Here is a 115,343-nt window from a genome sequence, read left to right as displayed (position 1 = left end):
GCAACTGTATTATTATGCCGGCTTGGGCTACAATCAGCTCAAAAATTATAAAAAAGCCAAAGAGTTTTTAGAAATGGGCTTGGATTATTTGGTGGATGATCTGGCGCTGGAGGTCAATTTCAACATTCAATTGGGTGAAGCTGCCGCCGGTTTGGGTGATCTCAAGAAAAAGGAGAGTTATTTTCTCAAAGCTGAGAAATTATTAAAAGGGAAAAAATCATAATGCGTTGCTCTGTCAAAATATTGTTCGCGATGGCACTACTGCAGTTGGTCATGGTTTCGTGTAAATCAAAAGCAGCCGTCGTTAAAGAAGGTAAGGCTAAAGAAACGATGGGCGCCGATTCGATTATTGCCCAACACTATCTGAATAACAAAAATTTTAAGACACTTTACATCAAAGCCGATGCGCATTACCAAGATGAAAACCGGAGCCAAAATGTAAATGCCGAAATTAAAATCAAAAAAGACCAAACGATTCTAATTAGTATTCGAGTACTTGGTATTACTATGGCCAAAGCGCTCATTACTCCTGCAGAAGTAAAATACTATGAGAAAATCAACGGGCAGTATTTTGAAGGTGATTACTCGCTATTGAGCCGCTGGTTAGGCACTGATCTGGATTTTAGTAAAATGCAAAATCTACTCATTGGGCAAGCAATTGACGATCTTCGTCAGGGCAGTTTTACATCATCCATCGAAGAAACTTTGTACAAGCTCATTGACAATGCTTCCAACGGCACTTCGAAAACTTATTACTTTGAGTCGGGAAAATCCATGGTCAAAAAACAAATCATCTCTCAAGAAACACAAGGCCGTTCGGTACAGATTGTTTATCCGAACTACAGCCAATTCAACCCAATCGATTTGCCCACGGCGATTTTCATTGATGCGCAGCAACCCAAAGGAAAAGTGACAATTGAGGTCGATTACAAAGCGGTTTCGGTAGATGAAGATTTGTCGTTCCCTTATAGCGTTCCCGAAGGATATGAAAGAATATTTATTAATGAGCCTTAAAACCAAAACAATGACCCAACGCATTTTTAGTTTTTTATTGCTACTGATGAGCCTTGCCGTGTGGAGCCAACCCGCTAGCCAAAAGGAAAAACTCGAACAGCGCAAAGCTCAAATCCTGCGCGAGATTCAGGAAAAACAGAACCAACTCGAAAGCGTACAATCGAAAGAGAAAACCGTTGCCGGCGTGCTGAAAGTTCAAACCGAGAAAATACAGCTCAAGCAAAAACTCATCAACACGACCGAGAAACAGACCAAGTTGCTCAACAACGATATGTATATCAACCAGATCAACATCAACCGGCTCAAAAAAGAACTCGTAACCCTTAAGGAAGATTACGCCGAGATGATCTTGAAATCCTACAAAAGCCGTTCTGAACAAAGTCGGGCCATGTTTTTGCTTTCCTCACAAAACTTTCTACAAGCCTATAAACGTGCGCAATACATGAAGCAATACGCAAGTTACCGCAAGATACAAGGCGAAGAAATTCAGGCAAAATCTATTGAACTGGAAACTTACAACCAAAAAATCGGTGTCCAGAAAAAAGAAAAAGAAAAGCTTATTGAAGAAAACGAAAAAGAACGTCGCGAGCTTGAACGAGAAAAAATCGCACAACAAGAATTACAACGCGCCATTAAAAAAGACAAAAAGCAAATCGTTGCCGAGATCAAGAAAAAACAGCAAGAAACCCGCAACATCGACAATCAGATTCAAAAATTGCTACGGGCTGCAATTGCTGCCGCCAACAAAAAGACGGCCAGCGCTGTCGCCAAAGCCAATCCTAAAACCACCACGGCTGCCGAAACTAAAGCTACTGAAACCTCTACAAAAATCGTCTTGACTTCTGAAGGGCAACTTATCGCCAATAATTTCAGAGCCAACAAAGGAAAATTACCTTGGCCGGTCGAAAAAGGATTCGTGTCATTGCCCTACGGTGACCAACCCCATCCTATTTACAAAACCCTTATCGTGCACAACAGCGGCGTTGAAATCACTACAGACCAAGGCGCGAATGCCCGTGCAGTATTTGGCGGAGAAGTCATCAGTGTGATGGTGCTTTCCCCAGTCAATAAAGCGGTCATGATTCAACATGGAGATTATTTCACGGTCTATCAAAACCTGAGCAGCGTGAGCGTCAACAAAGGCGACAAGGTTTCGACCAAGCAGAATATCGGCCGCATCAGAACCAATGGCGACACCGGAAAAACGGTTTTAAAATTCACCCTATCCCAGAACACCACCTATAACAATCCGGCCAGTTGGCTATTTAATATGTAACCGATGAAAAAAACGACATTCCTGATTTGCTGTTTTTTGCAAAGTATTTTAGTCTTTTCCCAAACCCTTAACGGCCCAGAAAGCATCGAATGGGATCAAGATAATACCCGCTGGCTCATCGGAAACAAAGGCAATGGAACCGTACTGGCACGAAATGAAAATGGGGTTTTGAGTAATTTTGTTACTGGCATCGGCTCTGGACCATACGGTATTGAAATCTTGGGCGATGTGCTCTATACTTGCGAAGGCGGATTCATCCGAGGTTATTTGCTCACTACTGGAGCTACGGTTTTCACACTCAACCTCAACGCGACTTTTCTCAATGGGCTCACTTCAGACGGCAACAATTTTTTATATGCGACTGATTTTACCGCCAAGAAAATTTTCAAGATTGATGTGGCTTCGGTTTCCTTTACTACAATGGCTTCAGGACTGGCCAAAACGCCCAACGGAATTCTCTACGATGGAGAAAACAACCGCTGTGTATTCGTAACTTGGGGCAGTAACGCGCCTATAATGGCGATTGATTTAACTACCAATGCTGTTTCAACTGTTTTAGCCACTACACTGAGCAATTGCGACGGAATTACGCGAGATCGTTGCGGAAATTACTATGTTTCTTCATGGGGCAATAACCGTCTGAATCGATTTGACGCATCACTCACCGGAACTCATATAGTACTGCCTACGGCTTTGAGTAGCCCCGCCGATTTGGATACTCGCATGGATGTGACGGCTGACATCATCGGCAATACCAACGCCAACAACACCATTACACTGACCAATGTCGTACTCCCGACTGCGACCATCGTTTATGGAAATGTGACGCTAACCACTACCGAAGTTTTTGATACTTATCAGTGGTATCTCGATGGCGATCCAATTGTTGGTGCTACCCAGCAAACGTATGTACCAAGTGTTCAAGGTGATTATTACTGTGTGGTCACAAAAAACAATTGCGTAGCAGAATCAAATGTAATTACTGCGCCTTTTTTGAGTAACGATTCCTTTGATTTTAAGAATAACGCCCAAATCTATCCCAATCCGGCTAGTGATTTTATTGATGTTTCTTTTAATGGAAATTGGGATGGAAATTACAACATCATCAATACTTTAGGTCAAGTAGTATGGAGTGCAAAAGAAGATACCGCTGCTCGAAAATCAATCAGGTTATCAGTTTCAGATTTGAAAACAGGGCTTTACATTGTTGAGCTCAAAATAAACGGAGTCATTCAAAAGTTGAAATTTCTAAAAAAATAATCGTCTTGCTAGACTTTGCTTTTACTCAAACAAAGCTTTGAGTTCCGTTGCTTCGATAGGTTTCATTTTTCCGGCCAAGACCAAGCTGAGTTGTTTTCTGCGCAATGCGGCAACGAAACGCTCTTTTTCTAATTCTGTTTCAGGAACTACTGGCGGCACCTCTACTGGTCTTCCCATTTCATCCACGGCCACAAAGGTATAAATGGCTTCGTTGGCTTTGGTGCGCATACCCGATTCGCGGTCTTCCACCCAAACATCAATAAAAATTTCCATTGAACTTTTAAAACTACGCGACACTTTGGCCTCAACCGTTACAACACTTCCTAGTGGAATAGCTCGGTTAAAAGCTACGTGATTCACTGAGGCGGTTACGGTAATTCTACGACTGTGTCTTCTAGCGGCAATACTTGCAGCTCTGTCCATACGGGCGAGCAATTCACCTCCGAAAAGATTATTCAGTGGGTTGGTTTCGCTGGGCAAAACAAGATCGGTCATGACCGTTAAAGACTCTGAAGGGGTTTTTGGCTGCATCGTTTTTTTTGCAAAGATACTCAGCAAACACAAAAAATCCCGCTTCAAACGGGATTATATTTTTAAAGTGATTTGACTAGCAGCCAAGCTTCGGGATTGGTCTGGTGGATTTTGACCATCGCCTCCTGTGCTTGGGCAAGTGTAGCATAACTGCCATATAAAACGGGAAACAAACCATGCTTGTTGGGTTGAATGCGGCGGGCTTTGTAACCGGATTTGAGTAAATCTTTATAAACGTTTTGGGCGTTTTCTTCATTTCTGAACGCACCGGCTACAATATGATAGGATAATTTCTCGGCTTTCACGGTCAAAGTCACTGACGGCACCGGATTCTCAATCATAAAAGTAGCTTCTTGAATTTTATTTTGAACTTGCTTTTGTACGGCCGTTTCAACGATTAATGTTTCGCTTTCAACTTGGTTTTGGTAAAGTTGATAACCCACCATTCCTGTAACAGACAAAGCCAAAACCAAAATCGCTGCATATTTGAGGTAGGAACGGCTTTTTCTGGTTTCTGGTTGCAGTGCAATCGGTTCTTTTTCTGGCGTGATTATCGTTTGCTCGACTTCTTCTTTATAGAAATGTTCTGCTTCTTGTTTGAATTGCTCGCGTTTGATGATTGGCGAAACAAAAGAATTTAAACCAAACGATTCTTTGAGGTAGTTGATATTTTCCGACGGGGTGAAAACCAAATTCTTCTCTGCATTAAGGAACAATTCGCCAATATTTTTGAGGGTGAATTTCTCGTTGACTTGCAAGATGGAATTCCAGATGACTACTTCACTTTCTATTGAAGCTACTGCTTTTTCGTAAGTTGTTTTTTCAATTTGAGCAATATGATTGGCCAATAAACCGTCGTTGTTTTTGAGGTTGGCATTGAACGAAATCACTTTCTTAGGCGGATAAAACGAATTGGTATTCTCGTGTAAATGCGCAGATTGAATTTCAGTCAAGAAAGCACCGAAACCTGGCACAGTAACACACTGGTGACGATATAATAGTTGGGAGATATAATGCTCAATTTTCATAGTGGCAAAGTTATACAATGAGGAGTGCCGGCAAAATTTTATTCACAATTTTTATTAACAATCCCGATAAATTTCATACTTTCAATATTCAAACTATTTGTATGCGCCACGAAGATTTATTTTACGTATTAGCCTTGCTCAAAGTGGAAGGCGTAGGCGATGTAACCGCCAAAAAATTACTCCATCATTTCCCCGATGCGGCTTTGATTTTTAAGTCGAAAATTTCTGAACTTAGAGCCATTTCAGGTGTCGGAGATTATGTGCTAAGAAACCTCAAAGACAAAAGCACTTTCGCCAAAGCAGAAGCAGAATTGCGCTTCATTGAGCAACAAAACCTGAAAGTTGCTTATCATCTCGATGCAGATTATCCTGCGAATTTAAAACATTGTTCTGATGGTCCGGTTTTGTTATTCTCGTTAGGGAACATCGATTTGAACCACCGCAAAATTATCAGCATTGTCGGTACAAGGCAAATTACCGCTTACGGTCAAGATTTTTGTCGAAACCTCATTGCAGATTTGGCTCCTTTAGACCCAATAATTGTTAGCGGTTTTGCTTATGGTGTGGACATTGCCGCCCATCAAGCAGCAGTCGATAATGGCTTGCAAACCATCGGTATTTTAGCCCACGGACTAAATCAAATCTATCCCAAAGCCCATCAAAAGTATGTTCCGAGAATCCTGAAAAATGGTGGTTTAATGACCGAATTCTGGAGCACTTCCAGCCCCGAACGCGAGAATTTTATCCGACGCAACCGCATCGTCGCCGGAATTTCTGAGGCTACCATCGTCATTGAATCTGCCGATAAAGGCGGTTCGCTAATTACTGCTAATATGGCCAACGGTTACCATCGTGAAGTATTTGCAGTGCCTGGAAGAGCATCAGACAAATACAGTCAAGGTTGCAACAATCTAATCAAAACCCAAAAAGCACAGCTTATTACCGATGCTGCCGATTTAATCTATCATTTGAATTGGGACCTGAAGCCCAAAGCCATCCAACAACGGCTGTTCATCGACATGAATCATGAAGAACAAAAAATCTATGACTTCCTACTCAAAAATGGAAAAGAACTACTCGACTTGATTGCCATTGAATGTGAGCTGCCGATTTTCAAGGTTTCGGGGCTTTTACTCAACATGGAACTCAAAGGCTTAATTCGGCCTTTACCCGGAAAATATTTCGAAGCGATTTAACCGCGAAAGCCCAACTTTTCGCGAACACGGCTCAGTACGCCATTGGCTACGGTTTGTGCTTTGGCGGCACCTTTCATTAGCGCGGCTTCAATTTCAGGCAAGTTGCTCATATAATGATTATATGTTTCGCGCTCGGTTTTGAAGCGTTCCAAAATGAGTTCAAACAAAGCTTGTTTGGCGTGTCCGTAGCCGAAATCGCGATTAGCATTGGCGTAATTCGTTCGCATTGCAGCAATTTGTTCTTCAGAAGCCAACAACTTATAGATCGCAAAGATTTTACAAGTCTCGGTGTCTTTGGGCTCTTCGAGTGGCGTGCTATCGGTTTCTATCGACATGACTTGTTTGCGCAGCGCTTTGTCGTCTAGGAAAATATTGATAATGTTATTGGCCGATTTGCTCATTTTTCCGCCATTGGTGCCCGGCACATACATGGTTTGCTCATCGATTTTAGCTTCGGGCAAGACGAAAGTTTCACCCATTTGAAAGTTGAACCTCGAAGCCACATCGCGCGTAATTTCGATGTGTTGCAATTGGTCTTTGCCTACCGGAACAAATTCAGCGTCATACAATAAAATATCGGCAGCCATCAGCATCGGATAGGTAAAAAGCCCCGCGTTCACATCTTCGAGACGATCGGCTTTGTCTTTAAATGAATGCGCCAAAGTCAATCTCTGATACGGAAAAAAACAGCTCAAATACCAAGACAATTCAGCGGTTTGTGGCACATCAGACTGACGGTAGAAAATTACTTTATCGGTGTTCAAACCACAAGCCAGCCAAGCCGCCGCGGTACTATAATCATTTTGTCGGAGTTGATTGCCGTCTTTGATTTGAGTTACCGCATGCAAATCAGCGATAAACAAAAACGACTCGTTCTCCGGACGGTTAGAGAGTTCGATTGCCGGAATAATCGCCCCGAGCAAATTCCCTAAATGTGGCGTGCCTGTGCTTTGAATGCCTGTAAGTATTTTGGCCATGTGTGATAAATTTGCGCAAAGGTAACGGATTTGCTCAAAAAAGAAAGTTGGAAATGTTTACTTTTGAGCAGATGAAACTACTCAAATCGATTTTTTGGATTCTTTGGCGCGTTTGGTTTTACCTGATGATGGCCGTTCCCATCTTGTTGATGCTTCCGATGTTGTTGCTTTCTATCTTGAGGGAAAGTTGGTATCCGTACTTTTTTGTGATGGCCAGAATTTGGGCGAAATTCATTTTGTTTACTTGCGGATTCTACTATAAAATCGAGGCTGAAACTGAAATCAATCCGAGCCAAAGCTATATGTTCGTGGCCAACCATACTTCGATGACTGATATCATGTTGATGCTTGCAGTGGTTCGAAATCCGTTTGTTTTTGTGGGAAAAAAGGAACTGGCCAAAATTCCTTTGTTCGGATTTTTCTACAAACGCACTTGTATTTTAGTCGATAGAAGCAGCCCAAAAAGCCGAATGGAAGTATTCAACCGCGCCGAGAAAAGGTTGGGTCAAGGTTTGAGTATTTGTATTTTCCCCGAAGGTGGTGTGCCGGCCGATGAATCGATTTTACTCGACGAGTTCAAAGACGGCGCATTCCGATTGGCCATCGAACACCAAATCCCGATTTTGCCCATGACTTTCCCAGACAATAAAAAACGTTTTTCCTATACTTTTTTCAGCGGCAGCCCTGGATTGATGCGAGTTTTCATTCACCAATCGGTTTCAACTACCGGCCAAACCGCAGAGAATAAAAAAGACATCAAAGACCTCAAAGAAATGGTGCGAGAAGTCATTTTCAACCAACTTTCAAAAGCATAAAAAAACCCGAACGAATTCGGGCTTATATTAATGCAAATTTCAATAATTAAGAACGGTAAATAAGTGTCAATTAGTGACCCGAGGCTTTAGCCGAAACTGCCGAAGCAAAATTCGTGTTCTACTTATGCTTCATTTTCTTTGATCATCGCTTTGATTTTGGCCTCAATTTCATCAGCCAATTCCGGATTGTCTTTAATAAGTACTTTCACAGCATCACGGCCTTGTCCCAATTTGGTATCACCATAGCTGAACCAAGAACCTGACTTTTTGATGATTTCGAATTCAACCGCTAAGTCTAGAATTTCTCCGGTTTTAGAAACACCTTCACCGTACATGATATCAAACTCTGCAGTTTTGAATGGTGGCGCCACTTTGTTTTTGACGACTTTCACCTTGGTGCGGTTTCCGATTACGTTTTCTCCTTCTTTAATCTGAGAAGAACGGCGAATATCCAATCGCACTGACGCATAGAATTTGAGCGCATTTCCTCCGGTTGTGGTTTCCGGGTTTCCGAACATCACGCCTATTTTTTCGCGCAATTGGTTGATGAAAAACACCGTACAATTGGTTTTGCTGATCGTGGCGGTGAGTTTTCTCAAAGCTTGCGACATCAACCTCGCGTGCAATCCCATTTTCGAATCGCCCATTTCGCCCTCGATTTCACTTTTCGGGGTTAAGGCGGCCACAGAGTCAATTACGACAATATCAATCGCTCCGGAACGAATCAAGTTCTCGGCAATTTCCAGCGCTTGTTCTCCGTTGTCCGGTTGTGAGATAATCAGGTTTTCGATATCGACGTTGAGTTTCTCTGCGTAATTTCTGTCAAACGCATGTTCAGCGTCTATAAATGCGGCAATACCTCCTGCTTTTTGTGCTTCGGCGATTGCGTGTAGAGTTAATGTCGTTTTACCCGAAGATTCCGGTCCGTAAATCTCTATGATTCGTCCCTTTGGATATCCGTTGACGCCCAAAGCCAAATCTAGACCGAGCGAGCCTGAGGAAATAGTTTCTACTTCTTCAACGGCTTTATCGCCCATTTTCATTACGGTGCCTTTACCGTAGGTTTTGTCTAATTTATCAAGTGTAAGTTGTAGCGCTTTTAATTTTGCCTCTTTTTCTGAACTCATCTTTGCGTGGTTTTTCTATTTATGTTGTGCGTAAAAATAATTCTTTTTTTCCCATCAACGATGGCGCTTTTAAAAATGTTATGAGCAATTTTTGACGGCAGCATCTCTTAATTTTTATACCACAAACGCCTTCTTTTGAATTCCCTTTCTGAGCAATTTTGGGGCAAAACAACCCAATGGATAAAGGCTTGGAAAAAATCGGAGTGGAGGAAAAATTGGGTTGTTTGTAGCTTGCCCTAAAATGTAATACTCAAAACTGTTTGGCGTTAATGTATAGTCAAACTTATCGTCTTTACTTGACAATCTGTTGCGGTTTTTCTGCCCGATATGTTAAAATTACACCGGCGATTAGTCGCTTGACCTGCTTAGTTGGGCCGCACAGCGTTGGTTCAGCCAATTAAATTATTTTATTACTTTTGCCCTCCGAAGGCAGCGACCTGTTTTGAAACAATTGTAATTATGGAAAAAATTCTCTCCTATCCGATATCGGCCATCGCTGTGGTGCTGTTTTTTCTGGCGTTGATTGTCTTTCATCCGATACAATGGATTTGTCTGAATGTTTTCGGATACCAAGCCCATAAAAAAAGTGTCGACTACCTGAACTTCATTTTGCTCAGAATAGGCCATGTTGTGGGAACCACTTACAAAGTAGAAAACCGCGAACTGATTCCCGAGAATAAGCCGCTGATTGTGGTAGCCAACCACCAAAGCCTTTTTGATATCATCGGGATTATCTGGTTTTTGAGAAGATTCCATCCTAAGTTCGTCAGCAAAATAGAACTCGCTAAAGGCATTCCCAGTGTTTCTTACAACCTGCGTCACGGCGGATCGGTGGTCATCGACCGAAAAGACCCCAAACAAGCCTTGCCGGTCATTAAGCAACTCGGGGAATATATCGAAAAACACCAACGCTCAGCGGTAATTTTCCCTGAAGGCACCCGAAGTAAAACCGGAAAACCAAAAGAATTTGCACAAAGCGGTCTGAAAATTTTATGTAAATATGCACCGTCGGCTTATATCGTCCCGATTACCATCAATAATTCGTGGAAATTGGTGAAATTCGGATTTTTTCCCTTAGGTTTGGGCAATCGGCTAACGTTCACTATTCACGAACCTTTCGCGGTCAAGGATGTTGACTTTGAGACGCTCTTTAAAAAGACAGAACAAGCCGTGACGCAATCTATTCTAATTTAAAAAAAGTAAAAATGTCTATAAAAAATATCCGTCTGGAAGTGATGCAATTTCTGGAAAACAAAGTCGAAGGCTTCATGGACCAATACCTGATTCCGGTAGAAAAAATTTGGCAGCCTTCAGATTTTTTGCCCCAATCTGGCAGTGACACTTTCTTGGAAGAAGTCAAAGAATTGCGGGAACTTGCCAAAGATTTGCCTTATGATTTTTGGGTAGCGATGGTCGGCGATACAGTTACCGAAGAAGCGCTGCCTACCTATGAATCTTGGCTTATGGATGTAGAAGGCATCGACAACGTAGAGCGCAACGCTTGGTCAAAATGGGTGCGTCAATGGACCGGTGAGGAAAACCGTCACGGCGACGTACTAAACAAATACCTTTATTTATCTGGCCGAATCAACATGCGTGAAGTAGAAATTACTACTCAGTATTTGCTCTCCGATGGTTTTGATATTGGCACCGATCGCGATCCGTATAAAAATTTCGTCTATACTTCGTTTCAGGAGTTGGCCACTTATATCTCACACAACCGCGTTTCGCAACTGGCCAAAAGTTACGGCGACAACAAACTCTCGAAAATGTGCAAGATGATTGCCGGAGACGAGATGCGCCACCACCACGCTTATAGCCATTTCGTGCAAGAGATTTTCAATGTTGATCCTAACGGAATGATGCTCGCTTTCCACGATATGATGAAGCGAAAAATCACGATGCCTGCGGTTTTCCTTAGAGAATCCGGTCAGGAAGTAGGCTCGGCGTTTGAACAATTCTCCAATTCTGCTCAAAGAATCGGGGTTTACACGGCAACAGATTATGTAGAAATCATGCAGAAACTGATTGAAAAATGGGAAATCGAGAAAATCACCGGCTTGGCTGATGAAGCAGAAAAAGCACGAGATTACGTGATGCGACTTCCAGCGCGTATGGCCAAAGTTGCCGAACGGTTTGTTATTCCGCCGGATGCCTTTACTTTTAAATGGGTGGAGCCGGCCACCATTAAATAATATTTCAACTTAATATAAATGTTGGATTTTGAAGTAGCGATGCTTTGAGGTTCAACATTTTTTTATCCAAAACTATGAGCGACCTACATTTGATTCCGAAAACTATTGCTTTTGTTCAACAACAACTCGCGGGCGCCGAAGGAGGTCACGACTGGTTCCATATTGAGCGCGTTTACAAAAATGCGCTACTGATTGCACAAAGCGAAAACTGTGATGAAAGGGTGGTAAAATTAGGCGCGTTGCTGCATGACATTGCCGATAGTAAATTCCATGGTGGTGACGAAACCATTGGGCCCAGAACCGCCAAACTATTCCTTGAAAGCGAAAATGTTGCGCAAGCCACGATTGAACACGTAATCAACATCATTGAAAACATCTCTTTCAAAGGCGGTAATTTCCAGAAAACGTTTCATTCCAAAGAACTCGATATTGTTCAGGATGCCGACCGTTTGGATGCCATTGGCGCCATTGGCATTGCGCGTTGTTTCAATTACGGCGGATTCAAGAACCGCGTTTTATACGATCCGGAGATTGCGCCGAATCTTCAGATGAGCAAAGAAGAATACAAGGCCAGCAGTTCGCCGACAATCAATCATTTCTATGAAAAACTGCTGCTGCTCAAGGACCAAATGAACACCGAAACAGGCAAACGCATTGCGGAAGAAAGGCATCTTTTCATGGAAAATTTCTTAGGACAGTTTTACTCCGAATGGAATGGGGAGAAATAAAAAAGAGAGCCCGAAGGCTCTCTGATTGGCTATAGCGTCAATTTTAAGATTTGCTTTTTCTTTCCCTTTTGACCTAAGAAGAAGACCGAATCACCACTGAGTTCGCCATTGGCTACCATAAATGGTACTTCGTTGTCTTTGTCATCGAGTACTTCGCGATAATCAAAATCACCATTCTCATTGATCCTGATAATATTGAGATTCGACCGCTTCGCACTGGCTTCTTTAAACTCGATGCGGTCGCGGCGTATTTTCCTGACCTTTTCTCCGGTATTGATAAAGAAATAGGCATCAGACCCTTTTGCGGCTGAAGTGAAGGAAAAATAAGGGTTTAGCGTCGGATAATCTTGGCGTTTATTGATGTTTCTGGCCCAAATGATATCTCCAGAAGCGCCAATTTTTGCGCTGATAATGTCGTCATAATGATATATTGTATAAGTACGTGTACCGCCTTGAGGCGAATAAGTTGTAGTTGTAGTGATATAAAATTCTTCAGCATTTAAAATGATTTCGTTTTGAGTGTTGATGATCATTTTTTTGAAACTGACATTCTTCAACTCCTTGTCTTTGTTTTTACCGTACTTGTCAATCATGAATTGCTCTGTAAACGGATTGTATTTTGATTTTTTTATGGCCAGGGTTGTAGGGTCTAGTTCAAAATAACTGATTCCTTTGAAACGATTGTCATTGCGATCAGAATAAAAACCAACACAAGTTAACCGGTCTTGAAAAATGATGGTTTTTAACGAGGCCGCATAATGATCTTCGGTATCGAATACTTGGGTTTTGGAATCCGTACTGGTAATTCGGGTAAGTTCATATTGGTAACGACCGCCGTCCTTTTTCTTTTTAGCTTCTTCGGTTTTGGCCTTGCCTAAAAGGTATAAGATATTACCGTCTTTGGAAACATCAATATTCTCATAAACAAATTTGCGGTCCTTGATATCTCTTTTGAATGTATGATCTAATTTTTGGTTCAGCGCCTTGTCGAACAAGTATATTTTATGGGTTTCAGCAGCTTTGTCTTGAATGTCGATAGTGATGGCAAACGCCGATCGGTCTTCATTGATTATCATTTGTGCACCCCGGTCGCTGTCATAGTTGGCAGCCCCGCCACCTATTCCAAAAAAGCTGACTTTTGAACCTCTCTTTTCGACCTGCTCATAGCTGATACGGAATAGTTCTTTGGTGGTAAAGTTAAAATCGTTGATATCGGAAGTCAGCGCATTACAGATGTAGGCTTTCTCCGTCTTATCGTACAGGTACTCAATCATGCTGATCTGGTTTCCATTGGAAATGGTCCCTAAGATAACACCGTATGTTTTTCTGTCGCCCTTGGTCTGTTTAGACTGGTATTCATACTCTTTCAAAAGTTTCAGGTTGCTATCGTAATGTTCGAAATAATAACCTAGTCCTGACGAAAAAATACCGCCGGCATAGGAACGCACGATTAAGACACCGCCGCTACCATCATCTTCTACCAACTCAATATTGGAATTTTTGTATTCATCTTTGAAAAGTTCGCTTTTGGTCACTTTCACGGGGATTTCCTGCGCAAAAGAGTGCCAGGAAAGCATAGCAAAAGCTAGGCAGTTAAGTAGTTTCTTCATTTTAAATAGGTTGAATGTCTGGCCGAATATAAGAATTTATTTTGCAAATGCCCTATTTCCCGCTAAATTCCGCTTTTCTTTTTTCCAGGAATGCAGTAGTTCCCTCTTTGAAGTCTTCGGTGCCGAAACATTTTCCGAAACATTTGATTTCAGTTTCATAACCATTAACACCATCTTTAAAACCGGCATTCACCGCCTTGATTGCTTGGGAAATAGCCGTTGGGGAATTTTTGATGATTTTCTGTGCGATGCCTTTGCAGTAATCAATCAGTTCGGCTTGTGGTACCACGTGGTTCGCCAATCCTAAACGATAAGCATCCTCTGCCGACATCATCCCGGCGGTCATGATCATTTCCATGGCACGGCCTTTACCGATAAGCTGTGGCAATCTTTGTGTTCCGCCATAACCTGGAATTACTCCTAAAGAAACTTCCGGCAATCCCATTTTGGCATTGTCTGAGGCGACTCTGAAATGACAAGCCATCGCGAGTTCCAAACCGCCGCCTAATGCAAAACCGTTAACTGCAGCAATTACTGGCGTTTTGAGTTTCTCCACAAAATCGAACAACAACTCTTGTCCGCTCGATGCCAAGTGCGCGCCTTCTTCTACAGAAAAATGAGCAAACTCAGCAATATCGGCTCCAGCAACAAAAGCTTTTTCGCCACTTCCGGTTAAAATAATCGCGCGGATTTCAGGGTTAAGTTCGAGCGTATTGAAAGCGTGATGCAATTCCTGAATGGTGGCCACATTAAGCGCATTGAGTTTGCTCGGACGGTTGATAGTAACTTCAGCAATTGCGCCTTCAGCGGTTACCAAAATATTTTCGTAATTCATAGTTTAAGAAGGGATTAAAGGAAGCGCGACCATAAAAGTGGTGCCTTTTCCGTATTCGGTTTCAAATGTAATTGTTCCTTTATAATTTTCGATAATATTTTTGATAATTCCCAAACCGAGGCCCATACCGCTGTTTTTGGTGGTGAACTTGGGCTCGAATATTTTGTCCAGGTACTGTGATTGAATACCGGTTCCGTTGTCGCGCACCAGAATAATGACTTCGCTCGGATGCCTTCTGACCGATACCAGAACCGATTTGTAATCCTGATGCTCCGGTATGGATTGAATGGCATTTTTGACTAAGTTGGTAATAATCCGAATGAGTTGGGTGCGGTCCATTTTGGAGATGATTTCTTTTTCTTCGGATTCAAACACGAGATAATCTTCATTGAAAATATCCAGCGCGAGTTCGACCACTTCCACTACATTCAAGGTTTCGTTTTGTTGGGCCGGCATCGAGGCAAAGTTTGAGAAAGCCGAAGCCACGGCACTCATCGTGTCGATTTGTTGAATGAGGGTTTCTGAATAGTCTTTGAGTTTTTGCTGCAGTTGCGGATCGTTCGGATCGAATTTTCTCTGGAAACTCTGCACGGTAAGTCGCATCGGTGTCAGCGGATTTTTAATCTCATGTGCGACTTGTTTGGCCATTTCACGCCAAGCTTCTTCCCGTTCACTTTGGGCCAGTTTCACGGCGCTTTTCTCGAGTTCGTCGACCATGCCGTTGTAGGCTTTGATCAGCAAATTGATTTCCTTGCTGTTGGCTTCGAGCACAATTTTCTTGTTCTTCTGGTTCAGGCTCGTCACGCTCAAACGGTCGGAAATGGTCTTGAGCGATTGCGTGATATAAGTCGATAAGAAATAAGCCAAAGCAAAAGCAATCACGAGCATGAACGCATAAACCTGACCGAGTCGAATTAGGAAATTCTGGAGTTCTTTTTCGTAAAATCCGTCGTCTTCTACATAGGGTAAATTCAGAATGCCCAGCGGTTTGAACTTTGCGTCTTTGATTTGGCTGTAGGAGGAACGATTGCGTACACCGTCGATGTTTTTAATATCTACGTAACGTTTTTCTATTGAAGATTGTACGAGTTTAAGCACATATTTCGGAATCGGCGGCGAAAGTGTATCGACCGAAAATGACGCTTTTGAAGATTTAAGCAATTTGCCGTCAAGGCTGTAAATATTGATTTCGAGCCCATGAATTTGAGCCAGTTCGTGGATTTTGTCCTTAAAAATCAAACCCAAATTTCTAGAATTCAGCGGATAAGTCGTCGTAGAAAGCACGTATTGAATGTGTTCCTTAATCGCGGTTTCTTTGCGTTCCAATCGTTCCTGATGGTAATCTTTTGCCTCGTTCTTGAACTGGATAATCGAAATCGACGCCATCAGAATCGACGCAATCAAAATCAATACAATCATCGACAGGAAAATCCTGATTCGCAGTGAAAGCATCGACATCTTGAATTTGGCCGCCATTTAGGATGGGTTTTGTTCGCGTATTTTTTTGTAGAACCTAAAGCCCAGCATGATTAGCATCGAAAATAAAATAATTCCAACGACACCGTAAATCCAGTTCACGGCATTTTTGAGGATGACCAGAAACACCACGGCGAATAAAATAATCGTGGCGCCTTCGTTCCATAAACGCATGAAATTAGAAGTATGCCGAACCTCATCGCGCTGCAACTGTTGGTATATCTGATGGCATTTCAAATGATACAGATACAGCAGCAATACAAATCCGAGTTTGACGTACATCCAGGGCATTTGCAACCAAGCATTTCCCAAATCAGTGAAGAACAGCATCCAAAACGCAAAGAAACTAGCCAAAACAGCCGAAGGCCAAGTAATGATATACCACAACCGATAGGTCATGATTTTGTACTGCTTTTGCAAAATTTCCTTTTCGGGCGAAGGTTTTTCAGCGGCTTCAATCTGATAAACAAACAACCGAACAATATAAAACAAGCCTGCAAACCAAGTCACGACGAAAATCAGATGCAGCGATTTGAGGTAATTGTAAAGTTCCATCATTTTTGTTTCTAACACTAATTTCACGAATTAACACGGATTAATTTGTGCAAATCCGTGTTAATCCTTTTAATTTTTTTTGTTGGTTGCCCAATCAGTGATCCAGTCTGCTACCGTCTGGCACCATGGATCTTCATCGTTCAGGCAAGGTACCGCAAAGAATTCTTTTCCGCCATTTTCGATAAATTCCTCGTTGGCGCGCATGGCGATTTCTTCTAACGTTTCCAAGCAATCTGATACAAAAGCAGGTGTTACGACGGCCAATTTCTTAATGCCTTGCGCTGGCATTTTATTGATTTCCACATCGGTGTATGGGGTAAGCCATTTGTCTCCGGCCAAACGCGACTGGAACGTCTGGCTGTATTTCCCTTCCGGAATACCTAAAATTTCCACCACTTGGCGCGTGGTTTCGTAACATTGGTGACGATAACAGAATTCGTGCGCCGGCGATGGCGTAGCGCAACATTTGTCGTCAATGGTGCAGTGCGATTTAGTGACATCAGTTTTGCGGATGTGGCGCTTGGGAATGCCGTGGTAAGAAAACAACAAATGGTCATATTCAAATCCTTCAAGGTGTTTTTTGATTGACATCGCCAAGGTTTGTATGAAATCCGGTTTGTTATAGAATGCCGGCACTTTCGTTATTTTCATCGTGGGGAAATGGGCTTTTTGCAACTCATCGGCCAACGCCCAGATCGTCGTAGTCGAAGCCATAGCATATTGCGGATACAAAGCCAGCAGCATCACTTCGGTTACACCTTTATCCTGAAGTTCTTGCAATCCTTTTTGAATGGTCATCGAACCATAACGCATGGCTAAAGCCACTGGAACGTCGACTAGTTTAGAAACTTTTTGGTGCATCTTTTTAGAAATCACCACCAGCGGAGAACCTTCTGAGGTCCAGATTTTCTCGTAGGCTTCGGCAGATTTTTTAGGGCGGGTTTGCAAAATAATGCCCCGAACGAGCAAGGCGCGTAATAAGAAAGGTACGTCGATCACGTACTTGTCCATCAGGAACTCGTCGAGATAAGGCTTAACATCTTTTGGGGTTGGGCTTTCGGGCGAACCCAGATTGACCAATAAAACTCCTTTCATAATTTTAATTTGAGGATTTGGAAATTTGAGGATTTGAAGATTAGTGCTGTGCCAAATTCATTTTCGGTTTTCCAAATCGGTTGAATTACTTTTAATATTAGGTTTCTTTCTGGAGGTAAAATTTCATCGAATACGGTTCCTCCATTTTCAAATTTTCAAATTATCGTATTCGAATGGATTGACATTAAATATTTTTTCGGCGTGGTGGCGAATTTCTTTTTGAAAGCCGCGATAAAATGGCTTCCGGTGCTATAACCGATTTTCAGTCCGACTTCGTTCACATTGTAGGAACCGCTGTCGAGCAACCGGCGCGCGTAATCCATTTTGTAATCGAACAAGAAGCCGTAAACCGTATCGCCATAAATTTGTTTGAAACCCATTTTGAGTTTTTTCAGATTCAAACCTACTTGATCCGCGAGTTCTTGCAAACCTGGCGGCTCGGCCATATTCGCGATAACGATGTCTTTGGCTTTACGGATTTTCATCACGTTTTCCTCATCGACCAAAAACGGACATTGTTCTGCATCTGGGTCTTCAGAGCGATTGAAATACAAACTCAACAATTCGTAGCCTTTACCTTTATAATATAAATTCTTGATTGACGGATGCAGGTTGTAATGGAACAATTGGCTCAAGACAATCGCCATCGAAGGACTGATATCGGTTTCGTTGTAGTACTTTTTGTCTTTGTTTTCTATGGCCAAAAACGGAATGTGACCGGCTTGATCTGAAAATAAAGCGTGAAATTTCTGAATAGAAACAATCACCGAAATTACCCACGAATTCGGAGCGACTTCCAAATGCAGCGGTAACTCTTTCTGCGGATTGTAGAGCAGCAAAGCCTTTTCTTCTCTGAGCTCTAGGGCGTAAGTTCCTTGATTGAACATGAACTTGGCCTTTCCTTTGATTCCGAAGTGAAACTGAATGAGCCCTTGCTTAATTTGTCGCTCGGCAGTGTACACCTTATCATCCTCATTCTGAAAACGGATTAGGGTAAAATCTTCTTCAATTGTTATTATCTCTTGAGAACCCATAGCGATATTTTTTGAATTGCATTTCAGAACCAAATCTTGTTTTTTATTTAGAATAAATCTACATAAGAAATTTGAAAAGGCTTGATTCTACTGCAAATTTATAAGAAATAACGAATAAAGGAACTTTTCGGTAGGAAATATCCCTGAGCGTTCTAAAAAGCACTTTGAGCGTTATTTTTATAGAAGTCATAGTAATACTTTTGTTTGACCTTTTGAAGGAAAAGTGATTTATGAAAAACCAAACGGCTCCAAAACCGCATTATTTTTACGCCGTCGGACTCAGCTATAAAAAAGCCGATGCCGAAATCAGAGGAGCATTCAGCCTCGATGCCAAAGCTAAAACCAAAGTCTTAGGACAAGCCAAGTCCGAAGGAATTGAAAGCTTAATTGTTACTTCTACCTGCAACCGTACCGAAATTTATGGTTTTGCCGAGCATCCGTTCCAACTGATTAAACTCATTTGTGAGAACTCAAACGGAACTGTAGAAGCTTTTCAAAAAGTGGGGTTTGTTTATAAAAGCCAAGAAGCCGTCGATCATATGTTCCGTGTCGGAACCGGTTTAGACAGCCAAATTTTAGGTGATTTCGAAATCATCAGCCAAATCAAAGCCAGTTTCAACGAATCCAAATCGTTTGGTCTGATTAATACCTTTCTAGATCGGCTCATCAATGCAGTGATTCAAGCCAGCAAAAAAATCAAGACCGATACCGAGATTTCATCGGGCGCGACTTCGGTTTCGTTTGCTTCGGTACAATATATCATCAAAAGCGTTCCAGATATCGGAAGCAAAAACATCTTGCTTTTCGGCACAGGAAAAATCGGTAGAAATACTTGCGAGAACTTGGTCAAACACACCAAAAACGAGCACATCACTTTAATTAACCGCACCAAAGACAAAGCAGAAAAACTGGCCGGAAAACTCAATTTAATCGTTAAGGATTATTCTGAATTGCACCTTGAATTGCAAAAGGCCGACGTTGTGGTTGTGGCTACCGGCGCGCAAAACCCAACCATAGACAAAGCCATCTTGAATCTCAAAAAGCCGCTGCTGATTTTAGATTTGTCGATTCCGAAAAATGTTCACGAAAACGTCAAGGATTTGAAAGAAGTGACCTTAATCCATATGGACCATCTTTCACAAATGACCGACGAAACCCTCGAGAAAAGAAAATCGCATATTCCGGCAGCCGAAGCCATTATCGAAGAAATCAAAGAAGAATTCCTGAACTGGACCAAAGCCCGAAAATTTGCGCCGACCATCCACGCTTTGAAAGAAAAACTCAATTCGATTAAAGATGGCGAGCTGAATTTTCAACGCAAGAAAATCTCAAACTTTGATGAAGAGCAGGCCGAACTCATCTCGAACCGCATCATCCAGAAAATCACGAACCATTTTGCGAACCACCTCAAAGACGACAATACCACAGTGGAAGAAAGCATCGAATGGATTGAGAAAATATTCCAACTCGAAACTACCCTGAAATAATAACTCCAGGGCAGCACAATGACAGAGAAAACCATCAGAATCGGCACCCGAGACAGTGAACTAGCCCTTTGGCAAGCCCATACTGTAGCGCAACAACTCAAAGATTTAGGTTATAAAACCGAGATTGTGGCCGTGAAATCTCAAGGCGATATCATTCTCGACAAACCATTATACGAACTCGGCATCACCGGGATTTTCACCAAAACCTTAGACATCGCGATGATAAATGGTCAGGTGGATATTGCCGTACATTCGATGAAAGACGTGCCGACCGCTTTGCCACAAGGCATTGTTCAAAGTGCTGTTTTGCCTCGAGCGAACATTTTGGATATTTTGGTACACAAAGGCGACGTCGATTTCACCCAAGAAAATAGTATTGCCACAGGTAGTTTGCGCCGTCAAGCACAATGGCTCAACCGTTATCCGAACCACAACGTCGTGGATTTGCGCGGCAATGTGAACACGCGTTTACAAAAGCTCAAAGACAATCCCTGGAACGGAGCCGTATTTGCCGCCGCCGGCCTAGAACGCATCAACCTCAAGCCGGAGCATTCTATCGATTTGGATTGGATGATTCCAGCACCAGCACAAGGCGCAATGGTTGTGGTCGCGATGGGCAACGATAATTTTTGTCTTGACGCGGTTTCGCTGCTCAACGATATTGAAACCGAAGTTTGTACGCACATTGAACGTCAATTCTTGAAAACGCTCGAAGGTGGCTGTACCGCTCCAATTGGGGCAATCGCTCATCTCACCGAAGACGACGACATTGTTTTTAAAGGCGTTTTACTCTCGCTTGACGGAAAAGAAAAAGTACTGGTTGAAAAGTCCATCCCAATTCAAGAATGGAAAAAACTAGGTTATTTCTGCGCCCAAGAAGTATTGGAGAATGGCGGTAAACAGATCATGGAAACGCTCCGATCGCAAATGAAAACCAAAGGATAAATGGAAAATTCCCCGCGCATCCTATCGACCAAAAAGCTCTTGCCCAACCAGAAGCAGTATTTACTGAGCGCAGGTTTTTCGGTCATAGAAGCGGATTTCATTGGTATCCAACATTTGGAATTTAAGTTCGATAAGGTTGGCGAATTCCTGATTTTCACAAGCCAGAATGCTGTGGAAAGCGTCTTGAAAAACAAAAACCACAAGAGCATTTTGCATAAGAGATGCTTCTGTGTGGGCGAAAAAACCAAAGCCCTGCTTGAAGAAAACGGTTTTGTGGTTTTGATTTATGCCGATTACGCCTCAGAACTCGCTTCTACCATTTGCAACAAATACCAAAAACAGGCTTTTACTTTTTTCAGCGGCAACCTCAGAAGGGATATTTTGCCCGAAGCTTTGCAATTGGCCCAAATCGAATTTGAGGAAATCCCAGCTTACGAAACCATTTTCACGCCGATTGAGGTGACTTCCCCAACGGATGGGATTTTGTTTTTTAGCCCTTCAGCAGTCGATAGTTTTACAGAAGTCAATTCGCTAAAGAATCAAACTTGCTTTTGCATTGGGAAAACCACTGCGGAAGCCGTAGAAAAATACTCAGAAAACATTGTCATTGCCCACCAACCGTCGATTGAGAACGTGATTGTGCAATGCATCCAATATTATAAAAACAAACTACAATAGTAGCCCGATTATGATCAAGAACGATTTATTTTTAAAAGCCTTAAGAGGAGAAACCGTAGAACGTCCGCCGGTATGGATGATGCGTCAAGCCGGACGTTATTTACCCGAATTCATTGCCCTGCGTGACAAATACGATTTTTTCACCCGTTGCCAAACCCCGGAACTCGCCGCCGAAATCACTGTGCAGCCAATTCGCCGTATCGCTCCGGATGCCGCAATTCTGTTTTCAGATATTCTCGTCGTGCCGCAAGCCATGGGAATCGAAGTTTTGATGAAAGAAAGTGTAGGGCCATTTTTACCCAATCCGATTCGCACGCCGCAGGATGTTGAGAAAGTTATCGTTCCCAACATCGACGAGACTTTGGGTTATGTTATGGACGCGATCAAACTCACCAAGGAAATGCTCAACGATGAAGTGCCGCTGATCGGTTTTGCCGGTTCGCCTTGGACAATTTTTTGTTATGCGGTGGAAGGCAAAGGCTCTAAAAGTTTTGATACTGCCAAAGGGTTTTGCTTCACGCATCCCGAAGCTGCGCATGCTTTGTTGCAAAAAATCACCGATACGACGATTCTCTATTTAAAAGAAAAAGTCAAAGCCGGTGTCAACGCTGTACAGGTTTTCGATTCTTGGGGCGGCATGCTTTCTCCGGTGGATTATCAGGAATTTTCTTGGAAATATATCAATCAGATTGTTGAAGCTTTGGCCGATGAAACCCACGTGATTGTTTTCGGAAAAGGCTGCTGGTTCGCTTTGCAGGAAATGGGCAAAAGCCGTGCTTCAGCACTTGGTGTCGATTGGACTTGTACGCCTAGAAATGCCCGCTATTTGTCTGGCGGCAATATCACTTTGCAAGGTAATTTCGATCCGTCGAGATTGCTCTCACCGATTCCGACAATCAAGAAAATGGTACACCAGATGATCGACGAATTCGGCAAAGACAAATACATCGTGAACCTTGGTCACGGGATTCTGCCGAACATTCCGGTGGCTCATGCCCAGGCGTTTGTCGATGCGGTGAAAGAATATAAAAAGTAACTACTGGGCGTGTCGCGGCTCCCAAAAAGCTACTCGCATTTTGCTCGCCGCCACCGCGCTGTCCGCAGTACACGGTACTTTGCTGCCATCGCTCACGCAAACCTGACAAAACCAGACCATGTCGTTAACATTCAAAATCCACGACCAAGAGAACGAGCGCATCAACAATATCCTCAAGAGGTTGATTGGGCTGGATGGTTTGCCGCAGGTCAGGACTTTATTCTTAAAATCCACTCAAAAATCAACGCTGCTAAATTTGTGAAACCATGATCTATTGGAGCATCGAAGACAGCAAACATATTTATCCCGAGGAATTTTTCCACATGGTGCAAAAAAACCTCGACCACATCAGCGCTACTTTTCCTATTACGGTGAAAGCCTGCACCACTTTACCCAAAACACAGGAATTTCTCAATAAAAACCGCCGCAAGCAAAACGAAAACCAAGGCTATTATTTCTACCTTCGGAACACGAAAACACAGAAACTCATCGGTTACCTCTGCGTAAAAAACATCAACCGACATATCCGAAAATGCGAACTGGCTTACTTTATCGACAAGGATTTTCAAGGCCAAGGCATTACCTCTGAGGCTGTTGCTAAAACGGTGAACTTCTGTTTCGAAGTCATGAAAATGAACAAAGTTTACATTTGTACTTCGAAAGTCAATGCCGCTAGCCAACGTATCGCTACCAAGCTCGGTTTCAAACACGAAGGTTTGTTGCGCGAGGAATTCAAAAACGGTCAGGCGATACTCGAAGACATCAACTATTACGGATTGCTCCGATCAGAATACCAACCATGAAAGATACTTTTTACCATTACATCGTCGATTTGCAAAACCGCATCACCGCTGAACTGGAAGCCGTCGATACACAAGCGAAGTTCCGCGAAGACATTTGGCAACGACCTGAAGGCGGCGGCGGGAAAACACGCGTGATCGAAAACGGGAAAGTCTTCGAGAAAGGCGGCGTGAATATCTCGGCCGTACACGGAAAACTACCCGAAGCGATGCAGAAAATGTTCAACGTGAGCGAAGCAGATTTTTTTGCCTGCGGACTCAGCCTGGTCATTCATCCAAAAAACCCAATGGTGCCGACCGTTCATGCCAACTGGCGCTATTTCGAAATGTATGACGCCGATAGGAAAATCATCCAGCAATGGTTCGGTGGCGGGCAGGATTTAACACCTTACTATTTGTTCGAGGAAGACGCGATCCATTTCCATCAAACCTGCAAAACCGCTTGCGATAAGCACAACGCTGAATTCTATCCGAAGTACAAAAAGCAATGCGACGAGTATTTCTGGAACACGCACCGCCATGAAGCGCGTGGTGTCGGTGGTTTGTTCTTCGATTATTGCAGAGCGACCGAACAAATGTCGATGCAGGATTGGTTCAATTTCGTGACTGAAGTTGGCGATAGTTTCCTTCAAGCTTACGTTCCGATCGTTGAAAGAAGAAAAGAATTGCCCTATACCCAAGCGCAAAGAACTTGGCAGGAAATCCGACGCGGGCGCTATGTCGAGTTCAATCTCGTACACGACAAAGGCACGCTGTTCGGCCTGAAAACCAATGGCAGAATCGAAAGCATCCTGATGAGTTTACCGCCGCATGTGCAGTGGATTTATGATTATCATCCGGAGCGAGGAAGTGAGGAGGAAAAGTTGATACGTGTGTTGGAAAAACCTAAAAATTGGATAAATTAGCTGTCAGCTATCAGCCGTCAGATTTAATTTATGCGAGATTATAAGAAATTTTCAGTTTGGGAAAAATCACACCAATTGACCCTGGACATATATGTCTTAACGGCATTTTTCCCAAAAGACGAATTGTTTGGACTGACCAGTCAAATGAAAAGATCTTCAAGTTCAATCCCAACAAATATTGCAGAGGGTTGTGGTAGAAATTCTGACAAAGATTTTTGTCGCTTTTTGTACGTTGCATTTGGCTCTGCAAATGAATTAGAATATCAAATTATTTTAAGTATGGATTTAAAATTTATTGAACTAGAGAAAGGTCAAAAGTTACTATCTCAAGTAGAAGAAGTAAAGAAAATGCTAAACGGACTAATAACAAAGCTAACCTCTAAAAGCTAAAGGCTGACCGCTAATAGCTAACAGCTAAAAATCAAAAACATGTTCCCACTAAATCGAAATAGAAGACTAAGAACCACCGAAGCCATCCGCTCGCTGGTTCGCGAAACCATTATTTCCCCAAATGACTTTATCGTTCCGCTGTTTGTCGTGGAAGGTAAAAACATCCGCGAAGAAATCCCGTCGATGCCCAACTATTACCGCCTGAGCCTCGACAACCTAGAGAAAGAAGCCAAAGAACTCTGGAATCTCGGTTTAAAATCGGTTTTGCTTTTCGTGAAAGTGGATGATAAGCTCAAAGACAACAAAGGCACCGAAGCTTTGAACCCGAACGGCCTGATGCAACGCGCAATCAAAACCGTGAAAAACGCCACGCCTGGAATGCTCGTGATGACCGATGTGGCGCTCGATCCATTTTCTTCTTATGGCCACGACGGAATCATCGAAAATGGCCAGATCGCCAACGATATTACCTCAGCCGTTTTGGCCGAAATGAGCGTTTCGCACGCCGAGGCCGGAGCCGATTTTGTAGCCCCGAGCGACATGATGGACGGACGAATTCTCGAAATTCGCGACGCATTGGAAGATGCTGGTTTTATCAACACCGGAATTCTGGCTTACAGCGCTAAATATGCCTCTGCGCATTATGGACCGTTCCGCGATGCTTTAGACAGTGCGCCGGTCGATTTACAAGACATCCCGAAAGACAAGAAAACCTACCAAATGGATTACCACAACCGCATCGAAGCGATCCGCGAAACCTTGATGGATATCGAAGAAGGCGCAGACATCGTGATGGTCAAACCCGGAATTGCTTACCTAGATATTGTGCGCGAAGTTAAAAACGCCGTTGAAGTTCCAGTTGCCGTTTACCAAGTTTCGGGCGAATATGCCATGATTAAAGCGGCTTCTCAACGAGGCTGGCTTGACCACGACGCGGTGATGATGGAACAAGTCACCGCCATCAAACGCGCCGGTGCCGACATGATTGCAAGCTATTTTGCTAAGGATGTAGTGAAGATTTTGGGCTAAGTGACATTTGTCATTTTCAAACCATTTCTGCCATAGTACCTTTGGGTCACTTAAGTCATTTCCCATGAAAACAATCGCGATTTTAGCCGCTGCGGCAATCATTTTTAGCTGCAACAAAAAAGAAAATCAAGACTTCGGAAAACCTTCCGAGCCTGAGAAAACCACTGTCAATTCTGCCGAATTTCCGTTGGCTGAGAAAGGTGCTGAACTCTTCCAAGGCACCGGAAAATGCGCCACTTGCCACAAGACTGATGTAAAAGTAATCGGTCCGAGCCTTCAAGAAATCGCTCAAAAATACACAGAAAAAAAAGCCAGTATTGCCCATTTTCTCAATGGCGAGAGCGACCCGATTGTCGACCCAACCCAATTCGAAGTCATGAAAGCCAATTTCGTGATCACCAAAGCCATGAGCGCTGAAGACCGCCAAGCGTTGGAGCAATACATTTACAGTCAAGGGAAGTAGTTTTTTCAGGAGCCGGGAACCTGCTATCCGCTATATCTTTTGTTCTGAACCCCAGAACAAAAGGATGCCGCTGCCATCAGGGCTAGGACCAACCGGATTATAAGACGATAAGACCGTTAGATTAGGACGCGCTATCTTACAGTCTTAAAATCCTACCATCTTAAAATCCTTTTTAACTATCTTTCAGCCATGGAAACCGCTTACCTCAAAACGCCGCTCGGTGTCGCTAAAATCTGTGGAGACGAAAATGGAATTACCGAAATTTCAGTACTTGATAATGGCGAAGTTTCCAAGCAAATCCCCGCTGTTTTAAAAGAAGCGGCTTCTCAACTTCAGGATTACTTCAACGGCAAACGCACCACTTTCGATTTCAAACGCAACCCGCAAGGCACCCAGTTCCAGCAAAAAGTCTGGAATGCACTGCTCGAAATCCCATTTGGCAAAACCGTTTCCTACATGGACATCACCAAAAAACTCGGCGACGTGAAAGCCATCCGAGCGGTAGCTTCAGCCAATGGCAAAAACCCGTTATGGATTGTGGTTCCGTGCCATCGCGTCATCGGCACCGACGGTTCGCTCACGGGCTACGCCGGCGGATTGTGGCGCAAAAAATGGTTGTTGGAACACGAAAGTCCGAGCGCGCAGCAAAGTCTGTTTTAAAAGTCAAACACGAATTTCACCAATTGACACGAATTAATTGGCCGAAATTTGCTTATATTCGTTTAGATCAAATACGCGCACATGAAATTCCTTAAAAAGTTCCTGCTCTGGTTTACCGTTGTCTTCGCCACGATTATCGCTTTACTTTATATCTTCCAGGTCGATTACCTGATCAAAGCCGTGCGCACGATTTACTTCAACGGACACACCACGGCATTCTTAAAAGACTACACCGAATTCGACAACCGCACGATTCCGAAAAGTCATCATCCGCAACCTTGGGCCACTGCGAAAGATTATAATTCTGTTAAGCCGACCCAAGAACTTGAAAATTGGCACCAAAAAACCGGCACCGTAGCTTTCCTGATTATAAAAAATGACAGCGTTTGGAGCGAAAGTTATTACGAAGATTACGACCAAAACTCCAAATCGAACTCGTTCTCGATGGCCAAGAGTATTGTGTCGGCCTCGCTCGGCAAAGCCATTATACAGGGCAAAATCAAAAGCCTCGACCAGAAAGTTGCTGATTTTTTTCCAGAATTCAGCAAAGGCACTTCCGCGAGAATGACCGTCGGGGATTTGTCCTCGATGTCTTCCGGTTTGGATTGGGATGAATCGTATTACAGCCCGTTCTCGATTACCACTCGCGCTTATTTTGATGAAGATTTAAACAAAGTCATCCTCGGTTTGAAAGGTGTTGACCAGCCCGGAAAAGCCTACAAATATCTTAGCGGGAATACGCAATTGCTCGCCATGTGTATTGAAAAGGCCACCGGAAAAAGCCTCGCCGATTATGTCGCGGAAAACTTCTGGGAACCGATGGGCGCTGAAAATGAAGCACTCTGGCAAACCGACCACAAAGACGGCATCGTAAAAGCTTACTGCTGTTTTGCGAGCAATGCCCGAGATTTTGCTCGTTTTGGGAAACTCTACAAGCAACACGGAAAATGGAACGGACAGCAATTACTTGACAGCGCTTTTATCGCCAAATCCACCCAACCCAGATTTGCACAATCGCCCGAATATGGCTACGGCTGGTGGCTCAGCGATTATAAAGACAAGAACATCTTCTACATGCGCGGGCATTTAGGACAATACGTAATTGTAATCCCGCAAGATGATTTGATTATCGTAAGATTAGGAAACCACCATCAGCACCACGATAAAACCAATCCGCACAGCGAGGATTTTTTTGTATGGATTGACCAAAGCTATGCGATGCTGGCCCAAAGAAAATAATACACGCCGAAAATTTGTTTCACTTAATTTATATACGCCATGATTGAAAAACTCTACCTCGAAAACATTTTGTTCCTCGACATCGAAACTGTACCGGAACACGAAAACTTCGATGCACTCGACCCGGATATGCAAGTGCTCTGGGAAACCAAAACGCAATACCAACGCAAAGACGATTTCTCCGCAGAAGCCTTTTACGACCGCGCCGGAATTTGGGCTGAATTTGGAAAAATCATTTGCATTTCTGTAGGTTATTTTACCCTGAAAAGCGATGTTCGACATTTTCGGGTTACTTCTTTTTTCGGTGAGGAAGTCAAGATTTTAAAGGATTTCTCAGGTCTTTTAGAAAACCATTTCAACAAACCGCAACATCTTCTTTGTGGGCACAACGCCAAAGAATTCGACATTCCGTTCATCGCCAGAAGGATGATTATCAATGGTATCGCGCTGCCCTCCAAACTGAACCTGTTCGGCAAAAAACCTTGGGAAGTACCACATTTAGATACTTTGGAAATGTGGAAATTCGGCGACTACAAAAACTTCACTTCACTGAAATTGCTTACCAAAGTGCTCGGCATTCCTTCATCTAAAGGCGATATCGATGGCAGCCAAGTCGCACAAGTGTTTTACCAAGAAAAAGACATCGACCGAATCATTACTTATTGCGAAAAAGATGTGATTGCCGTGGCTCAGGTTTTTTTAAAATTCCGCCGTGAAGATTTGCTGGTAGATGACGAAATTCTCCATATTTAACCGATAGCACTTTGCAAAGTTGTAAGTTAATGCGTTGAAATCTTTCCCACGAAGCCTCTGTTGGGTCAAAGAGAATTCTATACATTTACGAAAAACTAAAATATGGTATTAAGTAGGTTCTGGCTCGCGATTTTTATTTCTTCGATTTTGTTTGTCGCTATCAGTTTGTTTACCGGCAACAGCTACACAATTGATTATGTACTCAACGGAAAGAAAGACGATCCGGTGCTAGTGGGTGAGAAATACAAAGAACAGCTTCCGGCTTTTATCCGCGACAGTATCGAGAAAGCACCCGAGCAAACGATGGTCATCAATCGCGACACGCTGAACGCCGACTCGACTTATGTGTTTAAGAACAAGACCGTGAAAATCTATAGCGGCGTGCAGAAATCAGACGGCTTGCTGCCGACTTGTAAAAATACCTTACTCGATTTGATTCTGCCGTTGATTGCTTATCTGGCTTTCTTCTGCGGGCTGATGGAACTATTAATCATTTCAGGGGCTTCGGGAAAACTAGCAAAAGTGCTAAGTCCGGTGTTCGTGAAAGTGTTTCCGAGTATTCCGAAAAACCATCCGTCGATTTCTTATATGACTTTGAATTTTGCCGCGAATTTCCTCGGGCTCGATTCTGCGGCGACACCATTCGGGCTTAAAGCGATGGAAAGCCTGCAGGAAATCAATCCGGAGAAAGACAAGGCGAGCGATGCTCAGATTATGTTCATGTGCCTCCACGCCTCGGGGCTTACCTTGATAGCGACCTCGATTATTGGTTATCGCGCGGCGGCTGGTTCGGCAAATCCGGCCGATGTAATGCTGCCTTGTATCATTACTTCTTTCATAGGAACCATTGCGGCTTTTCTAATTGTGGGCATCAGGCAGAAAATCAATTTCAAAAGCGCGTCTTTAGTGGTCGGTTTGATGGGATTGATTGGGGCAATCATTGGGTTGCTGATGTATGTAAACCATTTGGATTTGATTGGTAAAAACTACTTTACTTCGAATCTTTCCGCTTTGATATTGGTCGGGATTATTGCTTTTACTTTGATTTTTTCGTTTGTAAAGGAGAAGAAATTTGTCGAGGCGAAGACCACTGTTTTTGAAGCTTTTGTATCGGGAGCCAACAACGGTATTAAAACCGGCGTGACTATTTTCCCTTACGTATTGGGCATGCTGGTGGCCATTTCGTTATTTCGAAACAGTGGCTTGTTTGAAATCGTCAGCAATTGGATTGCCTTTGGTTTTTCAAATATGGGCGTGAGCAAAGACATTACCGACGCTTTACCGGTGGCATTACTGCGGCCTTTTAGTTCTGCCGGATCTAGAGGGTTTTTGATTGATTCGATGAATACCTTCGGTGCCGATTCGATGACCGGAAGATTGAGCAGCATTTTTCAGTGCAGTGCAGAAAGTACGTTTTACGTGATTGCCGTCTACTTTGGTTCGGTGAATATCAAAAATACGCGTTACGCTTTGGGCACGATGCTTTTGGTGGATGTGATTTGTGTGATTACTGCGATTTTTGTCGCGGGTTGGTTTTTTTAATTCACAACCAATTTAGCAGTTTTAATTAATTGATGGTTTTCGAATAGTTCTGCGAAGTATAAACCTTTTGCTAGATTTTCTATATTGATGCTGACTTGGGCACCACTAAAATACCTTTCACAAACCAACTGCCCTTGCATATTATATAATTTTACAATTGCTTCTTGCAGGGATAGGTCTGAATGAATGGTAAATGAGGTGCTAAACGGGTTGGGTGAAAACGTAATTTTTTCCGGTGTAAACATATTATCAACAGCGGAAAGTAGTCTCTCACAATTGTTGTTTCCGTATACATGCTCATTATTTTGATACACACAATTAGTGTAGACCATGTTGCCTCCGCTTCCTGACATGACAGCCTGATAATTGTGTTGTGGATAAAACGGATGCTTATTGCTTCCTACTCCTTCAATCCATACTTGATAGATAGACCGACCCAGATAACGCGAAGACAATTTTATTCTTTTGCGCAAACCTACATTGGTTTGGATTTCATCCACTAAAATAACGGTCCAAGTGTATGTAGTTAAATCAGAGCGGCTAAACCCAGGTTGTGTGATCGTGTCACCTACTTGAAAATTAAAATCATAAAGTAGCATTTCTACTCCGTTAAGCAATTTGTAAACTCTTTTATTGACAACGTCTTCTCGCAGATAAACTACCGGAACTAGATTGCGGTCGGAATCATATTGCGGAAAACGGTCTCTGTATGGCGTGTAAATATGTCCTTCAATAGTCACGTCTTGCTCGGGAGTATAAACTTTGGTTCTATGAGGAACACAACAGGCAACCGAATGGGTGACAATCCAAGTGGTCTGATTGAGTAACGGATGATAGTCTTGAGCCCATACGGTGGTTTCGAAAATAGCTGAAAACGCGAGCAAAAACAATAGTCTTTTCATTATCAAAGATTTAATTCATTCACAACCAATATTAAAAAATAACAATGGCGTGCTAGAATTTTTGCCGTAACCAACCTAGAAAAACGACAAAATGCACTTCGAACTAACTTTTTAAGATTACAATACCGAATACTTTTGAGATTATTCGCTATTTTTAAAATCCAAAAGCAATTCGTCATGATGAATAAAATCAATGCCTGCTACCAAGCTGCGACTTCTTATCCTGATTTAGCCCGAAGACTCCGAGAAATCGGAATGGAATCCTACACCGTTGATACCGCTACAGGCACCATTCTTTATCGTTTCGCCCAAGGAGAAAACGTGCTGCATTTGGGTAATGCAAACCGAGAAATTGCCATGTCATTCAGCGAAGATTTGACCATCCAAGCCGTGAGAAATAACCAACAAGGCAAAACAGATTATGCCGGTTTTATGGACGAAATCGCTCAAGCTGGAGTTCGGTTTTATGAAGCAACCCTGATAGGCCCCAGAAAAAGGGTCACTTATATCGGTTCAGGCGGATTTTATGAAGAACTGATTCCGCAAAAACTGATTTGATGATCCTGAGAGTCGCCCGACATACCGACAATCTGGAATTAGTGGTGAAATTCTACACCGAAGTGATTGGTTTGGATATTATTGGAGACTTCAAAAACCACGAGGGTTATGACGGCATTTTTCTCGGGAAGGAAAATTTAGATTGGCATCTAGAGTTTACGACCTCAGATGAAAAAGCGGTACACCAACCCGATGCTGATGATTTATTGGTTTTTTATCCCAAAACCAGCGAAGAATATGATCGCCTGACGGAGCGGATTACCGTCCACAATGTTCCTCGTGCTCAAGCCAAAAACCCTTACTGGAACGAAAACGGAATCCTAATTTTAGACCCTGATGGTTTTGGAATTGTGATTTCTGATTTGCGAATTAAACTACAAAAATAGCCCTGAGCATCCACGCTAAAAACTTTGAATATGACGGTTGATCGAAAAATATTGTCTTTTTTAAAACCTGATTTAGTTGAGAAAATAATTCAGGAATCAAGCGTTAAAGAACTCCCTAAAGGCACTGAAATTCTAAGAGAACAACAGTATGTTAAAGTGCTTCCGATTGTGATTAACGGGTTAGTAAAAGTGTACTCCAGATTCGACGAGAAAGAACTACTGCTGTACTACATAGAACCCGCGCAAAGTTGTGTGATGACTTTCTACGCCGCATTGAAAAACACACCGAGTAAAGTATTTGCCATCACTGAAGAAGACTCGAAACTGCTCTTGATTCCGGTGCAACTATTGCCCAATTGGCTTCGAGAATATCCTGATTTTAATGAGCTTTTTTACAATCAGTTCAATTTGCGATATTCAGAACTCCTAGATACTATAAGCCATTTGTTATTGGATCGTATGGACAAACGGCTTTACGATCATTTAAAAAAGAAACTGGAATTAACCGGCAGCGCCTCCATCATCATGAGTCATAACCAGCTTGCCAACGAATTAGGAACCGCGCGCGAAGTCATTACGCGTGTTTTGAAAAAGCTAGAAAACGAAGGCAAGATCGAACAAAATTCAGGTGAAATAAAAATCATCCGCCCGTGGTGACCACAGTCACTGCATGGCCAAAAAACACGACTTACTTTTGTTAGGCAATAATGCATTAACATTCAATTTTTGAGTCATGAAAAAAAATATGGGTTCAGCAGACCGGATAATCAGAGTAATCATTGCTGCTATCATCGGGTTTCTTTATTTTAGTGGAACAATCACCGGTACTGTAGGAGTAATTCTATTGGCACTTTCAGTAGTGTTTGTATTAACCAGCCTAGTCAGCTTTTGTCCGCTATACGCACCATTAGGAATCAGTACTTGCGCTGTTAAGGATAAAAAATAAAGTGGCAAGTTCAACCATTGCATAAAAAAAGAGGCTTTACTAATATAAGATGCCTCTTTTTTTTTTAATCTATTTGCATTTCAGGGATTTCTCCTTCGATAATCAACTCGGCTTCGGTGCTGGCGATAATATGTTCTACTGAAACGCCCGGCGCTCGCTCAAGTAATTTGAATCCTTTCGGGGTAATTTCCATCACGGCGAGTTCGGTCACTACTTTCTTCACACAACCGACGCCTGTTAACGGCAAAGTACATTTTTTCAGGATTTTAGATTCTCCTGCTTTGTTCACGTGCATCATGGCCACGATAATGTTTTCTGCCGAGGCGACTAAATCCATGGCACCGCCCATGCCTTTGACCATTTTCCCGGGAATTTTCCAGTTGGCAATGTCTCCGTTTTCGGCTACTTCCATGGCACCGAGTATGGTCAAGTCTACGTGTTGTCCGCGGATCATTCCGAAACTGAAACCCGAATCAAAGAAACTCGCTCCGGGCAAAGTAGTGATGGTTTGTTTTCCGGCATTAATTAAATCGGCATCTTCTTCTCCTTCATAGGGAAACGGGCCCATGCCCAAAACCCCATTCTCACTCTGGAATTCTACCGAAATATCGGTGCGGACATAATTGGCCACCAAGGTGGGTATTCCGATGCCTAAATTCACGTAATAACCGTCTTTGACTTCTTTGGCAATTCTTTTTGCAATGTCGTTTTTATCTAAGGCCATGATTAATCTCTTTTTCGGGTGGTACGTTGCTCGATGCGTTTTTCGAATTTTTCGCCTTTGAAAATCCGTTGGATTAGAATGCCCGGGATGTGCACTTGGTTCGGATCGAGGCTGCCGGCGGGCAAAAGTTCTTCGACTTCAGCGATAGTGATTTTAGCTGCGCCACACATGCAAGGGTTAAAGTTTCTCGCGGTGCCTTTGAAAATCAGGTTGCCGGCTTCGTCACCTTTCCAGGCTTTGACGATGGCGAAATCGGCTTTGAAGGCGTGTTCCATCACGTGCATTTTGCCATTGAATTCGCGGGCTTCTTTGCCTTCGGCGACTTCGGTTCCATAACCGGCTGGCGTGAAAAACGCGGGAATTCCGGCTTGTGCAGCACGGCATCGTTCGGCTAAAGTACCTTGCGGAATGAGTTCGACTTCGAGTTCGCCCGAGAGCATTTGACGTTCGAATTCAGCGTTTTCGCCCACGTAAGACGAAATCATTTTTTTGATCTGCTTCTTCTGGAGCAACAAGCCCAAACCGAAATCATCGACTCCGGCGTTATTTGAAATGCAAGTGAGGTTGTGGGTGCCTTTCTGGACCAGTTCGGCAATGGAATTCTCCGGAATCCCGCAAAGCCCGAAACCACCGAGCATGAGCGTCATTCCGTTTTCGATGCCTTGTAAGGCTTCTTGTACTGAGTTTACTTTTTTGTTGATCATATTTTTGCTTTACCGCGAAGTTCGCAAAGGTTTCGCAAAGTTCGCAAAGGTTGCTTTATTTTAGGCTCGCAAAGACGCTAAGGCGCAAAGCTGAGCAGTATGTTTATTATTTATCGGATTGCCCTAGCCCTGATCGGAGCGGCAGCCCACAGCGCAGCGAGGACTACAGCGGAGAGCAGGTTCCCGGCTCCTGAACTTAGAACCTTAGCCTCTTAGTGCCTTTCTTCTACAATTCAAATTCGTCGGTGTTCTGCTCGAAATCGGTCGTGTCTTTGACCGGTGCCCAGCAATCAACCTTAATGGAGAGATTGGCCGGTCGTTCGAAATCTTTCTTAGACACGTTGAGGGTTTCGTCGGTATAACACTGCTTCATGAACATCGCCCAAATCGGTAATGCCGCCGTAGCGCCTTGCCCGTAAGTGATGCCCTTGAAACGTGCCGACCGGTCTTCGCAACCGACCCAAACGCCCGTGGCCAGATTCGGTACCATGCCCACAAACCAGCCGTCGGATTGGTTTTGCGTGGTACCGGTTTTACCCGCAATCGGGTTGGTGAACATATACGGATAACCCGTTACTCGGTTGTAGCCATGGCCACCGCCTTGGGTTCGCAAACGCGCTCCGGAACCGCCTTCGGTCACACCTTCGAGCAGTTTGATGACCGCAAAAGCGATGTCTTTGTTCAGGACGTCATGCGAATCGGGTGTAGGTTCATATATCACTACGCCGTTTTTGTCTTCGATTCGGGTGATGAATTGTGGCTTCATATAAACGCCTTCGTTGGCAAAAGTGCTATAGGCCGCCACCATATCTTGCACAGTCACTTCTACGGCACCAAGCGCGATAGAAGGTTGCGCAGGAATATCTGATTTTACTCCGAGTTTGTGCGTGAGCTCAACCACTGCTTCTGGGCCGACTTTGTCAATGAGTTTGGCCGAGACCGTATTGATGGAATTCGCGAGCGCTTTTTTGAGGGTCACCATGCCGCGGTATTGGTTGTCGGAGTTCTTCGGTTCCCAGTCTTCGGTCACGTTGTGTTTGCCTTTGTGAATCATGAAAGGGCTGTCGATAATGGAATCACAAGGCGACATATTGAGTTGCTCGATGGCTGTGGCATACACAAAAGGTTTAAAAGTAGAACCTACTTGGCGCGCGCCTTGGCCCACGTGATCGTATTGGAAATACTTGTAATTGATGCCGCCAACCCAAACTTTGATGTGCCCGGTTTGCGGTTCCATGGCCATCATGCCGGCCTGTAAGAAACTCTTGTAATAGCGGATGGAATCTGTGGGCGTCATCACGGTGTCTTTCTCGCCTTTCCAAGTGAAGACTTTCATTTTGGTTTTCACCCCAAAGGATTTGATGATTTCTGCCTCAGATTTGCCTTGGTCTGCCATGCCTTTCCAACGGCTCGAATTCTTCATGGCCTTGCGCATGAGTTTTTCGGTTTCGGCTTCGGAAATATTTACAAAAGGCGCATTCTTGTTTTCTTTTTGTTGACTCGAAAGCTCTTCCTGTAAATTGGGCAAATGCTTGGTCACGGCTTCCTCGGCATAAGTCTGCATGCGGGAATCGATGGTAACGTAAATCTTGAGGCCGTCTTTGTAGATGTCGTATTCCGAACCGTCTGATTTCTTGTTTTCTTTGGCCCAAGTTTTCATGAAGTCGCGCAGGTATTCGCGGAAGTAAGTTCCAATACCATCAGTGTGACTCTCGGGTTGGAAATGCAACACAATCGGTTTTTGCTCGAGTTGCTTTTTGGTGGCCTCGTCTAAAAAACCGTTGCGCACCATTTGACCTAAAACAATGTTTCGTCTTTTCTGTACTTTCTCTGCGCGGCGCACCGGATTGTATAACGACGGATTGGTCAGCATACCGACGAGCATCGCGCTTTCATCGATAGTCAGGTCGCGAGGCTCTTTACCAAAATACACTTTGGCAGCCGAACGAATTCCGACCGCAGTATTCACAAAATCCGCCTTGTTGAAATACATCGCGATGATTTCGTTTTTGGTGTATTGCCTCTCGAGTTTAATGGCGATAATCCACTCCTTCGCTTTTTGGATAATCCTCAACGGAAGAAAACGCGAACCTTCACCATGGAAAAGCAACTTGGCCAATTGTTGGGTGAGCGTACTGGCACCACCATCAGAACCGAGTTTGATTGCGGCACCTAAGGTTCTTCTGCCGTCAATACCCGAATGCTCGTAGAACCTTTCATCTTCGGTCGCCACCAAAGCATTCACCAAATGTTTGGGCAAATCAGCGTATTTGATGGGCGTTCGGTTCTCGTTATAGAATTTACCGATAGTTACGCCGTCGGTAGAAATAATTTCAGTGGCCAGATTGGAATCTGGGTTTTCAAGGTCTTCAAACGAAGGCATCGAACCGAAAAGGCCCCAAGAAGCGAAGATGAAAAACAGAAAAATCCCGGCTAAAGTGTAGCCATAAATCTTCCAGAATTTCTTTTTGTAGTACTGGATGTCTTTGTTCGGTGTTGGGTTGGAAACTGCCATAATGCTTGTCTATTTTTCTATTCTGAAACCGACTTCGGTGATTCCGTCTAATTTTTTTACGCCTTCTACTTTCCCGGTTTGGCGCACGGCATGGCGAATATGCACTTTATAAGCGCCGGGTTTGAACTTCATGCGTTCTTTGTAAACGAGCTTGCTTTCTTTAACATCGGTAAAACCTTCGCCGAGCAAAGAGCCGTCTTCATTGGCCATTTGGTATTCGAGCGTGTCGACTAACGTAACTTTGTCGGGCTGTTCCAAGGCCACAATTAAAAACAAGTTGTTGTACGGATAATCATTGTTATCGCGGATGTTCACAAAGAGATTGTAATATTTTTTCGGATCGAGCTTGGGCAAATCGAAACTTACCACGGAATCTTTGTCCCAACTTTTGCCTACAGACACGTATTCATCGAATACCCGCTTTTTGTCGCAGGAAAACAACGAGCATACGACCAGAAAAAACAATACACTATTTCTTAGGTTCATTTCTATTGGATTTGTTCGGTCTTCTGTGGTGGCGGTTTTCTCTATTAGGGTTCTGTGCGTTTGTGTTAGGCTCGCCGGAGGCAACCGGTTTTGGCGCTCCTTGTTTCTCGCCCGATGGGCGCTTTTTCTTGTTCGGCCTTTTTTTGCCTTTGGGCTGATCGAAACGCGTGAGGCTTTCTTGACCCATGGCATTGTTGAAATCTTTTTCTGGAGCCGACGGTACTTCAAGAGCGTAATCTTCGAGTGAAGACACTTTATTTTTGGCTTTGTTCTCGGCGATAATTTCCTTGACTTGCTCGATTTTCAAAACATGCCACTGAATGGAATTTTCACGGTAAGCAAACCACATCAGGCCTTTGAAAATATCTTGTTTCTGGCAAATCGCCTCGCCTTTTTCGGTGTAGAGCTTGGTGTCGAAATCGGGAAACCCTTGCAATGCATCCATGTAAGTGTCGAGTTCGTAGTTCAGACAGCATTTGAGTTTTCCGCACTGCCCGGCCAATTTCTGAGGATTCAAAGACAATTGCTGGTAACGCGCTGCCGAAGTATTTACACTGCGGAAATCAGTGAGCCAAGTCGAACAACACAGTTCTCTTCCGCAAGAGCCGATACCGCCCAAACGCGAGGCTTCCTGACGAAAACCCACTTGTTTCATTTCGATACGAATGCTGAACTCCTTTGCAAAATCTTTGATAAGTAGCCTGAAGTCTACGCGATCATTGGCGGTATAATAAAAAGTTGCCTTGGAGCCATCGCCTTGAAATTCGATGTCGGAAATCTTCATTTCGAGTTGGTGCGCAATGGCCAATTCTCTAGCCCGTACTTTCATCGGCTCCTCTCGGTCGCGGGCTGCAGACCAGATGTCGATGTCTTTCTGTGAAGCTTTTCGATAAATTTTGGCCAAATCCAGAGCTGTTGGGTTGGCGCCTTTTTTCTTCATTTGAACCCGAACCAATTCACCGGTTAAGGTAACAATCCCGATGTCATGACCCGGAGAAGCCTCTGTAGCCACAATATCGCCTATGCTTAAGGTAATTTTTTCAGTATTTCGGTAGAATTCTTTGCGACCGTTTTTGAAGCGAACCTCTACGCAATCGAAAGGTTCCTGTCCGCCGGGAAGGGCCATATTGGAAAGCCAATCAAAAACGGTTAATTTGTTGCAGCTATCGGTGCCGCAAGTCCCATTATTTTTACACCCTTTTGGCGCGCCGCCATCAGCAGTGGAACAACTGTTACAAGCCATAAATCTGTATATATGATGATCGCCTCGAAAGACTACTTTACAAAACGTTTAGTGCGTAAAGATAGTATTTAAGTTTTAAAGTTTCAAAGCAAAGTTCGGGCTTGAAAATTCAGTAGCTGACGTTGAAAAAGTTAGCTCTAGATTCCGTAAAATCGAGCGGTGCTTTTAAGTTTCCTTGACCGAAATGATCTTTACCGGACAGGCCTTCGCGGCTAGTTCACAAAATTCAGCAATACTGTGATCGGCCGATTTGAGCGTAAAGAATCCTTTGGCGTCTTGTGCGTGTAGCAGTACCGTTTTGCCGTCTTTCTTCGACATCTGGAATTGCCCCGGTGCCATCTCTACACAGTAATTACAGCCAATGCATTTGGCGCGTTGCAAAGTCACCACTACCATCAGTTCTCTACAATTTTATAGAGTTTATCCGACATTCTCACGCGAAACGGAAGCTTTAACGTAAACGAATCTCCTTTAGTGGCTTTCTCGGCCGCTACGTCATTGACATACATCGAATCAATGGTAAGCTGCTGTGCGCCGGTGCTTGGACCGGTAATCAGAATGGTATCGCCGGCTTTGATATCGTAAGCTTCTATTTTGAACTGGGCAATATTGGCTTTCGGGAAATAATGAGTGCCTTTGCCTACGTAGACTTTTTTCTGCGTCGCCATCGAGCCAGAAACATCGCTCCATTCGCCTAATTCTTGACCGAGGTAATAGCCCGACCAAAATCCGCGGTTGTAAACGGTGTTGAGCTCGTCCATCCAAACAGCCACTTTTTCGTTGGTGAAAGTGCCTTCGTAGAAACTGTCAATCGCGTCTCGATAGGTTTTGATGACAGTAGCCACATATTCCGGAGCGCGGCCGCGGCCTTCGATTTTCAAGACTTGGATACCGGATTCGATGACTTGGTCCAGAAAATCGATGGTGCACAAATCTTTCGGAGACATCATATATTCATTGTCGAGTTCAATTTCAAAACCTGATTCCTGATCGATGACGGTATATTTCTTTCGGCAATTCTGTTTGCAAGCGCCACGGTTGGCTGAAGAATTATGCGAATGCAGGCTCAGATAACACTTGCCCGAAACCGCCATGCATAACGCGCCATGACCGAAAATCTCGATTTCGACCAAATTCCCGCTCGGACCTTTAATCTGTTCTTTCTGAATTTGTTCAGTGATTTTTTTGACTTGACGCAAACTGAGTTCTCGGCTCAAAACCATCGTGTCGGCAAACAAACTGTAGAATTTTATCGTTTCGATGTTGGTGATATTGAGCTGTGTGGAAATATGCACTTCAATACCCAAAGTTCTCGCCATCGCAATCACAGCTTGATCTGAAGCGATCACTGCGGTAAGGTTCGCGGCTTTGGCTTGGGTCAGTAAAGTTTTGACAACCGACAAATCGTGGTCGTAAATAATCGTGTTGAGTGTTAAGTAAGTCCGGACATTCTTTTGACGGCAACGACGCGCAATTTCCGGCAAATCACCAATGGTGAAATTCACCGAAGCCCGAGCGCGCATGTTAAGTTGTTCTACTCCAAAATAAACCGAATCGGCGCCATTGTCGAGTGCGGCCTGAAGCGACTCAAAGTTCCCTGCCGGAGCCATGAGTTCAATTTTTCCTGAAGTAGTCATTAGTCTAAAATTTTAAAAACTTTATCTGAAAGACGCACGCGGAAAGGTAAAGCAATCGTGACTTTATCGCCAAGAGAAGCAGCCTCGGCTTGGGTTCCGTTAACTTGCATTTCGGAAATGGTAATCGTTTCATTTCCTGTAGTCGGGCCTGAAATTAAAATCGTATCGCCGGAGTTTAGTTCGCCGTTATCCATCACAAACAAACCGACTTGCGCTTTTACATAAAAATGCGATACTTTGCCGAGCAGCATTTTCTTGACTTTGATTTTCTCGCGGATTGGTGTTTCTTTGATTGCAGTAGCCAACGGAATGTCAGACAATTCGCCCGAATGTTTGAACTTGAGCTTGTCGGATTTGCCTTTTCTGAAAATTTTATTGCCGTTCATAATGCCGCGGCGCAATTTAATCTGCTCGTCCATTGGCAAATGGATTGTCTGTTGGCATTCTTCAGAGCAACAATTTTCCATCGCGGCTTTACAGTCATCGCATTGGATGAACAACAAATGACAGCCTTCATTGGCGCAGTTGGTATGATTGTCACACGGTTTTCCGCATTGGTGACATTGGGCTACAATATCGTCGGTGATGCGCTCGCCGAGTCGGTGGTCGAACACGAAATTCTTCCCGATGAACTTGCTTTCGAGGCCTTCTTCTTTGACTTGTTTGGCGTAATTGATGATGCCGCCTTCGAGTTGGTAAACATTCTTGAAACCTTGGTGTTTGAAGTAAGCCGACGCTTTTTCGCAGCGAATTCCGCCTGTGCAATACATCACGAGATTTTTATCTTCTTTGAAATCCTTGAGCTGCTCGTTGATGATCGGCAAGCTCTCGCGGAAAGTTTCCACATCGGGTGTAATCGCGCCTTTAAAGTGCCCGATTTCGCTTTCGTAATGGTTGCGAAAATCTACTACAATCGTATCGGGGTTTTCTAAAATTTCGTTGAATTCCTTGGCTTTGAGGTGCACGCCGATATTGGTGACATCGAAGGTTTCGTCATTGAGTCCGTCGGCAACTATTTTATCGCGCACTTTGACGGTCAGTTTTAAAAACGAGTGGTTGTCTTGCTCGACAGCGACGTTGAGTCGGATGCCTTTCATGAAATCGTAAGCTTCCAGAGTTTCTCGAAACGCTTCCATGTTTTCAGCCGGAACGCTCATCTGCGCATTGATGCCTTCGTGGGCTACGTAAGTGCGGCCGAGCGCGTCGAGCTTGTTCCACTGCAGGAATAATTGGTCACGAAATGCTTTTGGGTCTGGAATTTTGGCATACGCATAGAAAGACAAAGTGAGCCTTTGTTTGCCGGCTTGGTCAATAAGTTCGGCCCTTTCTTCCGCGCTTAAAGTGTTGTACAGTTGCATGCTATAAACGTTTAAGTGAGAAATATATAAAATCCTAAATGGAAGGATTCGGGCGCAAAGATAGGAATTAGTAGTTAGTAGACAGTAGTTGGTAGTTAGGATTTTTGGAGTAGTTTTTCGAAGGCTTTTCTCGGAGCGCCGGATAGTATTACTTCACCACAGTAGGTGTAGCCCAATTTCTCCACGATTCGAAGCATGGGTAAATTGTCAAAATTCGTATCAACTTTAATACTGTAAATGTTTTGACCGATGGCGTATTTTTCGATTTCGAGAAACATTTGCTGCACCAAACCTTGACCTAAATAATCTTCGGAAATCGCGACCCGATGCACCACTACAAAATCTCCGTTGCTGAGCCATTGCCCGTCAATGTTAGCATAAGCCGGCTCGTCATTGATTAAAACCGCGCTGTAACCGATGACTTTTTGGCCATCCGCTAAAACAAAACCAACGCCTTTTGCCATATCGTTTCGGACGGCATCAGGATTCGGATAACCGTTTTGCCATTGTTGGCTGCCATCGGCTTTTCGTCGGGCAATCGCTTGTTGCAGAATGGTCCAGATTTGCGGGATTTCTGAAAGTTCGGCTTTTCGGAATTGATAGTTCATCGCGAAGATAAATGTGGATTTAAAAAACAAAACCCTACAAAATAGTTACTTCTTATAGGGTTTCTGGAATACGTTTTTGGAATTTTAGCAAAACTCCTGATAGGCGTCTTTGAGGTTTTCTGCAATCATTTCTGCTGGGCGACCTTCAATGTGGTGGCGCTCGAGCATGTGCACCAATTCACCATTTTTGAACAAAGCCATGCTCGGCGATGAAGGCGGGAACGGAAACATGTGCTGACGAGCCGCATCAACAGCTTCTTTGTCGACGCCGGCGAAAACCGTGATCAAATGGTCTGGTTTTTTAGCTCCATCCAAACTCATTTTCGCTCCCGGACGCGCATTTCTTGCGGCACAACCACAAACTGAGTTCACTACCACCAAAGTTGTTCCGTCTGCTTTTATCGCATTTTCGACGGCTTCGGCGCTATATAATTCCTGAAAACCGGCGTCAGTGAGTTCGGCGCGCATCGGTTTTACCATTTCTTCTGGATACATATTGTTTGATTTTAGATGAAATATTCGGCTTTGGATTTGAGAAAATCCGCTGCAAATATAAGCAGAAAACCCAATCGGAATGCTAAAGATTTGTTAGAATAACCTTCCTAATAATGCTCGGATGAATAGCTTTTTCGGACAACTCCAAATGATTTTCAAATCTTCGGCAAACGTGGTTTCTTCATCGAGGAATTTGAAGATGAGCGCCGGGCTGACATGACAGAACATACCTGAAAACACCGTGCTTCCCAAATCGTTTCTTCGGCTTAACACATCGATAAACAATAAATCATAAAACCAGAATTTGTTCTTTTGGTGGAATTTTCTAAAGTCATTCTCCGTAGCTAAAAATTGCACCAAGGCTTTAGATTTTTTGACCGTATTTTTAAAGGTATAACCCGTACTGGCTTTGGTCCAACCGCCTGCCGAACCGATATGGATAATATTTTTAGTGTTTTGCTTCCAAAACGGATAAACCGTCATTGGGATATTGCCGTGCTCTTTCTCGGTGATTTCAAAATCGATAGCGCCGATATTTTCAAGATATTTTGCAATAGCGGTTTCGTATTCTTCTCTCGGAAGCAACTCTTTAGAGAACAAAGTATATTCGACCAAAGCTTCAGTTTCGGAAAACGGCAGCACATACATAAAGCGTGTATTGTTGTTCTGCGCAACGGAAAAATCCATGAACGTAGCTTTAATCGGATTGAAAACTTGACTTTTAGTTTTTACGAACCAGCCGACAAAGTGTTGTTGCAAAAGTGGGTATTTCTTCTGGTTGCGAACCATTTCAGGATTGAAAATCGAATTGAAAACCTTATTGCAAGTGAAACTTTGCGTGTCGGTTTTGACGATGCAATGCTGGCCCAACTCATGAAAATCAAGGACTTTTTGTTGCAGAAAATGAACGCTGGTTTTTCCTTCGATTGTTCTTCGGAACCCATCATAAAAATCCTTGCCCTGAATCATCTTGTACTGGTAAGGCTTTAAATCAAGTACTTTCCTGAAGTCGGTATCGGCATAAACTGCCTGATTCCACGATTTGGAAACGATGCCATCAAAATCATCCTGCTCATCCCAAAAACACCAAGTGCGGTCATTGGTTTGTTTGTCATCTGCATCGATTATCAAAATGGATTGGCCTGAAAATTTCTCGTTTTTCACCATTTCATAAACCACCATCATAGCCGATAGTCCGCCTCCGGTAAATATGTAATGATAGTGTTGCATCCCGCGAAGATAATGGTTTTTGTGCAGCTTATCGCCTAATCGAAAAACCTAACGCCACATAATAATCCGGAGCGTTTTGAGTCAAGCCGAAACCCGAAGAAACATCGAGCATGAAATCATTATTGACCAAATAAGTCAAACCGCCATCGAAGCTATGATAAGCGGTATCTTCTTGCGGAGCGAAACCAAAACACTCAATATAAGCACCCCATTTTTCTGTGATGGAATAACCTGTGGTCAAAGTGTAAAGAAAAGTCGGCTCGGCAGAAAATCCGTCCCACTCACTACCAAGGTTGTAGCTCAAACTGAATTTTTCAGACAAAGTGTGCTGCATCACAAAACGGAATTCCGGCGCATAGAAATCGGCTTTGTAGTCTGTAGAAGCCAACTTAGGAATTGACATATGCCCAATAAACGACGTTTTCGGAATAAAGCCATTTTCCTCACAAACTTTAATCTTGCAACCCACCAAAACCGGAAGCAACCCGAAAGTGTTTTCTCTAGCATTTTCCCCGGCGAGTTCGGTAATCAAACGCAATTCGAAATTTTCGTTCACACCGTATTTCCATAAAGCTGCGGGCATGGCATAAGAATTAATTTGTGCATTTTCTTTCTGATAACTGAAACCGCTTTCGAGTTGAAACATGCCTTTAGGAACCAAGGCCGGGGTTTCGGTCTGATCAGGTCGGTCGGCTTGGATGGAAGCCGTTTGTGCTTGGATAAATATTCCGTTCAGTAGTAAACTCAGTAGCAGTATTTTTTTCATGTTGATAAATTTTAGACAAACCTAAAAATATATTTACCTAAATCAAATTTATTTTTATATTTGCTCAAAAAAATGTGATGAATACCTCTTTGGAAGAAGTCAATCAATCCGTCTCGACGCAAAACAAAACCTCAGTTTTCAGAAAAATCTTGGCTTTCTTTGGCCCGGCTTACCTCATCAGTGTCGGTTATATGGATCCGGGCAACTGGGCGACCGATATTGCCGGAGGAAGTCAATTTGGTTACGCGCTCATTTGGGTGTTGCTCATGAGTAACATCATGGCGCTGTTGCTGCAAAGTTTGAGTGCGCGTTTGGGTATTGTTACCCAGCGTGATCTCGCCCAAGCATCTAGGGAAACTTACTCGCGCTACGTGAACTATATTTTGTATTTCTTGGCCGAAATTGCTATTGCTGCCTGTGATTTGGCCGAAGTGCTCGGAATGGCCATCGGAATCAATCTTTTGTTCGGATTACCACTAATTCAAGGTGTGATGATTACGGTTTTAGACACTTTTTTGTTGCTCTTCCTAATCAATAAAGGCATTCGCAAAATGGAAGCCTTCATTATTACTTTGGTTTCCATCATTGGGCTTTCGTTTATCTGCGAGATGATTTTCGCCCAACCTGAACTTCCGAAAATCATTGGCGGATTAGTGCCTTCCTTACCCGACGAAACCGCTTTGTATATCGCCATCGGAATCATCGGTGCCACGGTCATGCCACACAATCTTTATCTGCATTCTTCATTGGTGCAAACGCGAAAATTCGACCGAAGCCCCAGCGGCATCAAACAAGCGTTGAAGTACAATTTTATCGACAGTACCATTGCACTGAACCTCGCCTTCTTCGTCAATGCTGCCATTCTGATCCTGGCCGCTGCTACATTCTATAAAAACGGCATGTTCGAAGTAGCCGAAATTCAAGATGCGCATCGTTTTCTGGAGCCAATCTTAGGTACAAAATGGGCTCCGATTTTATTTGCAGTCGCATTGATTGCCGCCGGACAAAGCTCGACCATTACCGGAACTTTAGCCGGGCAAATCGTCATGGAAGGTTACCTCAACCTGCGCATCCAACCTTGGGTTCGCCGCATCATCACGCGCCTCATTGCGATTGTTCCGGCCGTGATTGTCATTCTGGTTTATGGCGAAAGCGTGACCGGAAAGATGCTGATTTTCAGTCAAGTCATTCTGAGTTTACAGCTTGGTTTTGCGATTATTCCGCTGATCCATTTCGTGAGCGACGAATCGAAAATGAAAGGTTTTCACATTAGTACCGCGACTAGAATCGCCGCCTGGATTATTGCCTCGATTATCGTTTCGCTCAATGCTAAATTAGTGTTTGACGAAATCAAAGGCTGGCTCGAAACTTCCGAAAATCCGATTGTGCTTTGGCTTACAGTAGTTCCTTTGGCCTTTGGTTTTCTGGTGCTGTTGCTTTACATTGTCTTTCAACCGTTTTTGGTCAAGGCCCGACAGCGCATCGAGAACCATTCGCCGCACCATTTTGCACTGAGGCTGTCTTCGTTCGAGAATCTCACCACCAAAAAAATAGCAGTCACGGTTGACTTCTCGGCCGCAGATGAAAAAGCACTGCAACACGCCATTTCGCTTGGAGGCAAAGACGCGCATTACACCTTAATCCATATTGTAGAAACCGTAGGTGCGATGATGTATGGCAGCACTATAAAAGACCACGAAACCACTATCGACGAGCAACTCCTGCACGAATATTTCCAGATGCTCTCCGAGAAAGGCTATCAGGTCACGACCAAACTGGGCTTTGGCAAACCGGGCAAGGCCATTTCCGATTTCATCAACAGCCGCGATTTCGATATGCTTATCATGGGCACGCACGGCCACCATACGTTCAAGGATTTGTTGTTTGGTACCACCGTCGATAAAGTGCGTCATGAAATTAAGATTCCGCTGTTTTTGATTAAGTATTAGAAGCCGGGAACCTGCTGTCCGCTTTATCTTTACAATCCTTGCAGGCTTGAAAAGGATGCCGCTGTCATCAGGGCTAGGGCAATCGCATTCGAATTGAAATCGTATCTTTGGCTAGCAAAAAATCTGAGCCGATGACCTTATCCGAAGAAAATTACCTCAAAACGATTTATCACCTGACTGCGGCCAGCGGCAGTGAAGTGAGCACCAACGCCATTGCCGAAAAAATGGAAACCAAGGCGTCTTCGGTGACCGATATGCTCAAGAAATTGTCTGATAAAGATTGGGTGAACTACAAAAAATACCAAGGTGTTTCCCTGACTCAGAAAGGTTTGCTCGCCGCCAAAATGATTGTGCGCAAACACCGGCTTTGGGAAGTTTTTCTGGTAGACAAACTCCAATTCGCTTGGGATGAAGTACACGATGTGGCCGAGCAACTCGAACACATCAAATCAGAGCAACTCATCAACCGCCTCGACGACTTTTTGGGCAACCCGACCAAAGATCCGCACGGCGATCCTATTCCGGACCGCAGCGGTAAAGTGATTGCCATCGAGAAAGTATTGCTCAGCGAAGTATTGCCCGGACAAGATTGTCAATGTGTGGGTGTTAAAGATTCTTCAGCGGCTTTCTTAAAATACCTCGACAACAACAAAATCGCACTCGGAACCCAAATCAAAATGTTGTCTGAAGAAGAATTTGACTTATCTTTAAAAATCGAAATCGAACAGCGACAAATCGTGATTTCACACAAAATCGCGAGCAACCTTTACGTGAAACTGATATAAAATAAGGCCGCTTCGCCGTAAGAAATCCAAATCCACATTAAAGCTATGAAAAACAAATTGATCCTCATATTGCTAAGTTTGTGCTGTTTGTCGGTGTCGGCACAAAAAAAGAAAAGCAAAAAACCCAAACTGGCAGATTTTACGATTACCCAAACCAAAACGCTCAAAAAAACCGGAACCCAATTGTTCTTGAAAAAAGTCATATCCGATGCGCGTTGCCCTGAAGGTACCGATTGCATTTGGCCCGGAGAAGCCCAAGCCAACATTTCCGTATACAAAAAAGGCAAATGGAATGACGAGCAAATCCTGACTTTCTCGCCCAAAACCCAAGACGAAAACAAACAATGGATTGCCGAACAACTTTCGATTCCGATTGAAAAAATCAAAAGTGTGACTTTATTTCCTTATCCAAAAAATGAAGTGAAGATCAATCCTAAAAGTTACGTGATCAAAGTGGCAATCAACCCGTAATTAGTTACAGCCGCAATCATCCGGGCCACAGTTCTTTCCGGATTTTTTCTTTTTTAAAAAGAACTTCTGAGCCAAGAAAACGATGGCAAAACCAAGGATGATATAAGCTATGATTTGTTGTAGCATGTGGGATGAAACACGAATTTTATTTGAGTAGTTGGTATGCCGTCAATGCAATGATATAAGCCAATCCGCTCATTAAAACGAGTTGCACCGCAGGCCATTTCCAGGAATTGGTTTCTTTTTTTGTGATGGCTAATGTACTGGCGCACTGCATCGCAAAAGCATAAAACAAAAGCAGCGAAATTCCGGTGGCGAAGCTGAACACTTTCTCGCCGGTTTCATCATTGGTCTCGGCTTTCATTTTGTCTTTGATGGTGTCTTCACTGTCGGTATCGCCTACGCTGTAAATGGTGGCCAAAGTGCCTACAAAAACTTCGCGCGCAGCAAACGAACTGATCACAGCAATGCCTATTTTCCAATCGTAACCCAAAGGCGAAATCAGCGGTTCAATGGTTTTCCCCATCTGTCCGATATAGGAATTTTCTAACTTCTGCGAGGCGACCGCGTTGGAGAATTCTTCATTAGACAAAGGTTTCTCGCGGTGTTGTTCAAAAACAATTTTCTCGGCTTGGTTGAAATTCTCACCCGAGCCATTCGAAGCCAAAAACCACAAAATAATGGAAATCGACAAGATGATTTTTCCGGCACCGAAAACAAATGCCTTGGTTTTTTCTACGACATTGATAAATACGTTTTTGAACAGCGGTAATTTGTAGTTCGGCATTTCCACTACAAAATAAGTTTTGCTTTGGATCTTTAGTATTTTGTTGAGCACATAAGCTGCAAAAACCGCCATAGTAAACCCTACCAAATAGAGTAACATTAAGGTCAACCCTTGCAAATTCACAATGCCAAACACATATTGATCGGGAATCACCAACGCAATAATGATGGCATAAACAGGCAACCGCGCAGAACAAGTGGTGAATGGCGTGACCAAAATCGTAATGAGTCTTTCTTTCCAATTCTCGATATTTCGGGTCGCCATAATGGCCGGAATCGCACAAGCCGTTCCTGAAATCAGCGGAACAACGCTTTTGCCGGAGAGCCCAAATCGGCGCATAATCTTATCCATCAAAAAAACCACGCGGCTCATATAACCGCTTTCTTCGAGAATCGAAATGAACATAAACAGAAAGGCAATCTGCGGAATGAAAATTAAAATCCCGCCGATGCCCGGAATAATGCCTTGCGAAATCAAGTTGGTCAACACGCCTGGAGGCATATTTTGCGCAGCACTGTTGCTCAGGTTGGCAAAAGTGGTGTCGATAAAGTCCATCGGGATTTTAGACCAATTGAAAATTGATTGGAAAATCACGGCCAGTATCATGAAAAAAATCACGTAGCCCCAAAAACGATGCGTCAGCACTCTATCTAGACGGCTTCTGAAATCGGTGGCTTTCTCGCGGTCGATGGTTTGGCCTTGTTTTAAAACATCATTGATGAATTGGTAGCGCTTGATGGTTTCTTTCTGTTGTAACCGTTTCAAATCGGCATGCGAACGCGTATGCCTGCTGCGGATTTCGTTGCGCTCGAGGTTCAGGAAATTCACATCTTGCGTAATCACGAGCCAAAGTTTGTATAGCAACTGGTTCGGAAAGGTTTTGCGCAAACTATCGAAATACACCGGATCAATGCTCGAGGCGTTCAAGCAAGGCTCGGTCGAGAGTGATTTATAATTGACAATAAGCTCTTTCAAAGCCTCGATGCCATGGCCTTTGCGTGAACTTACCAGTGCAATTTTGGTTTTTAATTGATCTTCCAGAAACGCAATATCCAAACTAATGCCTTTAGATTTCATGCGGTCGGCCATATTGATGACCAGAATTGTCGGCAACTCTAAATCTTTAATTTGAGTGAACAGCAGCAAATTTCGCTTGAGATTCTCCACATCGGTCACCAACAAAACCACATCGGGATACAAATGGTCGTTTTTATTCAACAGCATTTCAATGACCACGTTTTCATCGATGGAACTTGCGTTCAGGCTATAAGTTCCGGGTAAATCTAAAATGTTTGCCTTGAAGTTGTAAGGCAATTTGCAGAAGCCCATTTTCTTCTCCACGGTAATCCCGGGATAATTGCCCACTTGTTGGTTCAAACCGGTAAGCTGATTAAATACCGAAGTTTTTCCGGTGTTCGGATTTCCGATGAGCGCTACGTTGAGAATTTGTTTGGCCGTCATGATTCAGGGTTTTGAATCCGGTCAATTTTTATCTTTTGCGCCGTTTCTACCCGAATCGACACATAAGCGCCGTTGATGTTCAAATACAGCGGATCGCCAAAGGGCGCAATCTGAATGAGTTCGACTGAATTACCCGGCAAGCAGCCCATTTCGAGTAATTTTAACGGAATTTCTTCCACCTCAAAATCATCGATGGTTGCTTTTTCGCCTTTGCGTAAATGGGCAATCGTTGGCAAGCTTATTTAGATTGAATTAAGATTGCAAAAGTAAAGATTAAATTGGATTATCGCCGCAAAACGACAACATTTAATCAAATTTTATTCTTCTTCTAAAAGCCAATGGATATCGTCAATTAGTCTTTGAACTTCTTCTTTTTTTGTGCCGTCGTAAAAACCTCGAACACGGCGTTTGGAGTCGACCAACACAAAGTTCTCGGTATGTACCATGTCGTAAAGTTCCGAAGGTTTGCCGAGTTTGACCGCCAGATAAGACTTGCGCGCCATGGCATAAATTTGCTTTTTATCGCCGGTAACCAAATTCCACTTTTTATCGTCAACGCCTTTTTCAGTAGCGTACTTCTTTAGAACCGGTACAGAATCCGTTTCCGGGAAAACCGTGTGCGACAAAATCATCACCCTTGGATCATTCAAAAAAGCCTTTTGTACATCCATCATGTTGGTAGTCATAATCGGGCAAATTGAACCGCAAGTAGTGAAGAAAAAATCGGCCACATACACTTTACCTTCATAATCTTTTTGGGTTATGGTTTTGCCATTTTGATTGGTGAAAGAAAAGTCGGCAATGGTATGGTACTTCTCTACATATTGCATGGTACTATCTACCAATTCAGGGTTGACATCGGCCGGGTTAAAAATCGGCAATGTCTTTTTGGGCTTCAGCGCCATGTAAAACAACCCGATGCAGAGCACCGAAAAAACACCCATAATTCCGAAGAAAATCCGGAATTTCTTCAAAAAATCTAGCATGATTCAAAATTTGTAACAAAAGTAGCAAATCAAGACCTATGGCCTTTTAAAAAATAGCATTAGTTTTACATCCAAATCCAAATAAATAAAATGAAAAAAATTGCTTATCCTTCTCTAATTGTTATCGCTTCCGCGCTTATACTAGGAACAGCGGTACAGGCCCAGAATAGCCCAAAAGCCGGAATCGACCTCAACGACATGGACCGCAAAGTAAAACCCGGAGATGATTTTTATCGTTTCGTCAACGGAAGTTGGCTAGATAAAACGCAAATCCCGAGCGACAAAACTTCTTGGGGAACCATGACCGAAATCTACGAGAACACCAATAAAGAGGTGGCTAAAATCTTGAAGGAAGCCACTGCCAGCGGAAAATATGCTTCCAACACTGACCAAGGAAAAGCCATCAATTTATATACTTCGGTAATGGACACCTTGACTCGCAACAAACAAGGAATTGACCCTATAAAACCATATCTAGCAAAGATTGACGCGGTAAAAAACCTTCAAGATCTTCAAACCCTAATTACCGAAATGGAGCCTCTGGGTGGCATCGGTTTTTTTGCCATGTACATTGGCGCCGATGACAAAGACAGTAATAAGAATTCGGTCAATATTGCTCCTGGAAAACTCGGTTTGCCCGATCGCGATTATTATATAGCAGACGATAAGGAATCCAAAGACAAAAGAGCTAAATATGTGTTGCACCTAACACGAATGCTGGGCTTTTTGAATCCAGATATGAAAGCCAACTCAGTTGCAGCAGAAAAGATTCTTGCATTGGAGACCGCCATGTCTCAGCCTAGATTGGATCGTGTAGAACGTCGCGACAGCCGTAAACAATACAACCCAATGACCGTTACTGAGTTACAAAAACTCACTCCAGCCATCAATTGGAATGCATACTTTACTGCTTTAGGAATTACCAATCTGAATTCGGTTATTGTAACCCAGCCCAGATATATGACTGCCTTGCACAATATCCTGACAGAAAACCAGCTCGATGCTTGGAAGGCTTACATGCGATGGGTTATACTCAACCGCACCGCCGGGCAACTTTCCGATGCAATAGCAGAAGCCAATTTTGACTTTTACGGAAAAACGCTCAATGGCATCCAAAAAAGACGACCCCTTGATGAACGAGCTTTACAAACCGTAAATAGTTCGATCGGGCAAGCTTTGGGTAAATTGTATGTAGAGAAAATGTTTCCTGCCGAAGCAAAAAATAAAGCAGAAAGCATGATTAAAAATATCATTACTGCATATAAAACCAGAATCGACAACCTATCTTGGATGTCGGCTGCTACAAAAGTAAAAGCACAGGAAAAAATTGACAAGATGATTATTAAAGTAGGCTATCCTGACAACTGGAAAGATTATTCCAAATTGCAAATTACAGCGGCTTCAGAAGGCGGTAGTTTCTTTGAAAACTCGAACAACCTCGCGCGTTGGAATTTCAACAACCAAATTGATAAGCTCAACAAACCCGTTGATAAAACCGAATGGTTCATGGCACCTCAAACCGTGAATGCTTATTACAATCCTTCCTACAACGAGATTGTTTTCCCAGCGGCAATACTTCAAGCACCTATGTATGATTACCGTGTAGATGAAGCGTTAAATTATGGAGCTATTGGCGCTGTGATTGGTCACGAAATTTCACATGGTTTTGACGATTCTGGTTCGCGTTACAATGCGCAAGGTAATTTATCAGATTGGTGGACCGAGGAAGATTTGAAAAAATTTACCGAACTCGGCGGTGCCCTAGCCGATCAGTACAGCGCACTAGAACCTTATCCTGGTGTTCATGTCGATGGCAAATTCACCTTGGGCGAAAATATTGGTGATTTGGGCGGAGTCAATGCTGCTTATGACGGTTTACAATTGTATCTGAAATCTTCCAAAAACCCCGGACTAATCGATGGTTACACTCCTGAGCAACGTTTCTTTATTTCTTGGACTAGAGCATGGCGAGCCAAAACCCGTGAAGAATCGATCAAAACGCAAGTAAAAACCGATCCGCATTCGCCTGACCAATACAGAGGTTATGTGCCTTTACAAAATATTGATGCGTTTTATAAAGCCTTTGATATCAAGAAAGGCGACAAGCTCTACCTCGAACCAAGTAAACGAGTAAAAATCTGGTAATTGAATTCAAATCCCGTCATATGTTTAGGCGGGATTTTTTATTATAACTTCTTTTTTCGCATCGCCTGATTGACCACATAGAGCCCGCAGAGCACCACTGCACCACCTACAATTATCAGTGGCGTTAAGGCTTCGTCAAAAAGTATCGCTCCTAAAATTACTGCTACAATCGGATTGATGTAAGCATAAATACTACTGATTTCTGCTGGAAGTTTTTGTAATGTGTAAATAAACGCCACAAAGGTGAGCACCGAACCAATCACAACCAAATAAGTAATCGACCACCAAGATACCGCCGGAATTTTACCCAACGGAATGGTCGTTCCTGATGCTCCGATAATAGCAAAGAGAAAAATACTCGAGAGCAACATCTGCAAACCCAAACTGAAATACGGATTAAAACTCGCCGCTTTTTCCTTGGTATACAATGTGCCGAAAGCCCAAGTAAGCGTGGCTGTCATAGACAGTAAAATACCGAATCGGAATTCTGGCAGCAGAAAATCGAGCAGGTGGTCATAAAAAACCAAACAGATCCCAACGAAGCAAACCAAAAACCCGACAATGGCTCCTTTGGAAATTTTTTCGCCTCTGAACAAGGAAATCACGACAATCCAAATCGGGAAAATCGCTCCTAAAATAGCGCCCAGTCCGCTGCTGATGTATTTCACGCCCCAAGTGCTCAAACCGTTGCTGAGCACAAAATTCAGCAGGCTTAAAATCAAGATGGTTTTCCATTGCGAAGGTTTGGGCCAAGGCGCTTTCTTTACAACAAAGTAAGCCACATATAAAATACCACCTAAAAATTGTCTGATAGCGACCAATTGCATTGCCGGCATGTGCTTGACACCTTCTTTAGAGGCAATCCATGTCGTGCCCCAGAAAAAACTCACCCAGCACAAAGCCAGAATCGGCAAGCCAATAGCTTGTGATTTCGAGACGATAATTTCTTTGATTTTGGTTTTCAATCAGAGCTGCTTTTTGGCAAAGGTATAGCCTAATGCTGAAGTTATTCCGTCGGCTGCGATTATTTTTCCTACCGAAGGCAAATCGTTATTAAACTGTGGCGATGCTATGTTAAGTTGTTCGGCTTTCGCGGTGTAATAGCTTTCGCGGTTGGGGTGAAAAGGCGCGGCTGCATTGAAGGTTTCGCCCCAAAGGTCGCGCTGAAGGATTTTGCTAATAATTCCGATACAGTCATGCAGATGTATCAGGTTGATTGGCGCTTGTGGGTTGGCGATGTTTTCCCTGCCTGAGAGATGAAATACGGGATGCCTTTGTTCTGAAATCAATCCGGCGAAACGCAAAATTGTCGTTTGCCAATGGAAATTATTCTGAAAAATTTGTTCGGCCTCAAACAATTGCATTCCACTATCGGTATCGGGTTGAGGCATGAAATCATCAGTGACGATTTGATTCTGATCAGGGAAAACAGAAGTCGAACTGACCCACAAAATTTTTTTAACTGCCGAATGCTCAAGCGCCTGTTTAATTTGTCTGGCCTTTTGCGAATAATCCTTGTTGCCATAGTTTCTGCGCGGCGGTATATTAACGATAAGAATTTCGGATGAATTTAAGAAAGACTGGATATCGCCTTTGATTTGATCAGCACCTACTTCGATTTGAAAAGGTTGGATGCCGCTGGTTTCAAGCTTGACCATTTTACTTTCTGAAGTAGTCGCTCCGTGAATCAAGTAACCTTCGCTGAGCAAGGCTTCTGCTAAAGGAAATCCGAGCCAACCGCAACCGAGTATGCTGATTTGTTTTTTCAACATTATTTGATTTTAACGGTGTCGATGACCGAAACAACGGTATCATTTTGTAACCGAATTGCAGGTACGGTTAAGATTTCTGTTTTAGGTTTTTGCGACGGCTTGATTTTTTGCTGCAAACAAACCGCATCGGTCAGTACAAAAGGTTTAGGCATCATCCATGAAGCCCGTTGGGTCATTTCGAAGACAGGGTTTTGCATCAAATCGAATGAACTTTCGATGAGATTCATCTCCAGAACAGCTTGCGAAGCGATGCTAAATTCGAGTTCCAAAGGTTCGTTATCTACCACATAATAACTCAAAACCCGCGAAGTTGTTCTTGGGTAAAGCGAGCCTTTTTGCCCGATGGCTTTTACCTGATTGGCACGCAGGTTATGAATGGCCATTTTCTCATCGGCTAAAATATCGTACCGGTTCACTTTTCGGTTGGGTGTGATTTTGATTTTAAGATAACGCCATGGCCCAACCACTGAATCTTTCAGAAAATCTATGGTAGGTTTTGCGATGGCTTTCATCGAAGCCTTTTTCATAAATGTAAACTGGGAATCGTATTTACTAAAAAGCGAATTCTTTTGTAAAGCTGTAGCCGGTGCTGGATTTTTCCCTAAATACTTTTGAGTAAAATCGTCTAGGTTTTCATCGTAAGTTGCCCAAAAAGCCTGATTCGAATCGGCGTTGAACCAATACACCAAACTATTGGGCTTGGCTTTTCCTGACTCATAATCAGACTTGAAATGTGCCAAAGTAAGGAATACAATCGAGAGCAATAAAAACAAGGTCGTCCAAATTCGTTTCGGCGCAAACAACCCAAAAACAGGAATTAACAAAGCGAAAACCAGTAGGGTCAATGCAGCACTAGCGGCAAGCATCTTTAGCCCTAGACCTATCGGAAACTGTGTGATAAACGGAACAAAAATCACCAAAGCAGGCACTGACAAGACTAAATTCACAGCCAAATTCGTACGCTGGGTTACTATAAAATACATCAGCATCAACAAACAGAAATATATCGGAATTACAAAAAATCCAGCTCCTGGCAAATAAAAAGCAATCCCAAAATTGATTAATATCCACACAAAAAGCGGAGCAATCATTCGATTAAAATTGACCGTTACTGATTTCGCGTTTCCATAAAAAATGAAACCAACTGCAAGGTTGACAAAGCCAAAAGCGGCCAAATAATAATGTCCGTTGTAGGTAAAACCCTGAAGAATGTCAGTGTATTGCGGATAAATTTTCAACAGTAATTGCCATCCAAAATAGTTACAAAGCCCAACGCTGAGAATCGCAGCGAAGAAGTATAAAAACCCTTTGCCAATTTCTTTGCCCAGCAACACTTTTTTTCCAAAACCAACCACCAATAATAACAAGAACAATACTAATGCACCAATGGCCATCGGCATAATCCAACCAAACGGATAGCTTATAAAATTAAGCGGTGTGTTGAAATAAACCCGGTCGTCTTTGGTGCTGAGCTCCTGTAAATTGGCATTAGAAAAATAACTCAACAACGGCATCAGATAAGAACCTTGGTGCGCAATAGTGGGCTGGTTCAAGTGCGCCATATCGTCTTGGGCCGTGTGGTAATTGAAGTGGTTGTCGATAAAGGCAAAATTAAAACCCTGAATCTGGCCTTGCTCTCTAAAAACAGTCAAATCGGTGTCGTTAGGAAGCATTTTATAGATGCTGTACATGAGCGAATTTGAAACCGGATATCGCGGATTGGCCTCGGAAAAACCTTTGACCATAGCAGCATTGCCTTGATTGACCTCCATGAGCATATAACTTGGGCCTGTACTTCCGCGTGCTTCGAAATTAATTGCCAAACCAACTTCTTTGGCCCATTGGTGTTGGGTTACAAATAGTGCAGCGCCATTGAGACCGAGTTCTTCGGCATCGGAAAATAAAATAATAATGTCGTTTTTGTGTGGTGCTTTTTGATGCAGAAATGCGCGCAGTCCTTCTAGAATTGTGGCTACTCCTGAAGCGTCATCACTAGCACCAAAGGAAAACGAATGCGGTGCGCTGTCATAATGCGAGAGTAGCAAAAGTGCCTTAGAAGAATTGGTTCCGTTAATTCGGGCGATAATGTTTTTGGATTTGACCAGATTGCCCCATTCGGTGAGTGTTGTGCCTTGCTGAATTTGCGGATTCAGTCCTAGATTTTTAAGTTCCTGAACCAAATAATTCGCCACAGTTTCATGATTAGCCGAACCCACATAATGCGGATGTTGGGTCATTTGTCGGATGTGTTGAAGTGATTTTTCTGTAGAAAATTCGTTTAAATCTGAGGGCTCAGACACCACACGCGGCATCATCGTGTAATAGATTAACCCCAAGATAGCCACTAAAAACAAAGTGGCCCATAGCGCGGGAAAGTTTTTTTTCATTTGGGTTAAGTTTCTGGGGTTATTGGTTTTTCTTGACCAGCATAAAGGTGTCGTTCTCTAATTGTAAATACCCTTGATTGTACACAAAATAGTAGGTATTACCTGCCTTGGTTTGCATCAGATTGGTAAAGAATCCGAATTCAAATCCTTTGTTGAGTAATCTTCCTCTAGTGGTTTTCCGCTTGCTTTTGGGGTTGAGCTCGGACAAAACCCGATAATTTTTGCGCAATTTGCTGTTGATGGCGCGCATTAAATTATTCTGGTCTTTATTGATTTTGTTGTTGTAGCTGTTCCGACATCCATCGCTACAAAATTTTTTGTCTTCACGACCGATGATTTTCTCATCACATTCTAAACAGGTTTTCATGGCTTCGAGTTTTAAAATAGTATTATGGCTTGAATATATAAATCGATTGGCTTTAGTTCATAACAGACCAAGTAAGGTTAAACCCTAATTGTATAACTTTTAAAGCCAACCAAATATAGGAATTAATTTGCATTTACAAATTCTTACAATCACTTACAAACGAAATTAAACGTTTAACTACCGGTTAATTAACTAATGTTTCTGCAACTTTGCAGCATGAGTTCAAAACTCACAACTTTTTTTACACCATTAATTTTTTTAAACGCCATGAATTCACTAAAAAACCAAGTACAACTTATTGGTCATGTAGGCCAAGATCCTGAAATCAAAACTTTTGAAGGAGAGAAAAAATTAGCACAATTGTCTATCGCCACTAACGATGTCTATAAGAATGACAAGGGTGACAAAGTAGAAGAAACCCAATGGCACCATGTATCTGCTTGGGGTAAAACCGCTGATTTAATTGAAAAATATGTGTCAAAAGGTAAAGAAATTGCCGTCCAAGGTAAACTCAGATACCGCAGCTACGAGGACAAAAACGGTGATAAGCGGTTTGTGACTGAAATTATTGTATCTGAATTGGTACTGCTCTAAACTGTTTTTGTCATGGGCATCAAAGTCTGCAATATCCGCTTAGATAAACAGCATTTGGAATCAGACCTCAAAAATCTGAATGCTTTTCTAGATACTGTTTCTGTTAAATTGACCTCTTCAAATTTTGTAAGCACCGCAACCAAAGATTACTGGTCAGTACTGATTTATTTCGAACCCAATGAGAGAAAAGTTCCTGTTGGAGAAGTTTTTTTGGATGAAAACGAAAAAGAAACTTATCAGGCTTTAAAAAACTGGAGAAGCCATAAAGCAACCGAGTTGAATTTAAAGCAATACCTGATTTGTAGTAATACCGAGTTGATGCACATTGCTTCAAGAAAACCTAAAAACATTGATGAACTCAGAACAATCAGAGGTTTTGGAGCAGTAAAAACAGAAAAATTCGGGGAAGAAATCCTATCACTATTTCATACCAAACCAAGAAAAAGAAATAAGAAAAAAATGATTGTTAGCAGCTAGAGCAACTTCAACACATCGGTAATTTTCTCAAGTGTCTGGAAGTTCTTATGTTCTACTTTGTGACTAACTTTTTCGTGTTCCCAAGTAGTGTGAAACGGAATATGTACCGCATAACCGCCAATGGCCAAAACGGGCAAAACATCTGATTTCAGCGAGTTTCCAATCATGAAAAATTCTTCGGGTTCAATCTCCAGACGCTTGAGTAATTTCTGATAGTTAATTTCTTGTTTGTCGGCCATCACTTCAATGTGGTGAAAGTAAGGCCCTAATCCGCTGCGGTGTAATTTACTCTGTTGGTCTTTCAAATCGCCTTTGGTAGCAACGACTAATTTGTATTTCCCTTGTAAGGCTTTGAGCGTGTCTTCAACTCCGTCAAGTAATTCAATCGGTTTTTGCAGCAGTTCTTTTCCAAGGGCAATAATTTTCTCGACGATTTCAATGGAGATTGTATTGTTTGAAATCTTTAAAGCCGCTTCAATCATCGATAGAATGTAGCCTTTGATTCCGTAACCGTATAGGTCTAGATTTGCAATCTCGGTTTTGAACAATTCCTGTGACAATCCTTGATGCGATAAATAATCACTCATCAAAGCGCAGAATTTATGTTCGGTTTCCTGAAAATAAGGTTCATTTACAAATAAGGTATCGTCGGCATCAAATGCGACAACCTTCAGTTTCATGTTTTTCATCGAGAACAATTTTTAACAGGAAGTCATTTTTTTGTATTTCTTGAGCAGATCGAACATCGGGCAGCGCTTGCAACGCTTTTTCTCGCTCTTTTTATATTTATCGCAACATTCTGACTTACAGTTATCGGCCATTTTGTGCAACTTAATTAATCGCTTTTCGTGCTTTTCTTTGGCTTTATGTTTTTCCTTACTGCTCAAAGTTTTTGACTTATTTATTAATACCAACCGAACTGGTTACAGTAATCTGCTGGATGTCACGATCAAAAAGGTATAAGCCGCCTTTGTCATCACCAATCAGATTGATTTTATCCAAAATGGTTTTGGCTTGGGCTTCTTCCTCGATTTGCTCCGCTACATACCATTGCAAAAAGTTGTGTGTGGCATAGTCTTTTTCATCGAAAGCCACATGCACTAACTCATTGATAGAGTTGGATACAAAAAGTTCATGTTGGTACAATTCAGTAAACATTTCCTTGAAAGTACCAAATACCGCTTTGGGAGCTTTAAGATCTGTGATACTTGCATGACCTCCACGTTCGTTGACATATTTGATTAGTTTGAGCATGTGCATTCGCTCTTCGTCAGATTGGCGGTACATGAATTGCGCCACGCCCTCAAGCCCCTGAACCTCAGCCCAACAAGCCATAGAAAGGTATACTTGTGAAGATTCTGCTTCAATTCGAATTTGCTTATTTAATGCGGTTTCAATATTTTTTGATAACATCTTTTCTTGTTTTTGATAAAATTACAAAAATTTGGTTTTGTCTCAAGGGGTTTCGTTAATTGATTGTTTCGCCATCAGGGACTTCTGCGTCCGGATTGACAAAAACCAATTTACCTTCGGCGTTAGTCGTCATTAAAATCATGCCTTGGCTTTCTATGCCTCGCAAAGTTCTGGGGGCAAGGTTGGCCAATACGGTAACTTTCTTTCCTATAATTTCTTCCGGAGTAAAACTTTCGGCTATCCCGGAAACTATAGTTCTCACGTCGATTCCCGTGTCTACTTTTAAGACTAAAAGTTTATTTGCTTTGGGCATTTTCTCGGCTTCGAGGATCGTTCCTACGCGCAAATCAATTTTGGCGAAATCTTCAAATTGTACCGGCTCTTTTTGTGGTTCCATTTTTTTGTTTTCAGATTGATTCAGTGCTTTAGTAGCTTGTAATTTGTCTATTTGTTTCTGAATTTGCTCGTCGTCAATTTGAACAAATAAAATCTCCGCTTGTCCGATTCGATGACCCGGTACAATCAAGGTTTCTCCCAACTGGACCGAACTCCAACTGTTGCCCTGCTGGTTCAATATCGAGTTGAGTTTCTTGGCGGTAAAAGGCAGGAACGGTTCGCTCAAAACGCGCAAGGCAGCCGCTACTTGAAGTGCTACAAACATTTGGGTTTGCACTCGGGCCGGATCAGTCTTAATCATTTTCCATGGTTCTTCATCAGCCAGATACTTGTTGCCCAAGCGGGCCACATTCATCAATTCGCCCTGAGCTTCCCGAAAACGATAGCGCTCTATGGAACTAGAAATCACAGCTGGATAAGCTTTGAGTTCTTCTAAAGTTTGCAAATCAACTTGAGAAAACATTCCGGGCTCCGGAACAATACCGTCATAATATTTGTTGGTCAAAACCACTACTCTATTGATGAAGTTTCCGAAAATGGCTGCCAATTCGTTATTGTTTCTGGCTTGAAAATCTCTCCAGGTAAAATCATTGTCTTTGGTTTCTGGAGCATTTGCTGTAAGCGCGTAACGCAGAACATCTTGTTGATTCGGAAAATCTTCAAGGTATTCGTGCAACCAAACTGCCCAATTTTTAGACGTTGATAGTTTGTTGCCCTCGAGATTCAAAAACTCGTTGGCCGGAACATTCTCAGGAAGAATATAACTTCCTTCTGCCTTAAGCATCGCTGGAAAAATAACGCAGTGAAAAACAATATTGTCTTTGCCAATGAAATGCACCAACTTGGTGTCTTGACTTTTCCAGTACGGCTCCCAATCTTTGCCCACTTTAGCAGCCCATTCCTTGGTAGAAGAAATATAACCAATCGGAGCGTCAAACCAAACGTAGAGTTTTTTACCTTCTGCCCCAGCAACCGGAACATCGATGCCCCAATCTAAGTCTCGAGTAACCGCGCGCGGCTCGAGTCCAGTATCAATCCATGATTTTACTTGTCCGTAAACGTTCGGCTTCCAGTCGTTCTTGTGTCCCACTAAAATCCATTCCTTGAGAAAATCCGAATATTGGTCTAAGGGTAAAAACCAATGCTTTGTTGACTTTAAGATCGGAGTTTCTCCTGTAATGGTCGACTTTGGGTTGATTAAATCCGTAGCATTTAAAGTAGAACCGCAACGTTCACACTGATCGCCATATGCTTCCTCGTTACCACATTTGGGGCAAGTTCCAGTTACAAAACGGTCTGCCAAGAACTGGTCTGCTTTGGCGTCGTAAAGTTGTTGGGTCACTTCTTCGGTGAATTTGCCCTCGTCGTATAATTTTTTAAAAAAAGCGGAGGCCGTTTGGTGATGAATCTCGGCCGAAGTGCGCGAATAATTGTCAAACGAAATTCCAAAATCCTCGAAAGATAGGCGAATGATGCCGTTGTATTTGTCGATGACTTCTTGCGGAGTAATGCCTTCTTTTTTGGCCTTCATTGAAATCGCTACGCCGTGTTCGTCGCTGCCGCAAACAAATGCAACATCTTTTCCTTGCAAACGCAAGTAGCGCGCATAAATGTCTGAAGGCACGTAAACGCCGGCCAAATGCCCAATATGAATTGGTCCGTTGGTGTAAGGCAATGCTGCAGTAATCGTATATCGTTTCGGGTTTTGTAACATAAAATGGTTTCGTTTATCCGCAAAGACGGCATAGATCTTATGAATCTTGTGGCTTTGCGGGCAATTTTCGCTGCAAAAATAAGTAATCAAATTGAGAGTTCGATGCTTTTTATCAGAAGCCGGGAACCTGCTGTACGCTGTATTTTTTTCCGGCAGAAAAAGCCGTAAAAAAGATGCCGCTGCCATCAGGGCTATGCGCTGGTTTTTCAGTTCAATTTTATTCTATATTTGCGCTAATGATACCGTTCAACCCTATGAAAAAAACCAAGATAAGCCTGCTGTTTTCTGTAATGTTCTGGCTTTTCTTTTTCAATAATTTACTAGCACAACGCAAAATGATTACTCCTGAATTTTTACAAAAAGGCGATACCGTCGGCATCTTGGCCACCGCCAGAAAAGTCGATTTGGCTTCATTGCAACCGGCCATCAAACTGCTACAAAGCTGGGGTTTGCATGTGGAAATCGGCAAAACCATCGGCAAAGAAGACCACCAACTCGCCGGAGCTGATTGGCTGCGTGCTACTGACTTTCAGGAAATGATAGACAATCCTAAAATTAAGGCGATTTGGGCAGCCAAGGGAGGTTACGGCACGGTGAGAATCATCGACCGCATTGACTTTACCCAATTTCAAAAGAAACCAAAATGGATTGCTGGTTTTAGCGATGTAACGGTCTTGCACAGCCACCTCAACAACATGAACATCGAAACCATACACTCGTTTATGGCGCTCAATGCAGGCACAGCGCAACCACAAGTGATTGAATCTTTGCGCAAGGCTTTGTTCGGCGAAAAACTGCAATACCAAATGCCGGCTCATCCGTTCAATAAAAAGGGTAAGGCAAAAGGTGAAATCGTCGGCGGGAATTTATCTGTGCTTTACAGTATTATGGGCTCAAAATCGGAAATCAATTATAAAGACAAAATTCTATTCATCGAAGACCTTGACGAATATTTGTATCATATCGACCGTATGATGATGAACCTCAAACGCAACGGCTATTTCGAGGGGGTTAAAGCTGTAATTATTGGCGGTATGACCAGCATGAACGACAACGAAATCCCTTGGGGAAAAGATGCGCTCGAGATTATTCAAGACGTACTTAAAGATTACAAATTCCCGATTATTTATAATTTCCCAGCGGGCCATATCAAAGACAACCGCGCGATGATTCTAGGTAAAACCGTAAATATCGAAGTAAACGAGCAAGGTTCGACAGTAAAGTTCGAATAGAAATCTGATGGCAACTCACAACGAACTCGGTCAACTCGGCGAAGGGTTGGCCATCGACTTCCTGCAAAAAAACGGCTATAAAATTTTGGAAACGAATTGGTTTTTCAATAAGGCTGAAATCGACATCATTGCCCAAAAGGAAAATACGCTCGCCATTATTGAGGTCAAAACGCGGACTAATACCGATTTCGGATTGCCTCAAGATTTCGTCAAGCCCAAAAAAATTCAATTGCTGGTAAAAGCAGTCAATCAATATGTAGAGCAAAACAGTCTCGATGTTGAAGTGCGATTTGACATCATCGGCATTCACAAAGAAGATAACCAATTCATTTTAGAGCATTTAGAAGACGCTTTTCTGCATTTTTAATCCGTGGTTTTGCCCTTTGGTTTTGATTAATAATTATATTTGGTCAAAAATTGCAAAACTTTATTCCATGAAAAAAATAATCTTTGTTGCTATGCTATTGTTAGGACTGAATAGTTTCGGTCAAAAATCAGTAGCAAAAAAAGTGAATGAAATGGTGGCACAGCAAACTAGTTTCAAAAAATACAGTTTGTTAACACCAAACAGCGGTATTGAAAACAACGACACCCAAAAAGGGGTGACACAAGCTACTTTCGCAAAAATTAACAACCTGTCATTATCGACTTTGTTTGCCAGAAAAGACCAGCACATTGAAATAGAAATTCCTTATTTAGGGCAAACCTTAACGGCACAACTGTATCAAGTGAACATTTTTGCTGATGGTTTCCATATTGATAGCGATCAAGCCAAAAATTTAAACTACGAGAAAGGAATTTATTACCGAGGCATCATTAAAGGCGATTTGAATTCTATTGTTAGCTTTAATTTTTTTAAAGAGGAATTCAATGGGGTGCTCTCCAGTCAAACTTTAAATAATATCGTAGTGGCCAAACTCGATAAAGCCCAAAACACCACCGACTATATTGTGTATTCTGATACCGATTTGAAAAGCGCGAATCACTTCGAATGTAAAGTAAAAACAGCTGCTGAAGAGACACCGCGCGACTATAGAAATATGGCGGCTCCAACAAGTACTAAATGTGTGACGATGTACTTCGAGATTGATTACGATTTGTACCAAGCCAACAACAGCAATACCACAACTACAAGCAACTGGATGACTTCAGTTTTTAATAATGTACAGACACTTTACAACAACGATGGTATTACTACAGCGCTAAAATCAATGTACATCTGGACTACTGAAGACCCTTATTCACAAGCATTTGACGACAGTGCTAGCTCTTCTGATTACCTCTACAAGTTCAACGAATTGCGTCCTGTTTTCGATGGCGATCTAGGGCAACTCCTGGGCATTGACCCGGGCGGACTAGGTGGTGTTGCTGTTGGTATTAATGGTATTTGCACCCAAGACAATTTTAGCTATTCGGATGTGAATTTCAGTTACAGTACAGTTCCTACTTTTTCTTGGACTATCATGGTCATCACACATGAATTTGGTCATTTGCTGGGTTCGCCGCATACGCATGGCTGTCACTGGAATGGTGATAATACTGCCATTGACGGCTGCGGTCAGCAAGAAGGTTACTTTGAAGGCAATTGCGACATCGGACCGATTCCCGATTCTTCTGTAAAAGGAACCATCATGAGCTATTGTCACTTGGTGGGCGGTGTAGGAATCAACCTCGCCAATGGTTTTGGTCCGCAACCCGCTGCTCGGATTTTATCTGAAGTGAATGGCGGAAGTTGTCTGAGTACCGATTGTATCAACACTTGTATTAATACTGTAGCCAACATTACCGCTGCCACAACCAGCAATAGTTCGGCAACCATTTCTTGGACTGATTTAGCTGGTGCTACATCTTGGCAAGTGGCAGTTACTCCATTTGGGGATGAGAATATCACTTGGGAGAATGCCAGCACCAATTCATACACTGCCAACGGGTTGTCGCCCAACACTTATTATGTAGTAAGAGTGCGACCGATTTGTGGCTTTGGCTTACAGGCTCCGAACGAACAAACCATTATTGTTACTGGCACGAGTTATTGCAACGGGATTGAAATTACGGATACTGGCGGCGTTAGCGATGATTATACCGATTCTGAAACCTACATAAGAACCATTATTCCGAATCTGCCCAACAAAAAAATCAAGCTCACTTTTACCGCTTTTGATTTAGAACAAGATTACGACTACCTATATGTGTACGATGGAAATTCAACCAGCGCACCCGATTTGAGTGCCGGTGGCTTTACTGGGAATTCGATTCCTGGGCCTTTCGTTTCAAGCGCTTCAGATGGTTCGTTAACCCTAAAATTCTACTCTGATGGCGGTGTGGTGGCACCGGGTTATGTAGCCAATGTGGCTTGCGAAACTTCATTATCCAATACCGCTTTTGAACCCAATATTGATTACACTTATTCGCCTAATCCGACTAACGGAGCCGTGAATATTACTTCGCGAACTTTGCTTTCTGAAGTATTGGTTTACAACCTAGAAGGCCGTTTGTTGTTACAACAAAAAACAGATGCATTCCAAACCAAGGTTGATTTGGCTGCTTTTGCGACAGGAACTTATTTCTTTAAACTCAAATTCAATACTAAAGAAGCGAATTTTAAAATTCTAAAAATGAATTAATCGCATTGGTCTTATAAAAATTGCCACTCCTATTCAGGGTGGCTTTTTTTATCAACTCACTCAACTCGTTGATTATGAAGAAACTTCTTTTGCTTCACGGAGCACTGGGTTCACAGCGTCAATTCGACTCATTAAAGAAAATACTTTCTGTTGATTTTGAATTGTATAGTTTGGATTTTTATGGTCATGGAGATTCCGAAATAGTAGATAAGCCCTTTACAATTGAAGGCTTTGCAAGACAAGTTTTGGACTTTATGCAGCAACACCAACTAGAAAAAACAGCTGTTTTTGGATACAGCATGGGCGGTTATGTCGGACTATATCTCGCGAAACATCATCCGGAAAAAGTTGAAAAACTATTTATTCTGGCTACCAAATGGGATTGGAATCTAGAAAGTGCAGCACAAGAATCGAAAATGTTACGCCCTGAAATCATTAAAGACAAAGTGCCAAAGTATGCCGCTTATCTGGAGTCTTTGCACGGCAAAAAATGGGAAAGACTACTTGAGAAAACCGCCGCTATGATGCTTGCTTTGGGAAATCTTCCACCTTTGAAACAAGAGGATTTGCGAACCATTCAAACCGAGACACTCCTAGCAGTTGGAGACAAAGATATGATGGTCAGTCTGGAAGAAACTGCCCAGATTTTTCGCGGATTAAACCATTCTCAATTGCTGGTCTTGCCCAATACACCACATCCGATAGACCGTATTGATACCCAAAAAATAGCGTATCAAATCAGCCAATACTTTAATGAACAGCCTTCTTGATACGCTAAAAATCTTTGAAAATCAGTTTTAAAATTTGAAGGCTGCTCCGAGCTGTAAGACTTGGTTTTTACCTTCTACCTCTTCTTGAATATCGGTAAATCCCTGGATATAACGTGCGTTAATCGAAAGACCAAAAGGGAAGTTGAGTCCAATACCGCCGGCAATTCCCATATCGACGGTTTTCAAATCTGGTGAACCTTCAGGAAAATTATCGCTGACTTTGAAACCCACTTGTGGTCCAGCTTCAAAACTGATGATTTTGGCCAGATAAACTTTTCCCACCACAGGCACATTCACATAGCCTATCGTATAATTGGTGTCTTCAAACTTGAAACCTTGCATCGAATATTGCACTTCAGGCTGCAAGAAAAACAATTCGGGAACCAGCGTAACTTCTTTGAATAGTCCGGCATAGAATCCGGTGAGGGCCTCGGTATCAGCTTCGCCAGAAACATTCGCGTAATTAATACCGGCGCGAACTCCTATTTTCTGAGCGTGAACTGAAGGCGTTAGCGCTACTAAACCTAGTGATAGAATAGCAATTTTAAGAATTTTCATAGTTTGTAATTTTAGTGATTGTTATTAATAATAAGTGTTGTTTTATTTGAAAAGCTTATTGGCTAGTGGCCTGTCGCGTTTGTATATGTCATCATAAAAATGAATTTCTCCAGCATCATCAACCCATGTGGTCAAATAACCAATGTAAACAGGAATTTTTTGCTTGAGTGTATACCAAGTTTCTTTTCCGCCATGCATGATCGAATCGACTTTTTCAGGTGTCCATTTCTCATCGTCTTCTAGAATCGTTTGTGCGAGTTCGAGTGGTTTTTGAACGCGGACGCAACCATGACTAAAAGCGCGACGAGAACGTTCAAACAAGCTTTTGGCTGGTGAGTCGTGAAGATAAATATTATTCGGATTCGGAAAAAGAAATTTCACCAACCCCAGAGAATTATTCGGCCCGGGTTTTTGACGAATTCTTCCGTTGACACGTTCCATATTGTGTTCTTGGAGGTAATTTTGATTCTTCTCTAAAGCCGGTTTGATTTCTTTTTCGACGATACTTCTAGGCACATTCCAATACGGGCTGAAAACAATATACTTCATCTCGCCTGAAAAAATCACGGTTGGATTCATGACTTTTCCCACCACAACATTAGATTGTAAAACCGGTTCGCCTTTCTTGATATAAGTGAGTTGGTAGGAAGGAATGTTGATGACGATATACTGCTCGGCTCGGGTAATATCACTCGGAATCCAGCGGCAGCGTTCCATATTTAGAATGATGGTTTTGATTTTTTCGGAAATTGGAACGTTAAGTGCGGCGAGCATGATAGCCGAAATTTTCTTTGACGGCACCAGTCCGAGACTGCTTTTATATTTTACAACGGCTTGGGCCATTTTAGGGTCATAGACTTTACTGTCTGAATCGGTGCTCTTGTTTTCCAAAGCGAAAAGGCGTTTTCTGATTTTGGGGATAATATCCGAGGTATCTCCTACTACCAGCGGCTTCATTTTTAGATCGAAGGGAATGCTGTCCCAATCGGATTTTTTTTCCATTTCCCGATAACGTTGCAAGGCTGATTTCAACCGATAATACTGCACAAACATTTCTTGATCGTCATGTTCTAACCTTTTGGGATTGGCCTTTAAAGAATCCAGATAATCAATATAAGAGTTGGTCTTTCGCGGTAAATACCAGCCCAATGATTGCCGTGTTTTGACATCAAATCCGTGAAAAACCTTATCGGTATAATAAAAATACATGGCCGAAATCAGAAAATCATTTACAGGGTTGGGTGCTGGGGTAACCTTTTGATCCAAAACCGCATCAAACGCTTTCTGGTAAGGCACCGGCGGCAGAATACCTTCTTCTTCAATGGAATGCACTTTGCCTTGAAGCAAGCCCGCGAGTTGATTGAGTTGGTTGTTTTCATACCAAATCGGCTTCCAAGCTTTCTTCTGGTATAAGGTCAAAAGTCGCGATTCATATTTTTTAAAATCTGGGTATTGCTTAAAGAACTTGGTAATTGTGGCTTGATTGAAACCGGTTTGGTTATCCTCGGTTGAGACTTCATTCTCCGAAGCAGCTTCTGCATTGTGGTCTTTTTTACAGGCTACCACCAATAGGGACAGTCCGAACAAGAGTAAAATCAGCCACCTCAACTTTTTCATATACGCCGTTTTTAGCGATATAAAAGTACACAAACCCAAATAACTTCACTATGAGAATTTAAAGAAAACTTTTTAAAATTTAGTTACATTTATGGAATCTGAAAAACCCACATTATGAAAAATTTTTTATGTTCGATTTTCACACTACTAACGCTCTGTTGTTTTTTTAATGCAAGAAGTCAGACCGAAGACAAAGCCCAAATTGATGCTGTACTGAACCAATGGCATCAAGCCGCAGCCCAAGGCAATGCTCAAAATTACTTCGGCGCTATGAGTGATGACGCCATTTTCATCGGAACCGACGCTAGCGAAAACTGGAACAAAAAAGCGTTCGAAGCCTTCGCTAAGCCTTACTTCAACAAAGGTAAAGCTTGGGATTTCAAGCCTATTGAACGTCATGTTTATTTCAGCGCCGACCACCAAACCGCATGGTTCGATGAATTGCTCGATACTTGGATGAAAGTTTGTCGTGGCTCGGGCGTTTTGGTCAAACTGGGAAAAGAATGGAAAATCCAGCATTATGTCTTGTCGATGACCATCCCGAATGACAACACTAATGCAGTAATAAAAATTAAAGCTCCGATTGAAGAGGCTTTAATTCAAAAACTCAAAAAAGAGAAATAAGTGTTATTGTTCGCGTAAATGCAATAACATGTCTTGGGTCATCGAGCCGAGGTCAAACTCGTGTTTCCAGCCCCAATCTTCGCGGGCCGAGGTATCGTCAATACTGGCGGGCCAACTGTCTGCTATTTGCTGGCGAAAATCGGGCTGATAAGTAATCTCGAAATCAGGAATATGTTTTTTGATTTCCGTAGCAATTTGCGTTGGGGTAAAACTCATCGCAGCCAAATTATACGACGAATGGATTTTAATTTTTTCCGCATCGGCTTGCATGATTTGAATCGTAGCGCGAATCGCATCATCCATGTACATCATCGGCATTTTAGTTTCTGCCGATAGAAAACACTCGTACTTGCTTTGCTCTAAAGCTTTGTGGTAAATGTCGACAGCATAATCTGTGGTGCCTCCGCCGGGCGGCGTACTCCAACTGATTAGGCCCGGATAACGGATACTGCGCACATCGACCCCAAAAATATGGTGGTAATATTCGCACCATCTTTCACCGGCTTGCTTGCTGATGCCATATACTGTTGAAGGCTCCATAATAGTGTATTGCGGCGTATTTTCCTTTGGCGTTGTGGGGCCGAAAACGGCAATGCTCGAAGGCCAAAAAATCTTTTTGATCTTTTTTGCTTTGGCCAAGTTCAGTACGTGAAAAAGCGAATTCATGTTCAAATCCCAAGCAAACGCCGGATTCTTCTCAGCGGTGGCAGATAGTAAAGCCGCCATTAAATATACATCGGTGATTTGGTGTACTTCGACCAGATGTTCAATTTGGTTGAAATCAAGTGCATTCACGACTTCGAACGGACCAGAATGCACCACATCGGTATTCATTTTTCGGATGTCTGAGGCGATGACGTTTTCAGTGCCGTAAATGGCTCTGAGCTTGTGAGTGAGTTCGGTACCAATTTGACCGCAGGCGCCGATAATCAGGATTTTAGGATTCATTGTGCTGTTGTTTGTGCGGATAAAGATACAAAAACCAGCCAAAGCAGTAGTAATTGTAGGTGGTTTTGGCGTAAAATCAAATTTGATGTTAAACTGCCGATGCCTTTCAACTTTCGACCTACCTTTGTAACTTTGTCGCCCAACGCTATATTGCTATGATTAAATCTTTTTTTGCTTTGTTGTTATCATTAGTCTTGTTCTCGTGTCAGAAAAACGACGAGCAACAAATGGCTTTACAACGAAAAGACGCTCAGGCCAAAGCGCTCATTTTTACCAAAATCAGCAAAGGTTGGCGTTTTACGCGTCCGTCGATGAGTCCGCAAACGCAAGCCTTGGTGCAAAATTGGAAAGAACTTCGCGAATTCAATGACGAACTGCTGCAAACCCCAAAAAGTTCCATCGGAGCCTTCCAAAAAAAATCCAAAGACCTTTCGAAAAAAGCGTTGGCTTTATACCAAAATATTCCACCTACTTTCGATAAGCCTCAAGTCAAAAGTCGTATCACTGCTTTGCTGACCAAGGTCAATTCAATCAATTTGTATATTCATCTCGATGCGATTCCTGAACAAAAAATCATTTCGCTAGTGGCCGAGGTTGATCAGGAAATGGTGTCGCTTTATCGCCAACTCGACGAAATTGTGCGCAAGAACCAAATTCCGATGGAAGAAGGCGAATCCGATATGATTCGAATGCTCGATACCACGCGCGCTATTGCCAATTAAACCCAATCTGCTAATTCTTTTTGTTTGAGCCAAAATCCACTTATTCAACGCTACGATAATGCTGCTAAAGTCATGCAAATTGGCAGTAGCCTGCAAAGTCATGGGCAAAAAATACAGCTCAGTGGTCTTATCGGATCAGCATTGTCTTTTGTGGTGCAATCGCTTTTCAAAAATAGCGGGCTGCCTTTTCTACTGATTTTAAACGACAAGGAAGAAGCCGCGTATTTTTTAAACGACCTCGAACGCCTCGTTGGCGAACAAGACGTGCTGTTTTATCCCGGTTCTTACCGCCGCCCGTATCAGATTGAAGAAACCGACAACGCCAATGTGCTCTTGCGTGCCGAGGTGCTCAACCGCATCAATTCGCGTCAAAAGCCCGCTCTGATTGTGACTTATCCGGAGGCTTTGTTCGAAAAAGTCGTTACCAAAAAAGAACTCGACAAGAATACGCTCAAAGTGGCCGTGGGCGATCAGATTTCGATTGAGTTTATTAATGAAGTTTTGTTCGAATACGAATTCAAGCGCGTGGATTTCATTACCGAACCCGGCGAGTTTTCGGTGCGTGGCGGGATTATCGACGTGTTTTCATTCTCGAACGACAATCCGTACCGCATCGAGTTTTTTGGCAATGAAGTAGATAGCATCAGAAGTTTCGATGTGGAAACCCAACTTTCCATCGAGAAGCAGAAAAAAATCGCCATCATTCCAAATGTCGAGAACAAATTTTTTCAAGAGCACCGCGAGAGTTTTCTGGAATACATCCCGCAAAACACAGTCGTTTTTATTCAGGATACCGAGTTACTGCTGTCTAAGATTGACAAATTGTTTGAGAAAGCCACCGATATTTTCCGGAACCTCAATGCTACCATCGGTCACGTTGCACCAGAGAAAATCTTCTTGCAACGCGAGGAATTATTGAAAAAAACACTGAATTTCACCGTAGCAGAACTCAGTTCCCGCCCGACTTTTAAAACAGACAAAGCTTTCGAATTTCACCTGCGGCCTCAACCGTCGTTTAACAAACAATTCGATTTGTTGCTCAACAACCTGAGCGATAACCATTTCAACGGCTATAAGAATTATTTGTTTTGCAGCAGCAGCGCGCAGGAAAAACGTTTCCACGACATTTTTGAAAGTCTCGACCAGGCCAACCACGAAAGCATCCGTAAGCAATATCACACTGTAGTATTTCCGCTGTATCAAGGTTTTATCGATGAAGAAAACCAAATTGCCTGCTATACCGACCACCAGATTTTTGAACGTTATCACAAGTTCAGCATCAAGAACGGCTACTCGAAAAAGCAGACCATCACGCTCAAGGAACTCAATACTTTATCGGTCGGGGATTATGTGACGCACATTGACCACGGGATCGGGAAGTTTGGCGGTTTGCAGAAAATTCAGGTCGAAGGCAAGACACAAGAAGCCATCAAACTCGTATACGCCGATAACGACATTGTGTATGTGAGCATCCATTCGTTGCACAAAATCTCGAAGTACAACGGCAAAGACGGCGCGCCACCAAAAATCTACAAACTGGGTTCCGGAGCTTGGAAAGCGTTAAAGCAAAAAACCAAAGCACGCGTCAAACATATTGCCTTCAATCTCATCCAACTCTACGCAAAACGTCGATTGGAGAAAGGTTACCGTTATGCGCCCGACAGTTATTTGCAAGCGGAGTTGGAAAGTTCCTTCATTTACGAAGACACGCCCGATCAGGTCAAAGCGACGCAAGAAGTCAAAACCGATATGGAAAGCGACCGCCCGATGGACCGTTTGGTTTGCGGCGATGTCGGATTTGGAAAAACAGAAGTAGCTATCCGAGCGGCGTTTAAAGCTGTCGATAATGGAAAACAAGTGGCTGTTTTAGTGCCGACGACGATTCTGGCTTATCAACATTTTCGCACTTTTACCGAGCGTTTAAAAGATATGCCAGTCACCATTAGCTATTTGAACCGATTCAGGACCGCCAAGCAAAAAAGCGAGACACTCAAGGATTTGGCCGAGGGCAAACTCGATATCATCATCGGAACGCACCAACTTGTGAACAAAAATGTAGCTTTCAAAGATTTGGGATTGCTTATCGTAGACGAAGAACAGAAATTTGGCGTGAACGTGAAAGACAAGCTCAAAACCATTGCCGCCAATGTGGATACTTTGACTTTAACCGCGACGCCGATTCCGAGGACTTTACAGTTTTCGCTGATGGCTGCGCGGGATTTATCGGTCATTACCACGCCGCCGCCAAACCGTTACCCGATTGAAAGCAATGTCGTGGCTTTTAGCGAAGAGTTAATCCGCGACGCGATTTCTTACGAGATACAACGCAACGGACAAGTTTTCTTTATCAACAACCGAATTGAGAATATCAAGGAAGTTGCCGGCATGATCCAAAGATTGGTTCCGGATGCACGCGTCGGAATCGGCCACGGACAGATGGAAGGCGCCAAACTCGAAGAACTGATGCTCGCCTTTATGAACGGTGAATTCGATGTTTTAGTAGCTACTACAATTATCGAAAGTGGTTTGGACGTACCCAATGCGAACACGATTTTCATCAACAATGCGAACAATTTCGGACTTTCGGATCTGCATCAAATGCGCGGCCGTGTTGGTAGAAGTAACAAAAAGGCGTTCTGTTATTTCATCTGCCCGCCGTATTCGATGATGACCGACGATGCGCGCAAACGAATTCAGGCTTTGGAACAATACAGCGAACTCGGCAGCGGGTTCAATATCGCGATGAAGGATTTGGAGATTCGCGGCGCCGGGGATTTACTCGGCGGAGAACAAAGCGGTTTTATTAATGAGATTGGCTTTGAAACGTATCAGAAAATCATGAACGAAGCGATCGAAGAACTTAAAGAAAACGAGTTCAAAGATCTGTATGAATCGGAAGATATGCCTGAAAAAGAATACGTCAAGGATTTACAGATCGACACCGATTTTGAATTGTTGTTCCCCGACGAATACATTAACAATATTTCGGAGCGTTTGAATTTGTATAACGAGCTCAGTTTGATTAAAACCGAAGACGAGCTCAAAGCATATGAAACCAAACTCATCGACCGTTTCGGGCCATTGCCTAAGCCGGCAGTTTCGCTTCTGAACAGCATCAAGATCAAATGGATTGCCTCAAAGGTCGGCATTGAAAAACTCGTGATGAAACAAGACAAAATGATTGGATATTTCGTCTCAGACCAACAGAGTGATTATTATACTTCGGCACAATTCCACAAGGTGTTGCAATTTGTGCAGAAACATTCGCAACTGTGCCGCATGAAAGAAAAACAAACCCCTAACGGTTTGCGGTTGCTATTAACTTTCGAGCACGTAAAATCCATTCGGAAGGCTTTGGAGCTTTTGGAGTTGATGGAAGAATAAATACCCTTGCTTTTTGCGCCTTTGCGCCTTTGCGAGATTATAAAAAAGGTTTTCTAGCAACGGCGCAGAGACGCAAAGTTCATCGAAATCGACAGTTTAAGAACTACTTCACTCCTGTACTTCCAAAGCCACCGGCACCACGCGAGGTTTCAGACAAAGTTTCTACTTCTACCCATTCGGCGCGCTCGTGTTTTGCTATAACGAGTTGGGCGATGCGTTCGCCATTTTCCACCACAAAAGGTTCGTTGGAAAGGTTGACTAAGATTACTCCGATTTCGCCACGGTAATCGGCATCTACGGTTCCGGGAGAATTCAGTACGGTGATTCCTTTTTTGGCCGCCAGCCCGCTTCTGGGGCGCACTTGGGCTTCATAACCGATCGGAAGTTCGATGAACAATCCGGTTTTGACGATGGCCCTTTCAAGCGGATTCAAGGTGATGGATTCGGTAAGGTTGGCACGCAAATCCATGCCGGCTGAGGCGATGGTTTCGTAGTTGGGCAGCGCGTGCGAAGATTGGTTGATGATGTTGATTTTCATTTTTTTGAGTGCCTGAGTTTAAAAGTGCCTTAGTGCCTGAGTTTGTGTTGGTGAACGAATAGTCCTAGCCCGGATAGCAGCGGCATCCTTTTCATGCTGAACGCTTTCAGGATGAAAAGATAGAGCGGATAGCCGGAAACAGCTTCTAATTTTTCTTACGGTTCAAAATCCTGAGCAGCGTATCTTTTTCGTTGTGATAGATGAAATATAAAAAGACGAGCAGCAGCGCCACGCCGACAAAATAATTCTCGCGGAAATAATAGAACGAAACGACCGAAAACGCGATCGACAAGCCCAAATAACCGCCGATTTTTTTCATATCGTACGGAATCGGAAAGGCTTTCTGGCCCATGAAATACGAAATGAGCATCATGCTTCCGTATGCCGCAATGGTCGCGATGGCCGAACCGGTGTAACTGTATTTAGGAATTAAAATGAAATTTAGAGCTAAAGTTACCGCTGCTCCAATAATCGAAATGATGGCGCCGATATGGGTTTTATCGATGAGTTTGTACCATACCGACAAATTGGTGTAAATGCCCAAAAAGAAATTGGCCAAAATGATTAGCGGGACGACTTTCATGGCTTCCCAATAGGAGCTGTCGCGGATCATGAGCATTTTGAACAGATCGGCAAAGACGATGACGCCGAGCATGATGAACGAGCCGAAAATGACAAAATATTTGGTGACCGTGGCGTAAGTTTGCGTGGCGTTTTCCTTATCGGCATGGCTGAAAAAAAACGGCTCGATGCCAAGTGTATAAGCCGTGCGGAACAACACCATGAACAGCCCGAGTTTGTAGCAGGCCGAATAAATCCCGACTTCCGAATCGGCGATGCTGTCGGGCAAAAGTTTGCCTAATAAAATTTTATCGAATTGTTCGTTGATCGCAAACGCAATCCCGGCCACCAGAATGGGTAATCCGTAGCGCATCATGCGTTTCCAGAGTGCAAAATCCAGTTTCCATTTCACCTTGAAATAATCCGGGCAAAGCACCACAAAAGTTAAGAAGCTGGAGATAATATTCGAGAGGAAAATATAGCCGATCTGAAAATCCTCGAAATAGATCGTACTAAGAAAATTTCCGGGTTGCGCCAGTTTCGGCAGGCCAATCAAGAAGAACAGGTTCAGCAACAAATTAACCGTCACGTTGCCCATTTTGATCAGCGCATACCGCATCGGTCGTTGGTTGGCGCGCAGTTTCGAGAACGGAATGACCACCAACGCATCGAGCGCGAGAATCCAAATCGTATAGTTGACATACTGCAAATCGATTTCGGAATAATCAGCTAAAGTTTGCCTGAAAAGCAAGGCAGGAATCAGAAACAATATCGTCGAGAAGAAAATAGAAACCATCGCCGTCTGGACCACGTTCTGCTTGTCGCTTTCTTTGTTGTAGAAGCGGAAGAACGCCGTCTCCATACCATACGCCAAGATCACATTGAAGAAAATCATGTACGAGAAAATCACGGTGACTTTTCCGTATTCTTCCTTGGGCAGCATTTCGGTGTAGAGCGGTACGAGAAAAAAACTAATCATCCGCGGGAATACTGTTGCCAGCCCGTAAATCGCGGTTTGTTTGAAAAGGTTTTTGTAAAGGCTCAAGTAGTCTGCTTTTTTGAATTGATCGAAACAAAAATAGGGATTTGTTTGCTTGGAAGTGCCTTAGGTAAGCCGTTCTTTATCGAGGACCTTGACGAAATGGAATCCTTTCGGGCTGAAACCTTCATTGTAATAGAATCGGTGCGCCTTGAAGTTTTGTGTGAACGCGTCCAGAACGATGGCAACGCAGCCGCTATGGAGCGCTTTCTGTTGAACATAATCGGTGAGCATTTTTCCGACTCCTTTTCGACGGTGCTCGGGATGCACGATGAAATTGTCGATTTCCAGATACGGACCAGTCCAGAGTTTGGTGCCCGACCAACAGCCGGTAAGGCCTATCCTTTGTTTCCCTCTTGAAACAACAATTTGTGTATAACGGTGTGGCAGCATCTGCTCAAGGTAGCTTTTGTATTTTTCGTGAGTGAGCTCCGGATACAAAAACTGCAACAGCTGCAATTGCTCTAGCATTTCTTCAATTGATGTGAGTTCTTTAATTTCCATCTTGATTTTTGTCTAAATATAACCAATAAAAAAGCCGGCGAAATACCGGCTCTTTATTTTATTTCTGTATTCGATTAACCGTTCAAGGCCTCGGCTCCACCAACAATCTCTAGGATTTCATTGGTAATGGCTGCCTGACGCGCTTTGTTATAAGTCAGTTTCAACTGGTTTCTAAGCTCGGTGGCGTTGTCGGTTGCTTTGTGCATTGCTGTCATACGCGCTCCGTGTTCTGAAGCAAATGAATCGCGGATTGCTTTGTACAATTGCGTCTTCAACGATTTTGGAATCAGTGTGAGTACGATTTCTTCTTTCGATGGTTCGAAAATGTAATCCGCCCCGTTTGAAGTTTGCTCTGCTGCCACCGGTGCCAAAGGCAAGAACTGCTCCGTTTTCACAATTTGTGTCGCAGCATTCTTGAATTGGTTGTAGACCAAAACGATTTTGTCGAATTTACCGGTTACAAAAAGGTGAATCAATTCCTCGGCAATCTCGGCTGAATTCTCAAAAGTCAGGTTGTCGAAAATCCCGTTGTGGTTCGAAACTACCGTGTTGGTTTTTCGGATGGCATCGTTTCCTTTTTTACCAATGGTGATAAAATCGACTTGTTTTCCGGCGTAAACATTATCTGCCAAGTTACGGGCTTCTTTGATGATGTTCGAATTGAATGCGCCTGCCAAACCGCGGTTTGAGGTAATCATGACCACCAGAACCCGATTCACCGGACGCTGGGTGGTGAATTCTCCGCCCACATCTCCGTCCAAAGTCGCGGAAAGATTCTGCAACAATTCGGTCAATTTTTCGGCATAAGGTCGCATCGCTGTGATGGCGTCCTGTGCTTTTTTGAGCTTCGCTGCAGACACCATTTTCATCGCCGAGGTGATTTGCATCGTCGATGAAACTGAGGTAATTCTGTTACGGATTTCCTTTAAGTTTGCCATAGTATGGTTGTTGGTTATCAGTTGTTGGTTGATGGCACTTTCTAACAACCATCAACCAACAACCATCAACTAAAATTAGTTATACTTTGCTGAAATTTCTTTAGCCGCGCTTTCGATTACGTCAGTAATGCTGTCATCGAGTTTACCAGCTTTCAAAGCGTTAAGTGTGTCTTTGTGCTTGTTGTTCATGTATTCCAAGAAATCCTTCTCGAATTCTTTGACTTTGTTTACAGGCACATTTCTAAGCAAGTTTTTAGAACCGGCGTAGATAATCGCTACTTGGTCTTCTACTTTGAAAGGCTCGTTCAAACCTTGCTTGAGGATTTCCACGTTTCTCTTTCCTTTTTCGATTACGTTCAAAGTAACGGCGTCAAGGTCGGATCCGAATTTCGCAAACGCTTCCAATTCGCGGAATTGTGCTTGATCCAGCTTTAATGTACCTGATACTTTCTTCATCGATTTGATCTGAGCGTTACCTCCAACACGAGATACCGAAATACCTACGTTGATTGCCGGACGAACCCCTGAGTTGAACAAGTCAGACTCCAAGAAAATCTGTCCGTCAGTAATCGAAATTACGTTGGTTGGGATATAGGCAGAAACGTCACCCGCTTGGGTTTCGATAATTGGCAATGCAGTCAAAGAACCGCCTCCTTTTACCATCGGCTTCAACACTTCTGGCAAGTCGTTCATGTTCTTGGCAATCTCGTCGTTGTTGATTACTTTACAAGCGCGCTCTAACAAACGGCTGTGCAAGTAGAAAACGTCTCCGGGGTAAGCTTCACGTCCTGGTGGTCTTCTAAGTAGAAGCGACACCTCACGGTAAGCGACCGCTTGTTTAGACAAATCATCATAAACAATCAAGGCTGGACGACCTGTATCACGGAAATATTCTCCGATCGCAGCCCCTGCCATTGGAGCGTATACCTGCATTGGCGCAGGGTCTGATGCATTAGCCGCCACGATTACTGTGTAAGCCATCGCGCCTCTTTCCTCGAGCATTTTGGCAATTCCCGCAACCGTTGAAGCTTTTTGCCCAATCGCTACGTAGATACAAAATACCGGTTGCCCTGCGTCGTAAAATTCTTTTTGGTTCAGGATGGTATCCAAACAAACTGTTGATTTACCAGTCTGACGGTCACCGATTACAAGCTCACGTTGTCCACGGCCTACAGGAATCATCGCGTCAACGGCTTTTACACCGGTTTGCAATGGTTCAGTTACCGGCTGACGGAAGATAACTCCCGGCGCTTTTCTCTCGAGTGGCATTTCGTACAAATCTCCACCGATTGGTCCTTTACCATCGATGGGTTGACCTAATGTATTTACTACACGGCCTACCATTTGTTCACCTACTTTAAGCGAGGCGATGCGCTGTGTTCTTTTGGCTGTTGAACCTTCTTTGATTCCTGTAGAAGGGCCTAAAAGTACGACCCCAACATTGTCTTCCTCTAGGTTCAAAACAATCCCTTCAAGACCGCTTTCGAATTGAACCAACTCACCGTACTGGGCGTTCGATAATCCGTAGATACGCGCGATACCGTCACCGACCTGAAGTACGGTTCCTATTTCTTCTAATGTAGCTCCGGATTCGAATCCTTCTACTTGTTTCTTCAAAATTGCTGAAATTTCAGCAGGTTTAATTTCCGCCATAATTATTTTATATAATTACTAGTTACTTAATTCTCTTTTTAATACTTGCAATCTGTTGGCAATCGAGGCATTGTACTGCTGATCGCCGATTCTGAGGATAAACCCGCCAATGATGGCCGGATCTACAATATTTTCAATAATGACCTTCTTGTTCGAAAAAGTGAGGATTTTAGCCAACACCTTGCTCTCAAGTTCGGCATCCATAGGAACTGCAGTAGTGACGATGGCTTTTTCCATGCCGTTCATTGCCTCGAACTGTTTGTTGTATTCGGTAGCGACATCACTTAAAATCTCGAAACGTTTGTTGTCGTGCAACAATTGAAACAAGTTTTTGGTCACGCCATTGATTCCTGAAAACACTTCGCTTACCGCACTGTTCTTTACCTCAACGCCTGTAGTCGGGCTTTGGATGAAGGTATTAAGTTCGGCGTTGTTGCCAATAGTCGAAGCAATCAAAGCCATGTCGTTGTTGACTTCGGTGGCCACGCCTTTTGAGTGCGCAATATCAAGGATGGCTTTCGCGTAACGGATTGCTGCTCTTGTGCCTGCCATTTTAGTTCAATTTAGTATCGCCCAACATTTTCTCTACAAGCTTTACTTGTGCTTCTTTGTTGGAAAGTTCGTCTTTCAATAATTTTTCGGCTATCTCCAATGACAGAGAAGATACTTGCGTCTTCAATTCTGCCATTGCTGCATTTTTTTCGCTGGCAATAGCTGCTTTGGCTTTTTCTGTTTCTTTTTGAGCAGCCGCCTGAGCTTCTGATTTCGCTTCAGAAATCATTTTCTCTTTGAGTTCACGAGCTTCTTTGAGCATTGCGTCGCGCTCCATTCTTGCTTCTTGCAAGATGCGCTCGTTGTCAGCCTGAAGATTGGCCATTTCTTTTCTGGCGTTTTCAGCCGAAAGTAAAGCGTTTCTGATGCCTTCTTCTCTTTCATTGACAGAATCCAGAATTGGTTTCCAAGCGAATTTTTTCAATAAGAAAATCAATCCGATGAAGATCAGCATTTGCCAGAAAAACAATCCGAACGAAAAATCATTTACTAACTTTTCCATAATATATAGGTAAAATATTTTTTGTCTTTAATTTAATTTTTAAACAAAAGCTGCAACCAACCGTTACAGCTTTTTGTTCTTTTTGATTTACGATGCAAAGATTGCAGCGAAACCGATACCTTCGATAAGAGCCGCAGCGATCAACATAGCTGTTTGGATTTTTCCAGTAGCTTCTGGCTGACGAGCAATAGCATCCATTGCAGATCCACCGATTCTTCCGATACCGATACCTGCTCCGATTACTACTAAACCTGCTCCAATGATTCTTGGGATTTCCATAGTGTATATAATTAAAAATTAAAAATTCTTTTTTAGGCTTTAGGCGGTAAGCTATATGCTTAAAACTTTTCGCTTACTAGCTTATAGCAATTAATGATGCGCTTCGTCATGATGGTGCTCTTCATTGGCCGAACCGAAATACAATGCCGATAACATAGTAAAGATGTACGCCTGTAAAAGTGCCACCAAAATTTCAATAGTAGAAAGTGCGAACGACAACAAGAAAGATAAGCTTCCGCCAATCCAGCTCTTGAATAAAAAGATCAACGCAATCAAACTCATCAATACGACGTGACCTGCGAAAATGTTCGCATAGAGACGAATCATGAGTGAGAAAGGTTTGATGATGACTCCTAAAAGTTCAATCGGCGCCAAAATGATTTTCATCGGAGTCGGCACGCCCGGCATCCAGAAAATGTGACCCCAATAAGTTTTGTTTGCTGTAAAGTTGGTAATCAAAGCCGTGATGATGGCCAAACCGGCAGTGACAGCAATATTTCCGGTAACGTTAATCCCTAGCGGTGTCAATCCGAAAATGTTTAGGAACCAAACAAAGAAGAATACCGTCAATAGGTAACTCATGTATTTTTTGTAGTGCTTCTCTCCGATATTTGGAATAGCAATCTCGTCGCGGATGTACAACACAATCGGCTCGAATAATCTTCCAAAACCGGCAGAAATACCACCGTTCTTAGCGTATGACTTTGCCAAACCAGTAAAAACCCAAACCATGATAAAAGCAACGACAAACATCACCAAAACACTTTTAGTGATTGATAAATCAAGCGGTTTTACGTTGGTAGGATGGTGATGGTCTCCTGTTAGTTCTCCTGTCGGGCCATCTACTTTATATATTTTTTCGTCGTGACCAATTCGGTAGTAGTTTCCGTTAGACTCTGCTACTGATTCACCGTGGTTGAATTTGGAAGAAGAGAAGATTTGCAAGCCATTGTCCCAAAGGATGATTGGCAATGGAAATCCGTAATGTTTTCCTTCGGCCTCATCAGAGAAAAGAGTGAAATCGTGCGCATCCAAAACGTGGTGCATTTTGTAAGCTTCAATTTTTGATTTCAAATCGGTCGGTTCTCCGTGCGTTTCGTGTGAAGCGGCTTCTTCGCCATGAGCGTCATGTGCTGTGGCGGCAGTGGTTTGGGTTGGTGTTTGTATCGTATCTTGAGTCGGGTTTGCAAATCCTGTGAAAGAAAGGCAAACAAGGAAGGCTGCTATTATAAATTTGAACGTTTTATTCGAAAACACCATAGCGGATTTATTATCTAGATTATACTTGCTAAAATTTGGCGCAAAGGTACATTTTTTATTGATATGCAAAAGTCATAATAAAAATATTTTTTGCTGAAATGGCATTGCTAGCAGCTATTTATTGTTGAATGTTCAATTGGTTCAGAATTAGCTCCTTGCTTTTTGATAAAAGCCATAAAGATGCTCCATTGCCAAAGGCTATTAATTCAGTTTATTGAGCATCCGAATGGCCACAGTAGTTTCAATGGTTAAGAACAGTGCAAAAATTAAAAAAAAGTTGATCTTCTCTATTTTGATATCGGCTCTTGCTGAATTCAAAATGGGATGCAAAAGCACATAGGCCAAAACCATTTTTATACAGGTCAACAACATAAAGGTATGACCAACGCTGTCTTTCTTTTTCAAGCTGATTCTTACCAAAGTCAAAACAATCAGCAGGGAACAAACAGTAAAAAAGCTATAGAGAAAGGTAATAGAATGTTCAAAAGACGAGATATCTTTCACAAAAAAAGGAAGCAACAAAACATGCAGCACAAAAGCCAATAGTGAAAGCAACACCACTTCTGCCAGTGGGCGGTATGGTTTCAGATTCATTGGTCTTCTGATTTATTAATGTCTTTAAGTTGGCGGTTCAGGTTGTAGAAGGCAATCGCTACGCCAAGCAGCGTGAATATTTTAACGTAAAGCGAATGTGGGTTCGGATATTTCACGTCGAGCCATTTTCCGAGATAGGCAAATCCGAAAACAATCGCGCCCATCTGAATCGGCATATTAATGAGCGAAAGCCATTTGTTAGGGTTGCGCTTCTTCGGGTTGGGATTGGTCATGAGAAGCCGTTTTAGTTGGAGTTTTCATCTGGCAGGTCGCGCTGAATTCGGCCCCCGGTTCTACTGAAAGTTTGCCGCAAACGACCTCGCCGTGAATGACAGCCTTAGCACGAACATTCAGAATTTCTGCCACTTGAATCTTGCCGTCAAACTTGCCCTCGATATCTGCGTTTTTGCAAATGATGTCGCCTTTAATGCTGCCCGCTGGACCAATAACTAGTTTGCCTGACGATTGAAAATTGCCCACCAAATCACCATCGAGCCTAAAATCTGCCTGCGAAAGGATGTTTCCTTTGATGATGGTTCCTTCAACGATTCGGTTGGTTTTGCCCAGCAAATCAGTGTAGGTTTTGGGTTTTTTGTCAAACATACTCATCGCTTTTCACCTTTTTGCTCTCTTTCTTTCGGATTGACCGGGCTAGTGGGATTCTGTCCCGGAATTCCCGGAATTCCTGGCGGCAACTGGTTAAATTGCGAAGGTTTGTCTTCTTCGTCTTTTCTTTCGCGCACTGCTTTTTCTCTTTCTTGGGTATTCTTTGGAGCCATTGTGCGGTTCTTAGGAACATATGGCTTGGGCGGCAACGGGTCGGAATATGGCGTGGTCAGGTATTGCTCGAAATTCTTTTTCATCTGTACGATTTTATAGTTCTCGTTGGAGATGATATAGGCTGTTTCGGCAATTTTGTAATCCTTGAATTCTTTTAAAATTGAGGCTATCCCTTTGGCGTATTCGAGATCTTTCAAACCATGGATGACAATAAAGTTCTTGTCCATGGTATAAATATCATACGATAAAGAAAGCTTGTCTAGACTTCTTTCAGAAATGAATTTTTTGATTTTGTCTTGGATATTTTTCGATACTTTGTCCTCTGGATTGTCCGACTTGTATAGAATTTTCCAACTGAGCGGTTTCACTTCATAGAAGTTCTGGCTTTCCATGGCGGGCACGGTGGTTTTCAACAGCTCTTCTGCGAATTTCCCTTCGGTGCTGTTCGGGTAATTCAAGGCCACAAAATTGAGCGTCTTTTTATACTCGGTCAATCCGGCCAAACGTCCTAATACGTTAGCTTTGAGCAATTCAAATTTTGGTACGATTTCCTCGCCGGTAAACTGATCAATAGCTGCGTTGAGATTGGATAGTGTCGTTTTAATATCGCCTGATTCATAGAGTTTAAAAATACGGTCGTAATTGGCTTCCGGTGTATCGGTCAAAGTATTACCCGAACCGGTTGGATTCCCTAAAATCTGTGCATAGCGCGAATCTGGGAATTCAGCAATGATTCTATTTTTCATCGCCAACGCTTTGTCCTTGTCAATGATTTCGTATATTTTATATAGGTTATACATTGAAGGAAGCACGAGTCTTTCCTCGGGTTTATTGGTCAGCAGGGTTTCAAGTTTGGCCGCGGCAAGTTGATATTCTTTGAATTTTTCCTTGTAAATCACGCCCAATTGGTAGTAAGCGAAATTTCTTTCTTTGGCAATACTGTCAATTTCGGTTTGCTTGCGCGGCAATTGTTTGACGTAAAACTCAGGATTGTATTTTGGATCTTCTTTCTTTTCTGACGCGTTGTCTGGGTCTTGTTTGTCTTCAGCATCCTTTTCGTTATTATCAGTTACTGAACCGATTTTTTCTTGTGTTATTCTCCAACCATTTTTGTAAGGTCGGTCGCCCCATTTTTTCTTAAATTCAGCAATACCGAAAGTTACCGTACTCGGATTGTAAAAATAAAACTTGCTGCTTCCTCCCGAAGATGCTATTGGTCTGGGCTCTGAAGGTCTTGGTGGTTTCTTTTGGGTAATAGCATCGTTAGGATTCAATTCGCGTCCGTCTTTGTCTACTGTAGATTTACCTGTAATTTCTCCTTTTCGCTCAGCCTCTTTTTGAAGGGCGAGCTTTTTTTCGTCAGCTTTTTTTAGCTTTGAAATGTAGCCTTCATAATAGGCTAATTTTTCTGCGTCAGATAAGCTGTGAATTCTAAGAATGCTGTCATTTCTGATGGCGATTCCTTCGTATTTAATAACGTCTTCGAGGTTTTCTCTCTTCTTGGTGATGAATCGGTGCTCGCGCGTTCTTGGTTCTAGTTGAACGAGTGTACTATCGTAATATTTCCCGGCAATTACGTACTTGGCTTTTTTGAAATAAATATCGCCTAAGTTTCGGTAATTGGAGGCTGTTAAATATTTATCGACTACTTTAGAATTTAAAGAGATATTATAATGTTTGATGGCCAAAGAATCGTTGTGTTGCTTCTCATAAAACAAGCCCATCTCGTGATTGATGAAATTCAAATACGGGCGGTTTTCACGGTCCTTGAGCAATTTTCTGTACTTCTCCAAGAATGCGAGCGTATCGCCTTTCTCAAAATCATTGAGGTTGGCTTGGCGCAAATGAGCGTGAATGACATACTGCCGAGCAGCCTTACGCTTCATATCAATGACTTCCTGATAAGAAATGTAAGCGCTGTCTTTTTGCCCGAGTTGCTCATAGAGTTGGCCTAAAATAAAACGGTAACGTGCTTTTTCTTCTTTAGATTTGGTAAAATCCCGGGCCAATTTCAACCTTGCTACGGCACTATCTTTTTCGCCAAGATTTAAGAACGCTTGACTTAAAGTTGCATTGGCGTCGGCATAAATCTGGTCTTTATATTTAATTTCCTGGAACAACCTGCGCAAGTTTTCTACGGCGATGGCATCGTTGTCTAGTCGCATATTGGTTTTCTCGCGCCAGATTTTGACTTCATTGATTTTATTGCTATTGGCATGTTTGTATAGCACGTAATTGAACGCTTCTAGAGCCGGCACGAAACGCTGGTCGTAATAACGGGATTTTCCCAATAAAAGGTGCGCTTCGTCCATTTGGTAGTTTTTCTCCGAACCGCCGATATTCATCGAGTGTTTTTGAATGGCTTTGGTGGCTTTGGTTTCGGCACGTTCGAAATTCGGGTTTCTCGGAGGATCGCCAGGCAAGGTTTGCTCTTTGGCTACCTGCATCCGCTCGATGGGCAGCAGCTGCCAAAAATTGTCGGTGTATTGTGATTTAAGCTCCAAAATTCCTTTGTCTAAAGCCAATCCGCCATTGTAAAGGATATTGTCTTTAGTGCTTAACGCGTGTGAATTTCGGGAAATGAACGTGTTCTTTTTTACAGAACAGGCCACAAGAAAAAGGAAAAATATAACGAAAGAAAAATACTTGATGGTGCTTGTTTTCAATGTAAACAGGGTTTTTCTTAAAACTTTTAAAAGTCGGTTTTAGTATAACAACTGGTAAAAATACGTTTCTTTTTGATATAGCGAAAATTATCGGTTAAAAGTTTAATTTTGCCCCTTGAAATAATCGTTCACCTTTGGTAGGTCTCGCAAAGGTTGCCTACTTTTACAAAAAAACACATTCATGTCTTCATTTTATAAATTAAGCATCAAAGAAGTGCGTCGTGAAACCCAAGACGCCGTTTCTGTCTCGTTCCATGTACCGTTAGAGTTTCAGGATTTTTACCAGTTCACCGCCGGTCAATATTTGAATTTAAAACTGACTTTAGACGGCCAAGAAATACGCCGTGCCTATTCGATTTGTTCGGCGCCTGAAAGTTCGGAATTGCGCATTGCCATTAAAGCGGTCAACAACGGTGCTTTTTCCACATTTGCCAATAGTCAACTCAAAGTGGGCGATGTTTTAGAAGTGGGCACTCCTGAAGGAAAATTCACCTTTCAGCCTGATGCCTCACGCCAAAAAAATTATCTCGCATTTGCGGCCGGTAGTGGTATTACCCCCATATTATCGATTATCAAAAGCGCCTTGCAAAGCGAACCGAAAAGCACCTTCGTTTTGGTCTACGGAAACAAAACGCCCGAACAAACGATTTTTCACGAGCAATTGCATGAATTGCAACTCAAGTATGTAGGCCGTTTCTTCGTGCATTATGTATACAGTCAAGCTAAAATTGATGGGGAATTGTTTGGGCGCATCGAACGCTCGACGGTGAATTTTATCCTCAACAACAAACACAAGGAAATTGACTTTGACAAATTCTACCTGTGTGGGCCCGAGGAAATGATCAATACCGTGGCGGCGACTTTAAAAGAGCACAACATCAAGGAATCAGCGATTAAGTTTGAGTTGTTCTCTACTGCCACTCCGAAAACCAATACCAACACGCCGGAAGGCCATACGAAAATCACCGTTTTAGTAGACAATGAGGAAACCACTTTCGAAATGTCTAAAAAACAAACGGTTTTAGAAGCCGCTTTAAAACAAGGCGTCGACGCACCTTATTCTTGTCAGGGCGGTATTTGCAGCAGTTGTTTGGGAAGGATTACTTCTGGCTCGGCGATGATGACCAAGAATTCTATCTTAACTGATGGCGAAATTGCCGAAGGCTTGATCCTAACTTGCCAAGCACATCCAACTTCAGACACGATTTACGTGGATTATGATGATGTTTAGATAAATAGAGCCAAGAAACAAGAGCCAAGAATTAAGATAGCTACTGGTTGCCAACACTATTTCTTGACTCTTGGCTCTTGTTTCTCGACTCTTGGCTCTTAAGTCCATTCCCTACAAAACTTCCCGTATTTTCTCTATCACTTTTTCGGGTAAAATTGTTCGCATCGCATCTTCATATCCTGCTACTATTTTGTTGCCATAAACCGAAGTCGGCAACTTAGGGAATTGCTCCAAATCTGGCATTAAAGCATTTTCCAACGGTTGATTGAACGGCTGAAACCCGGCATAAGGATGGGTTGCTCCAAATAACGTAACTACTTTTACGCCGTACATCGCCGCGATATGGCCATTGCCGGAATCCATTGAGAGCATTAAATCAAGGTGGCTGATGAGCTGTAATTCTTGCTCGAAAGCCAATTTTCCGGTAACGATTCTCACAGCGGAATCTTGTGCTAAGAACTCAAGCTTATGCTTTTCAGAAGCTGCGCCGAACAAAAAAACCTCGTATTGGTTTTCCTTTGCCAATTCTTGAATTACTTCTTGCATCAAATCTGGCGGATAGACTTTCGATTCGTACTGGGCAAACGGCGCGATGCCAATCCAAGGTTTGGTTTTTTCGCCGGTAAAGTCTAAAACTGCGGGATCCAATTTTGGTTTTACCGGAAATTCAGGCTTTGACAAATTGATTGGAAAACCCAATTTCTGAAAAGTGTCGGCGTGGCGCTGGAACATGGTTTTGAGCGGTTTGAAAATTTTGTTTTCGGCTCGGGTTAAAGCTTTTTTCTCGGCTCGGCCTTTGTCTGTGAAAGCTACTTTTTTTCCGGCCAATGCAAATAACTTTCTGACTACTTTCGAGCGCAACACATCGTGCAAATCGGCAAAAGCATCAATCTTCAGCGGCTTCAAATCGCGGTACAAACGCCACAATCCAAAAAAGCCTTGGTGTCTGCCTTTGGCTTGAAAAGCAAAAAACTCGATATTCGGAATGCCGGCAAAAAAAGGTTGGTAAAACGGGCGCGAAATCATCGTGACACGAACGTTAGGATATTGCGCAACTAAAGCCCTTAATACAGGAACCGTCATCGCCACATCGCCCATAGCGGAAAGTCTCATCACGGCGATATGTGTTGGTTTTTGTGGCAAGCGTTTAGGTACTGAGGTTCTAAGGTGCTAAGCTACTGATTTTGTCTGGGTTTGTCTGGGTTTGTGAGAAACCCTAGCCCTGATGGCAGCGGCATCCTTTTGCGGCGCGAAGCAGAGCAAAAGATATAGCGTACAGCAGGTTCCCGGCTCCTTCTAACAATTAATAATTAACAAATAATAAATAATAATTATTTTTTGTAGAGTATGGGGTTGAGCTCGTCGTCGTTGTACATTTTCATCTGTTTGTAGACTTTCATGAACTTGTCGCCGTTCTCGATATCGGTGAGCAATTCTTCGATTGCAGTTGATAAATCGGTGCGCTGTTCCAAAAGCACGTTGAGTTTCGCTTGGCATTTATCGCGGTGTTCTTGCGAAGCATCTGGGCGGTTCACTTCTTCCTGCATGTGGTAAATTTTGAGCGCCAAAATAGACAAACGGTCGAACGCCCAAGCCGGAGATTCTGAGTTGATCTTAGCCGTTGGTTTCACGTTCACGTGCGCATATTTCTGCAAAAAGTAGCTGTCGATGTATTCCACCATATCGGTGCGCTCTTGGTTCGAGGCGTCGATGCGGCGTTTCAAAGTCAGTGCGGCTACCGGATCAATTTGCGGATCGCGAATGATGTCTTCAAAATGCCATTGCACGGTATCGATCCAGTTCTTGTGGTACAGCAAATGCTCGAACTGATCTTTGGCGTACGGGTTGTTAATCGGTTGGTCTACATTATCGAACTGGTGATAATCCTGAATACTTCTCTCGAAAACAGAATAGGCTAATTTTGAAAACATTTGTGTATCGTTTAGGTCGCAAAGATACTTTTTATACTTTTACCGGAGAAAAAAAATTCTGGGAGTGCCTAAGTAGCTTAGTGCCTTAGTGCCTGAGCTTTTTGGGAGCCGGGAACCTGCTGTTCGCTGTATCTTTTGCTCTGCTTTCGCGCCACAAAAGGATGCCGCTGCCATCAGGGCTAGGGTTTTTCTTAAAATTGAACATTAATTTCTAAAATAAAATGAGCCGGTCAAATAACTATTGTAAAGCCGAATGTCCACTGGACATTCTCCTCTTAATATCAAATCATCAGGGCTAGGGCTTTTCACCCCGATCGCGACATTGACAATAAGATTACATTGTTCAACCTCAAAACGAAAGTTCCTCCTATTCCAGAGAATCTAAGGCACTAAGGCACTCAGTTACTCAGGCACTAAAAAACAAAAAAAATGCAAATCCACTACTTATCCGAAGCCAACAGCATCCTGAACCACTTTTTAGGACAAATCCGCAATGTGAACGTACAGCACGACAGCATGCGATTCAGGCGCAACATCGAGCGCATCGGCGAGGTCATGGCTTACGAACTCAGTAAGGATTTGAACTACCGCAATATTGAAATCCAAACGCCGCTGGGCATTAAGAAAACTACTGAAATTTCAGAGCAGTTGGTTTTGTGCTCCATTTTGCGTGCCGGGCTTCCGCTTCACTTGGGTTTCTTGAACTATTTCGACAGCGCAGAAAATGGTTTTGTTTCAGCCTATCGCCATCATCCAAACGGCGGCGATCATTTCGATATTAAAGTAGAATACCAGGCCGTTCCTAATTTGCATGACAAAACTCTGTTGCTCATCGATCCGATGCTTGCTACCGGACAATCAATGGTGGCCGTGTACAACAAACTCATGGAAAAAGGCGTGTCCAAAGAAGTGCATATTGCAGTTATCATCGCGGCTCCGCAAGGCATTGAATATCTGGAGAAACATCTGCCTGACAATTGCCATTTGTGGGTCGCCACTTTGGATGAAACTTTGAATGCCAAAAATTACATCGTTCCCGGATTGGGCGATGCCGGCGATTTGGCGTATGGGAATAAATTGTAGTGCCTTAGTGCCTTAGTGCCTTAGTGCCTTAGTGCCTTAGTGCCTTAGTGCCTTAGTGCCTTAGTGCCTTAGTGCCTTAGTGCAAATTTACAATTGCGCGAAAAAAGCAAAAATTCCTGACAAAATTAAAAATGCCAGAACCACTTCTTTTTTCCATTGTGCTTGGGGGGTTTCGATATGCGTGGTGATAATCATCGACAGCGGTGCGAAAGTGTAAATCAGCATGTCGTTGGATTTATTCGGCGAAATGGCAAAAACGGCGATTCCTACCATTAACATCGAAAGGATTTTCTTGTATGTCGGGTGTAAAATCAGCGGTCGATTCGACATCGAAATCAACAATAAAATGGTGAAAAAAAAGGCAATAGTGGCATAGACCGACAAAGCCAGGTTTTGGAAACGGCTCGTAAAATAATCCAGCCGCAGATCAATCAGCGAATCGGCTTGCAAATGACCGATCCAATCGGTGTTGAAATACAGTGCGCTCGCAACGAAAATCACCGCCACCGCCCCGAAGGCAATTATTGGCAAAAACCAATTTCGGTAATCTTTCGCGACATGGAACAGAATGGCGATATAAATCAACACCAGAAAAAGCAAGCTCCAATAATGAAACAAAGCGGCGATGCAAACCCAAATAGAAGCATCAAAAATCTTTTCCTTGGAAGCCTTGAGCGAGTACAAAGAAACAATTCTTCGCGTGGCCAATAAGATGAATAAATTCGCCAAAAGCAATCTTCCGTTATCAAAAACCGATGGGAAAAACAACATAAAAATCAAGTAAAACAATACCGTGTAAGCGCTGTCTTTGCTCATGCCGTTTTTCTTAACTACAAAATTCACAAGAAAAAGAGAAGCAAAAATAATGGCGAGAAAACCGCATTTAGTAAGCAAATGCAAAATCGAATTATTTCCCGTAACGTGCTTAATCTGATATACAAAGAAGAAAAAAATGCCCCCTAAAATCACGATAGAGTAATTTAATGGAGTAGATTTTCTGAAAAGACTTGTAATCATGAGGATATTTTATACTTTTGTGTGCGTAAATATACTAGTTTAAGAAAATAACACTACCTATTATGAGAGCATTTTTTGAAGGAATTCAATGGTTGTTTGAAAACATCTTCTTCTGGCCACTTGACCAATTAAGAGCTTTGGAATTATCGTGTTGGTCGGGCGCGAACCTCATCAACTGGATTTTCATGGCCATCTGCAGTTATGCCACTTGGTATTGGTGCAAGCAATTGGTAGCACACAAAAAAAGCGGCGAAGATTTTCAAGATACCACTGCCCACTCGTTCTTAACCAAGTAGGTCAAAACCGATATCGGGTCGATAATACATCGTATCGAAATATAACTTGTTTATGTTTTGATACGATTTTTTTACGGCCTGTTGGAAATCATCCCCAAACGAAGTCACCGCCAAAACCCTTCCGCCGTTGCTGAGAATCTGACCGTTTTCGGCTTTGGTTCCGGCATGAAAGACGATTGAATCTTCTACTGAATCAATGCCTGAAATCACTTTTCCTTTCTGATAATCTTCCGGATAACCGCCTGAAACCAACATCACCGTAGCGGCACTTCTTGAATCAATTTCAAGGTTCACTGTATTTAATTTTTGCTGAGCCACTGCAGAAAACAATTCGACCAAATCGTTCTTCAATCTCGGAATTACCACCTCGGTTTCCGGATCACCCATGCGCACGTTGTATTCAATGACCATCGGTTCGCCTTTGACGTTAATCAGCCCGATAAAAATGAATCCTCGATACGGAATGTTTTCTTCTTGCAAACCTTTCACTGTTGGAATGACGATACGCTGTTCGATTTTATCCATCAGCACACTATCGGCAAACGGCACTGGTGAAATCGCGCCCATTCCGCCTGTGTTCAAACCTGTGTCGCCTACTCCGATACGTTTGTAATCTTTAGCCGTCGGGAGTATTTTGTAGTTTTTACCATCGGTCAACACAAAGCAACTGAGTTCAATGCCTTCGAGGAATTCTTCAATGACGACTTTAGCACTGGCTTGACCGAATTTAGATTCCAACAGCATCTGGCGCAATTCTGTTTGAGCGGCTTGGAGTTCGCTTAGAATCACGACGCCTTTTCCGGCGGCCAATCCGTCCGCTTTGAGAACGTATGGTGGTGATAAGGTTTCAAGAAAAGCACAACCTTCTTCCACGGTTTCTTTGGTGAAACTATCGTAGGCTGCGGTAGGAATGCCATGGCGAATCAAGAATTTCTTGGCGAATTCCTTGCTGCCTTCAAGTTGGGCGCCCAGTTTAGAAGGCCCGATTACCGAAATATTTTTGAGTTGGTCATCATTTTGGAAAAAATCGTAAATGCCTTGAACGAGCGGATCTTCTGGCCCGACTACGACCATGGCGACTTGCTCTTGCAAAACGATTGTTTTGATGGCTTGAAAGTCAGTTACGCTGGTATTGACGTTGGTTGCAATTTGGGCTGTGCCGGCGTTTCCCGGGGCTACCAATAGTTTTTCGCAAAACGGTGATTGAGTGAGTTTCCAGGCTAAAGCATGTTCGCGGCCGCCTGATCCGAGCAATAATATAGTCATGTTGTTGTTGTTGTTGTTGTTGTCGCGCAAAAATACTGGGTTTAGTGTTGCGATGGTAATTAATTTTTAAAAAAATCAATCCTAACGACCAAGGGTAAATCGTAAATCTTATTTTTGAAAAAAAATCACCCGAAGTGCTCAAACTTTTCGATTTATCATTGCGGCTCAACGGCTTTCCATTGGGTAAGGCCAAAACGGAATTGGAAAAAACCATGAAGCTTTCTGAGAAAGGATATGCCTTTTTTCTAGAGTCGAAAAAGCATGAGATTTTTGATTTTCACCTCAACAACAATCCTTATTACAAAAACCTCATCGGCGATAAAAAAATTGAGCGTTGGGAAGACATTCCGGTGATGAAAAAAATCCATTTCCAGCAACCTTTGCCGCAGCGGCTTTCCAAGGGTTACAACAAGCGGAATGTATACATCAACAAGACTTCGGGTTCTAGTGGCGATCCGTTTGTTTTTGCCAAAGACAAATTTTGCCACGCGCTGATTTGGGCCAATATCATGCGGCGTTTTAAATGGTATAGCATCGATTTCAATCATTCATTGCAAGCCCGTTTTTACGGTATGCCGTTGGATTTTATCGCTAATAAAAAGCTGCGGATAAAGGATTTTTTGAGCCGACGTTACCGCTTCAATATCTTTGATTTTTCAGACCAAGCCATGGGTCGGATGCTGCAAAAATTCCAAAACACAAAGTTTGATTACATTAACGGCTACACCAATTCAATCGTCTTGTTAGCGAAATTTCTTAAGAAAAAACAACTCTTCCTTTCTGATATTTGTCCGAGCTTGAAAGTTTGTATCGTGACTTCAGAAATGCTTTTTGATGAGGATAAGCAGCTGCTGCGTGAACGATTCAACATTCCGATTATCAATGAATATGGCAGCGCAGAACTTGATATCATTGCCTTAGAAAGCCCTGACGGTGTGTGGCGCGTGAATTCAGAAACCTTGTTTGTTGAAATATTAGACGATAACGACCAAGTGTTACCTTACGGGCATGAAGGCCGCATTGTAGTGACTTCACTCTATAATAAGGCGCATCCGATGATTCGTTACGAAGTGGGCGATATTGGCATCCTCGACGAAAAAAGCACTTTACAACATCCGATTCTAAAGCAACTCATCGGACGTACTAATGATGTGGCAGTGCTTCCCAGCGGAAAGAAATCGCCGGGCATGACTTTTTATTCAATCACAAAAAAGCTATTTGACGATCAAGGCAACGTTAAGGAATTTGTGATTCTGCAAACCCAAACCGATACATTTCAGATTGATTACGTAAGCGACAAAGAGTTGTCTGAAACCGAAATCCAACAGATTAAAAAAGTGCTTGACCAATTTTTAGAATCTGGGCTGAAGTATCATTTTAATCGAAAAACTGCTATTGACCGAGGCAAAAGTGGCAAACTCAAACAGTTCCGCTCGTTGGTTCCAGCTTCTTGATATAAAACGGCTTTACCCCAAGCTGCATGACCAGAAAGCCCAACATACAGCACAAAGAAACAAAGGTGTTGTAGCCGTAGAATAAGTGATAAACATTATAATTGTGCTTGAGCAAATCAAGCTTTGAAGCCGAAATGGAATCTTTGCGAACGCGATAATAGGCCAAGCTTTCCTTGAGTGGTTGCGCCGTCTTTATCTTGCGAAGCACCGTGAGCCATACCATCCAATCTTGCCGTTTGCGCAAATTCGAAATCGGGATTTTACCAAAGAACTGCGTGTCGTATATTCCGGTCAGATTGCCTACAAAGTTGCAGAAGAACAGTTGCCAGTATTTTAATTTACTCGGCGCTTTGATCATTCTCTGAATGGGTTTCCCGGTTTCATCAATACATTCATAAAATGAAAAAGTAAATGGCAATTGCTGTTCTTGGAGAAAATCGATTTGCTTTTGCAGTTTCTCAGGCTTCCATAAATCATCTGAATCCAGAAAAGCAATATAGCGGCCCGAAGCCATCAAAACCGCCTCTTGCCGCGCTACGCCGGCACCCGAATTCTTCTGGAGTTGATAAAATTTGATACGGTGGTCATGGGCAGAAAAGTCAGAAACAATGGCTGGTGTTTTATCGGTTGAGCAATCGTCAACGATAATCATTTCCCAGTTTGGGTAGGTTTGGGCTTGAACTGAAAGGATTGTATCGGCTATAAATTTTCCGGAATTGTAACTCGGAGTAATGATTGAAACCAAGCCTGCCATTTTAGTAAGCTTTCTCTTCGCCGCGTACGGCATTGTAGAATGTCATGAAGATAATCTTGATGTCGAGCAAGATAGACCAGTTCTCGATGTAAAAAATATCAAATTTTACGCGATTAATAATGTCTTTATCTGTTTCAACTTCACCACGATAACCATTAGTTTGGGCCAAACCAGTAATTCCTGGCTTTATAAAATGGCGAACCATGAATTTGTCAACTTTTCGAGCATACATTTCTGTATGACTGACCATGTGAGGCCTAGGCCCGACGACCGACATATCGCCCAAAAGCACGTTGAAGAATTGCGGTAATTCATCTATGCTGGTTTTTCGAATGAATTTACCGACTTGAGTGATTCTGGGATCATTCTTGGAAACTTGCTCGAGATCGGCAATTTCGTTCAAATTCATGGACCGGAATTTAAAACAATAGAATTCGCGGTAGTTCAAACCGTTTCTTCTTTGCTTAAAAAATACCGGGCCGCGAGATTCAAGTTTAATCAATAGGGCAAGTAGCGGCGTGAGCCAAGAAAGCAAGCCAAAGATAATCATCACAGAAAAGCAGATGTCGAAAACCCGCTTGATAACTTGGTTAATAGGATCGTCTAGCGGAATGTCTCGCAAAGACAAAATTGGAATGTAACCGTAGTAATCCAGTTTGAGATTTCTGGAGAAAAGCTCGTTGTTGTCTGGAATGAATTTTAAAATCTTCAGGTTGTTGTCGGCAAAGTCAATGAAATGGTCTATTTGGGTGTTGGACAAACAACCTAGGGAACAATATATTTCATCGATTTTTTCCTTGATAACGAAATCGAAACTTTCTTGAATTTTTGCCTTTTTATCACCTTCCAGATGGAACACTTTGGTGAGATTGTATCCGTAATCTGGGTTGTCATTAAAAAAAGCTTCGAGCTGTTTGACTTCTTTACTGTTCCCGACAATGATTACATTTCTGAAGTTTCCTCCATAGAATACACGGAATTTTCTCAAGAAAAAGTAAATCGACAGCTTAAAAACCAACACCGCAAGTAGCGAGGCTGCCGTATAAGTGAGAATGGCCTGCGAGTCAGTGTCTTTGACATAAAACCCTGAAAACGCATAACAAACAATTGTAAATAACACAAATTGCTTGATGGTTTTATTCAGAATCGAAACGACTTTAGTAAACCTGTAAACCTCATAGAACTGAACGTTTAGTGCTATGATAATCCAAGATAAAGACGTGAAAATGACAAAATACCATGAATAGAGCTCCGTGGGTACGAACCAATAAGAAAATAGGTTGATGATAATCAGGTCTAGCAAATACGTAAAAGGCCTAATATAACCTGAGTATCTTCCCGTTTTGTTCCTCATGAACTATTTGATGTAATTAGAAAAATCCTTGTGCTCTTCTTTGAGTAGTTCTTCTGAAGAAAGTGATTTAAAATAATCGTAGGTAATCTTCATGCCTTCGGCTCTGGATACTTTGGCTTCCCAGCCGAGAATTTCTCTAGCTTTAGTAGTATCGGGCTGTCTTTGCAAAGGATCGTTCATCGGCAAAGGATGATAGACCACTTTTTGATTCGTGCCGGTGAGTTTGATAATTTCCTCCGCAAAATCCTTGATGGTAATTTCGTCGGGATTGCCAATGTTTACCGGATAAACGTAATCTGAATGTAATAATCGGAAAATGCCTTCTACTTGATCATCTACATAACAGAAAGAACGAGTTTGTGAACCATCTCCGAAAATAGTCAAATCTTCACCGCGTAACGCTTGACCGATAAAAGCCGGAATCACACGACCGTCATTGAGCCTCATTCTTGGGCCGTAGGTGTTGAAGATCCTAACAATACGGGTTTCTACTCCGTGAAAAGTATGGTAAGCCATTGTAATTGACTCCTGGAAACGCTTGGCTTCGTCATATACTCCGCGTGGCCCGATGGTATTTACATTGCCGTAGTAATCTTCAGTTTGTGGGTGTATCAACGGATCTCCATAGACTTCAGAGGTTGAAGCGATGAGTATTCTAGCTTTTTTGACGCGTGCCAAACCTAACAAATTGTGAGTTCCCAGAGAACCTACCTTGAGCGTTTGTATCGGTATTTTTAAATAGTCAATCGGACTGGCCGGAGAAGCAAAATGCAGAATGTAATCCAGTTGGCCGGGAACGTGAACAAACTTGGTCACATCGTGATGGTAAAATTCGAAATGCTCATGTTTGAACAAATGTTCGATATTTTTCAAATCTCCGGTGATGAGATTGTCCATGCCGATGACAAAATATCCTTCTGCTATAAAACGGTCGCACAAATGGGAACCAAGGAAGCCGGCTGCTCCGGTGATGAGTATTCTTTTCATGTAGACTTTATTGCTTCTTTTTCGCTGGAAACGGAATTAAACAAACAATAGAGAATGATAAAGAATACAATGCCTCTTTGTCTGCAAAAAAACGATTCGGACAAAAATAGCATTATCATCGTGATTGCAAAAGCAATATGAAGAAAATCTTTGTGGGCCAGGGCGTTTTTAAGATTTAAGAGCAACATTCCAATCAAGATCAAAAAACCAGCAATACCCAACTCTGCAAAAGTCTGAATATACTGATTGTGAAAATTATATTCTTTGTAAATGTCGTCTAGATTGTGTTGCTCTGCTTTCTCTCTGATATAGGGTTGCGAAGCTTCTAGACCAAACCCTTTCCAGAATATTTCTTGTTCTTGGAGCAGGTCGACAAAAATTCGCAATTGGTATATTCTAAGGGCGGTTCCAGGAAAAAAACTGTTCTTATGGAAATCCTCCTTGTTCCAGGCTTCGTTGATACTGACATTATAAACATTCTGCTGGTCTTTGGTCAACTCGTTGTTTAAGGTATTGTCGATGAACGCGGTTTCATATTCTATTAAAAACCTTTCCCGGACTTCCTTGACGAAAAAAACGGAAAGAAATAAAAATAGGGTAACCGAAACGATTGTTAGGGTCTTGGTTCCAGAAGGAATTTTGACAAAAAAGGCATAGTAACAGATTACGATGATAAAATCAATAGTAATGATGCTTTTGGATGAGAGTAAGAATATCAGTAGGCACAAAATTCCCACACAAACTTGCTCTATATTACTCTTGGAAGAAATTTGAATAAAATAAAAAAAAGCTAGCGAAGCAAATACAGACATGTAGATGGCGCCCGGGTCGTATGGCACCAACTCATTGTGAAAAAACACCTCCGTGTTGCACGTGTCAAAATAACGCTTAGAAGCATCAATTAAGAAGATGATGGCAAAAAAAACCATTCCGTAACTAAAAAACTTGATGATCGACTTCGCTTTTTTGCCGTTTATCTCTGGCACGAAAAAGAAGGCAACCGGCACAAACAACATAGAAAGCTGTTTTTGTAGTCCCGAGAGCGAATCATTGTAGCTCGTTGACCATAGAAGCGAAAGCGCCAGAAGTACAAAATACCCAATGGGCCACCACAATGATTTAGTAAATTGGGCCTTTTTTATATTGAGTAAACTCAGTGCAATAAATAAAATGGTTGCAATGCTCGTGTATATATTCTTTAACGGCAGTGTGATCAGAACAACAGCTAACAGATAGTGAAGAATATCGGTTGTGAAATATTTAACTTTAGCAAAGTAAAAGTATGTCATTATGGGGTCGAAAGATAAATTTGATGTAATTTTCGGTGCCTGTTTTCCTTAATAACGCCACATTTTAAAAAGCATTATGAAGACCTTAACATTTTTTCTAACATTTACCCGAATATTTCAGGTAGGTGGTCTCCAACTTTTTAATGTTTTTTAAGATGTCATAGTTTTGTGTGAACTCTTTATAAGCGTTTTTAGAAAATCGGGACAACAGATTTTCATCGGTTAAAAGTTGGATAACTTTTTCAGCAAACTTCTTCTTGTCATCGCTTTCAATTACATACCCGTTGTATCCGTCCTTAATGAGGTCCCGATTGCCATCGCAGTCTGTTACCACAGCAGCTTTAGAGAGTGCCAGGCTTTCAATGACTGAATAAGGAAGTCCTTCATAACGGGCCGTGGAAAGGTACAGCTTGGATTGGCGAATAATGTGAAACACATCATTGCGAGAAGTCCAGTCCAGTAAGGTAACTTTATCTGTAAGGTTCAGTGCCACTATTTTTTCCTTGACCGAATCCAGCTGATCTGAATGATTACCAACGCCCATTACCACCAAGTGCGTGTCGACCATTTGGAGGACTTTTGACAAAATCTCCAACATCAGTTCAATATTCTTCTGATAAGATGGCCTTCCTACGGTACAGATATAGTTATCGGGCCAGGTCTGTTCGATTTGGCGTGGGGCAAGTTCGTTGATCGGTTCGATACTGTTTTCAAAAACAATCGTATTCTCAGGTTGGTATCCCGCCACGTTGATTCCCTGCTGTTTTTCAGAGTTCGATGTTGCCAAAAGGATGCTGTTCTTATTTGCGAGCAACCTTTCAATCCACACAAAAAAACTTCTTTTGATTTTATTCTCAGAACTTAAAAACGAAAAAGCATTGGGCGTGTATAGCACCTTCACGCCAAATATAGCCCCGACCACTTTACCGATCACGCCGCCCTTGGCACTGTGGGCATGAATGAGGTCAGGACGTTCTTTCTTCAGATATCGATAAGTATTCAGGGTGGCTTTGATATCTTCTAAAACTGAGATGTTCCGAGTAATGGAGGTGGTATATTCTTTTATAGCGTTTCCTTCAGCGTCGGTGAACGGGACTTGGGTGTCACGATTGCCATGAACCACGATATTTTCAAATTGGGTACAATCTATGTTTTCAGTAATTAATCTTAAATAAACATCAACACCTCCAACCGAATGAATTACGTGCGCAATTTTAATTCTATTCATTTTCCCTTTTTCATATACAAGGCCGTAAATATACTAAAAAGATAACATCCGAATTGTCGGTAAAGTACATTTTCTAAAAAGAAGAAAAGCACAAAAGCGACAAATAACGCCGTTGCGAAAAAATCCTTTTTTACTTGTATGAAAAAATGCAGGATAAACGCCGTGAAGAGCAATAGGGCTGTCGCTCCTCCAATAAGGTAAAAATCGATGAATTGGTTGTGCGAATTGAAATTCTCCTCAAGGAAATATCCTCTTTTAGAACTGTCTTGGATTGTCTGCGAATAACATTGGTGATAATTCCAGGCGATGGACTGATAACTTCCCCAGCCAAGTATGTTGTTAAACTCGGGTACCTGGGACATGTTCATGGCGCAATTCCAAATCACTACCCTCGGTTCGTAGGCCGCCGCTACTTCTATTGATTTTTCAAGGTTTTCTTCGATAAAGAAACGTTTGGAGATGTTCTGGTTCACCAATAGCAATCCGCCGAATGTAAAAACCAACAGTAATAAAGCCCCGATTTTATTGTACTTGCCTACCTTATAATAAAAAACAAAGAACACTGCCGCCATCAAAAATACCGTCACCAAAGACAAGCGGGCCGAAATCAAAATAATGAACAGCAGCATCAAACCTGCATTAGTTCGAATCCACCACCTATACTTTCTCAGGGTAATGGAAAAATCAATAGAGAGAAAAAAACCGAAAACGGCTGTAATTCCGGCGTACGGGCGCTCTAAAACTAGTAACATATTAGCCTCAGCAGTATTGCCAAAAGGCAAGGTATGGCTGTGCAGATAATATTTTGCCATCATTATAAATGAAGCGTAAACAGACAACGAGAATGTGACCAAAACCGCAAATTTGAATCGATTCAGGTCTTTGACATTTTGTAGTAACAGCAAGAGCCAAACAACCAGAAGGTAGCCCGAGTAGATTCTTTGGTCCGCGACAAAAGTTCCTAAAAAAAGAGCTTTGACAAAAAGATAAAGAAAAAGAAGCAACAAAAATACTAGTGGCAAGATGCGGACAGAAGATTTTTGGGTAAAGACGTCTTTCAAAAAAAGTAACGAAACCGGAATTAAAATAATGTTAGGAACGCCCTTGAAAAAAGGCAGGCAAAGCAGCAAAAGATAGAGCAGATAATCGAATACGTTTTTCTTAAGGCCGATCATTATCGCTTGAATTTTTTAATAAAGAAAATAACTTTGTAAGGTACATAAAGAAGGATATAATTCCTCAGCAATCCGTAGATTGGGTAAAAACCAAAATAAAAGTGCTTCCTGATGACTGCGATACGACTCCTGACCTGTATCTTTCTTTTGGAAATAGAAATCCCGCTGTCATTAATCTCAATTTGCGAAAGGTATTGCCCAATATTGGCAGCCTGGTGTTTTTGAACGATCTCAAAAAAGAATGCGTAATCTTCAGCCCATTTGTAGCGCGTCGGATAAAAACCCACTGTTTGCAGCACCTCTGCTGAAAACATGACCGTAGGATGAATCAACATCGAATTGAAGTACATTTTATTAGCGATTTCCGTAGCCGTCTCGGGCATACAGATGTGATAGAGGAACTTACCCTCGGTGTCCGCGGCGGTGACATTGGTTCCAACAATCTTGACTTCAGGGTGCTGCTCGAGAAATTCTTGTTGGAGTCGGAATCGGTTACCCAAACAGATATCACCACAATCTAAACGCGCAATCCATTGATAACCTCTGCTTTGGATGATTTCTAGTCCTCGGTTAAGCGCGTATTCAATGCCTTTATTCTGTGGAAGGTACTCATAGCTGATTTCGCCCTGACCTCGAAAAGCCGCGTTGAGTAGCGCTTCATCTATGCGGTTTTGGCGGCTTCCATCATCTACCACAAGGATGTCTATGGCTTGGTCCACACCGATAGACTTCAAGGAGTTCAACAATCCGGTAGGGTTATTATAATGAGGTATTAACAGTACTGTCGTGTTCATCCTTTTTGCTGAGATATGAAAATCTGATTAAAATTGCCAGGCTAAGCCATAGCCCGTAAATTCTGAAAGTGTCAATCTGGAGCCAGTTCACAAAGAGGCCAATCAATGAGATATATACTGTTATCGCCAGAACATGTTCGGCACCCTCCGTGTTTCTGATCCGTTTTCGGGCTCCGGAAATGCTCACATAAGCTAGGCTTAGGAACAATACAATTCCTATAATACCTGTTTCGGCCAGCAAGCGTGTGTAAATATTATAAGCAGGCGGAAAAGCCTTTTCGTTTTTGTTCCTGTACCAGACTTTGAATTCGTAATTATTGCTTGTGGCCCAATAAGGATACTCGTACCTAGCATAGTAGGTTTGCTGCCCAAACCCGACCCCGACCAACGGATGCTCCTTGAAAACCTGAATTGCCGCGTATTGCATTCCCAACCTAGACTTGTTGGAAATGTTTGTTTTGATATTTCCGAAAAAGTCTAAACTCTCTATTTTCTGGCCCACCGCCTTGATTACTTTCGGACCATTAAAAACCAATAGCACTGCTGAAAACAGCAACAACTTGAACATCACTGTGCGGATGCTGTCCTTGAATTTAGGTTCTCTAAAAAGTATCGCGCCAAAAACAATCAGTTGTAGGAAAACAATTATCAATCCTGTTCTGGAACCCGAAAAAAAAGTAAGGGCCAAAACCAACAGTAACGGGGTGTATTTACTAAAAACGGTTTTTTCGGTGAGTACATAACTGAACATCCAGCCGGCTATTGTAATGAGGTAGATTGCAAAAAAAGGCGGCTCATAAGAAATCGAAGAAATCCTGCCTTCTGCATGAAGGGAAACTTCCAAAAAAGGAAAATAATCAAACATTTTTAGCACTGGATAAAGTGCGCCAATCCCAAAGAAAGAAACACCGGTTTCCAAAAACCCATACACTGAGGCCACAATAAGCGAGTAAAAGAATGTTTTCCTAATCCTTAGCAGAATTTCCTTTAAGGAGAGTTCGATGAACACATTCCAATAGAAAATAAAAAAAAGGACACTAGAGACCAACAGCGCAATATATTGTCTGAGAAAACGGTTGACTCCACTTGTATGCTTGAAATAACTATCGGCAACAGCCGGTGCATTGAGTAAAGTCGTGATGAAACACCAGAGCAAGAAAAGCGCCATCAGCACGACAATCCGGTTTTTGTAGGGAAGACTAATCTTGTTTGTTTTCAGTGCCGAACAGAGCAATAGCAGGAATCCGGCAAAAAGGAACAGTGCCCCTGCTTCGGTTTTAAATTCACCTAATGTCGCAATTCCTATATACTCGTTGAACGGAAAGAAAAACAATCCTAAAAAGAATAGCGATATGTATGTTTTTTTTAACAAATCTTCTTTTTTAAATGATGCTTATCTTTAATGGTTCGCTCGAATTTGCCTGAATAAAATCACCCTGAAAATAAAACATCTGAAAACCCAGACAATTAGCACTGCGAATATCAGTTGGTTGACGGTCTTAATCAAAAAAAAACTTATTGCTGACACAGTGGTCAAAAATAGTAAAAAATTTAGATTGACCATTTTAAGGGTTTTGGGGCTCGCAAGGGCCTCGAACATAGCAGCAATCGCGGCATAATACAGTCGGGTAATGCCGATAAGCAATAAAAGCGCTATGGATATGAGATGATTGTGGAATGCGAAATTCAAAAACCCCATCTGATCGACTATCGCTGTTATGATTATCAAGACAAGGGCAAAAACAAAGCCGAATGAAAAAATCTTAAAGATAAGCCGGTCAAAAATTTTCCGGTCACAGGATTCTTTGAACTGAACGATTTGCTTGAAACCGATATAATTCTGAAAAATGGAAAACGGGGCCAGGAAGAAATTGCTTAGATAATAATAGTTTCCAAATTCTTCAATTCCGAAAAGTTCGCTGAAAACAAAACGGTCGCCAAACGATAAGAATGAAAAAATCAGTATCGAAAGGAAAAATTGCAAAAAATAAACCTTGATTTCCTTTTTAGAAAACTCTTGGTTATAAACAAACCCAATCCGTCGGCGTAATAGGTACCAGGATGCCACAAACCCAATGATAACAGTAACCAAAACCGTTTCAATGAACGGAAACTGAAATTTCGAGGCAAAAAAGATTCCCGCAGCAAGAAAAAGAGCCACTTTCCAGAAATTCACAATAAGTTGAGCCAGAAAAAAATCAGAATTCAAGCGAAATATAGTAAAAATTAACATTAGGTTGGTCATGCTAAAGGTAGCTAAAAATAGCAATAGGAAATTAATCTTAATCTCGGGATAAAGCGCGTTGAAGACGACTGTGCCGAGCACCGAAGAAAGTAACGAGGCCTGAATGGCAGTGCGGATTTGATACTGCTGTGTGGTTATTTTATTAATCTCAATCACTCGTGATAATCGGATAAAAACCTGCTCAAATCCAAAAAGACCAAAGATATACATCAGCGACAGATAAGTAATTACCAAAGAGAATTGTCCAAACTCAATCGGGGAAAGGGCAATCTTAAGGATGATGTTGGTCAGAAAAAAACCTCCTGCTCCGGCCATAATAACAAAAAGAGAGGAATGATTGACCAGTTTTTTTAGAAGCATCTTGTTTTTAAAAGAATTTGACCCAAAATCAAGGCGTTTACCCGCCTATTACTTGCGCAAATATAGTTATAATCTTTGTCCGAGGATTTTTTCGAGTTCTTTATAAATGATTTCTTTGGTGTTAAAAAAAGGATCATACTGGTCCTCGATAGCCGATAGGGTAGCTGTCGCTGTGGCGCTATTGTAACCGATATATTGATTGGGGCTGAAATACCTGCCAAAATCATCTTGTCCGATGTGAAATGTCCGGCCTTGAAAACGCAAATCTACACCGTATATAACAATGGGCGACTGGTTTTTATTAGAGCTGATGTCCAACCTTAAATCATTAGGATAAACCTCCGCTGGCAAGGTAAAGACGATGCTCTGCGGTGCCGGGCTACCCTTTACTTTTGCCAGCACGGTATGCGCATCATCGAAATAAGCAATCGATGCGTCTTTATAGAATAACAACAACTGGTCGTTTTGTGTGATGCGCAGATTCAAAAGAACTTCGAAACAATTATTGTTTTTGATGCTTTCTGATTCGAATATCCTAGACTCTTTACAAGATAGCAAAAAAAAGAGTGCCAGCGTAGTGGTAATGATTTTCATTTTCAAATATACTTTGGAGACTCTAGCTTGAATAAAGCCTGCCTTTTTAACAGTTGCAATAAAACAAAAAAAAGGTTGCAAACCAAGTCTTTCCTTCGTTCCCGATTAGATTCTGGATCACTACTCTTAACGTTCTGGATATTTGGTTGAAAAATGGGTTCCAGTGCAGCTGTAATGAGGAACCGCATACCACATAAGCCTCAATTTATATTGAACAGCCTGCCTTAAGATTCCCTTAATTACTGCATTTTAAAGAGAATATGGGTTTTCTATCGATAAAACATTAACGTTTTATTTACATTTCCATAATTTCACCGCGTTATTAATCAACACATTAAAAAAGAATGAAAAAAATTACCCCGTTTTTTATCACCTTGCTTTTGTTGTTCTTGTCCCAAACTATTACAAGCCAGAGCATTGTTATTAATGAAGTGGTCGCTTCGAATTCGACTATCAATCAAGATGAGGATGGATCTTATCAAGATTGGATTGAGATCATGAATACTGGTGGCACCGCCGTGAACCTGACCGATTTTGGTTTAAGCGATGATCCTGCATTGCCTTTCAAATGGACGTTTCCTAACGTGTCAATTGCCGCTGGTGGCTATATGCTGATTTGGTGCTCAGACAAAGACCGCGCGGTTGCCGGTGATCCTTTGCACACTAATTTTAAATTGAGTTCTGCTGGTGAGACGCTTACCATTACCAATGCTTCAGGTGTTGCGCTAAGCACAGTAACCACTCCGGCGATGTTACAAAATATTTCTTATGGCCGTATTCCCAACGGAACAGGTTCATTTATGTTTTTCAACCTAGTGACTCCAGCTGCAGCCAATGGCAGTATAGCTTATTCTGAAGCTTTAGCCCCACCGGTTTTTTCTCAAGCCTCCGGAATGTTCAATACTGGTTTTAATTTAACCTTATCTACTGATGTTCCTGGCGCAACCATTTTATATACCTTAGATGGTTCAGAGCCTTCAGCTAGTAATTTAGGCGGGAGCACTTACACCTATAGAAATCAGTATCGCGAAACCAATGCCTCACAAGCGCAAGGGGCGAATCTGATTAATACCTTCCGCACCTTACAATACAGTACTCCGATTGTGGTGGCAGATCGCACCTCGCAGCCGAATAAAATTTCAGCTATTTCTACCACTTTTTCTTTCAACCCGACTTATCTTCCTTCAACACCAATATTTAAAGGAACTGTAGTTCGTGCCAAAGTCATCAAACCAGGCGCGCTCGATAGTAGCATTGAAACCAAAACCTATTATATTTCTCCACAAGGTGCCAATCGTTTTCATATTCCGGTGCTTTCTTTGAGTATTGATGAAAATAAACTTTTTAGTTACAATGACGGTATTGCTGTTGCTGGGGTAGATTTTGAAACTTGGAGAACCGCCAACCCAAACACAGATCCAACTTACGAAGAAGATAACGCCAATTATTACCGTAGAGGCCGTGACAACGAAAGAATGGCCAATATGACTTATTTAGTGGATGGTGCCGAGGTGCTCAACCAAAACATCGGGATTCGCATCCATGGCGGGATTTCAAGATCTACCAGAAGTAAATCGTACAACTTGTATTCACGCGCCGAATACGGTGACGAGAAAATGGATTACAATTTTTTCTCGAATCTAACGGAAAACAACTTTACCAATCTGGTCTTGAGAAATTCTGGCGGAGACTTTGTCAATACCATGTTCCGTGACGCTTTATGCCATAACATTGTTCGCCCTTTGAATTGCCTGACTGAATCCTACCAACCGACCATTACTTTTATCAATGGGGAATACAACGGAATTTTGAACCTTCGCGAAAAATACGACGACAAGTTTTTCTCTAGGGCTTTAAACATTAGTGACACTGAGTTGGATTATTTAGTAGACCAAGGTGTAGCCGATGACGGTCAAGCAGAATACGGTGATGATGTACATTACCAAGCGATGCTTTCTTATCTGAACACTAACAGCATGGCTACTGCTGCCAATTACAATTATATCAAAACTCAAATGGACACTGAGAGTTTCAGCGATTACTATATCAGCAACATTTACTTGCAGAATATCGACTGGCCCGGAACCAACATTGAATACTGGAGAAAAAGAACTTCTGCCTATGTTCCCAATGCACCTTACGGGCACGACGGAAGATGGCGTTGGGCTTTCCACGATTTAGATGATACCTTCGCGGTTCCGACCGATGATATTAGTTATAATACCTTAGAATTGGCTACGGATCCTAATGGCCCGGACTACCCAAATCCAGCTTGGTCTACCTTTATCTTGCGTAAACTTTTGGTGAGCCCGACTTACAAAAACGACTTCATCAACCGTTTCGCCGATTTGATGAATACCACTTTCCTTCCATCGAGAGTCGTCGGATTAATCGACAGCATGAAGTCGGTAATTGAGCCTGAAATGCCAGAGCATATTGCCCGTTGGAAAATGCCTGCCGAGATGGACAACTGGGAATTTTATTTAAATCAGGAGCGTGACTTCGCCAATCAAAGACCAACATTCCAAAGAGACCACATCCGTGCAAAATTTGGTATTACCTCAAACATCAATGCCAATCTAAACGTTTCTGATGCTGCTCACGGCTATATCAAAATCAACACGATCGACATCAAAGAAGGTACTCCGGGTATCGAATCGAATCCTTATCCTTGGACTGGTGTTTACTTCTCGAACATTCCGGTAACATTAAAAGCCATCGCCAATCCGGGTTATGTTTTCAGTCACTGGACCGGAATTTCTTCCAGCACCAATGCCGAGATTACGGTGAATTCTGGTTCGAGCTTCAATGCTACGGCAGTGTTTATTCCTGAAACCACGCCTTCGAGCCAACCAATTTACTTCTGGATGATGGATTCCAACATTGCCAACAACCAGCCTCTAGAAACCTTATATACTACTTATGCGGCAAGAGGTTATAATGGCTACATTCAATACCAATCTTGTTTGGTGGGTTATCCATTTGTACCTACCGATGTGGCCCACTGGAGAAAAGCATCCATGGAAAGAAGGAACAGTCCAACAGATTTAAACTATATTCCATTGGCCAACAATAATCTGCCTTTTGCCACCAGCGACATGAAAGGTTTACAAATCAAAGAACCGTTAGCCAGTGGTAGTTTGGGCAATACGATGATTTTTAATTTTTCAACGGATCGCCAAACCAACATCAAATTCTCTTTTGCCGCCATTAACGAATTGACAAATGCTACCGGAATTCTTGTAGATTATTCTGTAAATGCTGGAGCTCCGGTATGGATTACAACCGGATTAGCTTCGACGACCTTGCCACTGACCAATGCTTATCAGTTATACAATATTGATTTTTCATCCATTGCTGCGGTGAATGACAACCATAATTTCAAAGTTCGTTTAAGATTTACCGGCGGTGACTTGACAGTAGATAATGGCAACCGAGTAACATTCAACAATATTGCGGTACACGGAACCTATGATGCTTTGGGTGTAGAACAAAACAGCTCTTTACAATATACTGTTTATCCGAACCCGGCTTCAGATTTGATTAACATTGTCGGAATCAATTCTGCCGACATTGCCCAATACAAACTGTTTACTATTGATGGTAAACTCATCAAGAATGGTTCAGTAAATAATTCGCAAATTGATTTGTCTGAACTTTCTAAAGGTTTGTATTTATTGCAAATTGAATCAGACGGCAAATTCGCTACACAAAAAATCAGCAAGAAATAAACCCGCTGATATACTTAGTAAAGAGGTAGTTGTATCATACTGTGCAGCTACCTTTTTTATTTAGATAAACTCATTTCATCGGTTTTTTTAGTAGTGTAACGAAACATTGATTAACGTTTTCTTAAGATTGGCTTAATTTGCCTGTAGAAGTCTATCTTATGAAAAAAATTACATTCTCGTTATTTGCCTGTATGCTCCTCGGTTTGACAAGCCCGAACCTGCAAGCCCAAAATTTGGTCATCAATGAAGTTCTCGCTTCCAATACTGTTTCGATTCAAGACGAAGACAGTTCGCGTCAGGATTGGATTGAAATATTCAACGCCGGAACCACCACGGTCAATTTGTTGGGTTACGGATTATCCGACGATGCGAATATCTTATTCAAATGGACTTTCCCAAATACCAACCTCGCCGCCGGACAATATTTAATTGTTTGGGCTTCAGATAAAAACCGCTCAGTAGCCGGAAACCCGTTGCATACCAATTTTAAAATTAGCGCCTCAGGTGAAAGTCTTTACTTGACCAATCCTTCGGCAGTAACTATTAGTAATGTCAACATACCCAGTTTACAAGCTGATATTTCTTACGGAAAATTTCCCAACGGCAGCGGCCCTTATGTTTTCTTCGGAGCACCAACTCCCGGTTCGGCGAATGCCTCCTCAGGTTATGCTGAAGTTTTAAATCCGCCGGTTTTCTCACAGAACTCTGGTTTTATGACCAGCGGATTCAATTTAACGATTTCCTCACCCGATCCAGGAACCACTATTATTTATACCCTTGACGGTTCAGAACCGGATGAAAACAATTTAAGTGGTACCACTTACAATTACAAAAACCAATACCCGAAACTTCCTGGTCAGCCTTTCGGAACTTTTCTTTATAATAGTTTCCAAACCTTAGCCTATTCTGGCCCGATTGCGATCACAGACCGATCAGCTCAGCCGAATAAAATTGCCAACATCTCTACCACTTATGATTTCTCACCTCCTTATTTTCCGAACGGCCCCATCTACAAAGGAAATGTAATCCGTGCCAAAGTCATTAAACCAGGGGCTTTATCAAGTAAAGTTATTACCCGGAATTACTTTGTAACACCCGAAGGGCCAAGTAAATTCTCTTTGCCGGTGATTTCGCTTAGTGTTAATGAAAATCAGCTCTACGATTACGAAGACGGCATTGCTGTGGCCGGAATCGACTATGACAACTGGAGAATTGCCAACCCTACTGAAATTCCTGATCGCGAAAACGGAAATTTCGAGCGCTCTGGTATCGCTAATGAGCGCCGGGCCAATATGCAATATTTTGTGGGAGGTCAGGAAAAAATCAACCAAGATGTGGGCATTCGCATTCGCGGTGCTTACTCGAGAGTTTATCCAAGCAAGTCCTGGAATATTGCTGCACGTTCAGATTTTGGCGACGACAACCTTTCCTTCAAGTTTTTCAGCGATGAACCTTACACCAGTTACGAACGGGTTAGTGCCAAAAGTGGTGGTAGCGATTTTTACAACACCATGTTTCGCGACGCGCTGAACCACCAACTCGTGAAAGACCTGCGCATGGAAACCGAATCTTTTCAACCTATGGTGACTTTCATGAATGGAGAGTATTGGGGTCTTTTGAACCTGCGCGAGAAATACGACAACAATTATTTCAAACAGGTTTATAATATTGACGATGTAGATTTGCTTGAAAACCAAGGAGCCATTCAAGAAGGTGATGCTGAAGATTACGAAGACATGTATGATTATATCGCCTCGCACAACTTCAGCAACGATTCAAACTACACCTACATCCAAACTCGAATGGATACCGAGAACTTCATTGATTACTTTGTTACGAACATTTATGCGCAGAACGACGATTGGCCCGGAAACAATATCATTTATTGGAGAAAACGCACCAATGGTTTTGTACCAGATGCGCCCTATGGACATGACGGTAGATGGCGCTGGGCAATCCATGATATGGACAGTACCCTTGATGTTCCTGACTACAATTCTCTAAACGATGCTACTTCAACTGTAGATGTTGGCCCAAATCCGGAATGGTCTACCCTGATTTTGAGAAAATTGCTGGCGAATCAGACTTTCAAAAATGATTTCATCAACCGGTTTGCAGATTTGCTCAACACGAATTTCTTACCATCTAGAGCAATTGCACGATTGGATGAGATTGCAGCGATCATCGCACCGGAAATGCAAGACCAATATTTCCGCTGGAAAGCTCCTGCTGATGATGGTGATTGGAATTACCATTTGGATCAAGAGCGGATATTCTTCAACCAAAGGCCTGGTTACCAAAGAACACACATCCGTAACAAATTCGGGATTTCTTCCAATGTCAACGCGACATTAAACGTTTCGAATTACAACCACGGTTATGTAAAAATCAGCACCATTAACATCGCCGACGGTACACCGGGAATTACCGGAAACCCATATCCTTGGACTGGTATTTATTTCAACGGAATTCCGCTTAAAGTGAAAGCCATTGCTCGAGAAGGTTATCTGTTCAGCCACTGGAGCGGTGCTTCAAACAGTACTGACTCAGAAATCACGATTACCCCAACAGGAAACTTTTCACTCACGGCTAATTTTATTGCAGATCCGAATTTTAATTTAGTGGTGCCTACATACTTCTGGATGATGGATGGCAATATCGTTAATGGTGCACAACTCACCAGTTTAAACTCTACCTTCGAACTTGCGACAGATGGCGTGATTCAGTTTCAGTCTTGTCATCCGGGTTATCCGACCACCAACGGCGGAAAATCATCCATGGAAAGAAGAAACTTGCCTACGCCTATCAATTACAGACAAAGCATCAACGGCAACCTTCCTTATGCTTCAGCAGATATGAGAGGCCTGCAAATCAAACAGCCATTCCGCAATGGCAGTGCAGAAAACACCATGGTATTTCGTTTTTCGACCGCCGGTTATGAGAAAATTAAATTCTCATTTGCTGCTGTGGATGAAGGAGCTGCAAGTGGGTTAGTGGTAGATTATGCCGTAAATGCCGGAACTCCTGTATGGATTAACAGCGGATTGGCCGCCACTTCTTTACCGCTGACTTCAAGTTATCAATTGTTTCAAATTGACTTTACTGGTATCACTTCGGTAAACAACAATCCAAATTTTAAAATCAGATTGCGATTCACCGGCCCAGATATGACTGCCGATGCCGGAAAACGTGTCACCTTCAATAACATTGCTGTAGATGCCGTAAAAATGCCTTTGGCTTACAATTCACCAAATGTGTTTACAGTAGGTACAAGCATTAGCAACTTGGTGCCGTCTACCTCACAAACCATGACCGCTTATAGCGTAGCTCCGGACTTACCTGCCGGTTTATCGCTGAATCCAACTACCGGAGTCATTTCCGGAACGCCATCCGTAGCAGCTACCGAGAATACATATATTGTTACAGCAACGTATGCCAGTGGAACTGTAACTTTCAATTTGAAAATTACCGTGAATGACATTGCTCCAAGTAATTTGAGCTACAATACGCCGAATATCTTTAACAAAAACACCGGTATCTCTAGCTTGGAACCCACTTCGTCTGGCGGAGTAGTGACACTCTACAGCATCAATCCTGCCTTGCCGAGTGGCTTAGATTTCAACTCAGCCTCTGGAATCATTTCAGGGATTCCAACAGTAACTTCTCCAACAACCATATACACCATTACCGCTTCAAATTCGGGCGGTTCAACCACTTTTGATTTGTCGATTACGGTGAACGATGCGGCGCCAAGCAACTTGAGCTACAATACACCGAATGTCTTTACCCGAGGCAGCTCAATCACCGCTTTGAATGCTTCTTTTTCAGGTGGAACTCCAACGGCATTCAGTATCAGTCCTGCATTGCCAAGTGGTTTAAATTTCAATTCTACAACCGGAAGAATTTCTGGAACGCCTTCTGTCATTTCTCCAACAACCATATACACTGTTACCGCTTCAAATTCGGGCGGTTCAACCACTTTTGATTTGTCGATTACGGTGAACGATGCGGCGCCAAGCAACTTGAGCTACAATACGCCTAATGTCTTTACCAAAGAAATTTCTATTACTCCTTTGATTGCTAACGTTTCGGGTGGTGCGGTTACTGCTTTTAGTATCAACCCGGCTTTACCTAGCGGTTTGATTTTCAATACCACTACCGGAAGAATTTCTGGAACGCCTTCTGTCATTTCTCCAACAACCATATACACCGTTACCGCTTCAAATTCGGGCGGTTCAACCACTTTCAATCTGTCGATTACTATCAATGATGCGGCGCCAAGCAACTTGAGCTACAATACGCCGAATATTTTTACCCGAGGAGTGGTTATCAATCACCTTCATGCTTCGGTTTCTGGTGGTGCGGTTACTGCTTTTAGCATTGCGCCAGCTTTACCTAGCGGTTTGAATTTGAGTACATCCACTGGAAGAATTTCTGGAAGACCAACAGTTGTTTCTCCGACAACGATTTACACGGTCACGGCTTCAAACACCGGTGGTTCAACTACTTTTAATTTGTCGATTACCGTCAACGATATCGCACCAAACAATTTGAGCTACAACACTCCAAATGTCTTTACTAAAGGAATTGCAATTGCGCCAATAAATCCTTCGGTTTCTGGTGGTGCAGTTACAGCCTATAGTATCAATCCGGCTTTACCTGACGGGCTTTTGTTCGATACCACAACTGGTGCCATTTCTGGAACACCAACTTCGGTTTCAGCTTTGACGGTTTATACCGTGACGGCTTTTAATTCAGGCGGAAGTGCTTCGTTTGATTTATCGATTACTGTGAACGATGTTGCGCCGTTTGGTTTGACTTACAACGCTTCAAATATGTTCTCAGTTGGAACAACGATTTCCAGTTTAATGCCGACAGTTTCTGGTGGTGCAGTTACAGCTTATAGCATCAATCCGGCTTTGCCTGACGGACTTCTTTTCGATACCGCAACCGGTGCCATTTCTGGAACACCAACTTCGGTTTCGGCTTTGACAGTTTATACCGTGACGGCTTTTAATTCAGGCGGAAGTGCTTCGTTTGATTTATCGATTACTGTGAACGATGTTGCGCCAAACAATTTGAGCTATAACACTCCAAATGTCTTTACCAAAGGAATTGCAATTGCGCCAATAAATCCTTCGGTTTCTGGTGGTGCAGTTACAGCTTATAGCATCAATCCGGCTTTGCCTGACGGACTTCTTTTCGATACCGCAACCGGTGCCATTTCTGGAACACCAACTTCGGTTTCGGCTTTGACAGTTTATACCG

Annotated in this window: 109 protein-coding genes (1 of these 109 running past the window's edge); 46 read left to right on the top strand and 63 right to left on the bottom strand. The window is 42.6% G+C overall.

What is annotated here, in order from left to right; translation table 11 throughout:
• The 4 genes in view from G4D82_RS11700 to G4D82_RS11685 are tightly spaced (at most 29 nt apart) and all read left to right on the top strand, a layout consistent with a single transcriptional unit that may run on beyond the window.
• Positions 1-223 carry the final stretch of a tetratricopeptide repeat protein gene (locus G4D82_RS11700; protein ID WP_166337464.1) on the top strand. 1,121 nt of this gene lie to the left of the window's left edge, so the window shows 223 of its 1,344 coding nt (coding positions 1,122-1,344); its start codon lies beyond the left edge, outside the window; it ends in the stop codon at positions 221-223.
• A gap of 29 nt (positions 224-252) precedes the next feature.
• Positions 253-1,014, top strand: coding sequence for a DUF4292 domain-containing protein (locus tag G4D82_RS11695; protein ID WP_235924344.1), 762 nt, complete (start codon positions 253-255; stop codon positions 1,012-1,014).
• A gap of 10 nt (positions 1,015-1,024) precedes the next feature.
• Positions 1,025-2,290, top strand: coding sequence for a murein hydrolase activator EnvC family protein (locus G4D82_RS11690; protein WP_166337462.1), 1,266 nt, complete (start codon positions 1,025-1,027; stop codon positions 2,288-2,290).
• Between the two features lie 3 nt (positions 2,291-2,293).
• Positions 2,294-3,550 carry a T9SS type A sorting domain-containing protein gene (locus G4D82_RS11685; RefSeq protein WP_166337461.1) on the top strand — a complete coding sequence of 419 codons (1,257 nt, stop codon included), beginning with the start codon at positions 2,294-2,296 and terminating at the stop codon, positions 3,548-3,550.
• Between the two features lie 21 nt (positions 3,551-3,571).
• On the opposite strand, the gene G4D82_RS11680 is transcribed toward G4D82_RS11685, so the two are convergent.
• Both G4D82_RS11680 and G4D82_RS11675 read right to left on the bottom strand, forming a co-directional pair.
• Complete coding sequence (locus tag G4D82_RS11680; RefSeq protein WP_166337460.1) at positions 3,572-4,081, bottom strand: acyl-CoA thioesterase; 510 nt, start codon at positions 4,079-4,081, stop codon at positions 3,572-3,574.
• A gap of 62 nt (positions 4,082-4,143) precedes the next feature.
• Positions 4,144-5,109 (bottom strand): HU domain-containing protein, encoded by a 966-nt coding sequence (locus G4D82_RS11675; RefSeq protein WP_166337459.1) that lies wholly within the window; start codon positions 5,107-5,109, stop codon positions 4,144-4,146.
• 101 nt (positions 5,110-5,210) lie between these two features.
• On the opposite strand from G4D82_RS11675, the gene dprA reads away from it, so the two are divergent.
• Entirely contained in the window at positions 5,211-6,305 is a 1,095-nt protein-coding gene (gene dprA, locus G4D82_RS11670) for a DNA-processing protein DprA (protein WP_166337458.1), read from the top strand.
• Here dprA and trpS read toward each other — a convergent pair.
• Entirely contained in the window at positions 6,302-7,282 is a 981-nt protein-coding gene (gene trpS / locus G4D82_RS11665; RefSeq protein ID WP_166337457.1) for a tryptophan--tRNA ligase, read from the bottom strand. The two genes, dprA and trpS, sit on opposite strands and share 4 nt — an antisense overlap.
• Positions 7,283-7,353: 71 nt before the next feature.
• Here trpS and G4D82_RS11660 point away from each other — a divergent pair, with 71 nt between their 5' ends.
• Positions 7,354-8,097 carry a lysophospholipid acyltransferase family protein gene (locus tag G4D82_RS11660; RefSeq protein WP_166337485.1) on the top strand — a complete coding sequence of 248 codons (744 nt, stop codon included), beginning with the start codon at positions 7,354-7,356 and terminating at the stop codon, positions 8,095-8,097.
• A gap of 122 nt (positions 8,098-8,219) precedes the next feature.
• Here the strand turns inward: G4D82_RS11660 and recA are convergent, their stop codons facing one another.
• On the bottom strand, positions 8,220-9,224 hold the full coding sequence (recA, locus tag G4D82_RS11655; RefSeq protein ID WP_166337456.1) for a recombinase RecA: 1,005 nt from the start codon (positions 9,222-9,224) through the stop codon (positions 8,220-8,222).
• Between the two features lie 459 nt (positions 9,225-9,683).
• Here recA and G4D82_RS11650 point away from each other — a divergent pair, with 459 nt between their 5' ends.
• The 3 genes from G4D82_RS11650 (at position 9,684) to G4D82_RS11640 (ending at position 12,147) form a co-directional block, all read left to right on the top strand.
• A complete protein-coding gene (locus tag G4D82_RS11650) occupies positions 9,684-10,418 on the top strand; it encodes a lysophospholipid acyltransferase family protein (RefSeq protein ID WP_166337455.1) in 735 nt (244 codons plus the stop codon).
• 11 nt (positions 10,419-10,429) lie between these two features.
• Positions 10,430-11,419: an acyl-ACP desaturase gene (locus tag G4D82_RS11645; protein ID WP_166337454.1), complete on the top strand. Its 990-nt coding sequence runs from the start codon at positions 10,430-10,432 to the stop codon at positions 11,417-11,419.
• 74 nt (positions 11,420-11,493) lie between these two features.
• Positions 11,494-12,147, top strand: coding sequence for an HD domain-containing protein (locus G4D82_RS11640; RefSeq protein WP_166337453.1), 654 nt, complete (start codon positions 11,494-11,496; stop codon positions 12,145-12,147).
• 29 nt (positions 12,148-12,176) lie between these two features.
• Here G4D82_RS11640 and G4D82_RS11635 read toward each other — a convergent pair whose 3' ends face one another.
• The 6 genes from G4D82_RS11635 to G4D82_RS11610 form a co-directional block, all read right to left on the bottom strand.
• Positions 12,177-13,757 carry a hypothetical protein gene (locus G4D82_RS11635; RefSeq protein WP_166337452.1) on the bottom strand — a complete coding sequence of 527 codons (1,581 nt, stop codon included), beginning with the start codon at positions 13,755-13,757 and terminating at the stop codon, positions 12,177-12,179.
• Positions 13,758-13,809: 52 nt separating this feature from the next.
• Complete coding sequence (locus G4D82_RS11630; RefSeq protein WP_166337451.1) at positions 13,810-14,592, bottom strand: enoyl-CoA hydratase/isomerase family protein; 783 nt, start codon at positions 14,590-14,592, stop codon at positions 13,810-13,812.
• Between the two features lie 3 nt (positions 14,593-14,595).
• Positions 14,596-16,068, bottom strand: a complete 1,473-nt coding sequence (locus G4D82_RS11625; RefSeq protein WP_394352292.1) for a sensor histidine kinase — start codon at positions 16,066-16,068, stop codon at positions 14,596-14,598.
• Entirely contained in the window at positions 16,069-16,623 is a 555-nt protein-coding gene (locus G4D82_RS11620) for a CopD family protein (protein ID WP_166337483.1), read from the bottom strand.
• 69 nt (positions 16,624-16,692) lie between these two features.
• Positions 16,693-17,718 (bottom strand): ferrochelatase, encoded by a 1,026-nt coding sequence (gene hemH / locus G4D82_RS11615; protein ID WP_166337450.1) that lies wholly within the window; start codon positions 17,716-17,718, stop codon positions 16,693-16,695.
• A 155-nt stretch (positions 17,719-17,873) separates the two neighbouring features.
• Complete coding sequence (locus G4D82_RS11610; RefSeq protein ID WP_166337449.1) at positions 17,874-18,752, bottom strand: AraC family transcriptional regulator; 879 nt, start codon at positions 18,750-18,752, stop codon at positions 17,874-17,876.
• 230 nt (positions 18,753-18,982) lie between these two features.
• On the opposite strand from G4D82_RS11610, the gene hemA reads away from it, so the two are divergent.
• The 14 genes from hemA (at position 18,983) to G4D82_RS11540 (ending at position 30,679) form a co-directional block, all read left to right on the top strand.
• Positions 18,983-20,239: a glutamyl-tRNA reductase gene (hemA, locus tag G4D82_RS11605; RefSeq protein WP_166337448.1), complete on the top strand. Its 1,257-nt coding sequence runs from the start codon at positions 18,983-18,985 to the stop codon at positions 20,237-20,239.
• Positions 20,240-20,257: 18 nt separating this feature from the next.
• Positions 20,258-21,184 carry a hydroxymethylbilane synthase gene (hemC, locus tag G4D82_RS11600; RefSeq protein ID WP_166337447.1) on the top strand — a complete coding sequence of 309 codons (927 nt, stop codon included), beginning with the start codon at positions 20,258-20,260 and terminating at the stop codon, positions 21,182-21,184.
• The gene (locus G4D82_RS11595) at positions 21,185-21,862 is read left to right on the top strand and encodes a uroporphyrinogen-III synthase (RefSeq protein ID WP_166337446.1); all 678 of its coding nucleotides are present in this window, start codon (positions 21,185-21,187) and stop codon (positions 21,860-21,862) included.
• A gap of 10 nt (positions 21,863-21,872) precedes the next feature.
• The gene (gene hemE / locus G4D82_RS11590) at positions 21,873-22,898 is read left to right on the top strand and encodes a uroporphyrinogen decarboxylase (protein ID WP_166337445.1); all 1,026 of its coding nucleotides are present in this window, start codon (positions 21,873-21,875) and stop codon (positions 22,896-22,898) included.
• A 118-nt stretch (positions 22,899-23,016) separates the two neighbouring features.
• On the top strand, positions 23,017-23,160 hold the full coding sequence (locus G4D82_RS11585) for a hypothetical protein (protein ID WP_166337444.1): 144 nt from the start codon (positions 23,017-23,019) through the stop codon (positions 23,158-23,160).
• A gap of 4 nt (positions 23,161-23,164) precedes the next feature.
• Positions 23,165-23,701 carry a GNAT family N-acetyltransferase gene (locus G4D82_RS11580; RefSeq protein ID WP_166337443.1) on the top strand — a complete coding sequence of 179 codons (537 nt, stop codon included), beginning with the start codon at positions 23,165-23,167 and terminating at the stop codon, positions 23,699-23,701.
• Positions 23,698-24,603 (top strand): oxygen-dependent coproporphyrinogen oxidase, encoded by a 906-nt coding sequence (gene hemF / locus G4D82_RS11575; protein WP_166337442.1) that lies wholly within the window; start codon positions 23,698-23,700, stop codon positions 24,601-24,603. The genes G4D82_RS11580 and hemF overlap by 4 nt, the downstream gene beginning before the upstream one ends.
• A 30-nt stretch (positions 24,604-24,633) precedes the next feature.
• Positions 24,634-24,993, top strand: coding sequence for a four helix bundle protein (locus G4D82_RS11570; RefSeq protein WP_166337441.1), 360 nt, complete (start codon positions 24,634-24,636; stop codon positions 24,991-24,993).
• Positions 24,994-25,032: 39 nt separating this feature from the next.
• Complete coding sequence (hemB, locus tag G4D82_RS11565; protein WP_166337440.1) at positions 25,033-26,022, top strand: porphobilinogen synthase; 990 nt, start codon at positions 25,033-25,035, stop codon at positions 26,020-26,022.
• A 64-nt stretch (positions 26,023-26,086) separates the two neighbouring features.
• The gene (locus G4D82_RS11560) at positions 26,087-26,485 is read left to right on the top strand and encodes a c-type cytochrome (protein WP_166337439.1); all 399 of its coding nucleotides are present in this window, start codon (positions 26,087-26,089) and stop codon (positions 26,483-26,485) included.
• Positions 26,486-26,674: 189 nt separating this feature from the next.
• On the top strand, positions 26,675-27,145 hold the full coding sequence (locus tag G4D82_RS11555) for a methylated-DNA--[protein]-cysteine S-methyltransferase (RefSeq protein WP_166337438.1): 471 nt from the start codon (positions 26,675-26,677) through the stop codon (positions 27,143-27,145).
• Between the two features lie 81 nt (positions 27,146-27,226).
• Positions 27,227-28,384, top strand: coding sequence for a serine hydrolase domain-containing protein (locus G4D82_RS11550; protein WP_166337437.1), 1,158 nt, complete (start codon positions 27,227-27,229; stop codon positions 28,382-28,384).
• A 39-nt stretch (positions 28,385-28,423) separates the two neighbouring features.
• Complete coding sequence (locus tag G4D82_RS11545; protein ID WP_166337436.1) at positions 28,424-29,137, top strand: 3'-5' exonuclease; 714 nt, start codon at positions 28,424-28,426, stop codon at positions 29,135-29,137.
• A gap of 102 nt (positions 29,138-29,239) precedes the next feature.
• Complete coding sequence (locus G4D82_RS11540) at positions 29,240-30,679, top strand: nucleoside recognition domain-containing protein (protein WP_166337435.1); 1,440 nt, start codon at positions 29,240-29,242, stop codon at positions 30,677-30,679.
• Here the strand turns inward: G4D82_RS11540 and G4D82_RS11535 are convergent.
• Positions 30,676-31,581 carry a T9SS type A sorting domain-containing protein gene (locus G4D82_RS11535; RefSeq protein ID WP_166337434.1) on the bottom strand — a complete coding sequence of 302 codons (906 nt, stop codon included), beginning with the start codon at positions 31,579-31,581 and terminating at the stop codon, positions 30,676-30,678. The genes G4D82_RS11540 and G4D82_RS11535 overlap by 4 nt on opposite strands.
• 177 nt (positions 31,582-31,758) lie before the next feature.
• On the opposite strand from G4D82_RS11535, the gene G4D82_RS11530 reads away from it, so the two are divergent.
• From G4D82_RS11530 to G4D82_RS11515, 4 genes are all read left to right on the top strand, one after another.
• Complete coding sequence (locus G4D82_RS11530; protein ID WP_166337433.1) at positions 31,759-32,139, top strand: DUF1398 family protein; 381 nt, start codon at positions 31,759-31,761, stop codon at positions 32,137-32,139.
• Positions 32,139-32,525, top strand: coding sequence for a VOC family protein (locus G4D82_RS11525; protein ID WP_166337432.1), 387 nt, complete (start codon positions 32,139-32,141; stop codon positions 32,523-32,525). The genes G4D82_RS11530 and G4D82_RS11525 overlap by 1 nt, the downstream gene beginning before the upstream one ends.
• 30 nt (positions 32,526-32,555) lie before the next feature.
• Positions 32,556-33,182 carry a Crp/Fnr family transcriptional regulator gene (locus G4D82_RS11520; protein ID WP_166337431.1) on the top strand — a complete coding sequence of 209 codons (627 nt, stop codon included), beginning with the start codon at positions 32,556-32,558 and terminating at the stop codon, positions 33,180-33,182.
• Between the two features lie 76 nt (positions 33,183-33,258).
• Positions 33,259-33,471 (top strand): YgaP family membrane protein, encoded by a 213-nt coding sequence (locus G4D82_RS11515; protein ID WP_166337430.1) that lies wholly within the window; start codon positions 33,259-33,261, stop codon positions 33,469-33,471.
• A 64-nt stretch (positions 33,472-33,535) separates the two neighbouring features.
• On the opposite strand, the gene G4D82_RS11510 is transcribed toward G4D82_RS11515, so the two are convergent.
• The 12 genes from G4D82_RS11510 to G4D82_RS11455 all read right to left on the bottom strand — a co-directional run bounded on the left by G4D82_RS11510 (position 33,536) and on the right by G4D82_RS11455 (position 45,237).
• On the bottom strand, positions 33,536-34,195 hold the full coding sequence (locus G4D82_RS11510; RefSeq protein WP_166337429.1) for a CoA transferase subunit B: 660 nt from the start codon (positions 34,193-34,195) through the stop codon (positions 33,536-33,538).
• Positions 34,196-34,197: 2 nt separating this feature from the next.
• Complete coding sequence (locus G4D82_RS11505) at positions 34,198-34,899, bottom strand: CoA transferase subunit A (protein WP_166337428.1); 702 nt, start codon at positions 34,897-34,899, stop codon at positions 34,198-34,200.
• Between the two features lie 226 nt (positions 34,900-35,125).
• Positions 35,126-37,414: a penicillin-binding protein 1A gene (locus G4D82_RS11500; RefSeq protein ID WP_166337427.1), complete on the bottom strand. Its 2,289-nt coding sequence runs from the start codon at positions 37,412-37,414 to the stop codon at positions 35,126-35,128.
• Between the two features lie 9 nt (positions 37,415-37,423).
• Positions 37,424-37,900 (bottom strand): gliding motility lipoprotein GldH, encoded by a 477-nt coding sequence (locus G4D82_RS11495; protein ID WP_166337426.1) that lies wholly within the window; start codon positions 37,898-37,900, stop codon positions 37,424-37,426.
• Positions 37,884-39,143 carry a PSP1 domain-containing protein gene (locus tag G4D82_RS11490; protein ID WP_166337425.1) on the bottom strand — a complete coding sequence of 420 codons (1,260 nt, stop codon included), beginning with the start codon at positions 39,141-39,143 and terminating at the stop codon, positions 37,884-37,886. The genes G4D82_RS11495 and G4D82_RS11490 overlap by 17 nt, the downstream gene beginning before the upstream one ends.
• Before the next feature lie 165 nt (positions 39,144-39,308).
• Positions 39,309-39,539, bottom strand: coding sequence for a ferredoxin (locus G4D82_RS11485; protein ID WP_166337424.1), 231 nt, complete (start codon positions 39,537-39,539; stop codon positions 39,309-39,311).
• Positions 39,539-40,780, bottom strand: coding sequence for a peptidase U32 family protein (locus tag G4D82_RS11480; protein ID WP_166337423.1), 1,242 nt, complete (start codon positions 40,778-40,780; stop codon positions 39,539-39,541). The genes G4D82_RS11485 and G4D82_RS11480 overlap by 1 nt, the downstream gene beginning before the upstream one ends.
• Positions 40,780-42,138: an oxygen-dependent tRNA uridine(34) hydroxylase TrhO gene (gene trhO / locus G4D82_RS11475; RefSeq protein WP_166337422.1), complete on the bottom strand. Its 1,359-nt coding sequence runs from the start codon at positions 42,136-42,138 to the stop codon at positions 40,780-40,782. Before trhO ends, G4D82_RS11480 begins: the two co-directional genes overlap by 1 nt.
• A gap of 95 nt (positions 42,139-42,233) precedes the next feature.
• A complete protein-coding gene (locus G4D82_RS11470) occupies positions 42,234-42,746 on the bottom strand; it encodes a GNAT family N-acetyltransferase (RefSeq protein WP_166337421.1) in 513 nt (170 codons plus the stop codon).
• Between the two features lie 84 nt (positions 42,747-42,830).
• Positions 42,831-43,241 carry a BrxA/BrxB family bacilliredoxin gene (locus G4D82_RS11465; protein ID WP_166337420.1) on the bottom strand — a complete coding sequence of 137 codons (411 nt, stop codon included), beginning with the start codon at positions 43,239-43,241 and terminating at the stop codon, positions 42,831-42,833.
• 93 nt (positions 43,242-43,334) lie between these two features.
• Complete coding sequence (locus G4D82_RS11460) at positions 43,335-44,471, bottom strand: lycopene cyclase family protein (RefSeq protein ID WP_166337419.1); 1,137 nt, start codon at positions 44,469-44,471, stop codon at positions 43,335-43,337.
• 28 nt (positions 44,472-44,499) lie between these two features.
• Positions 44,500-45,237: a transporter gene (locus G4D82_RS11455; RefSeq protein WP_166337418.1), complete on the bottom strand. Its 738-nt coding sequence runs from the start codon at positions 45,235-45,237 to the stop codon at positions 44,500-44,502.
• 77 nt (positions 45,238-45,314) lie between these two features.
• Here G4D82_RS11455 and G4D82_RS11450 point away from each other — a divergent pair, with 77 nt between their 5' ends.
• The 3 genes from G4D82_RS11450 to G4D82_RS11440 all read left to right on the top strand — a co-directional run bounded on the left by G4D82_RS11450 (position 45,315) and on the right by G4D82_RS11440 (position 48,442).
• Positions 45,315-47,186, top strand: coding sequence for an Nramp family divalent metal transporter (locus G4D82_RS11450; protein ID WP_166337417.1), 1,872 nt, complete (start codon positions 45,315-45,317; stop codon positions 47,184-47,186).
• A 131-nt stretch (positions 47,187-47,317) separates the two neighbouring features.
• Positions 47,318-47,971 carry a metal-dependent transcriptional regulator gene (locus tag G4D82_RS11445; protein WP_166337416.1) on the top strand — a complete coding sequence of 218 codons (654 nt, stop codon included), beginning with the start codon at positions 47,318-47,320 and terminating at the stop codon, positions 47,969-47,971.
• 45 nt (positions 47,972-48,016) lie between these two features.
• Positions 48,017-48,442, top strand: a complete 426-nt coding sequence (locus tag G4D82_RS11440) for a hypothetical protein (protein WP_166337415.1) — start codon at positions 48,017-48,019, stop codon at positions 48,440-48,442.
• Between the two features lie 145 nt (positions 48,443-48,587).
• Here G4D82_RS11440 and feoB read toward each other — a convergent pair whose 3' ends face one another.
• The 3 genes from feoB to G4D82_RS11425 all read right to left on the bottom strand — a co-directional run bounded on the left by feoB (position 48,588) and on the right by G4D82_RS11425 (position 51,676).
• Positions 48,588-50,690, bottom strand: coding sequence for a ferrous iron transport protein B (gene feoB, locus G4D82_RS11435; protein ID WP_166337414.1), 2,103 nt, complete (start codon positions 50,688-50,690; stop codon positions 48,588-48,590).
• Positions 50,687-50,926, bottom strand: a complete 240-nt coding sequence (locus tag G4D82_RS11430) for a FeoA family protein (protein WP_166337413.1) — start codon at positions 50,924-50,926, stop codon at positions 50,687-50,689. The genes feoB and G4D82_RS11430 overlap by 4 nt, the downstream gene beginning before the upstream one ends.
• An 81-nt stretch (positions 50,927-51,007) precedes the next feature.
• Positions 51,008-51,676 carry an SCO family protein gene (locus G4D82_RS11425; protein WP_166337412.1) on the bottom strand — a complete coding sequence of 223 codons (669 nt, stop codon included), beginning with the start codon at positions 51,674-51,676 and terminating at the stop codon, positions 51,008-51,010.
• A 90-nt stretch (positions 51,677-51,766) separates the two neighbouring features.
• On the opposite strand from G4D82_RS11425, the gene G4D82_RS11420 reads away from it, so the two are divergent.
• Positions 51,767-53,821, top strand: coding sequence for a M13 family metallopeptidase (locus G4D82_RS11420; protein WP_166337411.1), 2,055 nt, complete (start codon positions 51,767-51,769; stop codon positions 53,819-53,821).
• 41 nt (positions 53,822-53,862) lie between these two features.
• Here G4D82_RS11420 and G4D82_RS11415 read toward each other — a convergent pair whose 3' ends face one another.
• From G4D82_RS11415 to G4D82_RS11400, 4 genes are read right to left on the bottom strand one after another with little or no spacing between them, the layout of a single operon-like run.
• Positions 53,863-54,786, bottom strand: coding sequence for a DMT family transporter (locus G4D82_RS11415; protein WP_235924342.1), 924 nt, complete (start codon positions 54,784-54,786; stop codon positions 53,863-53,865).
• Positions 54,787-55,593: a Rossmann-fold NAD(P)-binding domain-containing protein gene (locus G4D82_RS11410; RefSeq protein ID WP_166337410.1), complete on the bottom strand. Its 807-nt coding sequence runs from the start codon at positions 55,591-55,593 to the stop codon at positions 54,787-54,789. It lies immediately after the preceding gene.
• On the bottom strand, positions 55,593-57,980 hold the full coding sequence (locus tag G4D82_RS11405) for a M20/M25/M40 family metallo-hydrolase (RefSeq protein WP_235924341.1): 2,388 nt from the start codon (positions 57,978-57,980) through the stop codon (positions 55,593-55,595). Before G4D82_RS11405 ends, G4D82_RS11410 begins: the two co-directional genes overlap by 1 nt.
• Before the next feature lie 19 nt (positions 57,981-57,999).
• On the bottom strand, positions 58,000-58,347 hold the full coding sequence (locus tag G4D82_RS11400) for a hypothetical protein (protein ID WP_166337409.1): 348 nt from the start codon (positions 58,345-58,347) through the stop codon (positions 58,000-58,002).
• A gap of 267 nt (positions 58,348-58,614) precedes the next feature.
• Here G4D82_RS11400 and G4D82_RS11395 point away from each other — a divergent pair, with 267 nt between their 5' ends.
• Positions 58,615-58,941, top strand: coding sequence for a single-stranded DNA-binding protein (locus G4D82_RS11395; RefSeq protein WP_166337408.1), 327 nt, complete (start codon positions 58,615-58,617; stop codon positions 58,939-58,941).
• Between the two features lie 12 nt (positions 58,942-58,953).
• Complete coding sequence (locus tag G4D82_RS11390; RefSeq protein WP_166337407.1) at positions 58,954-59,418, top strand: HRDC domain-containing protein; 465 nt, start codon at positions 58,954-58,956, stop codon at positions 59,416-59,418.
• On the opposite strand, the gene G4D82_RS11385 is transcribed toward G4D82_RS11390, so the two are convergent.
• From G4D82_RS11385 to metG, 3 genes are all read right to left on the bottom strand, one after another.
• Positions 59,415-60,098 carry an HAD family hydrolase gene (locus G4D82_RS11385; protein ID WP_166337480.1) on the bottom strand — a complete coding sequence of 228 codons (684 nt, stop codon included), beginning with the start codon at positions 60,096-60,098 and terminating at the stop codon, positions 59,415-59,417. The two genes, G4D82_RS11390 and G4D82_RS11385, sit on opposite strands and share 4 nt — an antisense overlap.
• A 217-nt stretch (positions 60,099-60,315) precedes the next feature.
• Positions 60,316-60,831, bottom strand: a complete 516-nt coding sequence (locus G4D82_RS11380; protein WP_166337406.1) for a ferritin — start codon at positions 60,829-60,831, stop codon at positions 60,316-60,318.
• Positions 60,832-60,886: 55 nt separating this feature from the next.
• The gene (gene metG / locus G4D82_RS11375) at positions 60,887-62,941 is read right to left on the bottom strand and encodes a methionine--tRNA ligase (protein WP_166337405.1); all 2,055 of its coding nucleotides are present in this window, start codon (positions 62,939-62,941) and stop codon (positions 60,887-60,889) included.
• 254 nt (positions 62,942-63,195) lie between these two features.
• Between metG and G4D82_RS11370 the strand changes: the two genes are divergently transcribed.
• The 4 genes from G4D82_RS11370 to G4D82_RS11355 all read left to right on the top strand — a co-directional run bounded on the left by G4D82_RS11370 (position 63,196) and on the right by G4D82_RS11355 (position 67,567).
• Positions 63,196-64,173: a S66 peptidase family protein gene (locus tag G4D82_RS11370; RefSeq protein ID WP_317167569.1), complete on the top strand. Its 978-nt coding sequence runs from the start codon at positions 63,196-63,198 to the stop codon at positions 64,171-64,173.
• 7 nt (positions 64,174-64,180) lie between these two features.
• Positions 64,181-64,540 (top strand): YraN family protein, encoded by a 360-nt coding sequence (locus G4D82_RS11365; RefSeq protein WP_166337404.1) that lies wholly within the window; start codon positions 64,181-64,183, stop codon positions 64,538-64,540.
• Positions 64,541-64,607: 67 nt separating this feature from the next.
• The gene (locus G4D82_RS11360; RefSeq protein ID WP_166337403.1) at positions 64,608-66,797 is read left to right on the top strand and encodes a M12 family metallo-peptidase; all 2,190 of its coding nucleotides are present in this window, start codon (positions 64,608-64,610) and stop codon (positions 66,795-66,797) included.
• 74 nt (positions 66,798-66,871) lie between these two features.
• A complete protein-coding gene (locus tag G4D82_RS11355) occupies positions 66,872-67,567 on the top strand; it encodes an alpha/beta fold hydrolase (RefSeq protein ID WP_166337402.1) in 696 nt (231 codons plus the stop codon).
• Between the two features lie 27 nt (positions 67,568-67,594).
• Here the strand turns inward: G4D82_RS11355 and G4D82_RS11350 are convergent, their stop codons facing one another.
• Positions 67,595-68,125, bottom strand: a complete 531-nt coding sequence (locus G4D82_RS11350; protein ID WP_166337401.1) for a porin family protein — start codon at positions 68,123-68,125, stop codon at positions 67,595-67,597.
• Between the two features lie 42 nt (positions 68,126-68,167).
• A complete protein-coding gene (locus tag G4D82_RS11345) occupies positions 68,168-69,742 on the bottom strand; it encodes a L,D-transpeptidase family protein (protein WP_166337400.1) in 1,575 nt (524 codons plus the stop codon).
• A gap of 114 nt (positions 69,743-69,856) precedes the next feature.
• On the opposite strand from G4D82_RS11345, the gene G4D82_RS11340 reads away from it, so the two are divergent.
• Entirely contained in the window at positions 69,857-70,366 is a 510-nt protein-coding gene (locus G4D82_RS11340) for a nuclear transport factor 2 family protein (protein ID WP_166337399.1), read from the top strand.
• 3 nt (positions 70,367-70,369) lie between these two features.
• Here the strand turns inward: G4D82_RS11340 and G4D82_RS11335 are convergent, their stop codons facing one another.
• Entirely contained in the window at positions 70,370-71,314 is a 945-nt protein-coding gene (locus G4D82_RS11335) for an L-threonine 3-dehydrogenase (RefSeq protein WP_166337398.1), read from the bottom strand.
• Between the two features lie 155 nt (positions 71,315-71,469).
• Here G4D82_RS11335 and G4D82_RS11330 point away from each other — a divergent pair, with 155 nt between their 5' ends.
• Positions 71,470-72,036, top strand: a complete 567-nt coding sequence (locus G4D82_RS11330; RefSeq protein ID WP_166337397.1) for a hypothetical protein — start codon at positions 71,470-71,472, stop codon at positions 72,034-72,036.
• A gap of 72 nt (positions 72,037-72,108) precedes the next feature.
• Positions 72,109-75,420: a transcription-repair coupling factor gene (gene mfd / locus G4D82_RS11325; RefSeq protein ID WP_166337478.1), complete on the top strand. Its 3,312-nt coding sequence runs from the start codon at positions 72,109-72,111 to the stop codon at positions 75,418-75,420.
• Between the two features lie 103 nt (positions 75,421-75,523).
• On the opposite strand, the gene dut is transcribed toward mfd, so the two are convergent.
• The 13 genes from dut to porW form a co-directional block, all read right to left on the bottom strand.
• Positions 75,524-75,958 (bottom strand): dUTP diphosphatase, encoded by a 435-nt coding sequence (gene dut / locus G4D82_RS11320; protein WP_166337396.1) that lies wholly within the window; start codon positions 75,956-75,958, stop codon positions 75,524-75,526.
• 145 nt (positions 75,959-76,103) lie between these two features.
• Positions 76,104-77,564 (bottom strand): lipopolysaccharide biosynthesis protein, encoded by a 1,461-nt coding sequence (locus G4D82_RS11315; RefSeq protein ID WP_166337395.1) that lies wholly within the window; start codon positions 77,562-77,564, stop codon positions 76,104-76,106.
• A 60-nt stretch (positions 77,565-77,624) separates the two neighbouring features.
• Entirely contained in the window at positions 77,625-78,062 is a 438-nt protein-coding gene (locus G4D82_RS11310) for a GNAT family N-acetyltransferase (protein ID WP_207788165.1), read from the bottom strand.
• Positions 78,063-78,136: 74 nt separating this feature from the next.
• Positions 78,137-79,000: an ATP synthase F1 subunit gamma gene (gene atpG, locus G4D82_RS11305; RefSeq protein WP_166337394.1), complete on the bottom strand. Its 864-nt coding sequence runs from the start codon at positions 78,998-79,000 to the stop codon at positions 78,137-78,139.
• A gap of 75 nt (positions 79,001-79,075) precedes the next feature.
• A complete protein-coding gene (gene atpA / locus G4D82_RS11300) occupies positions 79,076-80,653 on the bottom strand; it encodes a F0F1 ATP synthase subunit alpha (protein WP_166337393.1) in 1,578 nt (525 codons plus the stop codon).
• 18 nt (positions 80,654-80,671) lie between these two features.
• Positions 80,672-81,205 (bottom strand): ATP synthase F1 subunit delta, encoded by a 534-nt coding sequence (gene atpH / locus G4D82_RS11295; RefSeq protein WP_166337392.1) that lies wholly within the window; start codon positions 81,203-81,205, stop codon positions 80,672-80,674.
• Between the two features lies 1 nt (position 81,206).
• Positions 81,207-81,707 (bottom strand): F0F1 ATP synthase subunit B, encoded by a 501-nt coding sequence (locus tag G4D82_RS11290; protein ID WP_166337391.1) that lies wholly within the window; start codon positions 81,705-81,707, stop codon positions 81,207-81,209.
• An 87-nt stretch (positions 81,708-81,794) separates the two neighbouring features.
• Positions 81,795-81,986, bottom strand: a complete 192-nt coding sequence (atpE, locus tag G4D82_RS11285; RefSeq protein WP_108369812.1) for an ATP synthase F0 subunit C — start codon at positions 81,984-81,986, stop codon at positions 81,795-81,797.
• A gap of 90 nt (positions 81,987-82,076) precedes the next feature.
• Positions 82,077-83,246, bottom strand: a complete 1,170-nt coding sequence (gene atpB, locus G4D82_RS11280) for a F0F1 ATP synthase subunit A (protein ID WP_166337390.1) — start codon at positions 83,244-83,246, stop codon at positions 82,077-82,079.
• 201 nt (positions 83,247-83,447) lie between these two features.
• Complete coding sequence (locus tag G4D82_RS11275) at positions 83,448-83,840, bottom strand: hypothetical protein (RefSeq protein WP_166337389.1); 393 nt, start codon at positions 83,838-83,840, stop codon at positions 83,448-83,450.
• The gene (locus G4D82_RS11270) at positions 83,837-84,073 is read right to left on the bottom strand and encodes an AtpZ/AtpI family protein (protein ID WP_166337388.1); all 237 of its coding nucleotides are present in this window, start codon (positions 84,071-84,073) and stop codon (positions 83,837-83,839) included. The genes G4D82_RS11275 and G4D82_RS11270 overlap by 4 nt, the downstream gene beginning before the upstream one ends.
• A complete protein-coding gene (locus tag G4D82_RS11265) occupies positions 84,039-84,443 on the bottom strand; it encodes a bactofilin family protein (RefSeq protein ID WP_166337387.1) in 405 nt (134 codons plus the stop codon). The genes G4D82_RS11270 and G4D82_RS11265 overlap by 35 nt, the downstream gene beginning before the upstream one ends.
• Before the next feature lie 2 nt (positions 84,444-84,445).
• Complete coding sequence (gene porW, locus G4D82_RS11260) at positions 84,446-87,286, bottom strand: type IX secretion system periplasmic lipoprotein PorW/SprE (protein ID WP_235924339.1); 2,841 nt, start codon at positions 87,284-87,286, stop codon at positions 84,446-84,448.
• A 181-nt stretch (positions 87,287-87,467) separates the two neighbouring features.
• On the opposite strand from porW, the gene G4D82_RS11255 reads away from it, so the two are divergent.
• On the top strand, positions 87,468-88,517 hold the full coding sequence (locus G4D82_RS11255; RefSeq protein WP_166337386.1) for a ferredoxin--NADP reductase: 1,050 nt from the start codon (positions 87,468-87,470) through the stop codon (positions 88,515-88,517).
• A gap of 111 nt (positions 88,518-88,628) precedes the next feature.
• Here the strand turns inward: G4D82_RS11255 and G4D82_RS11250 are convergent, their stop codons facing one another.
• Both G4D82_RS11250 and G4D82_RS11245 read right to left on the bottom strand, forming a co-directional pair.
• Positions 88,629-89,630: a glycosyltransferase family 9 protein gene (locus tag G4D82_RS11250; RefSeq protein ID WP_166337476.1), complete on the bottom strand. Its 1,002-nt coding sequence runs from the start codon at positions 89,628-89,630 to the stop codon at positions 88,629-88,631.
• 218 nt (positions 89,631-89,848) lie between these two features.
• Positions 89,849-90,448, bottom strand: a complete 600-nt coding sequence (locus tag G4D82_RS11245) for a DUF4254 domain-containing protein (protein WP_166337385.1) — start codon at positions 90,446-90,448, stop codon at positions 89,849-89,851.
• Positions 90,449-90,877: 429 nt separating this feature from the next.
• Between G4D82_RS11245 and upp the strand changes: the two genes are divergently transcribed.
• Positions 90,878-91,531: a uracil phosphoribosyltransferase gene (upp, locus tag G4D82_RS11240; protein ID WP_166337384.1), complete on the top strand. Its 654-nt coding sequence runs from the start codon at positions 90,878-90,880 to the stop codon at positions 91,529-91,531.
• Positions 91,532-91,618: 87 nt separating this feature from the next.
• Here upp and G4D82_RS11235 read toward each other — a convergent pair whose 3' ends face one another.
• On the bottom strand, positions 91,619-92,548 hold the full coding sequence (locus tag G4D82_RS11235; protein WP_166337383.1) for a DUF6427 family protein: 930 nt from the start codon (positions 92,546-92,548) through the stop codon (positions 91,619-91,621).
• A gap of 62 nt (positions 92,549-92,610) precedes the next feature.
• Here G4D82_RS11235 and G4D82_RS11230 point away from each other — a divergent pair, with 62 nt between their 5' ends.
• Positions 92,611-92,844: a DUF6341 family protein gene (locus G4D82_RS11230; RefSeq protein ID WP_166337382.1), complete on the top strand. Its 234-nt coding sequence runs from the start codon at positions 92,611-92,613 to the stop codon at positions 92,842-92,844.
• Here the strand turns inward: G4D82_RS11230 and purD are convergent.
• A complete protein-coding gene (purD, locus tag G4D82_RS11225) occupies positions 92,833-94,110 on the bottom strand; it encodes a phosphoribosylamine--glycine ligase (RefSeq protein ID WP_166337475.1) in 1,278 nt (425 codons plus the stop codon). The two genes, G4D82_RS11230 and purD, sit on opposite strands and share 12 nt — an antisense overlap.
• A gap of 134 nt (positions 94,111-94,244) precedes the next feature.
• On the opposite strand from purD, the gene G4D82_RS11220 reads away from it, so the two are divergent.
• Positions 94,245-95,564: a phenylacetate--CoA ligase family protein gene (locus tag G4D82_RS11220; protein ID WP_166337381.1), complete on the top strand. Its 1,320-nt coding sequence runs from the start codon at positions 94,245-94,247 to the stop codon at positions 95,562-95,564.
• Here the strand turns inward: G4D82_RS11220 and G4D82_RS11215 are convergent.
• The 10 genes from G4D82_RS11215 to G4D82_RS11170 all read right to left on the bottom strand — a co-directional run bounded on the left by G4D82_RS11215 (position 95,530) and on the right by G4D82_RS11170 (position 106,344).
• On the bottom strand, positions 95,530-96,318 hold the full coding sequence (locus G4D82_RS11215) for a glycosyltransferase family 2 protein (RefSeq protein ID WP_166337380.1): 789 nt from the start codon (positions 96,316-96,318) through the stop codon (positions 95,530-95,532). The two genes, G4D82_RS11220 and G4D82_RS11215, sit on opposite strands and share 35 nt — an antisense overlap.
• A 1-nt stretch (position 96,319) precedes the next feature.
• A complete protein-coding gene (locus G4D82_RS11210; RefSeq protein ID WP_166337379.1) occupies positions 96,320-97,672 on the bottom strand; it encodes an undecaprenyl-phosphate glucose phosphotransferase in 1,353 nt (450 codons plus the stop codon).
• Positions 97,673-97,675: 3 nt separating this feature from the next.
• Positions 97,676-98,659 carry a UDP-glucuronic acid decarboxylase family protein gene (locus tag G4D82_RS11205; protein ID WP_166337378.1) on the bottom strand — a complete coding sequence of 328 codons (984 nt, stop codon included), beginning with the start codon at positions 98,657-98,659 and terminating at the stop codon, positions 97,676-97,678.
• Positions 98,656-99,675, bottom strand: a complete 1,020-nt coding sequence (locus G4D82_RS11200; protein ID WP_166337377.1) for an O-antigen ligase family protein — start codon at positions 99,673-99,675, stop codon at positions 98,656-98,658. Before G4D82_RS11200 ends, G4D82_RS11205 begins: the two co-directional genes overlap by 4 nt.
• Before the next feature lie 370 nt (positions 99,676-100,045).
• Positions 100,046-101,176, bottom strand: coding sequence for a glycosyltransferase (locus G4D82_RS11195; protein WP_166337376.1), 1,131 nt, complete (start codon positions 101,174-101,176; stop codon positions 100,046-100,048).
• Positions 101,173-102,351, bottom strand: a complete 1,179-nt coding sequence (locus G4D82_RS11190) for an O-antigen ligase family protein (protein ID WP_166337375.1) — start codon at positions 102,349-102,351, stop codon at positions 101,173-101,175. Before G4D82_RS11190 ends, G4D82_RS11195 begins: the two co-directional genes overlap by 4 nt.
• Positions 102,351-103,145: a glycosyltransferase gene (locus G4D82_RS11185; protein ID WP_166337374.1), complete on the bottom strand. Its 795-nt coding sequence runs from the start codon at positions 103,143-103,145 to the stop codon at positions 102,351-102,353. The genes G4D82_RS11190 and G4D82_RS11185 overlap by 1 nt, the downstream gene beginning before the upstream one ends.
• Positions 103,111-104,517, bottom strand: a complete 1,407-nt coding sequence (locus tag G4D82_RS11180) for an O-antigen ligase family protein (protein WP_166337373.1) — start codon at positions 104,515-104,517, stop codon at positions 103,111-103,113. The genes G4D82_RS11185 and G4D82_RS11180 overlap by 35 nt, the downstream gene beginning before the upstream one ends.
• A 27-nt stretch (positions 104,518-104,544) precedes the next feature.
• Positions 104,545-105,750 (bottom strand): MATE family efflux transporter, encoded by a 1,206-nt coding sequence (locus G4D82_RS11175; RefSeq protein ID WP_166337372.1) that lies wholly within the window; start codon positions 105,748-105,750, stop codon positions 104,545-104,547.
• 66 nt (positions 105,751-105,816) lie between these two features.
• The gene (locus G4D82_RS11170) at positions 105,817-106,344 is read right to left on the bottom strand and encodes a hypothetical protein (RefSeq protein ID WP_166337371.1); all 528 of its coding nucleotides are present in this window, start codon (positions 106,342-106,344) and stop codon (positions 105,817-105,819) included.
• 344 nt (positions 106,345-106,688) lie between these two features.
• Here G4D82_RS11170 and G4D82_RS11165 point away from each other — a divergent pair, with 344 nt between their 5' ends.
• Together G4D82_RS11165 and G4D82_RS11160 are read left to right on the top strand one after the other, a co-directional pair.
• A complete protein-coding gene (locus G4D82_RS11165) occupies positions 106,689-110,075 on the top strand; it encodes a CotH kinase family protein (protein ID WP_166337370.1) in 3,387 nt (1,128 codons plus the stop codon).
• A gap of 158 nt (positions 110,076-110,233) precedes the next feature.
• A partial coding sequence (locus tag G4D82_RS11160; RefSeq protein ID WP_207788164.1) for a putative Ig domain-containing protein occupies positions 110,234-115,343 on the top strand: 5,110 nt, incomplete at its 3' end.

It is taken from the genome of Flavobacterium lotistagni (assembly GCF_011392125.1).
In the GTDB taxonomy this organism is placed as follows: domain Bacteria; phylum Bacteroidota; class Bacteroidia; order Flavobacteriales; family Flavobacteriaceae; genus Flavobacterium; species Flavobacterium lotistagni.
Note: the sequence above shows the minus strand (reverse complement) of the source record. Positions and strands in the feature narration are given on the sequence as shown.

Coding starts and splice junctions, on each gene's coding strand:
- G4D82_RS11695 (WP_235924344.1), top strand. CDS start 253: ATGGCACTACTGCAGTTGGTCATGGTTTCGTGTAAATCAAAAGCAGCC.
- G4D82_RS11690 (WP_166337462.1), top strand. CDS start 1,025: ATGACCCAACGCATTTTTAGTTTTTTATTGCTACTGATGAGCCTTGCC.
- G4D82_RS11685 (WP_166337461.1), top strand. CDS start 2,294: ATGAAAAAAACGACATTCCTGATTTGCTGTTTTTTGCAAAGTATTTTA.
- G4D82_RS11680 (WP_166337460.1), bottom strand. CDS start 4,081: ATGCAGCCAAAAACCCCTTCAGAGTCTTTAACGGTCATGACCGATCTT.
- G4D82_RS11675 (WP_166337459.1), bottom strand. CDS start 5,109: ATGAAAATTGAGCATTATATCTCCCAACTATTATATCGTCACCAGTGT.
- dprA (WP_166337458.1), top strand. CDS start 5,211: ATGCGCCACGAAGATTTATTTTACGTATTAGCCTTGCTCAAAGTGGAA.
- trpS (WP_166337457.1), bottom strand. CDS start 7,282: ATGGCCAAAATACTTACAGGCATTCAAAGCACAGGCACGCCACATTTA.
- G4D82_RS11660 (WP_166337485.1), top strand. CDS start 7,354: ATGAAACTACTCAAATCGATTTTTTGGATTCTTTGGCGCGTTTGGTTT.
- recA (WP_166337456.1), bottom strand. CDS start 9,224: ATGAGTTCAGAAAAAGAGGCAAAATTAAAAGCGCTACAACTTACACTT.
- G4D82_RS11650 (WP_166337455.1), top strand. CDS start 9,684: ATGGAAAAAATTCTCTCCTATCCGATATCGGCCATCGCTGTGGTGCTG.
- G4D82_RS11645 (WP_166337454.1), top strand. CDS start 10,430: ATGTCTATAAAAAATATCCGTCTGGAAGTGATGCAATTTCTGGAAAAC.
- G4D82_RS11640 (WP_166337453.1), top strand. CDS start 11,494: ATGAGCGACCTACATTTGATTCCGAAAACTATTGCTTTTGTTCAACAA.
- G4D82_RS11635 (WP_166337452.1), bottom strand. CDS start 13,757: ATGAAGAAACTACTTAACTGCCTAGCTTTTGCTATGCTTTCCTGGCAC.
- G4D82_RS11630 (WP_166337451.1), bottom strand. CDS start 14,592: ATGAATTACGAAAATATTTTGGTAACCGCTGAAGGCGCAATTGCTGAA.
- G4D82_RS11625 (WP_394352292.1), bottom strand. CDS start 16,068: ATGGCGGCCAAATTCAAGATGTCGATGCTTTCACTGCGAATCAGGATT.
- G4D82_RS11620 (WP_166337483.1), bottom strand. CDS start 16,623: ATGGAACTTTACAATTACCTCAAATCGCTGCATCTGATTTTCGTCGTG.
- hemH (WP_166337450.1), bottom strand. CDS start 17,718: ATGAAAGGAGTTTTATTGGTCAATCTGGGTTCGCCCGAAAGCCCAACC.
- G4D82_RS11610 (WP_166337449.1), bottom strand. CDS start 18,752: ATGGGTTCTCAAGAGATAATAACAATTGAAGAAGATTTTACCCTAATC.
- hemA (WP_166337448.1), top strand. CDS start 18,983: ATGAAAAACCAAACGGCTCCAAAACCGCATTATTTTTACGCCGTCGGA.
- hemC (WP_166337447.1), top strand. CDS start 20,258: ATGACAGAGAAAACCATCAGAATCGGCACCCGAGACAGTGAACTAGCC.
- G4D82_RS11595 (WP_166337446.1), top strand. CDS start 21,185: ATGGAAAATTCCCCGCGCATCCTATCGACCAAAAAGCTCTTGCCCAAC.
- hemE (WP_166337445.1), top strand. CDS start 21,873: ATGATCAAGAACGATTTATTTTTAAAAGCCTTAAGAGGAGAAACCGTA.
- G4D82_RS11585 (WP_166337444.1), top strand. CDS start 23,017: ATGTCGTTAACATTCAAAATCCACGACCAAGAGAACGAGCGCATCAAC.
- G4D82_RS11580 (WP_166337443.1), top strand. CDS start 23,165: ATGATCTATTGGAGCATCGAAGACAGCAAACATATTTATCCCGAGGAA.
- hemF (WP_166337442.1), top strand. CDS start 23,698: ATGAAAGATACTTTTTACCATTACATCGTCGATTTGCAAAACCGCATC.
- G4D82_RS11570 (WP_166337441.1), top strand. CDS start 24,634: ATGCGAGATTATAAGAAATTTTCAGTTTGGGAAAAATCACACCAATTG.
- hemB (WP_166337440.1), top strand. CDS start 25,033: ATGTTCCCACTAAATCGAAATAGAAGACTAAGAACCACCGAAGCCATC.
- G4D82_RS11560 (WP_166337439.1), top strand. CDS start 26,087: ATGAAAACAATCGCGATTTTAGCCGCTGCGGCAATCATTTTTAGCTGC.
- G4D82_RS11555 (WP_166337438.1), top strand. CDS start 26,675: ATGGAAACCGCTTACCTCAAAACGCCGCTCGGTGTCGCTAAAATCTGT.
- G4D82_RS11550 (WP_166337437.1), top strand. CDS start 27,227: ATGAAATTCCTTAAAAAGTTCCTGCTCTGGTTTACCGTTGTCTTCGCC.
- G4D82_RS11545 (WP_166337436.1), top strand. CDS start 28,424: ATGATTGAAAAACTCTACCTCGAAAACATTTTGTTCCTCGACATCGAA.
- G4D82_RS11540 (WP_166337435.1), top strand. CDS start 29,240: ATGGTATTAAGTAGGTTCTGGCTCGCGATTTTTATTTCTTCGATTTTG.
- G4D82_RS11535 (WP_166337434.1), bottom strand. CDS start 31,581: ATGAAAAGACTATTGTTTTTGCTCGCGTTTTCAGCTATTTTCGAAACC.
- G4D82_RS11530 (WP_166337433.1), top strand. CDS start 31,759: ATGATGAATAAAATCAATGCCTGCTACCAAGCTGCGACTTCTTATCCT.
- G4D82_RS11525 (WP_166337432.1), top strand. CDS start 32,139: ATGATCCTGAGAGTCGCCCGACATACCGACAATCTGGAATTAGTGGTG.
- G4D82_RS11520 (WP_166337431.1), top strand. CDS start 32,556: ATGACGGTTGATCGAAAAATATTGTCTTTTTTAAAACCTGATTTAGTT.
- G4D82_RS11515 (WP_166337430.1), top strand. CDS start 33,259: ATGAAAAAAAATATGGGTTCAGCAGACCGGATAATCAGAGTAATCATT.
- G4D82_RS11510 (WP_166337429.1), bottom strand. CDS start 34,195: ATGGCCTTAGATAAAAACGACATTGCAAAAAGAATTGCCAAAGAAGTC.
- G4D82_RS11505 (WP_166337428.1), bottom strand. CDS start 34,899: ATGATCAACAAAAAAGTAAACTCAGTACAAGAAGCCTTACAAGGCATC.
- G4D82_RS11500 (WP_166337427.1), bottom strand. CDS start 37,414: ATGGCAGTTTCCAACCCAACACCGAACAAAGACATCCAGTACTACAAA.
- G4D82_RS11495 (WP_166337426.1), bottom strand. CDS start 37,900: ATGAACCTAAGAAATAGTGTATTGTTTTTTCTGGTCGTATGCTCGTTG.
- G4D82_RS11490 (WP_166337425.1), bottom strand. CDS start 39,143: ATGGCTTGTAACAGTTGTTCCACTGCTGATGGCGGCGCGCCAAAAGGG.
- G4D82_RS11485 (WP_166337424.1), bottom strand. CDS start 39,539: ATGGTAGTGGTGACTTTGCAACGCGCCAAATGCATTGGCTGTAATTAC.
- G4D82_RS11480 (WP_166337423.1), bottom strand. CDS start 40,780: ATGACTACTTCAGGAAAAATTGAACTCATGGCTCCGGCAGGGAACTTT.
- trhO (WP_166337422.1), bottom strand. CDS start 42,138: ATGCAACTGTACAACACTTTAAGCGCGGAAGAAAGGGCCGAACTTATT.
- G4D82_RS11470 (WP_166337421.1), bottom strand. CDS start 42,746: ATGAACTATCAATTCCGAAAAGCCGAACTTTCAGAAATCCCGCAAATC.
- G4D82_RS11465 (WP_166337420.1), bottom strand. CDS start 43,241: ATGTATCCAGAAGAAATGGTAAAACCGATGCGCGCCGAACTCACTGAC.
- G4D82_RS11460 (WP_166337419.1), bottom strand. CDS start 44,471: ATGCAACACTATCATTACATATTTACCGGAGGCGGACTATCGGCTATG.
- G4D82_RS11455 (WP_166337418.1), bottom strand. CDS start 45,237: ATGAAAAAAATACTGCTACTGAGTTTACTACTGAACGGAATATTTATC.
- G4D82_RS11450 (WP_166337417.1), top strand. CDS start 45,315: ATGAATACCTCTTTGGAAGAAGTCAATCAATCCGTCTCGACGCAAAAC.
- G4D82_RS11445 (WP_166337416.1), top strand. CDS start 47,318: ATGACCTTATCCGAAGAAAATTACCTCAAAACGATTTATCACCTGACT.
- G4D82_RS11440 (WP_166337415.1), top strand. CDS start 48,017: ATGAAAAACAAATTGATCCTCATATTGCTAAGTTTGTGCTGTTTGTCG.
- feoB (WP_166337414.1), bottom strand. CDS start 50,690: ATGACGGCCAAACAAATTCTCAACGTAGCGCTCATCGGAAATCCGAAC.
- G4D82_RS11425 (WP_166337412.1), bottom strand. CDS start 51,676: ATGCTAGATTTTTTGAAGAAATTCCGGATTTTCTTCGGAATTATGGGT.
- G4D82_RS11420 (WP_166337411.1), top strand. CDS start 51,767: ATGAAAAAAATTGCTTATCCTTCTCTAATTGTTATCGCTTCCGCGCTT.
- G4D82_RS11410 (WP_166337410.1), bottom strand. CDS start 55,593: ATGTTGAAAAAACAAATCAGCATACTCGGTTGCGGTTGGCTCGGATTT.
- G4D82_RS11405 (WP_235924341.1), bottom strand. CDS start 57,980: ATGAAAAAAAACTTTCCCGCGCTATGGGCCACTTTGTTTTTAGTGGCT.
- G4D82_RS11400 (WP_166337409.1), bottom strand. CDS start 58,347: ATGAAAACCTGTTTAGAATGTGATGAGAAAATCATCGGTCGTGAAGAC.
- G4D82_RS11395 (WP_166337408.1), top strand. CDS start 58,615: ATGAATTCACTAAAAAACCAAGTACAACTTATTGGTCATGTAGGCCAA.
- G4D82_RS11390 (WP_166337407.1), top strand. CDS start 58,954: ATGGGCATCAAAGTCTGCAATATCCGCTTAGATAAACAGCATTTGGAA.
- G4D82_RS11385 (WP_166337480.1), bottom strand. CDS start 60,098: ATGAAACTGAAGGTTGTCGCATTTGATGCCGACGATACCTTATTTGTA.
- G4D82_RS11380 (WP_166337406.1), bottom strand. CDS start 60,831: ATGTTATCAAAAAATATTGAAACCGCATTAAATAAGCAAATTCGAATT.
- metG (WP_166337405.1), bottom strand. CDS start 62,941: ATGTTACAAAACCCGAAACGATATACGATTACTGCAGCATTGCCTTAC.
- G4D82_RS11370 (WP_317167569.1), top strand. CDS start 63,196: ATGAAAAAAACCAAGATAAGCCTGCTGTTTTCTGTAATGTTCTGGCTT.
- G4D82_RS11365 (WP_166337404.1), top strand. CDS start 64,181: ATGGCAACTCACAACGAACTCGGTCAACTCGGCGAAGGGTTGGCCATC.
- G4D82_RS11360 (WP_166337403.1), top strand. CDS start 64,608: ATGAAAAAAATAATCTTTGTTGCTATGCTATTGTTAGGACTGAATAGT.
- G4D82_RS11355 (WP_166337402.1), top strand. CDS start 66,872: ATGAAGAAACTTCTTTTGCTTCACGGAGCACTGGGTTCACAGCGTCAA.
- G4D82_RS11350 (WP_166337401.1), bottom strand. CDS start 68,125: ATGAAAATTCTTAAAATTGCTATTCTATCACTAGGTTTAGTAGCGCTA.
- G4D82_RS11345 (WP_166337400.1), bottom strand. CDS start 69,742: ATGAAAAAGTTGAGGTGGCTGATTTTACTCTTGTTCGGACTGTCCCTA.
- G4D82_RS11340 (WP_166337399.1), top strand. CDS start 69,857: ATGAAAAATTTTTTATGTTCGATTTTCACACTACTAACGCTCTGTTGT.
- G4D82_RS11335 (WP_166337398.1), bottom strand. CDS start 71,314: ATGAATCCTAAAATCCTGATTATCGGCGCCTGCGGTCAAATTGGTACC.
- G4D82_RS11330 (WP_166337397.1), top strand. CDS start 71,470: ATGATTAAATCTTTTTTTGCTTTGTTGTTATCATTAGTCTTGTTCTCG.
- mfd (WP_166337478.1), top strand. CDS start 72,109: ATGCAAATTGGCAGTAGCCTGCAAAGTCATGGGCAAAAAATACAGCTC.
- dut (WP_166337396.1), bottom strand. CDS start 75,958: ATGAAAATCAACATCATCAACCAATCTTCGCACGCGCTGCCCAACTAC.
- G4D82_RS11310 (WP_207788165.1), bottom strand. CDS start 78,062: ATGGAAATTAAAGAACTCACATCAATTGAAGAAATGCTAGAGCAATTG.
- atpG (WP_166337394.1), bottom strand. CDS start 79,000: ATGGCAAACTTAAAGGAAATCCGTAACAGAATTACCTCAGTTTCATCG.
- atpA (WP_166337393.1), bottom strand. CDS start 80,653: ATGGCGGAAATTAAACCTGCTGAAATTTCAGCAATTTTGAAGAAACAA.
- atpH (WP_166337392.1), bottom strand. CDS start 81,205: ATGGCAGGCACAAGAGCAGCAATCCGTTACGCGAAAGCCATCCTTGAT.
- G4D82_RS11290 (WP_166337391.1), bottom strand. CDS start 81,707: ATGGAAAAGTTAGTAAATGATTTTTCGTTCGGATTGTTTTTCTGGCAA.
- atpE (WP_108369812.1), bottom strand. CDS start 81,986: ATGGAAATCCCAAGAATCATTGGAGCAGGTTTAGTAGTAATCGGAGCA.
- atpB (WP_166337390.1), bottom strand. CDS start 83,246: ATGGTGTTTTCGAATAAAACGTTCAAATTTATAATAGCAGCCTTCCTT.
- G4D82_RS11275 (WP_166337389.1), bottom strand. CDS start 83,840: ATGAATCTGAAACCATACCGCCCACTGGCAGAAGTGGTGTTGCTTTCA.
- G4D82_RS11270 (WP_166337388.1), bottom strand. CDS start 84,073: ATGACCAATCCCAACCCGAAGAAGCGCAACCCTAACAAATGGCTTTCG.
- G4D82_RS11265 (WP_166337387.1), bottom strand. CDS start 84,443: ATGTTTGACAAAAAACCCAAAACCTACACTGATTTGCTGGGCAAAACC.
- G4D82_RS11255 (WP_166337386.1), top strand. CDS start 87,468: ATGTCTTCATTTTATAAATTAAGCATCAAAGAAGTGCGTCGTGAAACC.
- G4D82_RS11250 (WP_166337476.1), bottom strand. CDS start 89,630: ATGAGACTTTCCGCTATGGGCGATGTGGCGATGACGGTTCCTGTATTA.
- G4D82_RS11245 (WP_166337385.1), bottom strand. CDS start 90,448: ATGTTTTCAAAATTAGCCTATTCTGTTTTCGAGAGAAGTATTCAGGAT.
- upp (WP_166337384.1), top strand. CDS start 90,878: ATGCAAATCCACTACTTATCCGAAGCCAACAGCATCCTGAACCACTTT.
- G4D82_RS11235 (WP_166337383.1), bottom strand. CDS start 92,548: ATGATTACAAGTCTTTTCAGAAAATCTACTCCATTAAATTACTCTATC.
- G4D82_RS11230 (WP_166337382.1), top strand. CDS start 92,611: ATGAGAGCATTTTTTGAAGGAATTCAATGGTTGTTTGAAAACATCTTC.
- purD (WP_166337475.1), bottom strand. CDS start 94,110: ATGACTATATTATTGCTCGGATCAGGCGGCCGCGAACATGCTTTAGCC.
- G4D82_RS11215 (WP_166337380.1), bottom strand. CDS start 96,318: ATGGCAGGCTTGGTTTCAATCATTACTCCGAGTTACAATTCCGGAAAA.
- G4D82_RS11210 (WP_166337379.1), bottom strand. CDS start 97,672: ATGAGGAACAAAACGGGAAGATACTCAGGTTATATTAGGCCTTTTACG.
- G4D82_RS11205 (WP_166337378.1), bottom strand. CDS start 98,659: ATGAAAAGAATACTCATCACCGGAGCAGCCGGCTTCCTTGGTTCCCAT.
- G4D82_RS11200 (WP_166337377.1), bottom strand. CDS start 99,675: ATGTTGTTTGTGCCGGTTGCCTTCTTTTTCGTGCCAGAGATAAACGGC.
- G4D82_RS11195 (WP_166337376.1), bottom strand. CDS start 101,176: ATGAATAGAATTAAAATTGCGCACGTAATTCATTCGGTTGGAGGTGTT.
- G4D82_RS11190 (WP_166337375.1), bottom strand. CDS start 102,351: ATGATCGGCCTTAAGAAAAACGTATTCGATTATCTGCTCTATCTTTTG.
- G4D82_RS11185 (WP_166337374.1), bottom strand. CDS start 103,145: ATGAACACGACAGTACTGTTAATACCTCATTATAATAACCCTACCGGA.
- G4D82_RS11175 (WP_166337372.1), bottom strand. CDS start 105,750: ATGCTTCTAAAAAAACTGGTCAATCATTCCTCTCTTTTTGTTATTATG.
- G4D82_RS11170 (WP_166337371.1), bottom strand. CDS start 106,344: ATGAAAATCATTACCACTACGCTGGCACTCTTTTTTTTGCTATCTTGT.
- G4D82_RS11165 (WP_166337370.1), top strand. CDS start 106,689: ATGAAAAAAATTACCCCGTTTTTTATCACCTTGCTTTTGTTGTTCTTG.